Here is a 115,343-nt window from a genome sequence, read left to right as displayed (position 1 = left end):
AGCGAAATCACTGGCAGAATCAGGTGTTTGGCTTGAATCCAAAAACCACCACCTTCCGCTTCACCCGTACCACCAGCTGGTAACCAGCCCAATGTTACAGAGAACACCAGAATCAGCATCAGTGCCAACCAGAACGCTGGCGTAGAGAAACCGACGAAAGCACCAAAGCTAATCACATAGTCAGCCCAAGAACGGTGTTTCAGCGCGGCAATCACACCAACTGGAATTGCAATCAGCAATGACAGCAGAGTCGCGATACCTACCAGCTTAACAGTGTTCCAAACTGCCGGAATCAACACATCTTCCGCTGGTTTGTAGTAAAGGCGCGAGTAACCAAAGTCACCCTGTAACGCTGCAATCAACCAGTTTCCGTAACGCTCTAACAGCGGTTTATCCAAACCTTGTAGCGCTTTAAGGCGAGCCACGTCTTCTGCGGTCATGTTTGGATCGGATGTCGCCATCAAATCGATCGGGTCACCGGGCATCAGGCCAATCAAGGCATAAGAAACGAACGAAACGAGGAGCAGAACAAACAGACTCTGCAGCACCCGGCTTATCAAAAATTGCGTCATACCGTGGCCTCCTCAGATTCCATCTTTTTTACGTCGATCACTTCTCCCGGATAGTGACAGGCAACAATGTGTTTGCTGTCGTCTTCATAGACTGAAGCAACCGGAATTTCCGTCTTACACTTCTCTGTTGCTTTTGCGCAACGGGGATGGAAAGTACAACCACTTGGAGGATCGATAGGACTCGGCACGTCACCTTGAAGCGCCAGACCACGTTTACGTTTGCCCTTCCCTACCTCAGGAACTGCTGCAAGCAGAGCCTGGCTGTATGGATGAGCCGGTTTTGAGAAGAATGCTTCACGCGGCGCTTGTTCAACCACCTGACCGAGATACATCACCACGATGGTGTCGGCCAAATAATCAACCACCGCCATGTCATGGCTGATGAAGAAGAAAGAAAGGTTACGTTCGCGCTGAAGTTCGGCAAACAGGTTCAATACCTGGCTTTGTACCGATACATCAAGCGCAGACAGAGGTTCATCGGCAATGATCAGTTTTGGATCGAGCACCAAAGCACGAGCGATACAGATACGTTGACGCTGACCTCCTGAAAATTCATGAGGGTAACGGTCAAGCGCGTCTTCGCTCAGACCTACGGCTTTCAAAGCCTCAATCACTTTGGCTTTGCGCGACGCTTTGTCGCCCACGTTGTAGACTTCGAGTGGTTCGCCTACCAGCTCAGAGATAGGCAATCTTGGGTTAAGCGCGGAATACGGGTCCTGGAAAACCAGTCCCAGTTTTCTGCGAAGGTCTTTTAGCGCTTGCCCTTTTAATCCGGCTGTTTGGATGCCATCAATTTCAACGCCACCTTCAACCGGTGATTCCAGCAGAGCGACCATTCTGCCGAGTGTTGATTTGCCGCACCCTGATTCCCCTACAATGGCGAGCGTCTCCCCTTTATTCAGGGAAAGTGAAATTTTGTTTACCGCTCGCAATTCTTGCGCAGGTTTCCCAAGCCAGCCTTTCTTGCCAATGGGATAGCGCTGACAGACGTTGTCTAGTTTTAATAATGTCATAGGTCCGTCCTTAGATATGGTGGCAGGCCACAGTATGTACCGCGTTCAGCTCCACCTCTTCCGGCATGGTTGCTACACAGGTTGGCGTTGCTTTTCCGCAACGATCTGCGAAAGGACAACCCTGTCCACGTTGGTCAAGTGGTGGTACAGCACCTGGAATGGCAGGTAGAACGTCACGTGCGCCGCCGATTCTTGGAAGTGTCGCCAAAAGTCCTTGAGTGTACGGATGTTGAGGGTTGGCAAAGAGTTCTTCTGCTGTTGCCTGCTCTACAATACGACCGGCGTACATTACGATAACGCGTTCTGCCAGTTGCGAAACCACACCCAAGTTGTGGCTGATAAATTGAACCGCAGTCCCTGTGGTATCACGAAGTTCTTCCAGTAAATCAAGAACCTGAGCCTGAACCGTCACGTCGAGTGCGGTTGTTGGTTCATCGGCAATAATCAGTTCCGGCTCACATGCCAGTGCCATGGCAATCATTACGCGCTGTCGCATCCCACCGGAGAGTTCATGTGGGTAGGCTTTTGCACGTCGAACCGGATCAGGAATATGTACCTTTTCCAGCATTTCAATTGCGCGCTCTTGCGCTTCAACCTTGTTGCTACCACGGTGCAACTCGAACATTTCAGCGATCTGATCACCGACAGTCACAACCGGGTTCAATGCAGTCATTGGCTCCTGGAAAATCATGGCAATACCTTCGCCACGCACCTTCTGCCAATCTGCTTCTTTGTTTGCTAGTAAGTTTTCGCCGTTAAATACCACCTGACCACTGGCTTTCATCACCTTCGGTTGCAGGCCCATCAGGGTAAGGGCGGCAAGACTCTTGCCGCACCCTGATTCACCGACGACACCAAGTATCTCGCCTTTCTTAATGTGGAAGCTGATATCGTTCACCGCTGGGTAGCCTTTAAAGGCTACCCGCAGTTGACGAACATCCAGTATCGTCTGATCCATAAAAGCTCCTACTTCTTGGTGCTATACCACTCTTCAACCCAGTTACTGGAAGGGAACATGTGACCTGTTGGCGTCACGCCTTCCAGCCATTTTGGCTTAACAAAGCTGTCTGAACGGAAGTACAGCGGCAGAGCTGGGAGATCTTCTGCATAGATTTTCTGGATTTCATGGAAAATCTTATTACGTTTCTCGGTGTCGAGTTCTTTCTCTACTTTGTTCAGCAGTTCATCCATCGCTGGGTTTTTATAGCCGATGTAGTTTTGGCCAGACCAACCATTTTCTTCAGTAGGAATGTTGGTAGACAGCAGTGTGGTACGCGGTGGGCTCTCAGGTGATGAGTACCATGCAAACATCGCGAGGCCTTTGTGCTTACGCTGATTAAGTGTTTCACCGAAATAAACACGGGCAGGCTGGTTCACGATCGACACTTTTACGCCAATCTGTTTCCACTGAGACTGCAGCACTTGCTGAACCAGTTCACGGGTTTTGTTACCTGCGGTGGTCATCAGCTCCAGATGAAGCTCGTTGCCTTCGCCATCAACCATCACACCTTTTTTCAGCGTGTAACCAGCTTGCTTCAGCAGCTCTTTGGCTTTCTCTGGATTGTATTCGTAGCTCTTAACATCTGCGTAGTACGTTGTGTCTCTCGGGCTTACGTTGGTGTTTGCCACCGGTTGCTTACCACCGAACAACTTATCAACCAACTGTTGACGGTTCGCACCGTAAAGCAGCGCCTGACGGACTTCTTTCTTGGCAAGGTGCGGGTTATCCATCGTGGTATCCAAGTGCTCATACAGAAGACCTGGTTCGTAATGAACATTGAACTTCCCACTGTGGCGTTTTTCTAGCTGTTGTACTTGGTCAAGTGAAAGACCTAGCTCGCCTGGCAGATAATCGACAGAGCCAGACATCAGGTGCGCTTCCAGTGCCGCAGTATTCTCAACGGTTTTAAAAATCAGCTCGTCAAATGAAGGCGCTTTGCCTTTCCAATGCGGGTTCGGCGTTGCTGTGATAAAGCTACCTGCATTCACTTTGGTCAGAACATATGGGCCAAAGTAAAGACCTGGGTTAGTCGGGTCAGTCGCGTAACGAGTTGTTTTCGGGTAGCTGGCAGGGTCTTGCTCATACAAAGGACCATCAATATGCGCTGGCAATGCATCAGGCACGAAGGTGTTGTATTTGAAAGTCACTTTGTTCAAGTAAACTTCGAAATTTTTATCATCCAAAGCCACGACTTTCTCGACAGTCTTGGCTTCTTGCAGTCCAGGGTTACCTACCCTTTCATCGACAGAAATGTTGTAACCAAGGAGGATATCTTTGGTTGTCACAGGCGTACCATCGCCCCAGAACAGGTCATCTTTAATAGCGACAGTCATCTTGATGCCTTCACGGCCATCTTCCAATGTAATTCGCTCAGCAAGACCGTTTTCAAAAGTAGGGACTTCAACACAGGTATTACACTGCAGTAACCAGTCTTTTCCGTAGATAACGCTGTTTCGGTAAGACGTGCTCAGAATATAAGAAGCTGCAACATTGGACACCAAAGTTGGGTGTAAGCCTTCAGGGTACTGAGACATACCAATTTTCAGTGTTTCGGCGTTTGCTGATGCTGCAGAAAGTGCCAGTGGCGCTGCCATCGCCATGGCGAGGATTGTTTTTTTCATATTATCGGTTCCTTCATGAACAAGAGGGGCAAATCCGTTACCCAAAACCTATGCGCAAAACAGGCGGTCTTGTTAGGCCCCAAACCAGATGCAGAGAAAAGTTGCGCATATTCCCGCAATGTTAAACATATGTTTCACTACATGTCGACTCTATACTGCCTACAATTCATTCAAATGGAACTCGTTACTCACAGAAATATCTGCCTGCATCGCATTTCACTATTTTTAACATTTTAAAATTATTTAAATCAGACAGTTACTGGCTAGAAAATAATACCCAGAAAGCATTTTTACTCAGTAAAAATGCACATATATTCATTTTTATTTTTGAGACAGTAGTGTAAAGGTGACTAAGTGTGCTTATAAGCAATTAAACACACAGTTTTAAAGCGACGTTGCGCGGAATGAGTTAACTTTGGTGGGTTTTTGACCAACAGAATACTTAAGCCAAAACTCGGCATTTAAGTAAAAACCTTGATTTTTGATCAAGCTCTTCAAACTGCAGGGTTAGCAGAACTTATCACTGCCTAACCAGATATAAGCAGCTGCACATATTGAGCGATATGTTAATAGACTTCCAGATAGGAGAATTTTCGCGAGTTGTGTTTTAAACACCTACCGAGACGACTCGAAAGGCTCGGGTTGGGTTCCTTTCACCACTACCCTGTGTAACTTCCTTGGTTTGTCACCGTAGTCAGTCACTGCAAAATGCTGGGTACAGCGATTATCCCAAATAGCAACACTTCCTGTTTCCCATCGAAACCTTACCTGAAACGATGCATTGTGGGCGTAATCAAATAACCTATCTAGCGTTATCCCCTCTTTCTCCATAATGGGGTCATCGAGCCACCGGGTAAACTGTTCATTGATATAAAGGGTTGGATGACCAGTTTCCGGGTGTTTGGCAACAACAGGATGTTTCACCGCCACCATGCCTTTCGAAATGCCTTCGACACGGCTCTCCCCATCACCGTTCACGTCGTCAAAACGACTCCCTGCAAAACCGTGAACCGCATGAGTGGCTGTTTTACCTGCCAGCTTTTGCTTTAAAGTTTCAGGTAAGGACGCATAAACCGCTTCCATCGAGACCCAAATGGTGTCCCCGCCTTTGTCCGGTAAATGTTGAGCACAAAGCACCGAGCATTTGGGTGGTGCTGATTGCCAGGTCATATCTGTGTGCCAGTAACTTTTTCCTGGCGGATTGCCGGGCGTCGTCTCAATTTCACTGACTTGAGGGTGTGTTGATACATGAGGAAAGAAAGGATGTGGCTCTTCCAACTCACCAAATCTGGCAGCAAGCTTGAGTTGAGATTCAGGAGAAAGAAACTGGTCGCGGAAGAAAATGACTTTGTATGTTAAAAAAGCCTGATAAATCTCAGCAAATGTCTGCTCATCGCAATTCGCCAGATCTACACCAGAAATCTCGGCACCGATGTTTGGATTACAAAGTGTTACTTCCACGATTGATTGTCCCTTACTTTAGGTGAACGCTAATTTTTCCGACATTACACAGGTCTTAATTTATCTCTATATTGTTTGTTTATTCCAAACAACCTTATAAATGACCTTTACCGAACAATTTTGATTTCATTAGTTACATATAAACACCATCTCAACATACACAAGATCAACAATCGAATTTACTCATAATTCCAATAAAATTTCCTCGTTGATCAAACGGATAAAAAGTTTACACTCGCCGAAAAATCATACCCAGATCACATTTAAAAGCGATTTCACTCCCAATGACAACAAATGTAATGGCAAAGAAAATTCGCTGCTCGATGAAGCAGTTACATCTCATGCCATTCGTTAAATTGTGCTTACTGATGCTATTGGTACTTTCTACTGGCTATCAGCTTTACAACATGGCGCATTCTAAACAGCTGATTGAAAAGCTGGATGATGATTATCGCCGCCTGTTTACTACCATCCGTCGCTTTGGTTCTTTTTATAACAATTCACCGTCGCTCACCATGCACAACGGTGTGCACAAGTTTGGCGACATCAGTGTGGTCGTGCGCCAGGACAACACTCAGGTCAAGCACTTGTCTGATGGGCTAGACAAACTGAATAGCAGGTTAGATACCTGCGCGCCGGATTCCGTCTGGTCTATTGTCGTCTTAGATGTGCCCAGCCGTTATGGTGTGTTTTACCCATTGCGTCCAGGTTATCTTGCGTCGTTCGACACCTATGCGCCAAGTGACAGAGTTAATGCCATGGTTGAGCGCGAGCGCCTGAACAATACATATCGTGAGTTCTATGGCTGCATTACGCGAATGACGGAAGCGTATGTGGAGAGTGAAACCCATCAGCGTATTCGTACCATCTATTACCCAATCCACAATAATCAGGCTCTGGATGCGATTGTCGCCGTGGATATCAAGGAAAGCCGCACACAAGACATTGTTGATGCCTATAACGACGAGCACCACACAGTTCTGAACATAGATGGCCTAGACAACATCTATTCCGAGCGAGGAAAGCTCCCTTGTGCAAACGATGGACCTTACCAGGTTGGATTTCATTACCTTGATGTATTGAAAGCAAGCCTGGCGCCGTCCTTTCTGCTGGCGACTTTACTGCATCTTGCCTTTCACTCTTTTCGTCGTCGTGATCATTCCATCAAGCGCGATGAAATGACGGGATTGTTCAGGCGAGATTTTTATGAGCCAAGATTCAACCGCATGAACCGCTTTGCCATGCTGGTGATAGACATCGATCATTTTAAGCAGATTAATGATGAACACGGGCATCAAACTGGCGACGAAGTGATCAAAGCCTGTGCCAGCATACTCTCTTCACACATCCGCTCAGAAGACGTGGCTGTGCGCTGGGGTGGTGAAGAGTTTGTTGTCATGTTCAAAGGCATACAGCGCAACGCGTTGTTTGATAAGGCAGAACAAATCAGGCAGGCCATAGCAGGGAAAAAGATCATGGGGTTGCCCGTGACCGTCTCTATCGGTGGTCACGTCGCGACTAACACAACCTTTTCACAAGCATACAAAGCCGCAGATGCCGCTTTATATCATTCAAAACACCGCGGCCGTAATAGGGTAACTCTAGCGTGAAAGAAATTCTCACTCATCCTAACACCTCCCTGAGAAATGACATTTTTTTAGGGCTGTTTTCCTTCACACTGGTGCTTTTCAGTACCCAACTGGGTTGGTACCCGATGGGCGGCTGGGTTGGTGCACAGCTCTTCTCTGTCACATCCGGAGCCATGGTGGCCGTTTGCTACATGTATGGTAGAGCCGGAGTCGCAGGCCAGTTTTTCGCGTTGATGGCTTTCTATACCTTTTTAAACCCAATCCCTTCAGGGGTGGGATACATGTACACCCTTTTCATGACGGTTACCCTCTACCTTTCTGTCGTTGCTTTTGAGCGTCTGCGAGAGCACCCACATGCTGTGCGCGTCGCTTTCTGTTTCTACGTGTTTGTCGCGCCGAGTGTTGGCGCATTAACACTCGCTGTCTTAGCGCCTAACAAGTACGATCTTGATGCCGCATTAAACCTTTACCTGACGGATTCCATCGCGATACTGATCACTGCTCCAATCATTGCTTTGGCACTGTATGGCATTAAAAACCCAAGTAGCGTGAGAGACTACTTCACCTCTTTTTTGACATTGTCCAAAGTAGACTGGCTATACAAAGCCCTCTTGATCGCGGGTATCCTTCTGGTGCTCAATTACACAGACACCAATTCAAGTGCCCCTTACTTTACCTACTTGTTGTTAGCGCCGCTCGTAACGCTCGCAGTCTTCAATTTTTCGGAGCTGGCGCAGACGCTGATCATGATTATAGGCTTTGGCATGATTTTCCAAGCTGATGCTTATGACGATATTCATACGTTGAATACACGCCTTTCCTTGTTCTTTATGTTCTCGCTGATCATTTACATCATGCTTGAATACAAACGCTCACTGCGTCTCGAGATAGAAAGCAATCTCAAAAGCCTCTACTTCGATAAGCAAAGTCACTTTGGCTCTTACCAGCGTTTAGATGCAGATTCGGCAACAAAGGAAGACTTTGTCGTTGCAGCCCTCGACCTTCGCCCGGTATTCAAGTATCCGCTGGAAAAACGAGACAGGATCTTGCGCCAGATCTCCCGATTCTTTCAGCAACACACCACACTCTACGAACAAAGCTACATGCTCTATGACGTCTCAGCGCTCGTCATTCTGACCAATAGCTCAGAAAACGCGATGGCAGAGTTAAATACTATCCCAGCGAAGCTGGATGACTATCTGGACCAACGCCAGATCAGTTTTTACCCCGACAAGGTTTATTACTGCAGCTGCAGAAAAGGGATTCGCATCAAGCAAGCCGTCAACCGACTCAACGTCAACATGCGTCTTGGCGATAAAGGCACACCGGGATATGTGGTGAATTGCGATGACACCTCGCTTGATGATTACATCGCGATGTTGGAAGAGTTAGATCTCTGTGAAGTGCAGATCCTGCGTCAGAACTACCTCAACATCGCCACGCCAGATAAAGCGTGTTTCGAGCTGCTGAGTCGTTTCTCTTTCGATGGCAAAGTACTGAATACCGCCACCGTGTTCCACTGCGCGCAAAAATTGGGATACCTCGAGCAACTGGAGCACAAAATCGTGATGCGCCAGCTGGACTACCTCAGCAAACTGGCACCGGATAGCTTTGACTATGGCTCTGTTAATCTGACACCCGACTATCTAAGCGATGCTATTGCTGTGTCTGAGTTGATTGACTGGGTAACCTCAAACGGCATGCCTGCAGACAAAATAAACATCGAGATAGTGGAGTCTGGGTCGATCGATAACCCTGATTTGTTGCTGGAAAACCTGAAGTGGCTAAAGTCTCAGGGTTTCCGTCTGGCGTTAGATGATTTTGGTGCAGGTCACGCCACCTACAACCAGCTGTTAACCATGCCCGTGGACACCGTAAAGATTGATGGTTCTCTTGTGCGAAACTGCATAACAGACCCCATTAAACGCACCATCATTGAAGACCTGCGTTCAATTGCTGACACATTAAAAATGAGCATTGTGGCGGAGTGTGTAGAAACGGAAGAAGAAGCGGAATACCTCAAAACACTGGGTATTGATTACCTGCAGGGCTATCTCGTACACAAACCTATGCCAGTGTAATTTCTCAGTATCAGGCCCCTTTTAGGGCCTGATATTCGCTGGACAAACAAGATTTCTCGGATAATTTGCGGTAACATCCTCTGGTCTATCAAACCCTTGGATAACACCGTGACACAAGCCAACGAACCTACCTTTTTCTTCTTCGATTACGAAACCTTTGGAACCAGCCCTGCCCTTGATCGCCCGTGCCAGTTTGCCGGAGTCAGAACAGACAAAGACTTCAACATCATTGGAGAACCGTTGGTCATTTATTGTCAGCCACCCAATGATTATCTTCCACAGCCGGAAGCATGCCTGATCACAGGTATTACGCCGCAAACTGCTGTCACCCGCGGGCTGCCAGAGCCAGAGTTTATCACCAAGATCCACGAACAGTTGTCCGTACCCGGCACCTGCGCTGTGGGTTACAACAACATCCGGTTTGACGATGAAGTGACGCGCTACACGCTGTACCGCAACTTTTTCGACCCGTACGGCTGGAGTTGGCAGAACGGCAATTCAAGATGGGATCTTTTGGATGCCATGCGCGCCGCTTATGCGCTGCGTCCCGAGGGCATTGAGTGGCCAGTAAACAGTGAAGGGAATATCAGCTTCAAACTGGAACACCTATCAGTAGAAAATGGCATCGAACACAGCAATGCGCATGATGCGATGGCCGATGTTCATGCCACCATTGAAATGGCGAAAAAGCTGAAAACGTCGCAACCACGTCTGTTTGATTATCTCTATACATACCGAAATAAAAACAAGCTGACACCGCTGATTGATGTGGTTTCCATGAAACCATTGGTGCACGTTTCTGGCATGTTCGGCACGGAGCGGGGGAACACCAGCTGGGTAGTACCTGTTGCATGGCACCCTGAAAACAAAAACGCAGTCATTGCCGTCGATTTGGCGCGTGATCCTTCGCCATTATTTGATTTGGATACCGACGCCCTTCGTGAACGCCTTTACACTAAACATGCTGATCTGGCCCCGGACGAGTTACCTGCACCTATCAAACTCATTCACATCAACAAATGTCCTGTGCTTGCTGAAGCCAAAACCCTGCGCCCGGAAGATGCGGCCCGACTGGGTATTGATCGCCAACAGTGTCTGGATAATTTGAAAAAGCTCCAGGCTAATCCCTCTGTCCGTGAAAAGCTTGTCGCACTTTATGCCGAGAAGCCGGAATATCAATCGTCCGGCAATGTCGATGCAGCGCTTTATGACGGCTTCTTCTCGCCATCTGACCGCTCTACCATGGATATCATCCGCCAGACCAAACCGGAAAATCTGGCGGCTCTGGATATACAGGTTTCAGATCAGCGTATCAAGCCACTGCTTTTCCGCTATCGAGCACGAAACTATCCCGCTACATTAAGTGACAGCGAGCAGAAAAAATGGCACATGCATCGTCGCGACTATTTCGAGGCTGAGTTACCTGCTTATATGGCAAATTTGGAAGCACTGGCTGAAGCCAATCAAAGTGACGATAAAAAATTTAAGATTCTTAAATCCGTTTATCACTATGTCGAGTCACTGGTTTCTTAGGCTCTCGACCTAGATCAATTGTTTACCGTGTGATGTTCGCTTTACGCAACTGTATTTTCAGGTGCGTTTCATTTGAAATTCTGTGATTTGAGTCCACACTTTTCTTATAAGAGATTGCCGTGTGGGAAATGAGATGGTCACCAAGGTCAACAGTCGCTGCTACCGATTTTCAGATGTAGATTTCGAACCTGAGAGCCGCTCTCTGTACTGGCGTGACAGCACTGTCACTACCCTGACCTATGAAGAATGCAGACTGCTTGAAATGCTTTGCTATCATGCGGGCGAAGTACTTTCAGCGAGAGTCCTATATACGGCGACCTCATTGCCAGACTCTTCATTCTCCCAGCATCAAAACAGTATTTGTTCTCTGCTGGCGAAATCCTATCGTCAAGGAGAAAAAATACTGCCACTGGATGTGGTGGGAGATCATGGTTATCGCATCGCCTTGCCACAAAAAACATATCAGCGACAAGACGACTTACCGCCCGATCCTTCTCTGCCAGACGAACTCGACATCAACCTGGAAGAGGCCATCGCGGAACCAGAACCCCATCCAAAAACCGCCCATCTTTTCCTGGGTGCTGTCACTTTTTTAGTCGCTGCAGCCGCGGGGGCCGTCTACTTTTTCTAACGTGATGACATGAAAACTAACGGCAGCTTGGACTGCCGTTTTTTGTGTGATCTTCCTCGAATAGAACAAGGTCTCATATACGCTCTCGTAGTAGAATGTCTGTCATTCCTAACAAGCGAGACAAAAAAGTGAACTACCTGATCGGATTTGCGTTGATCGCGCTCTACTACGCGATCGGCAGTCTTATTACGACTTTCCTGCATCTACCTTTTCCAAGCAGCATCGTCAGTATGTTGTTACTTTTTGTCAGCCTGACCACAGGCGTGGTGCCAGGACGTTGGGTAAAAGATGCCTGCACGCTACTGATCATGGTGATGCCATTGTTTTTTATCCCCGCCAGTATGGGATTGATGGATCACTTCACTTTACTGGTTTCTGACTCCTTGCCTTTGCTAGGTGCCACAGTGTTGAGCTCGCTGATTGTATTAGTGGTGATGGCTAAACTGCTGAACAAAGATAAGGAAGAGAACTGAGCCATGTGGATTATCGCGACACTGATTGTCTATACCATTGCCCGACAGATTGCCCTCAAGCTTCGTCATCCTGTTTTCAATCCGTTGTTGATTAGCTTGATAGTGCTCATGCCCATGGTCATTTATAGCGGTGATACCTACCAGGTTTATTTTGAGCAGAACCAAATCATTAACTTCATGCTTGGCCCTGCGGTGATTGCATTGGCTTATCCGCTGTATGAACAAATGCATGTCATCCACCGACACTGGCGAACCATTCTTATTGCCTGCACCTTAGCGAGTTTCGCTTCGATGATCTTAGGTTCACTCATTGCCGTGTGGGTAGGTGGTGACTTACAAATCGCTGCGTCTGTTTTGCCTAAATCTGTGTCAACGCCCTTTGCTTTGAGCACCGCTGAGCACATTGGCGGAATACCTGCCGTCACAGCGGCGTTGGTAGTGGTCGCGGGGTTGTTTGGCGCTTTGGTTGGGTATCCAATGCTGAATGCGTTGAAGGTGAAATCTTCGCTGGCGAGAGGACTATCCATTGGTGCAGTTTCTCACGCCATTGGCACAGCAAAAGCGGCAGAGAGTAATTATCAGGAAGGTGCCATGAGTTCACTGGCCTTGGTGATTTGCGGCATCATCACCACCATTCTCGCACCCTTTGTATATCCGATTATTGTGTTTGTTGTTAATTACACCACAACATGACAGGCATCAAATGAAATCGAAATCATGTGAGATCACCCTAATTAATGCAATAGAAATTCATGTTACACATATAAAGTGATATAAATCACATTTATTTGGCTATAATTCGCTTTAGAATACTCTCCCATAACAAGAGCATTGGAGCGAACATGCGAGCTAGCGTTCAGGAAGCAATTACAGCTTTACCTACTCCGTTCAAAGAAGCAGTGAACAAGATCGTTTCTGCACCAGAATTTGATGCCACAATCAGCGCCCAAGACTTTGCCGCACTGCTTGATGAAACTGGACTTTCAGACGCCGAGGCACGCGTTGCCCTCTTGCCAGTTGCCGCTGCCTATTCGGTTGCCCCCATTTCAAAGTTCTATGTTGGTGCCATTGCACGTGGCGAATCAGGCCGCTTGTATCTGGGCGCAAACATGGAATATGAAGGTGTTCAATTGAACCAGTCTGTTCATGCTGAGCAATCTGCCATCAGCCACGCATGGCTGAAAGGTGAAACCCGCCTGACAGATATCACCATCAATTACAGCCCGTGTGGTCATTGCCGTCAGTTCATGAACGAATTGAGTGGTGCAGAATTGCTGCAAGTCCAATTGCCTGAGCGTGAAGCCAAGCTATTGCACAGCTATCTGCCAGAAGCATTTGGCCCGTCAGATCTCGGTGTCGACCAACCCTTGTTAGCGCCAGTTAATCACGGGTTAGCCGCAAAAGAAGACGATGAGCTGATTAAGGCTGCAGTTCAAGCCACTAACCGCAGTCATGCACCATACACCCGCAATCTGAGCGGTGTTGCGTTGCGTGATACCAAAGGTAATGTCTTCACTGGTATGTATGCTGAGAACGCTGCGTTTAACCCAAGCTTGCCTCCACTTCAGGTCGCCCTGAACATTATGAACCTGGCTAATGCGCCTCTGACTGACATTCAGGAAGTGGTCTTGGTTGAAACCGCCAATGCCAACAACAGTCACCTGCAAGATACCCAGGCGATGTTGGAAGCGCTAAACCCTGATATTCCTTTGGGTTATCTGGCGATTTAATACCTATTCGCGACACTTAAGTGACAAAACGCCGGATATTCCCGGCGTTTTTACGTTTTCCCCTTCCCATGTACAATTTTTTCGCTAGTATCGGAACACTTTTTCTCTTTCCAACACGCACATGAGCCAACAACACAACCCTATTCTAGGCGCCACATGGATGCTGACCGCCGGTGTCTGTTTCGCGATGGTGAACAGTCTCGCGCAGTATGTGAGCTTTAAAATGCAACTGCCTTCTACCACGGTTGCTTTCATTCAGTACTTCATTGCGTTGATTGCCATGCTCCCTTGGCTGAAAAGTATGGGGATCCGGCAGGCACTGAAAACCGAACATCTCGGCATGCACTGCCTGCGAGTCTTTTTCTCGGTGATTGGTATTCAACTTTGGCTGTGGGCGCTGGCCTATCCAGTACCAATCTGGCAAGGCATCGCACTTCTGATGACATCACCACTGTTTGCCACCATCGGATCTGGCCTTTTCCTTGGTGAAAGAGTCGGCCCTGCACGCTGGTTTGCAACGCTGAGCGGCTTTGTAGGCGCCATGATCATATTGGAACCTTGGTCAGATGATTTTAACTGGGCAACGCTTCTGCCGGTGGGTGCAGCTTTCTTCTGGGCAACCTACTCTCTGATGGTGAAAAAACTGTCGCACTACGATTCGCCAACCACCATGGTGGTTTATCTGCTGCTTCTGATCACGCCATTCAACATTTTGCTGGCAGCACCAGAATGGACAATGCCAAGCGGTCAAACTGTATGGTTGATGCTTCTGGGCGCAGGCCTTTTGACCGCATTAGCTCAATGGGCGATTGCCAAAGCTTACGCTGTGGCGGATGCTTCGTTCGTACAGCCTTTTGACCATGCAAAGCTGCCACTGAACGTCTTGTTTGGCTTCTTGGTATTTGGCTGGGTGCCACCAGGCCGACTCTGGCTTGGCGCTGCTATCATCATTGCTGCGGTATTCTTCATCACCCATTGGGAAACACGAAAACCGACAAACCGCTAACTGCTTTTGTAAGCCGCTCAAATTGAGCGGCTTTTTCTTATGAGGTCTTTCAACACGTCGCCCAGAACAAAAGGTTTTCAAGTGTCTCAGGATAAAAACAAACGTTTGCGCAAACGTTTGCTTGAGGTAGAATTGCGGCCAGACATTTGAATGATTGGAAGAATATCATGATTGGTACTGCTACCCGTCCTGGCGCAACCCGCGTCCTGCTTTTAGGCTCTGGTGAACTCGGCAAAGAAGTGGCGATCGAATGCCAACGACTCGGCCTCGAAGTCATTGCCTGTGACCGTTATGCTGATGCCCCTGCGATGCAAGTCGCCCATCGCAGCCATGTGATTGACATGCTGGATGGCGATGCTCTTGCAGCGGTGATTGCTCAGGAAAAGCCTGACTATGTTGTGCCAGAGATTGAAGCCATTGCCACTGACCGTCTGGTTGAGCTGGAAAAATTGGGGCTCAATGTGGTGCCTACCGCACGAGCAACACAGCTGACAATGAACCGTGAAGGCATCCGTCGTCTGGCTGCAGAAGAACTGCAGGTTCCTACTTCACCCTACGCCTTTGCAGACACGCAAGAAGCGTTTGAGCAAGCCATCGAGCAAGTTGGATTTCCGTGCGTTGTTAAGCCGGTGATGAGTTCATCGGGCAAAGGACAGAGCGTAGTAAAATCTGCCTCTGACATCCAATATGCATGGGATTACGCCCAAGAAGGCGGACGCGCAGGCCGTGGCAAAGTCATCGTTGAAGGATTCGTTGAGTTCGATTATGAAATCACTCTGCTGACTGTTAGTGCCATCGATGGCATTCATTTCTGTGCGCCCATCGGCCACCGTCAGGAAGACGGCGACTACCGTGAATCATGGCAGCCGCAGGCAATGAGCGAGAGAGCACTCAAAGCGGCAGAAGATGTTGCGCGCAAAGTGGTGACTGCGCTGGGTGGGTATGGTCTGTTTGGTGTGGAGCTTTTCATCAAAGGCGATGAAGTGATGTTCAGTGAAGTCTCCCCTCGTCCGCATGATACCGGTATGGTGACACTGATCTCTCAGGATCTTTCCGAGTTCGCCCTTCATGTCCGCGCATTCCTTGGCTTGCCCGTAAATGCAATTCGCCAGTTCGGCCCTTCTGCTTCTGCCGTGATTCTTGCGGAAGGTACGTCGGATAACTTGAGTTTTCAGGGACTCACCGAAGCACTACGTTACAGCGATACACAGGTTCGCTTGTTCGGTAAGCCTGACATTAACGGTCGCCGCCGTTTAGGCGTTGCACTGGCTACTGATACCAATACCGATTCTGCCGTGAGCAAAGCTGTAAGCGTCGCTTCATCTGTTCAGGTAGATTTCTAAACGACAACAGTCACGCTTAAAAACGCCACCTCGTCAGGTGGCGTTTTTGTTTCCAGAGCGTTTACTAGGACTCTATCAACCAGACTTCTTCTGCAAAGAAATCTGCGGTTCTACCTTTAGGGGGTCTATCTGCCTGCTCATCTCGATTTAGATGAGTGATCTTATAGCCATCAAACAACCGACGTACTTCGTCAGCATCCACGCTGAAAGGAGGACCGTCCATTTGCTCTTGTGGATAATGAAGCGTCACCAGCAAGATGCGGCCGCCCGGTTTAAGAAGCGACAACAACCTTTCCGCATACTGTTGACGCAGGGATTCAGGCATGGCGATCAGCGCGGCACGATCATAAACCAGCGGATAGGTTTCTAACGGCGCAGTGAAATAGTCACCGGCATAGATAGACAGCTCATCAAAATGATACAGCTTCATTGTTGGGCTCATCGACGTGACCGTCGGCGTATAAAGGTGCTCAGAAAAAAACGCACGCACCGCAATCTCACTCAATTCGACACCCACTACCTCATCGTGCTTGCTGGCCAGCCAGCTTAGGTCAATGGATTTGCCACACATAGGGACAAACACCGCCTCTTCACGTTGAGGGTGAAGCAAAGGCCAATACTTTACCAAAAGCGGATTGGTATCCGAGAGGTGAAAACCAATGCGGTTTTCTGCCCATCGGCTGTGCCAGAATTCCTGATCCATGTTGTTTTTCTCGTTGTTGCTTTCCACATAAGGGCGACATCTTAACAGTGTCACTCAGCCGGAAAAAACCATTTCTCCAAGGCGAAATGGATCATATTCGTGATCAACTTCGCGATGTTTCCCAGTTTTCTATTGTTTTTTGACCAAATTATTACTACTGTACACTCATACAGTATTGGATATTCGTACAGGAAAATATGATGAAACAGTCGTTTGCGATCAACCAATCCGTCCACCACACACACATGACCCGTTCTGCTGTTCGCGAGCATTACGTCCGTCTTGCTGCTGGTGCGCGCAGCTTTCACCAGGCACATCGTTATCAAAGCAATGACGCCTCGATTTCCTGTGATTCAATTTCCTGTCGCTTGGTCTCTGTGAATATCTACCAAAACAACATGAGCGAATTGGCTTACCTGCTGCGATTGGTTAAAAGCCTCGCAGAAAGTCATAAGTGGATTACCTTGATTGCGCCGCCGTCCAATTTCTCTCTTTCGCTTTTTACTCAGGCTGGCATTCAACAATCTCAAATCCGTATTGCTCGTCCAACAGCAACCCACGACGCTAAAGATCTTATGCGTAAAGCGCTGGCATCAGACACCTCTGCTGCTGTGATTGGTTTTGGTGAGCTCAGCCATTTTGCTCAATCTCTATCAGGGACCGAAACCCATACACCAGGATTCGTGATTTCAGGTGTCCCTGAACAACTTCACTAACCTGTACCTCAAAACAATATCGAACACTGCCTCGCGGCGCTTGGAGTCAACAGACCCTGAGTGCCGCGAAACCTTTTCAGAAGCTAGATAAATATCGCGGTTTCAACAGCATCACCAAGACGTAATTTCCCATTTCTGAACAGATTGTCACCTTACGCCGTTGCCTATACTCAGCTTTTCCGACGGTTCGAAGTAGGAATGCTAGGTTTTGAGCAATAAATTGGATTTAAAGGCACTCACTGCCCTTGTCATTGGCTCCATGATCGGTGCTGGCGTTTTCAGTCTTCCCCAAAATATGGCAGCCATTGCCAGCCCTGCTGCGGTTTCCCTTGGTTGGTTGATCACTGGCTTTGGCATGATTTGTCTGGCATTGACCTTCCAAGAACTCACATTAAGCAAACCCGATGTTCAGGGCGGCGTGTTCGGCTATGCACAGGCTGGCTTTGGGGATTTGTGCGGTTTTTTTTCTTCATGGGGATATTGGCTCAGTGCGGCCGTCGCCAACGTTTCTTATCTGGTGATTGTATTCAGCACTCTGGGGCTGTTCTTTGACACGCCGACGTTCAAACTGTTTGGTGATGGGAATACGTTAGTTTCCGTTGCTTTATCATCAATACTTATCTGGCTCGTACACACTTTGGTGTTACGTGGCGTTCAAACGGCTGCCATCGTTAATTATGTAACGACTATCGCCAAGCTGATCCCGATCCTTGTCTTTATCATTGCCACCTTTATCGCCTTCAAATGGGACACGTTCACGTTTGATTTTACCGGCCTTAACATCGCCAATCAGCCAAGCCTATTTGATCAAATCAAACAAACCATGCTGATCACGGTGTGGGTGTTTATTGGGGTGGAAGGTGCAGTCGTTGTCTCCAGCCGGGCCAAGAACAACAAAGACGTCGGTCGAGCGACAATCCTGGGCTTACTGATTTGTCTTTTCCTGTATGTGTCCGTCACATTACTTTCCATGGGTGTGATATCAACGCCAGAGTTGGCAAAGCTGCAGAATCCATCAGCCGCTAAAATCCTTGAAACACTGATTGGAGACATCGGCGCGGCGATCATTGGCATCGGGCTAATTATCTCTGTCTCTGGTGCATACCTAAGCTGGACATTGCTGGCGACAGAAACACCTTACACTGCGGCAAAACTCGGCATGTTTCCCAAAGTCTTTGCAGAAACAAATCAAAACGGTACACCGACTTATTCTCTCTGGCTAACAAGTTGTGCCGTTCAGTTATGCCTGATTCTGATGTTTGTCATTGGCGGCGGATATGATGATTTGCTGACCATCGCATCGGAAATGATTTTGGTGCCCTACCTACTCGTGGCAGCCTACTTAATGAAATTGTCTTTCAGTGAGCTTGATACGTTCAAAGTCAAGGCCATTGCATTTCTGGCAACGATTTACGGTATCTGGCTTCTTTACGCATCTGGTATTCACCATCTACTGCTTGCTACTCTGTTGTACCTGCCGGGTTTGGCCTTTTACGTTCATGCCATGCGTGAAACAGGTAAAGCCGGTTTTAACGGGAGGAATAAGATTCTTTTGGTTGCGATTGTTTTCGCCAGTGCTTATGGGGTTTATTTAGTGGCTGAGGGCGTCACGCTTTAGCAAGATTTGGTCGTACCCAACAAAAAGCGCCACCCAAATCGGTGGTGCTTCTTGTTAAAGCATGATCTGCAGAAAGTCTCTGTCGCCTTCATGTTGAGTAACGAGAGCACCCGTCTTCCGTCGGATTTTCTCCAACTCAGCAGTATCTAGTGCATAAGGTAGAAAGATGTTCAGCGTTTCAATGTGTTGGCGTTTCGCCTCTTCCACCAGTGTGACGAGGTTAGAAACGTCGCTGTAGAGCGATGATAAAGAGTGTGTCACCGATAAGGTGAACGCTTCGCTTGGAAAAAAACCTTCGTATGTTTCGATCTGCTTTCTCTTAAATCGGCCCAATTGTGCCGTCAGAGCTTCAAAAAACGTCCAATGTTGGCGGCTGGATTCACACAGAAACTGTGTATAATCAAAGCTCACGACATGCTGGTTTTGCTTATTTGTACTGTCTAAATATCCCGTCATAGCAAATCCCGTTGCTTTCATTATTCTTGAGATATTCCAAGCGACAAGTTCTCATTTCGCCCTATGCTTTAAACGCCAAACTGACGAGTAAAAAGCCGTTCTTTAACGCCTAAAACCGAGAGAAAAGTCGCTTGGTTAATGTTCAACTTATCACTCACTATATGTATTTTTCGAGATTAATCTCGCAAATAAATAAGAACTATGGGCTTGATCAGCGATAAATTTATGTTGTCCAGAAAAACCATCAATCTTATCTACAGCGCTTTAACACTGAGTTAATAACCACCGAAAAGAGGCTACAAAAAAACCAGCCCGGAGGCTGGTTCTTCAAACTTACGATCTGTGTGCGATTAAAGTGCTTTGTACAGTACTTTGTTACCAGATTGGATACGCTCTACAACACCTTCTTCAGCCAGTTTCTTCAGCGCACCTGTCGCCCAAGATGCCGCTTTAGAATCTTCCTGACCTGCTGCCAGACCGATACCTTTAGGGTTGATACCTTCTGCGTTCTGACGAACGATGTCCAACACTTGCTGTTGTTTTGGAGTCAGTGAAACGTCGGCTACCACTTTTGCTGGTGCTTCAGTTTTTTGCTCAACTGCTGGCTTTTCAGCTTTAACCGCTTTTGCTGGCGCTTCTTTCTTTGCAACAACTGTTGACGCAGATTTTGCTGCTTTGATGTGTTTCTGAAGCTTAAGTTGAACTTTACGTTTGTGAGAGATCTTCATTAAATCGTCCTACTCCGACGTACTGCATTGAAATTTACCGACAGTCTTCGAAAGCGAATACTCGTTCCAAAAGCCCGTTTGGGAAGGCAAAAGCCTTGTTTTACTTCCCTAAACCAGCCTTTTATCACCGCTTCGGTATCAAGCATAGTTAAAAACAAAGCGCGTTTTATATCAAAAATCCCCCGCGTTTTGTAGCACTAACGACGACTGAGAATGAAAGTTGAGCCAAGTGTCGGAAACTACACTTTATTTTGTTTGGAATTCGACCGATAGTATTCGGTGATCGAACTAAGCTTTAGAGAAGTAATACAAGGAAAGTACCAACCCAGTGAGTAAACGATTGCTGATTTATCCTCCCCACCAGCAGATAGGCAAATATTTCCGTGTCGCCGTGTTGATTTTGGCCATGGTGGTGGTGACATTTATTTTGCTCAACCCGCAGGTGAAACCTGTTCCCGCTCTGATTGGGCTCTGCCTTCTCGGATCACTGGGTGTATATATTGGCTATGTGATCGACCAGCAACGCCTCTCCTTTTCACTGTCTGACATGCACATTCAGCACCATACGCCTAAAGGAGGCTGGAGCCTTAAATGGCGCAATATCTACCAAATTGGCATTCCTTCCGTTTCCCATGAAGGCTGGCACCAGTCCTTGCCTTGGTTCGGTGTGAGGCTCAAAGACTATGAACCGTTCCTTGAAGGCATCAGTTACCGCCTTGCAGGCCAAATCATCATGGAACAGCGCGGACTCTTGCTCAGCGCCTACCGACGCGCCGAAGAGCCCATGAGCAGCAAACTCGAAGACATGATGTTCGACGACACGCCTTACACATCAGCCAGTGGTAAAGTTTACAAAGGTCTGGTGGCGATGTTGGCAAACAGAATGAAGTACACCCGCGAGTTACTGGGGTATGACGTGTTTGTCAGTGAAGATCTATTGGACAGGCCGCTAGAAGATTTTGTGGGGCTAACGAGACAGTATTTGGCTTCTGCGGGCAGAACACCCGCAGAAGAGTAGTTTCTTACCAGATCGGCATGTTATCCGCGACATACGGATTTTGCTGACGCTCAATGCCGAACGTTGATGTAGGACCATGACCCGGCACGAAAGTGATGTCGTTGCCCAGCGGGAACAGCTTGTCCTTGATTGAACTGATCAAGGTTGCATGGTCCCCTTTTGGGAAGTCAGTGCGGCCAATGCTGCCATTGAACAGAACATCACCGACCCACGCCATACGATCTTCTTCACTGAAAAGCACTACGTGACCAGGCGTATGGCCTGGCGTGTGAATCACTTTCAGTACGCTTTCACCCAGTGTTAATTCATCACCATCTTCCAACCATTGGTCTGGGTCAAACGCTTCAGTCCGCGCAAAACCAAACATTTCGCTTTGCGCTGGCAGCGCCTGCAGCCAGAACGCATCTTGCTTTTCTGGGCCAATCACAGGCACGTTGTAAGCCGCGCGGACTTCTTCAGTTCCACCAACATGATCCAAATGGCCATGAGTCAGAAGCACTTTAACCACGTTCACACCGAGCTCATTAACCTTTGCCACCAGTTTGGACACGTCACCGCCTGGGTCAACCAGCGCCGCTTCGTTGGTTTTGTCACACCAAATGATGGAACAGTTTTGCTGGAACCCTGTCACAGGAACGATTTCGTACTTCAAAGCCATAAGAAAATCCGTATAAATGCAAAAATCAGCGAAAGCATATCACGCCCGCGTTCTCATTTTAACGAGAACCGTTCCTTTAGAGATCCTTGTTCGCATGCGGCAACAGTAATTAAATGAAATTCAATATAATCAAAGAATTGGAAAGAATGCTGCTTACTCTGTCATCAGTTTGAAAACAGTCTGACACCAGTATGTCACCCATCTGACAACTCCCCTTCATCTAAGCGAATTAAATTTAACGTCGAAGGTTGATTTGTTTTGATCATCAGATGGATGCCTATGAACAAAATCTCAGTGCGTACCGTGTGGATTTCAGATCTGCATCTGGGAAACAAGGATTGTAAAGCGCAATACCTGCTCGATTTTTTAAACCGACACACCGCCGAAACTATCATTCTTGTTGGTGACATTGTCGATTTCTATTCAATGAAATCGAGTCACCATTGGCCTGAATCACACAGTCAGGTCTTATCACTTCTGCTCAAGCGTGCCCACGATGGTACCCGCCTTATATACATCCCCGGAAACCATGATGCTGCTGTACGTGATTACCTCAAGTTTGATTTTGGGCGCATCGAAGTACGCGCAAGATTCGAACATGAGACTATCACAGGAAAGCGCATTGTGGCTGTGCATGGAGATGAATTCGATAACGCAGTTTGCCACAGCAAACTGACGGAAATCGCGGGTTACATTGGTTATGACTTTCTGTTGTTCCTCAACAGATGGTGGGCAAGGCTTCGTCGCAAGGCCGGATTCCAGTACTGGTCCCTAGCCTCATACATCAAGTCAAAAGTGAGTTCCGCCAATGTCGCCATTCAGCGATTTGAAAATGCAGCTGTGCAATTCGCAAGACGCCGTGGCGCAGACGCCATTGTATGTGGACACATTCATCACCCAGACATCAAGCAGTTGGAAGGTACTTTTTATTTCAACGACGGAGACTGGATTGAAAACTGCACCGCTCTGCTCGAACAGCACGACGGAACAATCCAACTTATCCGTTGGACAGAAAAATCCACATTACTTGCAGAAACTGACGCCTTTGTCGACCCAGAAATGAATAGATTCCGTGAAGAGAAAGAAAGCATAGAAGCAGCCTGATAAGCGAAAAACGCTCAGGGGCAAAAGGAAAGATATGTTTAGCATTGATGATGTCATTACAAAGAACTACCCAAGTATCGCTGACAAGCGCTGGATTTCTCGCCCTGTCAGCTCAACACTTCGTCGCTTACTTCACGAGGAAGCGTTTCAGAGCTTTGCGGAAAAATACCCTTACCTGAAAGGTTTTGAGTTCGTTGAACAAGTGCTGGATTATTTTCATTTCAGCTATGCCACCAGCGACCGCGAACGAGAGCGTATTCCTTCTACTGGCCGCGTCGTGATTATCGCCAACCATCCCATCGGTTCGCTTGACGGCCTCGCATTACTAAAACTGGTTCGTGAAATCCGGCCAGATGTCAAAGCGGTCGCTAACAACTTATTGATGCAGATTGAGCCAATGCACAACTGTTTGCTGCCAGTGAATAACATGTCTGGCAAAACGCCAAAAGAGAATCTGCGTAAGATTGATGAATGGCTGCAAAATGACGGCGCGCTGATTATTTTTCCCGCGGGTGAGGTCTCTCGTTTCAGCCCGACCGGAGTGAAAGACAAAGCCTGGCATCATGGTTTTCTGAAAATGGCGACCAAAGCCAAAGCGCCGATATTACCTATTCATGTTGATGGTCGAAATTCAGCGATGTTTTATGGCGCTTCCATGGTCTACAAACCCTTGTCTACCCTGCTGTTGGTCAACGAAATGTTTGGGCAGGAAAACAACACCATCAATCTGACCATTGGCGAAGCCATACCGTTTTCCAGCTATCACGCCAGCGCCAATCTTCCCTCAAAAACGCGGGTGAAGTTGTTCCGAAAGCACCTCTACAGCATCGCCAAAGGCAAATCAGGTGAATTCCCCACCGAGTCTGCTATCGCTTCCCCCGAGCCAAGATTGAAACTGGCAAAAGAATTGGAACAGAGCGAGCGACTGGGCGAAACACCCGATGGAAAATCCATCTACCTCTATCGATACAAAGACGAATCCCATGTCATGCGTGAAATCGGCCGTTTGCGTGAAGTGGCGTTCCGTGCCGTGGGTGAAGGCACAGGGCAACGCCGCGATATCGACAAATACGACCAACATTATTTCCACCTGGTGCTTTGGGACCCCAAAGCCATGGACATTGTCGGCGCTTATCGCTTCTGTGATACCCAAGCCGTTATCGCGCAGCATGGGCTAAAGGCCGTGTATACCCATACCCTGTTCGACTACGGAGATGGCATGTCAGACGTGCTGAACAAAGGTTTGGAACTTGGTAGAAGCTTTGTTCAACCAAAGTATTGGGGCAAGCGCAGTTTAGAGTATTTGTGGTTAGGCATTGGCGCTTTCTTAGCCAATCACCCTCACTACCGATACCTCTTCGGCCCAGTCACCATCAGCAATGCCATGCCACAGGCCGCGAAGGAGTTACTGATTTTCTTCTACAGCACCTACTTTGGTGCACATGCGACCATCGCGCGTTCCAAGCGCCCTTTCAATATCGACAGCCAGAAAGAACATGAACTGCTTGTCCACTTTTGTGGCGATGACTATCAGAAAGATTTGAAGACACTCAAAATGCTGCTCGATAATCTGGGGACGGGCATTCCCACCCTCTACAAACAGTACAGTGAGCTGTGCGAACCGGGCGGCGTACAGTTTCTGGATTTCAGTATCGACCCGGACTTTGCCGACTGCATTGATGGCTTAGTGATGGTGGATATGACCAAACTGAAAGAGAAGAAACGTCAGAGGTACATCTCCCCGCACATGAAAGATATTGAACGGGTTTAAGAACTGAAAAAGGCGCCGAGGCGCCTTTTTAAATCTTCGATAGTTATGACCAGCTGCGAACCGGCCCAGTATCAATATGAATGAAGCCGCTACGCGGATAATAACCAACGCCACCGGCCTGAAGATCCAACGCGGCTTTGCGTAATTTAGACAAAGGTACATCTTCAATGAAGAAGTCGATAGCCTGTCCCGTGGTGTGGTAACTCTTCTTAGCCTGACCACCGCCATTTTTACGCAGCATTTCATTGGTCGCTGGGGAACGATAACCCGACACCATAGTGATTGGGTTTCTTGCATCTACCAAGTCATAGATAGTCGACAGAAGATCATAAAGTTTCGGATCCATCTCGGTAGAAACATTACGTCTGTGATCACGGCATAGCTGATTCAGCACTGCCAATTCTTTGTCTACATACTGCTTACCGTTGAAATAGCAAACATCAGCATGTTCACCGGTATTAATGCTTAACATGTCTATATTTCGTGGTTTACCGACTGCCAACGGCAGAGCGAGCGCCGTTTGAGGTAAGGCTGCCGCCACTAAACACGCCGCACCGCCCAGAATTAGGCGACGACGCTGGGTATCCAAACCGTCCATAACAACTAACAATTTCCCACAAAGTACTAAATACAACATCAGAGTTGCTAACTACGCTAAAAGCGGTGCTTTTCCCGTTACAACTCTTAAAACAAGAGGAATCTAGCGATAATGAAAATGTTTATCAAACCCCAAAATGTCTCGATAATGAGCGAACTGCTGTAAACAGCACCGTTTCCTGATGATTTTCAGCGGGTTTTAGACATTGTCAGGAGAGTGTAAAAATATGCAATTGTGGTAAGCATCACACTGACACTCACCACAATCTGGTTTGAAGCGGCTAAGACTGCTGGTTTTTAGCCGTTAATGAAAAGGCTGCATTGCGCTTAGGGCGCGCGTCGTAGTGGTAGACGTCTTCACGAAATTGTACTTCACCGTCATCATTAACCCACGCAGTCTGATAAATGGTATGAACTGGGATCTTCTTACGCAGCGATACCCACTTAGTCTCGGGAATACGCTGGTAATATTCGTAGTCGCCAAACTCCAATCCAGATCGGCTCAACAAAACCTGCGCCAATATCTCCGCTTTCTGCACCCTGATACAGCCTGAGCTGTATGCGCGGCGCGATTTGCTGAACAAACCTTTGGCTGGCGTGTCATGCAAATAGATAGCATTGCCATTGGGCGTATTGAACTTGTAGCGACCAAGTGCATTGAAGTTACCCGGTGACTGTTGAAGACGGTATGGGAAATTATTCGGGCTCACGCTCTCCCAATCAATCTCTTCAGAGGAAATCACGGATCCATTAACCCAGCTACTCAGGACGGTATAAGAGTGTTTATCCAAATATTCGTTGTCCTGTTGCACCTTGGGCAAAATGTCTTCACGCATGATCTTAACTGGCACATTCCAACTTGGATTAAAGACAACAGAATCTAGGCGCGATTCAAACAGTGGTGTCCTTCGGCTTGGTCGGCCCACAACCACTTTGCTGTCGAGCACAAGTTGACTGTCCATCCACAGTTCCATTTCGTAGTTTGGAATGTTTACCAGAATGATTTTTTCACGATCTGTAGGCCACAAACGCAGGCGTTCCATATTCAAGGCAAGAATTTGGATCCGGGAGTTCACCGACATATTCAACCAGCGGCGTGTCTTGTTGCCGATAACACCATCGCGCTTCAAGCCATGCCTTTCTTGAAAACGTTTGACTGCTTCAACCAAAACGGCATTGTAAAAACCCACTTGCTCAATCTTCAGGCGTTGCGCGTCATAGGTACTCAAAACGCCCTGGCGCTCAAGATTGGTGATGAGATTATCCGGATTTTCGAGCTTTGCGCCGTGCTTGATTAGCCCACCCTGCGCCACCTTCGGCCAGTACATGGATTCTTGATCCTGAAGGGCAACAATCGCTTTTGCCATTTCACGGTACTGAGGCGTATCCGGACGCAACTTAAACACAAAATCATAAAGTTCGTTTCTGCTGGCAGAAACGATCAGATTATTGGTTTGCGTAAGTGTTGGGCGCGGCAAAGCTTCACTGATATCCGTACCGAAATACCAACTCTTGCCAAATTCAGGAATCGATTCGATGTAACCAATCAGTGCAAGAAGGCTGTCAGTAGCGAACACGTCGTACGCGCGCCAGTCACCACTGGCTCTTAGCTGACGCAAGATAACCGCACGCCACTCAAAATCCTGACTGATCCCAGCCAGCGAGATAATATTTATCTGGGTTTCAAGCTCGTCTTTTGCACGGTAGTCATGCCAGATAGGAGCATAAGAGAAATATTCATAAATTTTAGCGACGTCATAAGTGAAATTGACGACACCTGGCTCCGGCTCGGCCTGTTTGACCCACAGCACGGCTTCTTTAGAGACACTATTAGGTGACTCCATAGTTTCCAATGCGTTAGCGGCCAATGGCATGGCAACATATACAAATAGTGCCTTGATAAGCGTACGAGCAGAAAACATGCGCTACCTCCGGTTAGAGATCATAGTATGGCAAATGGCGCAGTTTTCGCTGGCGGAATTTTTATGAATATTGGAAAACAAAGGGTTAGAAATGCATCATCCTAAAGCATGACCCAATGATTATCCCATACGATGTTAGAGCGCTGAAAAGTAATACTTTTTTGGTTATTTTGTATGACTAATCGCCCACTACCCGCACTGAGAGCAAAACGGTCCTTCTCCGCAGTCGCACCCGAGGCATCAATCAATGATCCCATCTCAGTCAGTGCGCCTGAGGCTAAGTCCCAAATTCCAAAACAATTTCCACGTGGAGAAGTCGCAACTATCTGCGAATCTGTACACGCAATACTGCCAATGTATTGCTGAAAACGCGTCCACTGTTCTCTACTGGCTTTGAGATCCGTAATGTCACGTCCTGGTCTTTTTATTGACAATAATGGAACGATGTTCTCAGCGTCTCCTTGATATTGCTGCGCAATCACCACGTCACCTTTTGGACTCAACGTCAGGTGGCGAATACTCAGTTTTGGATCGTCTAAGGTGTGTCTCTCTTTCACCTGTCCTGACGCGATATCCATCAGTACCAATGACGGTTGCATCGAATCCAGGTTCATTTTCTTTCTACCTTCAGTGCGTATCCCACCAACAGCGACCGCCAGTGTGGTGCCATTGAGAACCTTCATTTCATGAGGACCGATACCAAAGCCAGAAATTTCACGCACACGGGTCAGTGAGCCATCTCGATGGGTGTGATAAACACCAATACTGCCTTCACTGGTTGCGATATCTCCCTCTACGACAAAGAGTTGGTTTCCGAGCACGTCGCCGTGCCCGTAGAAGAACTTTCCAGCTGGCGGAGAAGTCGCGTTGCGAACAGCGCCTGATTCCAGATCGACGCTTTCAATGAATTGTCCTGGACGCCGCGCAAACACATACGCAAGCGACCTATTCTGGTTTATTGCTATGCCATGCCCACGCCCGGGTAATGAGGTTTGGAAGCAAACCTCCCCATTTGAATTGACTGCTGTTACCGCGAAACTCCCGTCTGATGTTTTGGCACAACCAAGAAACGCTGGCTTCGCTTTATCGGCTTCATTCTGATAAACACGCCAACCACCCGCTAAAGCCCCTGTGGTCAGCAGACCCAATGAAGACAGCAACAAGCGGCGGCGCTTTTGGCTCACACTCACCCTTTAGTCTCCATCTGTCGAATTAAACCCAACGACCAAACCCAACGCTGGCCCTACTTCGTCACTCAGTGCGGTTTGCAGGTAATCAATGTTGTTAGCAACGATCATCAACGACTGATAACCCGGCTTGTCTGCCAACAGTGGTGCCATTGATTTGCTTTCCGGCACACTTTTCACCGCCGACTTGAAATGTGATTCCAAACGGTTGGCAAGCTCGGTATGCCCTTTTTCAACCAACAGCGGTTGGAGTATGGATTCGTACCGTTGTTGTAAAGACACCAGTCCATCTCTCAAAAACGCATTCGATTGACCAGAGCGCCAAGCCTGTGACTGATAAGGTTTGGGAAAAGCCGGCTTGCCCATCGGTAAGGATAAGGTCTTTGAAATTGCATCGAGTTGGGAGGTCACGCTGCGAAGCGTCTCTGCTTCCAGTTGCTTCCCAGTCAGGTCATTCCAAGGGTTGACCTGCCACGCGCTATTCAGCTCCTCCGCTGATTTCACAGTACGACTGACTACCGACAGCGTAAGAGGACAGCGCATGTCCATGGATTCGACCTCTGCCCCATCAAACAGCAGCCATTCAATCGCACCAAGCCCTTGCACAGCAACACTTTGCTGAGCCAGTTCTTCAGCAGTTGGGACCGCATCTTTCTTCAAAAGCTGGGTCAACTGGCGACCCGTAGTGTTTTTCTTGTCAGGATAAAACTGGATGTTCCAACTGATCGACATCGCCACTTCGTTGCCAGAATTCCCTCCCACAAAAGGCTGCCAGGCTCTCATGGTTTCAATCCACTTGTTCTGCGCTTGGTTCAGTTTTTCTTCAGAAGGTGCTTCGCACAGCCCACTTACACTTTCTTCCAACGCTCGTGCAGCATCGAGAAATCGCTTAGTGGATTGCTTTTGCATCTCCCACATTACCAGCTCACTCTCTTTCACTGCGGCTTCACTGAAACAACCCGATAATAGTGACAGCGTCACGCAAAGCGTTAGTGTTTTCATTGGTGATTGAATAAACATGGCTTCCACTCCTACAACGAATTCAGGAAAGCAATCAGGGCTTCGCGCTGGGTTTTATCGAAGCCCAAAACGTGTTGTTTACTGTTCTCGGCTTCGCCGCCATGCCACAGAACTGCTTCCATTACGTTTCTTGCTCGCCCATCATGCAGATACTCGGTATGCCCATTCACTTCTTCGGTGTAGCCCAAGCCCCACAACGGCGCGGTTCGCCATTCCTGTCCGTTAGCAATGAATTCACCACGGTTGTCTGCCAATCCTTCGCCCATGTCGTGAAGCAGCAAATCCGTGTAGGGATGAATGGTTTGATTGCTCAGAGCTGGCCTATCAGTGCGCTCTCCGGTCTGAAGCGTTGATTGATGGCAACTTTCACAGCCTGCGTCGGTGAAGAGTTTCTCACCTAGTTGCACTTTGGGATCGTCGAGGTTTCGACGCATAGGCACAGCTAGATGCTGGGAATAGAACTCAACGAAATTAAGCACCTTTTCTGTGACTTCAGGGTTACCGCCATTTGGCAGCCGTTCACAGAGTGTTTGGGCTGACGTGCAGTTCTCCGCTGGGAATAAAGCACTGGTTAAGCCGAGATCGCCATTAAATGCCGCCGCGTTTTGTTGCATCAACGTGGGTTGCCCCGCTTTCCACCCAAAGCGGCCAACGACGGTTTTTTCCTGCAGAACATCCCACACTTCGTTTGGACGCCCTGATACGCCTTTGCCCTCTTTGAGTTGCGCTGCGGCAATATCTCTCATCGTTTGCTCAGTGACAGACTCAAGCAAACCAAGACCAATCATAGGTGGCGCGATACGGACAGACTTTTCTATCTGAGGGTGCATGTCTCCGTAATTCAGATCTTCGATAGTGATGACAGGTTTTCGAAGCTCTACCGAATAGCCGTCTTTGAACGTTTCATTGTGTTTCTCGAAGCGCAGGGCAATCCGACCTTCTGGCTTCTCCCCCGGAAGTGCGAAGTCCTGGAGTTGGCCGCCATAAACCGGGTCAGGAATGTTACCGGACATGATCAGCGCTTTTTTCTGCGCATCTGTGATTGCAGGGATACTAAGGCGGATCAGCATAGAAACGGCGTTGTCATCGCCCGGTTTGGGTAAATGACCACGCCCATCTTTGATATGGCAGTTCTGGCAACCATTAGTGTTGAACAGCGGGCCCAGTCCATCCCTTGCATCTGTCGAAGCAGGCGCACTCACCCAAGGGTTTCTGAAAAAGCTATTTCCGACACTGAAGTCGATGCGCTCAATCATAGGAAGATTGGTAGCAGGTTGTGAGAAGGCATTGACACCCTGCTTGTTAGTCGTGGTATCTCCACCGGATTTGATAGCAGAGGCGTTAGCAGAACAGGCAATAACAGCAAAAGCGAAAGGAATATATTTCATAACGACATTAAAACCAGCTAAACGACAGAAGCCTCCCTAAGGCTTAAAACCCAGGGAGGCTTGATAAAACATAAGAATCAAACTCAGAACTGATGATCAGCGCTGTCAGGGTTCAGGTTGGAAATTCCTAACTCCGCAGCGACCGTTTCAATGCTGCGGGTTTGTTGAACCAATGCCGAAATGGCGTTGTTCACCAGCTTGTTACCATCAGCGTTGTCGGACGCAATAAGCTGATCAAAATGCACATTGTCTTTCTCAGCAGATTCTACGAGTTGGTAAACGGCAGTGCGGGCTGAGTCGAAATCTGCTTTGATTTGTGCAGCCGCTTTATCGTTGTTGTTCTTCACCATATCCAGCAGCGATGGGCCCGTCAGTTCAGAACCATCAATACGCTGATAAGAGCCAGTCAGTACGTTGTAGATACCTTGCTCGTTGTAGTAGTGAGAGTTGTGCGTGTTGTCAGAAAAACAATCATGCTCGTCTTCCGTCGAATTCGCCTCTAGAGCGACTTTCATGCGCTCGCCTGCCAACTCACCGAGTGAAAGTGAGCCCATGCCAAACAGCATCTTACGCAGGCCGTTTGTGGTGTCTTCTTTCAGAAGGGTTTCGCGGTAGTTACCGGACTCGTTCGCGGACCATTGCTTTTCCATCCAAGTTAAATCTTCGATGAGCAAATCAGAAGCGGCTTTCAGGTACTCACGTCGACGGTCACAATTGTTGTTGGTACATGCTTCGCCGTAGGCAAAATCAGTGTAAGGACGCTCACCTGCGCCAGATTGAGTGCCATTCAGATCCTGCCCCCAAAGCAAGAATTCAATAGCGTGATAACCTGTCGCTACGTTCGCTTCGGACCCACCAATTTCATTCAAAGAAGCCAATAGCTCAGGCGTAATAGTGGTGACATCCAGCTTCTCGCTACCCACCTGAATGCTAGTGTTAGACACGATGTTCGCAACTGCACCACCATTACCAAGCTCGTATTGATAATCCGTTGCTACATAGTCGATCAGGCCTTCATCCAGTGGCCAAGCATTCAGCTGACCTTCCCAGTCGTCCACAATAGCGTTACCAAAACGGAATACTTCAGATTGTTGATAAGGTACGCGTGCGGCAACCCAAGCCGCTTTTGCAGCATCCAGGTTCGCTTGAGATGGAGATTCGATGAGGGCCTCAATCGCGGAATCCAATTTCACCGCAGATTGTTGCGCATCACTGTAAACAGCATGGGCCAGATTTGCATAGTGGTTAACGACTTCGTCCGGCGTTGCTGCCATTGCGGTGGTTGAAACAGAAGAAAGAACCCAAATAGAGCTGGCAATAGCCAAAGTGGAGCGCTTCATAATCATTCCTTGAATGCGTGTGGTTGTAACAAATTGTTGCGATCGGCAACAATTATTACATTCCCATTCGAGTAAATTCAAATGATATTGATAGTTTTTATCATTTAGATTAACCAGGAGTGATCATTCGTTGAAGTTTTGGGACTTTCATTTTATTTCAAGGATGAATGAGAGGTTCGAGAGAAAGTTCGTGTCACATCGCTTGAGACAGATTGAGCCTTAGGTGTAAGGTTGACCTAAAATATAAGTTAATATCCGATAATCGCTGGGATTTTTCCTTCAACAACGGCGCACATTCTGCTGTGAATCAGTGATGAAAGTATCCGTCTTTTACGCTTATTGCCCTATCAGCAATATTCCTGTGTAAAAGGTCTTTAAATCTTGATCTTTTATACCGATAATTCCCGCGATTTTTAACATCCTGCTGTCTAAAGGAGAGGCTTCTATGGAGAAGCACGAAGAGGTTCTGGTTGCACTACGACAAATCATCCGCGCTATCGATCTGCATTCTAGAAAACTGAATAAAGAAGCAGGTTTGACAGGACCCCAGTTGGTTCTGATGCGTGCAATCCAGGAACTGGGCGAAGTCACCATTCGTCAGCTTTCTAACCACACCAACATGAGTCAGGCAACAGCGACCACAATTCTTGATCGCTTGGCCAACCGTAACCTGATTGTGCGTGTGAGAAGTAATCTGGATAAGCGTAAAGTTCATGCCCATTTAACACCTGAAGGTGTGAAAGCATTAGAGCAAGCACCAAAGCCTTTGCAGGAAAGCTTTATTTCCCGCTTCCAGTCCCTCGAAGAGTGGGAACAGTCCCTGCTGATCTCTTCTGTTCAGCGCATCTCTTCAATGATGAACGCTGACAACATTGACGCGGCACCACTTTTGGAAGTGACACCTCTCACAACGGCAGAGCCTGTGCGTTCTGAGTGATGAAAAGCAGGATCAAAAAGAGCCCATTCGGGCTCTTTTTTTATGCGCGCTTTTCCCTTCGTCCGAAACTCACTATTCCCGTCGTCAGAGCAGTACCGGCAAAGATCGTTAATCCCCCCGCCAGCATTCTCGGCGTAATGACTTCCCCAAGGAAGGCAACACCCCAAACCGCAGCAAATAGCGGAATAAGGAAAGTGACTGCGATCGTATTGGTTGGCCCTACCCTGCTAATCAGTCTAAAAAACAGGATGTAAGCAAAGCCGGTAGACGCAATACCCAGGATGGCAGCAGCGATCCAGGCCGCAGAATCTGGCGCAGTTTCTGGCCAAAAAAGCAGTCCCAAAGGCAACAGAACAATTGTTGACCCAACCTGACTCCCTGTTGCAGTCACCAATGGTGGAGCTCCGGTCAGGAATCGCTTGGTATAACTCGCGGAAATGCCATACATCAAAGTAGCGCCCAGCACAGCAACGACCGGCCAACCCAGACCTTGATCGCCAAAATCCAGCTTGCCCCAAACCAGGATGATCACCCCTAGTACACCCAGTAACAAACCCAATATCCGAGCACGGTTCAGCGACTCGCCAAGCCAAAGATAGGCAATAATCGCCCCCCAGATAGGCGTGCCTGCATTCACAATAGATGCAAAACTCCCGGTCACACTGACCATGGCATAGGCAAAAAGAATAAATGGAATGGCCGAACTAAAAAGCCCGACGACACAAGCGTGAAACCAATTATCACGGAAAGCGGCGGTATACCCTTTGAGTTTTAATAGCGGAAGCAAAAACAGTGCGCCGAGGCCAACTCGCACCAGTATCAAAGCAAATGGGCCAAAGTCCGGCACTGCATAACGAATAAGGATGAATGAGCCTCCCCAAAGTGCAGCGAGTAGCATTAACTCCATCACATCCAGTTTTTTCATTTCCATATTTCTCTGCTTATATACCGTACGGTGAAGCGTATCCGAAGAATCACAAAGCCACCGGCCGGATACGGTACTCTCTGCTGCTCACAATAAAGACACTATTTTTTGTGGATTACATTGGTCTCCGACACACTAACCTTTTCAAACCATTAAAAATTTGCGTTGGAACCCACTAAAACATAGAAATTCCATCACTCAGACCTGATTGAAATCTGGCTTTAAGCATCTAGTTTTATATTTGATACACAAGCTTTGAGAGTAACCAGATGCACGAGAACAGAAGGATTCTTGCTGTCGACGATTCTGACGCCATCTTAATGATGGTGAAGTCTCTTTTGTCAGACATCGGTATTCATGAAGTCACCACCTTTAACGATCCCAAAGCGGCACTAGATGAAATCCACAAGTCGCCCACTAAATACGATATCGTTCTCACGGATCTCAACATGCCCGGGATCGACGGCATGGGGGTGATTCGCGAACTTGGTAATATGCGCTTCAACGGCGGTGTCTGCATCATATCTGACCTAGATGTCAGGATAATTGAACTTGCTGCTGAAGTTGCCCGCCAACAACAAGTGTGTTTACTCGGCAACATCTCAAAACCCATCAACAAAGACGCACTGCAACTCATTCTTGACCGAATGGACCAGTTCGAAGAGCGCAAATTCCTCAAGTTCAAGAAAATGACCAAAGAGGAACTGATCACCAGCATCGTTCATCATCAGGTTATCCCCTATTACCAGCCCAAGTTAAACCCAGACAACAATCGTGTCGAAAGTCTTGAAGTGCTAGCACGTATTCAAAAACCCGGTGAGGCTGATGCGATTCTTCCTGGTCGATTCATCCCTACCGCCATTCAATACGATTTGATGGACTTGCTGACTATGCAGTTGGCTGAAACAACCGCCGTCGACATGGAAGCACTTTCTGGGATCTTTGGTGACAAAGTTAAAATCAGTCTCAACCTCTCACCACAACAGTTGGCAGATTTGGAAATACCTAACCGGTTGGAAGCGCTCTTCAAAACCCGGAACATCGACAAATCCCGCGTAGTATTGGAAATAACCGAGGAATATGCACTGAAAACCGCTGAGCAGATGGAGTCTCTAAACAGGCTGAGAATTCGTGGGTATGGTCTGTCATTGGATGACTTTGGTACGGGCTTTACCAATCTGCAGCAGCTTCGGAGTCTGCCCTTCACTGAAGTAAAAATTGACCGCACCTTGATCAGTCAAATTCATCATGACCAGTTCAGTCAGGTGATTGTGCAGTCGCTCTCGGAGATCACCGATAAATTCAACGTTGATTTGGTGGCAGAAGGTATAGAGCACTTTGAAGAGTTGGAATACCTTTCTACACGCTATCCCGGTATCTTGTTGCAAGGATTTTTAATTTGCCGTCCAAGACCGATTGAATCGTTGCAAAGTTGGTATAGCAGCTGGCTGAAAGGTGTTGGCGCCAGCAACAGTTATGAAGGAACCGGTCGTTGACGCCCGAAATAATTGTGAGAAACGGCCTATGGCACACCATGACCTTTGCTCGCCACCCAAATGCGGTACCACTGTTCCCGAATCAGCTCAACTGACATAGCTTGTACTGCAGATTCTACACGTTCAAACTTGCCTGAGCCAACGATTGGCAGTGGCTTGCTTGGGTGACGGATAACAAAGCCATAAATCACCTGTTCCATTGTCACACCCAATTCTTCCGCAATTTCCGTCAACGTGGTTCTAAGGCGAACCGCTTGCTCAGAATCTGATGAGAAAATTGCACCTCCGCCCAGACATGACCAAGCCATAGGACGAATGCGAAGCTGCTGCATGAGATCCAAGGTGCCGTCATGCGCAACGTCGAAATTGATTGGATTTATCTCAACCTGGTTGGTGACAAGCGGTTTATCCAATCGGGATTGCAGTAGGTTGTATTGGGAAGGTGAGAAGTTAGACACACCAAAGTGCTTCACCTTACCGGCGGTATGAAGCTTCTCAAATGCGTCCGCCACTTCATCGGCGTCCATCAAACAATCAGGACGATGAATCAAAAGCACATCCAGACTATCCACGCCAAGACGGGAAAGACTGTTGTCTACTGACTGAAGAATATGCGCTTCTCCGGTGTCGTAGTGGTTAATTTTGCGTTCGGGTGCACTCTGACTCACCAGCTTGATGTCGCACTTGGAGACAATCTCCATGCTATCGCGTAGTGAGGGCTCCAGCTTCAGCGCTTCACCAAAAAGCGTTTCGCATTGATAGCCACCGTAGATGTCTGCGTGGTCGACCGTGGTGATGCCAAGTTCAAGGTGCTTTTTCATGAAAGTCAGGCGCTCTTGCGGAGACATCCCCCATTCGCCCAGCCGCCAATAACCTTGCACAAGTTCAGAAAGCTCTGGCCCTTGCGGTGCTATTTGTGCCCGTTTAATCGCAGTCACTCAACCTACTCCTGTTATTTGAGTATCTCCTTTGCAACGTCAGCAAAGGTGGAAAGCCAACAATGTAACATAGGCCGCAAATTGAAAGCACTTTGCCGTCCAATAAATGATTCAGCCCTTGCCCAAAAAGTGTTTTATTTCCTCAGCTTGTTCGATATATATTCGAGAAGACCTAATAGCGCGTAAGGGTACGAATATGAAAATCATTGGTTTAATTGGCGGAATGAGTTGGGAGTCAACAGCAATTTACTATCGGCTCCTCAATCAATACGTCCGGGAGGCGCTTGGTGGTCATCATTCAGCCAAAATCCTGATGAGCAGCGTCGATTTCGCCGACATTGAGGCTCAGCAACGCGCTGATGCTTGGGATAAATCTGCAAAACAATTAGCAGGAGAAGCAAGAAAGCTGGAAGCCGCTGGCGCTGACTTCATGCTGATTGGTACCAACACCATGCACAAAGTAGCAGCAGAAGTTCAAGACGCGATTTCCATTCCGCTACTCCACATCGCTGATGCAACCGCACAGAAGCTCAAAGAAGATGGCATCAAACATGTTGGTTTGCTGGGTACACGCTTCACCATGTCACAGCCATTCTACAAGGAGCGCCTGGCTTCCCATGGTATTCAAGTGAGTGTTCCGGAAGATTGGCATCAGGACATTGTTCACGAAATCATTTACCAAGAACTGGTTCAGGGCGAGGTAAACACGCATTCCCGCAAACAGTATCTTTCTGTTATCGACGCACTTAAAGCCCGTGGTGTTGAAGGCATTATTTTGGGATGCACTGAAATAGGGTTGTTGATCCAGCAGCAGCACACTCCTATTCCACTCTACGACACCACAGAATTACACGCTGAGGCAGCAGTTAAACTCGCACTCTCTGAGTTCAGCAAGGACGCAGTATGACAATTCGAGCAGTACAGGCCGGAGATCTTCCGGCCATCAACGACATATACAACCACTATGTGCGTGAAACCTCGATCACTTTCGATTACGAGCCATGGACAATCGAACAACGTGAAGCCTGGCTGGAAAAGCTGATAAACAGTGAAGGTTACTACCATGTGTTGGTCAAAGAGAACGAGCATGGCGAAGTGATTGGTTTTGCCTATAACGGCGAGTTCAGAGAAAAACAGGCCTATAAAGTCAGTTCTGAAATCACGATCTACCTCCGTCATGAGGTTCGTGCCAAGGGGTTAGGTTCAGCACTGATGGAGGCGCTTTTGAATAAGATGTTATCTTCGCCGGTATCCAGAGCTTATTCTGTGATTACTTTACCGAACCCTGCCTCTATAAAACTGCATGAAAAGTTTGGCTTTCAACAGGTTGGGCTATTGACTGATGTTGGCTACAAATTTGACCAGTATTACTCCGTTGCTATTTTGGAAAAGTCAATAAATAACAATTGAGTACTTATCTTTTTGCATTATCAATACATTTTAAATTGGGCAAAGCCTTATAAACTTTGCCCAACCTCCCTTACCTGCACTAAACCATTTATAAGACCATAAACCCATACAGCCCTACTAGCCAACCTCCAGATTTACCGTATTTCACTTCCTAAATGGATTTTCTATCCCCCTGTTTTTAATGATGAAAAATTAATTCTCTTCACTTTCATTACCTTAATGACCGCTCGCAAAGATTCCTGTGCGAAATAAGCAATTTATGCAAAAGCTTTCCTACACTTTTAAAAAGCCAATTTGGTTCGCATGTCTCTTCTATGGAGCAAGGTGACAATGAGAATTTCCACAAAAATTAAAACCGCATTTATCGCAATCAGCGCTATCGCTGTCATTGTGACAGCGAGTTTACTCACAGCAACGGCCATCAATACTTCTTCATTAGCAATTGAACATCAGTTGGAGAATCAACTGCTTTCAGTCAGAGAAGTCAAAAAAGCAGAAGTTCAAGATTACTTCGTCAATATCAGCAAACAATTGACGAATCTCGCCAACTCAACCATGACAGAGGATGCCATGGTTCAGTTTGCAAAAAGCTTTCAAAGTGTCACTACAGAGACGTTCCCAACCGCGGAACAGGGAGACATTTTAAAGAACTATTACCAGAATGAATTTGGGGCCACGTTCAGGGAAACCAATAATGCCAGTACAGATGCCCTCTCAAACCTCGACACTATTGGTCAAAACGGATTGCTTCTACAACAGGCATATATCGGTTTAAACGAAAACCCACTCGGTAATAAGCACCTGCTGGACAAGGCAAGCGATGGTACGACTTACAGTGAGGTGCACGAGGTTTTCCACAACAATTACCGCACCTTTTTGGAGTCATTTGGATACTACGACATCTTTCTGGTCGATAACTCTGGCAATATCGTGTACTCAGTTTTCAAAGAGCTCGACTTCGCGACCAACCTCCAAACAGGCCCTTACAAAGACAGCGGTCTCGCAGAAGCCTTTACTGGTGCGAAAAGTTTAGGCAAAGGCGAGTTTTCCTTTGTCGATTTCAAACCCTACTACCCTTCCTACGACAGCCCCGCTTCTTTCATTGGATCTCCTATCGTAAAAGATGGAAAAAACATCGGTGTACTCGTTTTCCAAATGCCCATTGATACGATTAACACCATTATGACTTACCACGGGAAGTGGCGAGAAGATGGGTTGGGCGAGTCCGGGGAGTCGTTCTTGGTTGGCCCAGACGGCCTGATGCGTTCTCAAGCTCGTATGTTGGTTGAAAATAAAGACGAATACCTAAAACTACTTGCCACATTTGGTGTAGCACAGAAACAGGTCGACCGCATTGCCACCACGGAGTCTTCTGCAGGGCAGCAGCCTATAAATTCAACATACGCGAGCCAGGCACTTGCAGGTAAAAAAGGCTTCGTTGCTACGGAAAATCATCTTGGTAGCACTGTGTTCGCCGCCTACACACCCATAGATATTCTTGGCACCCAATGGGCGCTGATTTCAGAGATAAACAAACAAGAAGCGTTGTTCGAGGTTCACGCTCTCGAGTCCACTTTGTATCAGGCGGCAGCTCTTACCGGTGTTGTGATTATTGCCATTGCAATCATTTGCGCTTGGGTGATTGCTTCAAGCATTAATAAGCCGATTGCCAATCTCACCCAACGTATCACCAGCATCGCCAAAAATCATGACCTCACGATGCGTTTGGATGCCAGCGGCAAGGATGAAATTGCACAGCTTTCGTCATCAATGAACACCATGCTTGATGACTTTATGACGGTTATCAAAGGCGCAGACGCCACCGTCAAAGCACTTGGCGACGCATCGGCAGATATACAACAGAATATTCATTCAATGCGTGGTGAGGTTGATCAACAGGCGTCTAATTCAAGCCAGGTGGCTACTGCTGCAACAGAGATGAACGCATCGATATCGGAAGTTGCCAACTTTGCTAATACCGCCTCTGAATCATCAGAAAACGTAGTGCAATCTGTGCGTCAAAGTGCGGATGTCGGTAAGCAACTGGTTAACGAAATTTCTTCTCTGTCCGACAAGATGAACGAAGCGACACAGTCGATGGAACAACTCTCAGCCGAGAGTAACTCCATTGGTTCTGTACTTGACGTGATTCAGGGCATTGCAGAGCAAACTAATCTCTTGGCTTTAAATGCCGCGATCGAAGCAGCGCGTGCAGGTGAACAAGGCCGTGGTTTTGCGGTAGTAGCCGATGAAGTGCGTTCGCTGGCAATTCGAACCCAAACATCAACAGAAGAAATCCGTGCCAAAGTGGAGTCGCTTCAAGCGGAGACCGACAAAGTGGTCAAGGGTATCAGCGGTGCTAACCAATTCGTGGCGAGTAGTGTAGAAAACTGCAATCGAAACAATGAAATGCTGGCACAAATTGAAGGCATGATGGTAGACATTAATGACATGAATACTCAAATTGCCACTGCAGCTACCGAGCAATCTTCAGTGACCGAAGAAATCTCGATGAATGTTAACAATATTGCCCGCTCTTCTGAGAATGTGTCTGAGAAAACCGTGAACACCGATGGCACAGCGATCAGCATCAATGAACAGGCCAAGAAACTGACAGAACAAATCGGTATCTTCAAAATCGCCTAACCGGCCACTAAAAAAGCAAAGGCCAGCAACTGCTGGCCTTTTTTGTTGAAGAATGGTCGCCTGTTTAGTCTGCGATTTCCAATGCTTCCTGAATAGGATTACTGGTTTTCGCCACATCACCAAAACCGCGCAAGCCCACAACGTGTACATGCTCTTTGTCGTTAAAGATCTTACGTACAAGTTTGTAGGTGGTGCCCTGCTCTGGGCTGATATTTTCCGGTGCAGCAATCAGAAGCTGCATATCCAGACGATGACATAGCTCGAACAGGGTCGAGATTGACTTCGCATCCAGACGCGCAGCCTCATCAAGGAATAGCAGACGGCATGGAATCACGTCTTTGCAACGCAGACGGCGAGATTCTTCTTCCCAGCTCTGCACGACCATCAACAGGATTGCCTGACCGGTACCAATGGCTTCACCCGTCGACAGTGCGCCGGATTCAGCCTGCAGCCAACCGTCAGTACCACGGTTAACTTCAATACCCAGTTCCAGATAGTTACGGTAATCCAGCAACTCTTCACCCAGAACCTGCGGTGAACGCTGACCCAAATCGATATGCGGGTTCAAACGCTGGAACAGTTTTGCCATCGCTTCAGAGAAGGTGAGGCGGTTGTTACCAAACAAGTCCTGGTGCTGCTCGGCGTTTTCAGCCAAACCAGCCAGCAGTTGTGCGTGGGTGTCACGAATCGAGACGTTAAGGCGCACACCTTTCACCTGACCAAAGGCGATGTTAGACAAGCCTTGGTTCAACAGACGAATGCGGTTTTGTTCGCGCTGGATGGTCTTGCGGATAATGTTCGCCACAGACTCTGAACTGATCGCCAGACGTTTCTCGCGCTGAGTCAGCTCTTCCGTCAAGCGTGCCAGTTCCACTTCCATTTCTTCAATGGCTTCGACCGGATCGTCGGTACGAATGATGTCATGACGGATACGCTCGCGCAGGTGCTGATAAACTGCTACGTAGAACAGAACTTTACGCTCAGGACGTGCCATGTCTTCAGACGCACGCAGCGCATCGCGCAGCGTTTCGTTATCAGCGACAGCCAGACGCAACGCACCCAGCGATTTATCCGACAGTGAACGCAGTTCGTCAGCAGACATGTACGCCATTTCACGGCGGTTCAGTTGTTTCTCTACATTGCTGCTGCGGGCAATCTTCAACACATCCATCCAACCCGCTTTCGCATTCACCACGAAAGTGCGCAGTTCGGTGTATTCTTTGCCGGCTTTCTTCAGTGTTTTCACCAGAGATTTCATCTCCAGTTCAATCGAAGTCAGGCCTTTTTCCAGCTCGCTCTTGCGACTGCGCGATTGTGATAGCTGTGCATTCAGCTCGTCACGACGAATACGTGCACGCTCTTCTGCTTCCACATCGGCGCGAACACCCAGCTCAACCAATTCACGTTTGAACTCAGCCACCGTTTCTTGTTTCGCTTGGTGCGAGCTCTTCAGAGACGCCAGAAGCTGGTTGTATTGGTTCACCTGATCGCGAACCTGCTTCACGTGTTCACGTGAACGGGTACGGGCGCGCTCAGCATCTACCAGCTTAGCTTTCAGCTGTTCATTCAGTTCGCTGCTCTTATCAAGAAGCTCAACCGCGTCGGCGTATCCAAAGTGGTGGCGACGCTCGACCAAATCAGACAGTGCGAAAAGCGTTTTCTTCAGCGATTGCAACGCTTCGTCCGCGTGCTGGTAAGCAGCGTTCAGTGCATCAAACTGTTCTGGGTCGGCATCCAGCGTTGAAACCAGATTCTCCAGTTCAGCCAGCGCTTTGCCATGCTCACGGGTGAAGTGGCGAGCTTCGTCTGCCTGAGACAAACGGCTTTCCACTTCTTCCAGACGACCTTCCAGCGTTTCATCTTCCAACGCGTTAACGACATGCTGAAGTTTGTTCAAAAGTGCAATCGCTTCTTTTGAACCGGTCAGTTGGCTGCGAACCTGCTGCTCGCTCTCGCGAAGTTGACCCAGTTGCCGCTGAACACTGCCACGTTTTTCACGCAGATCTTTCAGTGCCGCTTCTGGGTCTTCGTTAAACGCTACGTTCATGTGGTTCGACACGAACTGGTTGAAGCTTTGGGTCAGACGTTGAAGCTTCTGCGCATCAAACGAGGCTTTGGCGTAGTTTTCTACCAGCTCTTCACGCTTCTCACGCAAGATTTCTAAACGGTGCTCACGCGCCGCACGGCCAAACAGCGGAATTTTCGGGAAGCGAGAGTAACGTAGCTGACGATCGTTCAGGTGAACACAAACCGCGTCTTCCAACTCTTCAACATCAAATACGCTATCGTCAAAACCGTCTGCATCACCTTCGATGATGTAGAGGTCTTCCGGACAATCATCCAGATCCAGCAGCTTCTCTTTAATGCCTTTCAGATCAGGCACCACAATCGCGTGACGTGCTGGGCCATAGAGCGCCGAGAAATACGGAGCATCATCAATGGTGATGTCATCGTAAATTTCAGAAAGTAGCGTGCCGCCCAAGGTGTCAGCCAGAGATTGCAGACGTGCATCATCGCTGCCGCCCGGCTGCGCCAGACGTTCGATTTCTGCTTCCAGCGCTTGTTTCTCAGCTTGCAGCTTATCGCGAGTCGAGATAGTTTCACGCTCATCCGCCATCACGCGCTGCATGGTATCCAGCACCGCCTGATTGTCGTAAAGCTCAACCTCAGTCTGTTCTGCCAATTTCTCCAGCGCTTCTTGCGCGGCAATCCAGGCTGGCGCGACTTTTTCGAACTCAACCGCTTTAGCATTGATTTCGTTTTCGCTGCGTTGCAATTCGCGGACTTTCTCCGCTTGTTCGCCAACCGCTTCTTCTGCGGTTTCCAGACGTTCTTGTTGACGAGCCATTTCCAACTCAACCGCTTCTTCCGAAGCCACGGTTTCGTTGAACTGACGGTGATACTGCTCAGACAGAGTTTTCGCCTGCTGGAAACTGCGCATCTGACGTTCAAGGTCGCGATGCTGTGAAGCTAGCTGTTCAGCATTTGCCGCAAGATTCGCGAATTCACGGCCTTTTGCGATCACTTCGCGGGCTTTCGCGCCTGCGTCAGAACGTTCGACTTCGCCAGCGATGCTGCGCACTAATTCAAGGCCATGCTCGAACTGTTTAGCTGCGGCAGAAGACAGATCCAACTTGTGTTTCAGGCTTAAAAGCTCAGAGGTTTGTGCCTCTTCCTGCGCTTTCAGAGAACCCAAATATTCGGTTGCGTTTTCTTGTGAAAGCTCGTTATTACCGGTTAGTTCACGGGCTTTTTCCAGCGCTTTCACCGCTTGCTGATATTGCAGCGCGCGGGTTTGCTGCATATCCAGCGCTTGTTGGTAGTCAGCAAGCTGGGTTTTCAGGCTATCCACTTCTTCTTCAGAAAGGTGTGCCTGCTCTTCCGCCATCGCGAGTTGTTCTGTGGCTTCTTCCACCACCATCATCTGCTCTTCGAGACGGACTGCCAGCTCTTCCAAGTCTTCCTGATAGCGCTCAACTTTCTCTTGCTGACGTACTGCCGTCTGAACCAATTGGAGATGGTCAGACGCGGCTTGATAGTCCTGTTCTAAGTGAGTCTGGCTATCTGTCAGTGCATCCAATTCATCCGTCATGCGGCCAAATGTGGATTGGAAATCATCCAACTGGCGGCGAGAACCCAACAGTTCGCCGCGGCGCTGCAGTGCCAGCTCGAGCTTTTTGCGACGCTCGTTAGCATGGCGCATGTAGTCGGACGCCACATAGTTGGTCGATTCAGTGATCAGGTGCTTGAACAGGTCACGGTCACGCTGGGTCAGCTTGATCGCTTCCAGCGTCATACGGTTTTCACGAAGTGCCACTTCCATGTCCTGGAAGGCTTTCTTCACGCCGCCGTTTTGTGGCAACAGGTAGTCACGCAGGGATTTGGTAATTGCGCTCGAGATACCACCGTAAAGCGATGCTTCAATCAGGCGGTAGAACTTAGAACGATCGCTGCTGTTGCGCAGCTTCTTCGGCAAAGCTCCGAACTCGAACATCTGCGCGTGATAATCAGTCACGGAGTTGAACGCTTTGTAATGCGCCGTATCGTAGTCTGCCAGCGCGTCTTTCACCTCGTTCAATTGACGAACACGAACCTGATTCGCAGATACGTTTTCGATCAGGATGTCAGTTGGCTTCACACCAGATGGCAAGCCCTGAACGATGAAAGGCTTGATATCAACTTTCTTATCGCGGCCCGCCACTTGTTGCAGACGAACACCGAACAGAATACGTTGGTTACGCGAGTTCACCACATCCAGCGCGGCATAACAGGCGCCCGGCTTCAATTTACCGTGCAGGCCTTTATCGCGTGACGCGTTAGAACTGCCCGCTTCTGTTGTGTTACGGAAATGCAGCAGGCTTTGGTCAGGAATCATCGCAGTGATGAACGCAGCCATGGTGGTGGATTTACCCGCACCGTTACCGCCAGAAAGCGTCGTGACCAGATTGTCGATGTCAAAAGTACGGGCAAAGAAACCGTTCCAGTTGACCATAGTCAGCGATTGGAATTTACCGCGTTGGGTCATGCCTGAACCTCCTGATCATCATCTTCACGCTCTTCGTCGTGTTCTTCATCTTTCAGCAGGCTTGATTGAGCATGCTCTTGGGTGTGAATGACGGCTTCACCATCACGGATCAGACGCAGTTGTGCTTCACGGATATCGTCTCCCGCACGCACATCGGCACCGAAGCGGAATGTCGCTTCGCTTACACGGAATTTGCCATTCTCACCGATTGGCACAATCATGCCCAAGCGGCGAAGACGACGCAGCGAAGTCTTCACTTTGTCGAACAGTTTTTCACGGTCCAGATCAGAGCCAGATGCACGCAGTGTCACCAGCTTCATCAGTTTTTTCTCATCTGCCAGTGTCAGCAGTTCGTCAAACAGTTCCTGAGTGGTGAAAATACCTTCCTGCGCCAGACGTTCTGGGCTCAGATAAAGGAAACACAGAACCTTACCCACCAGCATGTCGAGTTCCGACAGCACTGCGCGTCCAATCAGGGACGTCGAGCGCGGACGCAGGTAAAAGAAGCCTTCCGGCGCACGCACCAACTCCGCGTTATAACGCTGGTAGAAGTGCTGCAACGGGTTTTCGAATTCAATCAGGTATGCATGATTGTCCAGATCTTCGCTGGCAATATGGCGGCCAGCACGCAGCGCACTATCCAAAGCCGGGAATAAAGGATTGGCAATCGCTTTGGCCAATTCTTCCGGCATAAATTCTTCAATATTTATCGATGACATTCGCTTGTACCTTGGCTCCATAATCGTTAATTGCCTGCCAGTCCGGCTGAATCGCACTCAAGTCAGATTGCGAGTAACCAAGACGAACCGCTTGGTTGATCACAATGCGTGCTAAGTCGAAGTGGCGTGCTTGTGGGTGTTGAGCCAGATAGTTTTTCAGTACCACGCCCAAATCTATGCCCTCGCCCGTCGTACGGTGACGAGACAACATGTCAGAGATTTGGTCGCTCAATTGGTCGTTAACCAGTGTCAGTTCCTCAAACTCGACTTCTGCCGGCATTTCGCCTGTCACTTCGTCATCACGAAGTACCAGTGCTTCGTCACGCATATCGCGTAGACGCTCTGCATCGGCAAAGGTCAGGAACCATGGGTTATCGAAGTATTCTGTCACCGACTGGCGAAGACGCTGGCTAAACGCACGGTTCTTGTCCATGTCGATGGCATTACGAATAAACTTGTGAACGTGGCGGTCGTAACCGATCCACAGATCAATCGCCTGCTGGCCCCAGTTCACAATGCGATCGAGCTTCATTTGCAGGTTGTAGATCATGGCATCAACGAAATCTAAGTCGTCGCGGCCTTGTACCTGCTCCTGAATATTCAAAAGCTGGGTTTGTAGCTGATCCCCGGCAGATTGCAGGGTGTCCTGAAGTTCACGCAGGGTACTGGAGGTTTCGTTCAGCAGTTGCTCACAGTTGGCAATCGCAGCCTGCCAGTCTTGGTTTAACAGTGCAGCAATGTCTTCTTTCACTTTCTGCTGCTGTTCATCCATGGTGCGCTGGTTCAGATCGATACGATCGAAAATTTCGGCCACTGAATACTTCAGTACGCCGTAAACATTCTTACGCCAGAAATCTGCATCGCCGTCTTCTTCTGCAGCTGTCAGGGCTTTTTCAATCTCATCTGCCACCATGGACAGTTGGATAGAAAGCTTGAGAGAGCTGTATTCGCGGTGACGCGCATAGTAATCGCTGATACCCAGTGCCAGCGGTGTGAGTCGGTAAATACTCGCACCGTCCGTCATTTCACTGGTGAAACGACTTAGCAGGCGGCTGCGTACCAAGTCGTTGATGGCATTGTTCGCACGAAACGCGATGGTTTCGCTAGCTTGATCGAATTGGTCACTGACGATACGGAATGCATCAATCAATTCCCCTTCCCCTAGCTCCTCCTCGTAACGCTCGCTGCTGAGTACAGCAACGGCAAGGAGAAATGCCAGCCGTTCCGGCGGCAGATTAAGGGAGAAGTCGTTCGTCTTCACCCAACCAACCAACTCAGGAACAGTCTGAGAGAATTCGCTCATCCGTTTTCCTTGTTGTATACGTGTAGTCTTGTAATCGTTATGGCTCGAGAGGCCTTTGTGCGTACACGTGAATGTAGCGACCTAACGAGATAAAAGGTTCTTGACGGCAGAGTTTTTGCTCCATCGCCACCACCTGTTCAAAGGTGAACTCGCCCGTTCTTGTGTCTTTCATATAGTCATGAAACGTGCGGACACCACTTTTCCCCAAAATAGTAAAACCAGCCTCTTCAATCCATGCGTAAACATCTTCTGGCTGAAGACCCTTTTGAGGCTGGAGTTTAAAACGTTTTCTGTGCGGCATGCCTTCTTCTACATGGGTCAAATTGCCGCAAATTAAATTCTTAAACAGCAATCCATTTTGGTTGTAGAACATGACCGAAGCAACACCGCCCGGCTTAACTTGTGACAGTACGACATCCAGTGCTTCACGTGGATCTGCCAGCCATTCCATCACCGCATGAAAAAGCATCAAATCGAATGATTTATCAACATGCTGTGCGATTTCCTGCGCAGGCGCGTGGACGAAGCGATATTGCGGCAGAAGGCCTGCTTCTTCGATATCTTTTTCCGCCAGTTCGAGCATCTGTGAAGAAAGATCACACAAGGTGACTTTGTGTCCACGATGTGCAATTTGTTGCGATAACTGCGCTAAACCGCCTCCAGCGTCCAAAATGTCTAATGGACTGGATTCACCCAAGCGGCTAAGTATTGATTCGAGATCTTGCCAAACAACGGCTTGGCGGATTTCTCCCTTGCCCGAGCCATAAATGTTTTTAACAAATTTGTGGGCAATGTCGTCGAAATTTCTATCCTCTGTCACAGTGCCTTCGTTATCATTGTCTGCTAAGGGGTTTATTTTCGCATAAGCCTGCCGTTAATAAAGGTCTGATGCACTTTCTGGCCCCTGTTTGACTATATTTCGGGCGACATTTCATGTTTGAACTAAAAAAACTTATATCAACTTTACTGATGCCCTTGCCTGCGCTACTGCTTCTTGGATTCTTCGGTCTCTTTTTGATCTGGTTTACCCAGCGCAAAGGCTTCGGTTCGTTCCTCGTTTTTGTTTCGCTGCTGTTCATCTTCTTGGCATCTTTTCAGCCTTTCACCTCTTCACTGCTTATCAAGCTGGAAAGGCAATATGAGCCATTCCTTCCACCGGAAGATCCCGTCGAGTACGTGATGGTGTTAGGTCACGGACATGTCGTTGATGATGAGATTCCGCCAACCTCAGAATTGTCACGTGTCGCGCTCATGCGTCTTGCTGAAGGTGTTCGCATTCACTTCATGTACCCAACCTCAAAATTGATCCTGTCTGGCTATGACGGTGGGTATGAAGTTAGCCATGCTCGCATGCTGGCAAGGGTTGCGATGGCGCTGGGCGTGAACAAGAACAATATCCTGTTACTCGAAACGGCAAAAGACACCTGGGAAGAGGCTTTCCAGGCAGCATCTGTTGTCGGTGACAGCAATCTGGTTCTGGTAACGTCGGCAAACCATATGCCACGTGCAATGTATGAGTTCGAGAATGCAGGTTTGAACCCAATTCCAGCACCAACCAACTTCATGGCGCAGAAAGAGATTCACCAACCATGGATCAAGTACGGCCCTCGTGCGCAGTACCTTGAGCAGTTCGAACGTTACTGGCATGAAAATCTGGGACAGCTTTGGCAACGCCTACGTGACAAAGTTGCTCAACAGGAAGCGGTCCTTCAAGGTGACCCTGTTACCTCTCCGGAGCAAAACAAAGATGCTGTGATGGAAGATATCGAAGAGCTGGATCATGCCATCAATCCCAATGCAGATAATCTGGCTCCAGCCAATTAGCACGCTTTTTGAATCAGAAATAAAAACGCCCTGACTGAGTCAGGGCGTTTTTTCTATCAATAATAAGATTATTGATAGGCAATCAGCTTGCGCACTACTTCCAGATCTTCAGGGGTATCAACACCCGCTGGCGGCGCTTCAATAGCGACATCCACATGGATTTTCTCGCCATACCAAAGCACACGAAGCTGTTCGAGACATTCAATATGCTCAATGGGGCTTGGTTCCCAGTTGATGTAGGTATTGATAAAGCCCGCACGGTAGCCGTAAATGCCAATATGACGTTTCAGGTTGTGATGAATTTCAGCTGGCGCTTTAGCAAAATTATCGCGATCCCAAGGAATCGTTGCACGACTGAAATACAATGCGTAACCGTCTTTGTCCGTCACCACTTTTACGGCATTAGGGTTGAACACTTCGTCTGCATGATCAATGTTGACGGCCAGTGTCGACATCGGCGCTTCACTGCGTGCTAGGTTTTCTGCCACCTGACGAATCACGCTAGGCGGGATCAGCGGCTCATCACCCTGCACATTCACAATGATTTCATCAGCAGCAAGGTTATATTTCTCAACCACTTCCGCCAAGCGCTCAGTGCCTGATTGGTGGTCTTCGCGTGTCATGCATACTTCACCACCAAAGGCATTTGCTGCATCAACAATGCGTTGATCGTCAGTCGCGATGATGACTTTGTCTGCGCCTGATTTCATTGCCTGCTCATAAACCCATTGGATCATCGGCTTGCCACCGATATCAACCAGTGGTTTTGCAGGTAGGCGGCTCGACGCGTAGCGCGCCGGGATCACCACGGTGAATTTCATTGTTTAACCTCGTCAGAAGACATTTCACGTGCTTCTGTCGCCAGCATGACAGGAATACCTTCTCGGATTGGATAAGCCAAGCGGTCGAATTTACATACCAACTCGTTATTTTCTTTGTTGTAGTTGAGCTTTCCTTTACAAGCAGGGCAAGCAACGATTTCAAGCAGTCGGTGATCCATATCCATCCTTCACTTTCATGATTTTGTTCAAAATGTTGGTCGTATCTGTGTCGCTAAATGCAGCGTCAACAGGCAGATACCACCAATTTTCAATGTCTGGGTACTGGTTGATAAAGGCGCGGCATTTCACTGCGTCTTTTTCCGTCATCAGCAAATTCTGACCTTTCTTCGCCAATGCGTCCAATTGGGTATATTCAAATGCTTTATGATCAGCAAAAGGCTCGCAGTGCACTGGCTTAACACCAAGTGACGCCAAAGTATTAAAAAAGCGCTGTGGGTTCCCGATTCCGGCCAAGGCAACAGGGGCGTCAAGAGAATCAGCAGAAGCACGTTTGCCTGTTTTCAAGTTAATGAACTCAGCAGGCTTCAACGACATTGCGATTTCATCCGTTTCTGCTTTACCACCGTTGCAGACAACGAAATCGACACTGTTCAAGCGTTCAGTTTGCTCGCGCAGTGGGCCAAACGGTATGTAGTGTTGATTGCCGAAACGGCGTTCACCATCAACGATAACGAATTCAATATCTCGCGCCAGTTTGTAATGCTGAAGGCCATCATCAGTGATGACGATATCTACACCCAATGGCAACAGGGCCTTTACGGCATCACTGCGAACAGGAGAAATAGCGACGGGTACCTCGGTTCGCTGGTAAATCAAAACAGGCTCGTCGCCCGCTTTGTCGGTGTTTGTGTTTTCATCAACGACAAACGGATAGCTTTCCGCCTTGCCGCCATAACCTCGAGAAACCACACCGGGGTTGAAGCCTTTGGCTTTCAATTGCTCCACCAGCCAAATGACAACCGGGGTTTTACCATTGCCACCCACCGTGATGTTACCCACCACTATCACAGGAACAGGCGCTCGATATACATCACTGGTGCCAGCTAAAAATGCAGCACGACGCTTTTTCGCAATTGCACCAAACAACTTGCTCAGCGGCCACAAAAGTGGCGCGCTGATCCAACCTAGCGGGTGGTTTTCAAACCAGATTTTTTCGACCAAGCCCGCCAAGTCTTACTCTCCGAACTGTATGCGGTGAAGCTGGGCGTAAGCACCATCTTTCGCCAGCAGTTCTTCATGGGTCCCACGTTCAACAATCTCGCCTTCATCGACGACCAGAATTTGATCAGCGTTTTCAATGGTCGACAGTCGGTGCGCAATCACCAGTACGGTTCGATCTTTTTGAAGCTCATCCAACGCTGCCTGGATAGCACGCTCTGACTCTGTATCCAACGCAGACGTTGCCTCATCGAGAATCAGCACTGGCGCATTACGCAGCAAAGCACGGGCAATAGCGATACGTTGGCGCTGACCACCAGACAGGCTCACACCGTTCTCACCGATGATTGTGTCAAAACCATTGTCCATATTACGGATAAAGTCTGACGCATAAGCCAAGTCTGCTGCACGCTCAATCTCTTCGCGGGTGTACTCGTTCTCAGCCGCATAAGCAATGTTGTTGGCGATGGTGTCGTTGAACAGGTGAACATTCTGGGAAACGATGGCAACGTGATCACGCAGGTTACTTAGGGTGTAATCTTCGATTTTTACGCCATCAATGGTGATATCACCGCTGTCGATGTCGTAGAAACGGGTCAACAGGTTAGCAATGGTGCTCTTACCGGAACCAGAGCGCCCCACCAGTGCCAACGTCTGCCCTGCAGCTAAATCGAAGGTAACATGATTAAGCGCTGGCGTATCTTTGGTTGGGTAAGTGAAGACAACGTCGTTGACTTTGATATCACCTTTCACACGTTCAGCAACGTGTTTACCGTTGTCTTTTTCCGTTTCCATTTCCATCAGTTCAAACAAGCTGGTACATGCCGCCATACCACGTTGGAACTGGGAGGTCACATTGGTCAGCGCTTTAAGGGGACGCATCAAACCAAACATGGCCGCAAATACCACAGCGAAAGTGCCTGCGGTAAGTTCATTTCGAATAGCATCGGTATTCGCCAACACCAAAACCGCTACCAACGCAAAAGACGCGATCAGCTGGATCACAGGGTTGGCAATCGCCTGCGCTGAAACCAACTTCATGGTTTGTTGGCGCATGCGGTTAGACACGTTCTCAAAGCGCTCTTTTTCCACTTCCTGACCGCCAAAGCTCAATACCACTTTGTGGCCTTTCAACATTTGTTCTGCTGATGAAGTGACAGACCCCATCGCTTCCTGCATGTTGGAAGAAATTTTACGGAAGCGCTTGGAGACAACACGGATTGCAACCGCAACGATAGGGGCGATAACCAGAAGAATCGCAGAAAGCTGCCAGCTGTTATAGAACATCAGGATCATCAAGCCGATAATCGACGCACCTTCGCGCACCAAGCTCACTAATGCCCCACTGGTGGCGTTAGCAACCTGTTCTGAGTCGTAGGTAATACGGGAAAGAAGCGCCCCAGAGGACTCTGTGTCAAAGAAGCTCACTGGCATCTTCATAAAGTGATTGAACACACGACGACGCATAGTCATCACAACATTCCCTGACACCCATGAAAGGCCATAGGCGGAAACGAAGCTGGAAAGCCCTCTCATTATGATCAGACCTACAAGATAGAGAGGCATCCACTTTAAGAAATCACTGTCAACACTGTCGTAAGTAAAGCCTTCATCAAGGAGCGGCTTAAGCATAGATACCATCAAGGTATCGGCTGCTGCATTAACAATCAGAGCGATAATCGCAACCACCAGGCCTATTTTATAGTTGGCAATGTATGGCCAAAGGTGCTTAAAGGTTTCCCAGGTGGTTTTGTCTTGGTAGTTTGATGACATGTTATTTGCTTATGTTCTTGCAAGTAGCGGGCATTCTACTCTTTTATTGAGGGTGGTCCAAACATCTTCCTGTACCAAAAAGGCTCGATATCAAGACGTTGGCTAGTAACCCGCCAACCCTTGTCTGAGAAATGTACACTCACTTGGCCGTGTTGTCCGGTTTCATACCAAGAAATGTTGCGGTCACGGTATCTATCGACAACATCTGGGTTCGGCAAGTTCCAAGGAGTATATCGACCTGTGGATGCGATCGCCGCATTAGGATTGACGGCATCGATAAATCCTGAAGATGAAGACGTTTTGCTGCCATGATGTGGAACCAGCAGCACATTCGCACTGACATCAGCGCCCCGTTCTACCAACCAGTTCTCCTGCTCTTTGGGTAAGTCTCCCGTCAGCAAAACCGAATAGTTTTCGTCTGAGATGCGTACAACGCAAGAGTCCTCGTTTTCTGCCTCTTCAGTCACTTCATTGGGATATAACACCTCGAAGTTCAGTGATTGCCATTGCCAGTCTGCGCCACGGACACAAGGAATAAAGCCACCACCAGCTTCAGGTACCCTTACCCAATCTGGCGATAGATTTTCGATAACCCAATCCGCACCACCAGAGTGATCATTGTCTCCATGACTGAGGATCAAACCGGTTAGTTTGCTGTCTCTTGCAGAAAGAATGGGTTCAATCACGGATTGCGCGATACTCCCAGATGACCATGCAGCACCTGTGTCATACAGGAGAGCCTCTCCATTCTTTTCGACCAACACGGCCAGTCCGTGTCCGACATCAAGAACATCAACATGCCATTCGTTTGATTTCTCTGCAGAGCCGCGCCAGCCCACTAAGCTAAGGATCATCACAACAGAAAGCACTTTGAACTTTCGAAATGCACCCAGAGATAGCAGATACAGCATCAGGACAAGAGTAAGGACAAAACCTAGGGAAGTACTTTGAATATCCAACCACCCTATATCGGCATGGTTTAACATATGACGAATGGGCCAAAGTGAATAGTCAGCGAGACGCCATAACCACGCGGCGCTAAATAATGAACTCGCAAGAAGCGAGAGTAATATGATTGGCACCGTCAACAGACTCACTATGGGCACGGCAATCAGATTGCTGAGTAAAGAAAGGAAACTGACTCCCCCGAACCAAGCCCAAGTCAGAGGTAACATGCCGACAATGAGATAACACTGCATGCGAAATAGCTGGATGACGTAATTCAGCGGACCTTTCGACTCCCCTCGTCCAGTCGTAAACGTCATGATGCAAAGCACCATCACAGCACCAAAGGAAAGCCAGAAACTGACGGAAAACACCGACAGCGGATCAATAAGTAATACAAACCCTAAGACTAACAAAAAGGTATTGAAAGGACTGACGCTAAAACCCGATTGTCGAATCGCCATGAAAACGACCAAAGCAATGAGCGCTCTTTGAGCCGTTAAAGAAAAGCCCGCCAACCAAGCATAGGTGATAGCACACCCCAAACCTGCCAGTACCGAAAGCCAGAGATATCTATCTGATCGATTGAATAGCGGCAGGCAAGCCTTAGTTACCCTGTAACCGAAGAAGAATGCTAAACCGATATGAAGCCCTGAAATCGCGAGAAGGTGTGCCAAGCCTGTATTCCTGAGCGTCATCCAATCTTGGCTAGTTAGAAAAGCCCTTTCACCAAACGCTAGTGCGACGAGGAATGCGCTGTTTTCGAAAGGTAGGATTTGGGGAAGTACCCGATCAAATAGCCACTGCCTGGCTGATATTCCTTCATCAATCAGGTTCGCAGAAAGCACGGTGCCTTTGGCATGAATATGTTTTGAAAGAAAATAGGTTTCTGCGTCAAATCCTGCTTCGTTTACCCTGCCATAAGGCTCACGAATTCGGACCTTCAGCTCCCAGTGTTGCCCTTGTTTTACGGGAAATTCACTGCGCCAATAAAAACGGGCACGGAATTTCTCAAAGGCGCTCAATTTCCGTCCATTCACTGTGTCGACATCAAAGATTACACTTGTTTGCTGATTTTCCCCTGTAAAAAGGCTGCCAACTTTGCCCGCTATGGTAGTATTCTGAACCACTGTCAAAGCGGTACTGGTTTTAAACAAATGCAGTGACGCTGCGCTGGACGCCACCAGACAGCCAATGGTGAGACCAATTACAAACAGGGGAACGCGTTTGCATTGGACAAGGATGACAGCGAGAAGCCCAAGCATCAGCGTGGGTTCCGGGAGCGCTGGCCACCATCTAAGCGAGACAATAGCCACCACGATGCCGAGCATGATTTTCATATCGGTAGCCGTTTCGTGTGAAATGAAAATCTATGCCAAGAAAAATAATTAAAAAGTTTCTCCCCAGACACGACGTCATTCGCAAACAAAAGGCGCTGGCGGTCTTTGGCAATTTGCTTTACGACCCTAACCTTTGGTGCCTGAATCGTCGCTCTGCGTCGGGTGCATTCGCCGTTGGCCTGTTTATGGCATTTGTTCCGCTGCCGAGCCAGATGATCATGGCTGCTGGCCTTGCGATTATGTTTGGCGTTAACCTGCCCCTTTCTGTTGCATTGGTTTGGATCACCAACCCCATTACCATGCCTTTGATATTCTGGGGCGCTTACAAAGTCGGAACATGGTTGATGGGCACGCCCGACTACCACTTCCATTTTGAGTTGACCTGGGACTTCCTGTTCAATCAAATGAGCCAGATTGGACCTCCTTTCCTGTTGGGTTCCTTTGTTTGTGGCGTGGTATTTGGTCTTATCGGGTATTTTGGTGTCAGGGGGATTTGGCGATATTCCGTGGTCAGAAGCTGGCAAAAACGCCGCTTACGTCTGCCCAAGATCAAAGCGCTAAAGAAGAAAAAAACCAAAACTGACAGCTAGACAACGAAAATAGACACATAAAAAAATACCCCGCATTAGCGGGGTATTTTTTATTCCGATTCAGGCTGCGAGCCGATATGCGACCTTTTCACCTTAAGATGTAATCGCGCAACTTATCACCGTTATCTTGCGCTCAATACAGCAGCGGGTTGCAACTTGCAGGCTCGCTGTGCGGGATACCATGTTGCCAGTAGACTCAACACAATCGCAGTGACGGATACCAGCAGGACATCCCCCAGTTGGAGTTGAGTTGGCAGGAAATCGACAAAGTAGATATCACCTGAGAGGAAGTCCTGACCTGTCAGTGTTTCAATCCCACCAACAATTGTTGTCAGGTTCAGTGCAATCAAACATCCCGCAGCCGAGCCCACCAGGCTTCCGATCAAACCGGAAAGAAAACCGTGCCAGATAAAGATGGATCGGATCAGGCCATCTTTTGCTCCCATAGTACGCAGCACAGCAACATCTGCAGCACGGTCTTTCACTGCCATCATCAAGGTAGACACAATGTTGAAGCAGGCAACGCCGATGACTAACACCATCACCAGATACATAATCGCGCGCACCATCTGGATATCGCGATAAAGGAAGCCATATTCCTGCGTCCAGTTTTTGAGGTACACATACTCTTTGAGTGTATATCCCACTTCACGAACGATCTTGCGCGCTTCAAGTGGGTCTTTGACTCTCAGTGCCACGCCGGAAACCGCATCACCCATATCAAGGTATTGCTGTGCATCCTGAATCGGCACAAGTGCCAAGCCATGATCGACCTGCCCCCCCAAACTCAGCACGCCAGACACCTGCATGCGGATACGTTGGGGAGCACGTAGCTTTAATTCTGGATCCGGCGAAGGCACCAATGCCGTCACCCAATCTCCGACTTCAACACCCAAACCATCTGCAATGCCTTTACCCAGCACCACGGCATGGTTTCCTGGAGTGAGTGTTGACCAGGCGTTATCAAGTACGTAATCACCGATATTGCTGACACGCACTTCCTGTTCGGGGTCGATACCGCGGATTTGCACCGGCTTTAAATTGGCTCCTTTTTCCAACAAGGCCGTGAACGTCACATAGGGGGCACCTGCAGAAACCCATGGGTTGGCCTCTGCGGTTTCTTTCATTTCCTTCCACGCTTTTACTGGCGCTTCTACACCTTCAAGTTGGGCATGAGGAATCACAGACAGCACACGGTTATTCAATTCGCGTTCAAAGCCGTTCATTGCAGACAGACCAACAATGATGACCATGACGCCAACAGAAATACCAATCATGGAAGAAACAGAAATAAACGACACCAGCTTGTTGCGTCGTTTGGCTTTGCTGAATCTGCGCCCGATAAACAGCGCTAAAGAATCCATCATGATGCCACTGCCTCAGCGTTCGACTCTACAAACTGACCATCCAGCATCGAAAGCTGACGATCCAGTTTCTGCGCAAGCTCTCGATCGTGAGTTACCACCAAAAAGGCGGTATTGAATTCCTTATTTAACTCTCGCATTAGATCGTAAATATCCAACGCAGTTTTGTGGTCGAGGTTACCGGTTGGTTCATCTGCCAATACCAGCGCGGGGCGATTCACTACAGCACGGGCAATCGCAACACGCTGGCGCTCACCACCGGAAAGCTCTGACGGACGATGCTCACCACGATGACCCATACCAACCGCTTCCAGCATTTCCATCGCGCGACGCTTTGCTTCAATAGGCTTCTCGCCGCCAATCATCAGCGGCATGGCCACGTTTTCGACAGCGGTAAAATCAGCGAGAAGGTGGTGGAACTGATAAATAAAACCAATGCTTTGATTTCGCAGTGTCGCCTGCTCTGAGGCTCGCATTTTCATCAGGTCTTTGTCTTCAAAAAACACATCACCTTCGGTCAGCGTATCCAGCGCACCGAGAATATGAAGTAACGTACTTTTACCCGACCCCGACGCACCAACAATGGCTACCAGTTCGCCTTTTTCAATCGAGAACGACACGCCTTTTAATACGTGAGTTTCCAACTCCCCTTCCTGATAAGTTTTGGTGACGTTGGAACAGGTTAACAATGCATTACTCATAGCGAAGCGCCTCGGCTGGACGAACAGAAGCCGCCTTTAACGACGGGAACAGGGTTGCAAGAAGACTTAGTGCGATAGCACCAATCACGACAGAAAGCACTTGCTCAGGTTTCAGAACCACTGGCAGCGACAACCCACCACCCAGCAAGCTCAGGTTGAATATCGCCATCACTTCATTGATGTTTAGCGCCAATACAGAGCCCGCTACGCCGCCCAACAGTGCACCAATTACACCGCTGCTGGCACCTTGGACAACGAATAACGCGACGATACCGTTATGGTTCATACCTTGTGTTTTGAGAATGGCGACTTCAGATTGCTTCTCCATCACCACCATGATCAGTGCGGAAATGATATTAAACGCCGCGACCAGGATGATCAGGCTCAGCATCAATCCCATCATGTTCTTTTCCATTTTTACGGCTTGGAAAAGCTCACCACGCAATGCTCGCCAATCTGACCATTCATAGCCCATACTCTCTGCCACTTTTTCCAGAGTTGGTACATTGAAAGGCTCTTCAACGAAAAGCCTTAGATCCGCTGGCTGGGAACGGGGAAGACGCATGAGACGAGCGACATCATTGAGATTACCGAACATCAGTTGATTATCGACATCAGTCGCCGTGTCGTAGATCCCTGTTACGGTGAAATTACGTTGGGAAGGGATACGTCCTACAGGGGTAAACTGGCTGGCACTGGTGATCATCACACGGACTTTATCCCCCACGGAAACATCCAAATCGCGCGCCGTTTTGCGCCCCAAAACCAGATTGTAGCTACCTGGCGTCAGTGAATCGAAGTCACCACGAACCATAAATTCACGAATTGGCTCACGCGCGCCGACATCCACGCCAAGTAACTTACCAGCCGAAATGGACTTAGGGCTCTGAACCACGGAGTCAGTGCTGACAATCGGCGCTGTTCCCGTCACGCCATCAAGCTTAGCCAAGGTGTTAACGTCCGGCGCGTGTTGGGCATCGCCCGCCACAATGGCTTGTGGAATCACACCAAGAATCCGGTGTTTTAATTGGCCTTCAAAGCCGTTCATCACAGAAAGCACGGTCACTAGCGCCATCACACCAATGGTGATACCCGCAGTTGACATATAAGAGACAAAGCGGCCGAATTTATCGCCGGATCGCCCCCTCAGATAGCGCAGCCCTATAAACACCGGTAAAGGGTGAAACATAAAATGAGATCTCAAAACGTTGTTTCGCAGTACCAGAGAGAACTACAAAAACAAATAACAATCTTTGGCAAGAAGAATACCTTTTAGGTCAGCTAATTGCCACGAAACCACGTGTGGAACACGGTAATCAGATGCTTTTTCAAGCTAAACGTTCAGTAATTTAAACTACCTAGCGTTTCAGTCTTGTCTAAGTGCTGTGAAAATAAACACTTCTACAGCAGGCCGATTGGGTAAATTCAGCCACTGCGGGTATAATCAATAGCACTACAGGGTTTTAGGATTACAGATGAGCCAGGACGAATACTTTTCCGTACATGCGCACCTCAAGATCAATGTTGAGGTTCTTGGGGACGACGAGCATGTGCCTTCTGAAGCAGAGTTTGGCCGAGAAATCCCTGTCGCTTTTCGCATTGCTAGCGAATGTGGAGACCTCGACAGTGGCGTAGAGAAAGAAATCCAGGCCCTACACCACGATGACAGCCAAGCGCTGACTAAATTTCTGCTTGCGCAGAATCAAAAAATCAACCTGCTGCTCGGCTTCATGCTATCGCAACAGGACAACCCTAAACTCCGTTATCAAACCGAAACCTTCGGTGCGAGCAGCCTTACTTTCATTGCACGAAAAGCTTTCGAGAAAGGTCAGCATGTGCGATTGAAGCTCTTTCTTGAGAACCCACCTTCTGCTATTTACTGCTACGGTAGCGTCTACGGCTGCAAAGAAAAAAACGGTAAGTTTGCTGTTGGCGTGAAATATATTCGCCTTCAAGAAGAAGACAAAGACGTGTTAATACGCGCCGCACTTCATCAACAGCAGAAACTGCTCCGTCAACGCGCATTGGAAAGAAACAGCTAAGCCCCAGAATTCATGACTAACAACGCATTATTTGATTTGCCTGCTCCTGAAAAAGCAGGAGACACCCGCGTCATCGCTAATCTGATCGGCGCCTCTCTTCCCTTGACGGTTGCGACCCTTGCCGAACAGCAGAATCGCTTCATTTTGATGGTGGTGCCGGATAACCAAACCGCGCTCAAGCTGCAACCTGAGATCAAACAGTTTACTGGCCGCGAGTGTCACGTTTTTCCTGATTGGGAAACCTTGCCCTACGACAACTTCTCGCCGCATCAGGACATTATTTCTGACCGCATCGCGCGCCTGTATCAATTACCGCAGCAAACCAATGGTATCTTGCTGATCCCTGTCAGCACATTAATGCAGCGCGTCATGCCGCATTCGTTCTTGGTTCAGCATGCGCTAATGGTGAAAAAAGGCGATTTGCTGTCACTGGAAAAACTGCGTTACCAGTTGGAACTTTCAGGCTATCGTCACGTTGATCAGGTGATTGAACACGGTGAGTACGCCAGCCGTGGTTCGATTCTCGACTTGTTCCCGATGGGGTCAAACCAGCCTTACCGTATTGACTTCTTTGATGATGAAGTAGATACCATCCGCGAATTCGACCCAGAGAACCAGCGTTCGACACAAGAGTTGGACAGCATCAATCTACTGCCTGCCCATGAATTTCCAACGAATGATGAAGCAGTTGAGCAATTTCGCGGGCGCTGGCGCGAACGTTTTGAAGCTCGCCGTGAGCCAGAATCTATCTACCAACAGGTCAGCAAGAAAACCTGGCCTGCGGGTATAGAATACTGGCAGCCACTGTTCTTTGATGAAACAGAAACCCTGTTTGATTATCTGCCAAAGAATACCTTGGTACTCACTAAAGGTGATGTGGAATCAGCTGCCAAACAATTTTTGAGCGATGCGGATTACCGCTATGACCAGCGACGTGTTGATCCTCTTCGCCCTTTATTGCCACCAAACGACATCTGGCAAAACGTTGATGAACTGTTTGGCGCGTTTAAGAACTACCCACGCATCAAGGTTCAAATCGATTCCACGGAAGACAAAGCAGGCAGAACCAACGCCCCTATTACCCCTCTTCCAGAACTGACCGTTAATCAACAGCTCAAAGAACCACTGGGCGCGCTAAGACAATTCACTGAAGAGTTTTCCGGCAAAATCATTTTCTCGGTGGAGACAGAAGGCCGCCGAGAAGCCATGCTGGACCTGCTGGCACGCATCAAAATTCGCCCGATGGTTTGTGGGTCACTCAATGAAGCATTCGATACTCCCACCAATTTCGCTATGGTTGTCGGCCCAGCTGAAATTGGCTTCCAAAGCGAAAGCCCTTCATTTGCGCTAATTTGTGAAAGCAATCTGCTCGGCGAGCGTGTTGTTCAGCAGCGTCGCCGTGACAATAAAAAAGCCACGACTAATTCCGACACCATTATCCGTAACCTGGCGGAACTTCAGATAGGGCAACCCGTTGTTCACCTTGAGCATGGTGTTGGTCGCTATCTTGGCCTACAAACTTTGGAAGCCGGTGGCATCACTACCGAATACGTCACCCTTGAATATCAACAAGGCTCCAAGCTTTATGTACCCGTCGCTTCTCTGCACTTGATTAGTCGCTACAGTGGTGGTGCAGAAGAAACAGCGCCGCTGCATAAGCTTGGTGGTGAAGCATGGGAGAAAGCCCGTAAGCGCGCGGCAGAAAAAGTCCGCGACGTGGCAGCGGAACTACTTGATGTATACGCCAAGCGCGCCACTAAACCGGGCTTTGCGTTCAAACATGACAGAGAGGCTTACCTCGACTTCTGCGCAGGCTTCCCGTTTGAAGAAACCGCCGATCAGAAAAACGCCATTAATGCAGTGCTATCTGACATGTGTCAGCCAATTGCAATGGACCGTCTTGTTTGTGGTGACGTGGGCTTTGGTAAAACCGAAGTGGCGATGCGTGCCACTTTCCTTGCGGTGAATAACAGCAAGCAGGTGGCAGTGTTGGTGCCGACTACCCTGCTCGCCCAACAGCATTTTGAAAACTTCCGCGACCGTTTTGCTAACCTGCCAGTGCGCGTTGAAGTGCTTTCCCGCTTTAAGTCCGCGAAAGAACAAAAACAAATACTGGCAGATAGCGCCGAAGGTAAAGTCGATATTCTTATCGGTACCCACAAGCTTCTTCAAAACGATGTAAAATTCCACGATCTGGGTTTGTTGATTGTCGATGAAGAACACCGATTCGGCGTGCGCCAGAAAGAGAAAGTGAAAGCAATGCGTGCGGATGTCGACATCCTAACGCTCACCGCAACGCCAATTCCGCGAACCCTGAATATGGCCATGAGCGGCATGCGCGACCTTTCAATTATCGCCACACCGCCTTCTCGCCGACTGGCGATAAAAACATTCGTCCGTGAGCGCGAAAAGTCACTGATCCGAGAAGCACTGCTGCGTGAGATCATGCGTGGTGGTCAGGTTTACTTCCTGCATAACGACATTGATTCGATTGAGAAAACTGCTGATGAATTGGCAGAGCTGGTGCCAGAAGCACGTATTACCGTGGCACACGGCCAGATGCGTGAGCGCGAGCTGGAACGCATCATGTCTGATTTCTATCATCAGCGTTTTAACGTCTTGGTGTGTACCACCATCATTGAAACCGGCATCGATGTTCCGACGGCTAACACCATCATCATGGATCGCGCTGATCACCTTGGCCTTGCGCAGCTTCATCAGCTTCGTGGCCGTGTTGGTCGTTCACATCATCAGGCCTACGCCTACTTGCTGACCCCTCATCCAAAACGCATGACCAAAGATGCAGTCAAACGTCTGGAAGCCATTGCTTCACTCGAAGATTTGGGCGCAGGCTTTACGTTGGCAACCCATGATTTGGAAATACGTGGTGCAGGTGAACTGCTGGGTGATGAGCAAAGTGGTCAGATTCAGTCGATTGGTTTCACCTTATATATGGAAATGCTGGAGCAAGCCGTTGAAGCCTTAAAAGAAGGCAAAGAGCCATCACTTGACGATCTTCTTAATCAACAGACAGATGTTGAGCTTCGACTTCCGGCATTATTACCCGACAGCTACATCCCGGATGTCAATACGCGCCTGTCACTGTACAAACGTATTGCGGGAACCAAATCTTCCGATGATATCGAAGAGTTGCGCGTTGAGTTGATTGATCGCTTTGGCTTACTGCCTGATGCAGCGAACAATTTGCTCAAAGTACAGCAGCTCAAACTGGATGCAGCGAAACTGGGTGTACGTAAGATCGACGCACACGACAGAGGCGGTGTGATCGAGTTTACTCAAAACGCCCAAATTGATCCCGGCTTCCTGGTGGGTCTGTTACAATCCCACCCAAGCCGTTATCGTTTCGAAGGACCAACCAAACTCAAAATCGTCGAATCGCTCACTGATCGCCGTGAGCGGGTTGAGTTCATCGAAACACTATTAAACCAATTTGCCGAGAATTTATTGGTTGCCTAGAACGAGGCAACTGGCTTTAAATACGGAGTAATGCCTTGAAAAAGCTGATTATCCTGCTGCTGTGTGTCATTAGCTGGCCTTCCTTCGCTGAACGTTGGTTCGACGTTGAAGTGATTGTATTCAAGCGTAACCAGAACCCTGACGCTGTTCAGGAAAACTGGCCAGATGCGCAGCCGGACATCAACCTGAGTGGTGCTGTTTCTGTCTTCGACAAACAAACACTGGCGGCGCGTGGCCTGCAAGTGCTTCCTAAAAGCCAATGGCAGTTGAATGCGGAATACAATCGCTTGGCTAACCATGCGGGCTTCAAACCACTAGCGCATGTAGCATGGCGTCAAAACGATGGTGGCCGCGGTGCTATGCCTAAACTGCGCTTTACTGCAGGACGTAACTTCGGTGATAACTTCTACACCGATGGCACTTCAAAAGATGCGCCTCTGGTGACGAGTGAGTCTGCTCCTGATGGATATCAGCCAACAGACAAAGTCAGCGGCCCAATGTATGAGCTGGATGGCTTTATTCGTGTATACGTTCAGCACTACCTGTTCATTGAAACCGACCTCGCGCTGCGTGAACCTGGTGAACGTAAAGTTCTGAAGGAAGTTCAGGCTGTTCCGGTTCCTCTTGATAACCAAGTGGCTACCGAAGTGGAAGGCATCACTGCTGAAGGCTCAGATATTGCTGCGGTGACGGAAGGTAGTGCACTGACTGGGCTTCAAAAGCTGGAGCGTACTTATTCAGTGGAAAAATACCTGAACTCTTATGCTTTCGAGCAAAAACGCCGCATGAGAAGCGGTGAAATCCATTATCTGGATCACCCACTGATGGGTCTGATTATTCAAGTCACCCGCGTCGAATAAGCGCTTTTGTGAAACAGAATTTTTCTACAACGCCCTCATTTGAGGGCGTTGTTTTTTAGGTATTTTTAACCAAAACTATAATGATACGAACTAACCGAGTACAACATGCAAGCCAACCTTGAATTTCAAACTGACCGACTCATCCTGCGTGCACTCAAACAAGCGGATGTCGCACCGCTTAAAAAGGCCATCTCCGAGTCAGCAGACACCATCAGCCCTTGGCTGGATTGGTGCCATGAAGGATTCGATGATATGGACGCCGAAGCCTGGGTTAATCGTAGCCGCCAGGGCTGGTTAACAGGGGCAAGTTTTGAATTGGCTGCATTTGAAATCGAAACCGGTGAACTCGTCGGTTGTGTCTACGTTTCCAGTATCGACAGCGTCGCCAATATGGCAAACCTCGGATACTGGATTGCGACTAAATTCCAGGGCAGAGGATACGCTTTGGAAGCCACAGAAGTAGCAGCTACCCTCGCCTTCGGACATCTGTTGTTGACCCGGTTGGAATTGGTGATGGATCCTGCCAACGAAGCCAGCATCCGAATTGCAGAAAAGCTCAGAGCAACCTTTGAATGCCGTGCACGTAATCGTTATATGTATGATGGTGAAGCTCGCGAAGGCCTGGTGTACAGCCTAATCCCGGACGATATTCTTTAAAGTTGATGAAGACATAATCTTGTTTCATTCAAAATGATGCGTCATCTCGAAATTAAGACCCCGTCATCGAACTGTCACTAAACCTAAAAATCACCGTAACAGATGTTCCTATAATCGGGCTTATTAACAATTAACTGACTAGAAATAATGTTTTCCAGAAATCTACACTGGATCGTGTTCGTTGTTGGTACAGTTGCGGCTTCATGCAGCGGTTTCGCTGTTTTTCACATTGACGAAAAGCGTCAACAGAGTGCCTTCAACACACTGATTGAACAACGTTTAAAGGGCTTGGAGAAAGCCCTTTATTCATTCCATGAGTTGCAGCTTTCCGCTCAGCTCTACTTCCAGACCGACAAAAACCTGAGTAAGAAGAAATTCCAGCAATTTCTGGCAAGCCGCACGCGAGAAAATTCGGGCATTCACTCCGTATTTTGGCTGCCAAAAGTATTCAGGGATTACATTGATGACTTCGAGAATAGAGTCGCCGGTAGTGAGGATGACTCTTATAACAACTATCAAACCTATCCTCAGCCTGACTATAGATGTGCATGGGCGCTAAGTGATTATGCCTTTCCTGTCCTTTATGTCTCTCCAGAGAATCAGGTAGAGAACTATATTGGTTGGCGTGCAGAGTCCCAGTGCCAGTTTGCACATGCCATGGAGCGAGCATTTTTCCAACGCAGTCCGGAAGCGAGCTTTTTCGAAAAAGACGATCAGCATGGCGTGCGCTTGTTCTCAGCAGTCATCCTCGAAGAGGAGCTCAAAGGTTACTTGGTCACGTCTATTTATTTCGATAGCTTTTTTTCTGCAATCTGGCCAGATTACAGCACACTGGATAACCTTCAGATCTCCGTCAGGCCTCAGTTCAGCAACAAGAATGATGATAGCGCCTTCCTATTTCAGACCCTGCCACAAAACAACAATGACACTGCAAGGATATTCACAGCGGAACATTTGGTGAAAATACCAGGTAGTGAAGAAGGCGTTTGGTTCACATTTACTTCAGGAGAGGATCATCTAGCCAGCTATCGCTACAGTTTGGTCATGACAGTGCTCGGCTTTCTGCTTACCATCGCTACGAGCTTTTGTATTTGGTCCTATTCCAGTCGACTCGCACTCGCTAATCAGTTGGTTTCACAACAGACAAAGAAGCTCCGGTTTCAAGCCTACCATGACAGCCTGACGTCATTGAATAATCGGCTAGCGTTGGAAAAACGGTTGGAGAAAGAACAATCTAAATTACAGAACGCTGAAAGCTTCGGTTTCTCCATCCTGTTTATTGATTTGGATCGCTTTAAAAACGTCAATGACTCCCTCGGCCACTTAATTGGAGACAAACTTCTTCAAGCTGTGGCTGATCGTCTTTTTATGGCCACCCAAACTCCAAATAAAGCGTTTCGTTTTGGAGGTGATGAGTTTGTTGTTTGTCTCCCAGATGTGATCACACAAGATGGCGCTTATCGAAGCGCTAGCGTTTACCTTGATGCCATCAACCAACCATACCTCATTGAAGGCCACGATATTCAGATTGGCGCTAGTATCGGTATTTCAACCATCAGAGATCACGGCTTTACGCTTTTGGATATTATCCAACAAGCAGATATCGCTATGTATCATGCAAAAGAAAGCGGTGCTTCGATTACCTTTTTCACAGCGATATGCTGGAAAAGGCCCAACAGCGTTTTAATATAGAGCAAGACCTAGGTTATGCGCTTGAATTAAACCAACTGTCACTTGTGTTCCAACCTATCTGTAAGGGGGACAGAGTCCACCATTTCGAGGCCCTACTGCGTTGGCATCACCCTGAACTGGGTTCTATCTCTCCGATGACTTTCATTCCCATTGCAGAAGACACTAATCAGATCCATGCAATCGGCCGTTGGGTTCTGGCCCGTGTCTGTCAGCTACTCGGGTATTGGCAAAGAGAATCCGGTGGCTTTAACTACCCGGGGATCACCGTCAATGTCTCAGCTAAACAACTGGTCTCCCCGGCTTTCATCAGTTTTGTGGAATCACTTATCGAGCAAAACAAAATTGCCTCCTATAAGTTGGGACTAGAAATCACTGAATCAACCTTGATGGAAGATGAACAAGCCAGCGCTCAGGCACTTCAGGCATTGAGAAAGGCTGGAGTGAGACTTTATCTGGACGACTTTGGTACGGGGTATTCATCTCTTTCACTATTAGGAGAATACGTTTTTGACGTCATGAAAATAGACCGCCATTTCATCACCAATGTGATCGACTCAGACAAAAGCTCTACCAAGCTTTGCGCAGCAATGATCCAATTAGCGAAAACCCTGGAAATGGATGTGGTGGCAGAAGGTGTGGAAACGGAAGAGCAGCTAACGTGGTTACTAGAACAAGGAGACGTTTCTATACAAGGATACCTGATCTCACGCCCATTACCTGTTGAGGAGTTGGTCAACTGGCACCCAGCCTGCGCTGTACCAAATCGCATTGAGGCTCTTAACTCGACGCCAAAAATCTTTGCACCGTTCTTGTTAAAACCCCATTTAGGCCAGGCATAAAAAAAGCTGCCACTTGGCAGCTTTTCTTTTTCCAAAACCTGCAGTTAGTGCAGTTTCAGAGACGGGCGAAGTACACGGTTGATGCGGCTAACCACCATCATCAAGCCGGTTTTAATCACACCGTGCAGCGCGATCTGGTGCATTCGGTACAAAGAGATGTAAACCACACGCGCCAGTCGGCCTTCTACCATCATCGAACCACGGGTCAAGTTACCCATCAGGCTACCTACGGTAGAGAAGCGGCTCAGAGAAACCAGCGAACCGTGGTCTTTGTAGATGTAAGGCTTTAGTTCGCGGTCAGTCACTTTTGCCACAATGTTCGAGAAACAGCGGCTTGCCATCTGGTGTGCTGATTGAGCACGAGGTGGAACCATAGTACCGTCCGGTTGCTCACACGCTGCGCAATCGCCGATAACAAAGATGTCTTCGTCACGTGTAGTTTGCAGCGTTGATTTCACCACCAATTGGTTGATGCGGTTAGTTTCAAGACCTGCGATGTCTTTAAGGAAATCTGGCGCTTTGATACCAGCTGCCCACACCATGATTTGGGCTGGGATCTTGTCGCCGTCTTTGGTGACCAGTCCATCTTCGTCCGCTTTGACAACCATGGTCGCAGTCCGAACGTTCACACCCAGCTTAATCAGTTCTTGCTGTGCAGCACCAGAAATGCGTGGCGGCAATGCAGGAAGAATACGCTCACCAGCCTCAACCAGAGTAACGTTCAGCTTAGAACTATCCAGATCCTGGAAACCGTAGTTGTGCAGTTCTTTGATGGCATTGTGCAGCTCAGCAGAAAGCTCAACACCTGTTGCTCCGCCACCAACAATCGCAATGTCAACGGTACCGTTACCGGATTTCGCATGCAGCTTCAGGAACTCATTGTTCATTTCGTTGCGGAAACGGCGTGCCTGTTCAGGGCTATCCAGGAAGATACAGTTGTCACGAACACCGGCAGTGTTGAAGTCGTTTGACGTTGAACCGATAGCCATCACCAGAATGTCGTAGCTCAGTTCACGTTCAGGCATCAGCAGCTCACCGTCTTCTTCGTCGTGCAACGCCGCCAGTTTGATGGTTTTGTTATCACGATCGATGCCGGACAGACTACCGAGTTGGAAATCGAAATAGTGGTTTTTTGCGTGGGCGCGGTAGCTGATTGCATCCACACCTTCGTCGAGGGAACCGGTCGCAACTTCATGCAGAAGCGGCTTCCAGAGATGACTTGCTTTACGATCAACAAGAGTGACCTTGGCGCGTCCTTTACGTCCAAGTGTGCGTCCTAGTTTGGTTGCCAATTCGAGGCCACCAGCACCGCCACCGACTACAATAATTTTGGTCACGATTACTTCCTCACCATGATTTAAATACGAAAAAATTGGGCTACATCCCGCGATGACAGAATCGCGTGATGAAAGAAAATGTGTTTAAACAACCTTCGTATTCGGTCGATTATAAATATCGCTTGGAGAGGTAAAGAGCTTTTGTTTTCAACGTTATAAACGCGCATTGTTGTTTATTTTATGTTGCACGCCGACACCCGCATTTTTATGACATGGTGCTCATTTTTTGTTGAAACCATTATACAGGTCACTTGATCTCAATCAATTTTTAAATCCCTAAATCCACACTAAATGCAGCGAAAATAGGCGAGACTGATGAGTTTTACGCCAATTGATAACATAGCTCATACAAAAAGAGCACCAGCCTTCGCAGCTGATGCTCTTTAAGCCATGTATACCCAAATAACCTGAAGATGCCGGATTCAGCGAGTTTGGGTATAAGCGAAATGTTACGCGTCTTTAAACGCTTTCATGGCCTGCAGGTGATGGGAGATGCTTTTAAACTTATGCGTCTGCGTTTCATCCCAAACAATGTCGTAGTAAGGGCTCAATGCTTCTTCTGAACGCGAGTTATCCAAAATCTCATCTTCTTTTGATAACACCACCATACAACGACCGGCATTCTTAGTGCGGAAATTCTCAACACACTTAGTTGCAATGTCGGCATACTCTTCAGGTCGGTCGATACGCCCTTCCATGTTTTCCTGCGGGAAGAGGTTCGGATTGAAGATCACCTGCTTGATGCCACTGAGAAAGCCAATGCGCTCAGACCAGAAGCCGCCAAGTCCGACACCACAAATCAAAGGCGATTTGTCGTCTGACATTTCCATCTGCTTGCTCACTTCTTTGAGAAGGTGCTGCATGTCGTGCTTAGGGTGAAGTGTGCTGTAATTGATGAAGCGAACGTCTGGGTCAATAAACTGCAGTTGCATGACCTTTTCGTGGTTTCCGGGGCTGTTTGAATCAAAGCCGTGAAGATAAATAATCACTAAAAGTCCCTCTCACTCGTCGCTGGTTCACCCAGCTTTTAATCTTTTCTCAAGTTAACCGCTTTAAATGGCATTGAACCGAAACCAGCGGGTTCAAAAAGCTTGGTTCAGAAATTCTACCACTCAATCACGTACATTATTAAGGGTTAAGACAGAAACACGGGTACGGCTCAAGGTTTTGAGACGAATTGGCGATTACCGGGCCACACTAGTTCAAAACAGCAGTAATGTCTTCGCTGTAAGAGGCAAGCTTGTTGCGCATTGCGGTTCGTTGCTTCTCTGACAGATGGCGATCTAGACGCTGCAAAAGCTCATAGCGTCGGGCTAAATACAACGCCATGTCGTTTTTATGCTGCTCACTTTGGAAAGCAATCAGACGGGAGAAATAGGCATTGATTCGCTCGCCAAGATTAGGGTCTTGCCGGTTCATCAATATCCCTTCGAGTTCTGTCATCAATTCATCACGAATCGAATAAAACACAGGGCGCATTTCGATTTGGTAGCCTGCCATTTCCAGAAACTGTTTCTTCTGTTTGGCATTGACCGAATCTACCCAAAACTCTGCCCGTTCGACTAACCGTTCCTGACGGCGCACCTGCTGCTCGTCTGCGCTACCTTCGTTGGCCTTCTCGACCGCTTCTTCGATGTTTTTGTTAACTGTGTCGAGCCAATTCTGGGCCTGCTCGTCACTCATCGATGAAATCAAATTCACAAGAGTCGGGGTCAGCCCTTCCAGTGAGGTCTTGATGCGGGTATTTACAAGGTGGTGATAGTCACCAATGCGCGTGTAAGAAAGTGGCTTCGCCATATCTGCTTCAAGTTGGTCAAGCAAAACCTGAATTTTTGGCAGTTCGTTCTTGCGATGCCATTCATGGAATGCTTCAAGATCGTTATCCAGCTGCTTTTGCTGAGCAGATGTTGTATCAACATAGTCAGAGAGGTAGTAGTCAATCCAGAAAGGTAGCGTGTTGTAAGCAAACTGGTTGGTGCAGGCAGAAAGCAGAAATACAGCGGCCAGCGACAAAAAGAAATGCCTAACTGAAGATTTGCTGAATGTCATTTCCGTGATTCCCCCGTGGCTTGTTTAAACTGCCATATGCCCTTCCGCTTTCTCTAAAAAGAAGACGCTTCTCTCGCGATAAATCTCGTCACCGTAAAGTTCAAAGCCGAGCGCATACCAAAGGCCACCCAAATAATTCGCAACAGGCAGCCATTGTCTGCAGGCGTTCTGCCAGTCAGCAACAGAATCTATACGTCTGATTTGACAGTATCGATTGACCAAGGTTTCAAGATCTAGTCCATTTGCGAGAGAAGTCATCACTAAATCCATGGCTGGGTCGCCAAACGCGGCATACTCCCAATCTATGACTTTGATTTCACCATTTGTCTGGCGGATAAAGTTGTAGTAACCCAAGTCGTAGTGGCAAGTAGCAAGCGGCAAGCCTGAGGTAAATCGATGCTTCTGAAGGTGCTCATGAACTGCTTTCAATGAATCATTCAACGAGCTTGCGGAAAGATTGCTGAAATACACCAATCCTTTATCAAAAGGATCAAACGTATTCGAAAGAGCGGGCATTTCGTGGATCTTAGCTTGAAGCGTCGCTGCGATGTCCAGCGAAGCCTCCGCCATCGTCTCACCTTCAATCCAGGGATTCAGTAACCCCTCCGGATAACGTTTTACCGGCTGGACGGTCAAACCAGCTTTTGACGCTACGGTTAGAGCTTCAAATTCATTATCACGGCTTAAGCCAAATGCCTTTGCGGATGCTGCTTCCGGTCGCCAAACAAATTGGCGGCCATCTTCCGCAGTGAGTTTCATACAGCGATTACTTAATCCGCCTTCAAGAAATTCTGCCTGCTTAATAATAAAATCAGGCCGCAGTCTTTCAATGACTGCGGCCTTTTCTTTTTCGTCAGCTGAAAGCAATGACTACCATCCAATCAGAGACTTAGACTGCTTCTTGCGGATTTCAGTTTCGTCTGCCCATTCAATCAGGCCCGTTTCCAAATCCATCAGGCGCATAGTCATTTTGTAGTAAACGTCTTTATCGCTACCATCTTGCTTGTTGATGCTCGACAGGTTGCCATACAGCATGTATTGCGCACCAACCATCTTACCGAACTGGATAGCAGTACCTGGGTTCACCAGTGCATCGTTGTTTTGGAAATCCAACTGTTCACGCACAGCTTCAACGCGGGTCATGTCAACAAAACGGAATTTACCAGAGTTGATCAAACGAGTGCTGATGGTGTCAGTGATAGATTCAGTATCAATATGCTCTGCAGTTTTGTTTTTGATTGACTCAACAAACACGATTGGACGTTCGTTGCGGGTGATAAAAGATACAGAGCCAGAGGACAACATGCTGTCTGTCATCTCAACCGCGATCTTTTGCAGATCAGTCGAGCCGAAGTCAATCGTTGTGGTTTCTACTTCCTGAGCATCGCCATAGCTCACCTGCTTAGCACATCCTCCCAAGATAAGTGCAGCTGCACCCATTAGCACAATTAGGCTTTTCTTCATTGCTTTACCCATTTCGTTATAGTCACTGAATATTTCTGAGCGAGACTCGGAAGTTCTTCGCATCCGGGTTTAACGCCACACCCTGAAGTGTCACTGAATCGCCACCGTAAACAATAAACTGGCGCCACGGCGACTTGCCGCTGTCCACTTCCAAGCCCTGAGCGTCATACCAGTTAAAACGGTATTGCAGGTTCTGGGACTCATCACTCTTATTGGTCACCATCACCTGTGCCAGCAGTCGCTCGTTCACGATACTGGTTTTCGCATTGCCAAATTCGAGGTTCTTCGACAACACCGAATTTCCCAACACCACATTTTGGTTACTGCTATCAATGCTGATCCCAGCGGTGTTGTTCGCACAACCTGCCAGCAACATGCTTGCTGATAACAGAACTGCTGCATATTTCATCATATGCCTCCTAATATCCCCTGCCAATGAACCACGTGACCGCCCTGTCTGGATAGCCAAACTAACGTGGTTTTTCCTGATTCTATGGTTACGTTAATAGATTGTCCGTCAGCATTCACTGTGTGCTGACCTGAAGAATAAAACCCGCTGTAAACGCCCGTACTTTCAGGTAGCGTCTGCCAGCTTCTGGTATCCGGTTGCTCACTCAACACATTAAAGATGTTGACGACGAGATTGCCAATGCCGCTGTCATCTTTTTCAGTCAGAGACTTACGCATCTCGTTTTTTGCCACAACACGCAAAATCTGACGCACCGCCATCGCCGGCATGGCTTCACTTAACGCATTCTGTGCCATGCCATTCACATTCGCCAATTGTACTGGTTTGACTGTTTGGCCATCCACACTGAATGACTTCTGGGGAGCTGCAGTATAGGAACGGTAATAGGGCAAACTCACCGTATGGGCTTCAAGATAGCCCCGGCTATCAGACAACCACAACGGCAAACGCCAGAAATCACGGGCATTCACCACACCTTGTTCATTTAATACGACCAACTGCCCTTTCGATCTGTCCGGACGTTGATACTGGCCATATTTTTTCTCAAGCAATCTCAATTCATCGCGACGTCCCTGACGAAAAGCGACGCGCATCGCGGCATCCGCGATATAGGCGTTGTCAGGTTCCACCGCTAAAGCACGATTGTAATCAATGAATGCACCATTCAGGTTACCTTCCGCTTCATAGAGCAACGCGGAGAGGTAAAACAGGTAACCATTTTGTACCGAGCCTAACAGCTTGCCTGCAGGAGGATATTTCGCCAACACTGCACCGACATTGTCGTCGATGCCATTCTGTGTCGCCGTGTTTGATGCGTTTTGAAGCTCGCTGTCTCGCAGTCTTTTCGCTCGCTCCTGAACCTGATTGGCGCGACGTGCCTCAACCAATGCACCTTGAAGATTGTTTTCTTTCAGGTAGTTCAGCATCAAATACAGATGAAGAAAGCCAAGCTCATAATCCGGCGGCATGTAGGTGAGCATGTTGTCGTTGGTCACCAATGCGCCTATCTGATCGACGCCTTTAGAAAGCCGGATAATCGCTTTGTCTTGTTCTGCCTTTGCAGCTAGTTCTGCTTGTTCAAGTGCGGCTTTACTCTGTTCGAGGTCGCCAGCAAGCAGTGCCAAGCGTCCTTTTTCCATGCCATCCAGAATCTCACCGTCGGGTGAATCGGGCAGTTGCTCCAGCGCCTGCTGATACTCACCCCTAGCCACCAGCGCATGCGGCTGTTGCAACGCAGCGGAGTAGTGACTGAATAACGCCTGTGCTGAAAGATTGGCGCACCCGACCAGACTGAGTCCCAGACAGAATGCCACCAATTTCTTAGAAAATGACGAATTGGCTCTGCGCTTACCAGCGAGAGCCAAGAAAGGCTTTTTAATCATTAACCGATCAGCATTGGTCCTAGAGGACGGCCACCAACCAGGTGCATGTGGATGTGGTAAACCTCTTGGCCACCGTGATTATTGCAGTTCATGATCAGACGGTAACCGTCTTCTGCGATGCCTTCATCAGCCGCCAATTTTCGCGCCACAGTAAACATGCGACCAAGTGCCAGTTCATCTTCCGTTTCAACGTCGTTCACGGTTGGGATCAACTTGTTTGGAATGATCAGGATATGACTTGGAGCACGAGGATTGATGTCTCGGAAGGCAGTAACAAGGTCGTCTTGGTAAACCACGTCAGCCGGGATTTCCTTACGAATGATTTTACTGAATATGGTTTCTTCAGCCACGGGCAACTCCAAATGAATCGGTTACAGAGCTGTAAGTATGCTAGAGACAAAGAGTTTGGGCAATAATGAACAGTGTTTTTTATCGTAGATAGTTGCCTCTACCTCAATTCTTCACTTTCCGTAACAATTTCATACCAACTGAGAAACAGCTTTCAGCTTCAGTTATCAACCCCTAGCTGTTTATTAACCACTCTCTCAACAAATTTGCGTCTCACTTCAAAGGTTAGAAAGTATTGACCTTTTTAAGTTTAAAGTTTTTGAAATACTGGCGGATGACAAGAAAAGCGATGTGTTAGAACAGGGCTGACCTTCCCGTTACGAAGCAGGAAGCTCGGCATATAACTACAAGCAATAATACTAAGCGTGTTCCTTTTCTTTTTGCTAGAACGCGCGTTTCGGGAGGCATCGGTTAATCGCCGGTGGGAGGAATATAAATGGCTAAAAAACGACAAAGCTCTGTGATTCGTCGGATGTATGCCGGCTTTGCGGTACTCGCAGTGAGTCTGGTGGCAACCAACACCCTTAACCTTAGAAGTTCTCAAGACATCCACGACCAGCTAGAAGTCGTCACCTCAGAAGCACTTCCCCTCGTCTCCTTATCTAACGAAGCCAGTGTTAGCCTTCTTGCCGCAGACAAAATATTCAAAGACTACCTGACCAGTACTAACGGCTCTCAAAGCGAACAAGTATTGGAAAACTTTGAAGCAGCAAGACAGAAGTTCGATACGGCACTGAACAACCTCTATCAGGCCTCTTCCGGTCAGGCGGAGTTGGCTTCGCAATTGGAATCTCTGCGTGAGATCGAAAAACGTTACTTCTCTGAAGCATCAGTGGCAATTGGTAACTTCCAACGCCAGCAAACTGCAAAAGAAGAGGGTGTAACCGCCGCTCGTCAATTCCAGCGCATGAATACGTCACTGGCTCTGGGTATGCAGGACTTCGTGGCGAATAATGGCTCCACGACGCTGAAAATTATTTCAAAAACCTACTTCAAAAAGCTTCAGGAAACGGAAACCCACACTTCCGACGCATTAGCCAGCAACAAACTGGCTGATGTAGAAAAAGCCATGAACGGCAACCGCCGTAGCGTGAAGCAACTGAACTACTCTTTCCGTTCACTGACTTCACAGCTTCCAGAATTGAAAGAGAAATTCCAGAAAGACATCGATGCCTTTACCCGCGACGTGAGCCGCGAAGGTGGTGTCCTTGATCAGCACTATGCATACCTGGTTGCGACTAACGAGCTCTACACCAACATCGGCAACCTTGCGTCAGAAGTTGACAGTGCGATGGACATTCTCGACCAGTTCCGCGGTCAAGCGGAAAGCGTGATGTCTGCATCTATCGCACAAGCTAACGACACCTTCAAAAATGGTGTTCGCCAGACGATTTTCATTGGTGCGCTGATTCTGGCAATCACCGTCTTCATTGGCTGGCACATTGCGCGAAGCGTTCGTAAGCCACTGAGCAGCACCCTGAACGTTCTGGAAGCCATCACTGAAGGCGACATGACCCAGCGCATCGAAGTGAAAGAACACAATGAATTTGGCCAGCTGGCAGACCACATCAACACCCTGGCTTCAAATCTTCAAGGCATTCTTCGACAGCTTCGCGATGCTGCAGAAGAGCAAGCTGAGGTTGCAGCTGCGAACCAGTCCACCACGCAAACCGCAAAAGCTCAGCTTAATGAGCAGCGTCAGCAAACCACCGCAGTCGCCGCGGCCATGACGCAAATGGAGCACTCGGTGCAAGACGTTGCAAACAGTGCGCGCCACACCATGGATAAAGTGATGGAAGTGAGCGATGCTGCGACGAAGGGCCGCGAAATCATGACCCGTAACATCAGCACGACTCACCAGCTTTCAAGCCGTCTGGATGATTCTGTTGCCGTGGTTTCCTCACTCCAAGAGATGACTGCGAATATCGAAACCATTCTGGACGTGATCAGCAACATCGCCGATCAAACCAACCTGCTGGCACTTAACGCGGCGATTGAAGCAGCCCGTGCCGGTGAACAAGGCAGAGGCTTTGCGGTTGTTGCAGACGAAGTTCGCGTTCTGGCAAAGCGTACCTCTGACTCAACCTCTGAGATTGAAGAGATGATTAGCAAGTTGCAGACCCAGTCGAGCCAAGCGGTGCTGGTGATGCAAGAATGCGTGGAAGAAATGAGTAACAGTGTTGCGCAGGCGTCTGACGCCAATTCTGCCATGGAAGAAATTGAAGCTATCATCATGATGATCAGTGACATGAGCAGCCAGATTGCGCAAGCCGCTTCTGAGCAAAGCACCACCTCCGCAGATATCGCTCGCAACGTTGAGCACATCAGCTTTATCGCCGACAGCAGCTATACCGCTATGCAGGACGTGGCTGGCGCGAGTGAGCGACTGGACCAACAAGCCGTTAACCAGAACGAACTGGTTCATCGCTTCACAGTGTAATCAAAATCACCCAACAAGAAAGCGGGCTCATTGCCCGCTTTTTTATTAGTCTCTACTTGCAGATACCCATCAACTTTCGAGTGATCGCTGCCGCGCTGACCGCTTCACAATGGCTGTTATTCACTCCTGACCATAACGGTGTGAAATCATCCCTGCCCTCTTTTTCTGCTGCTGCACGCAGTGGTCCCATTTCAATAGAAGCAAAAGGAAACACCGGTGCTTTTTCATTGATACAATCCAATGCAGCCATGGCACCATTAATAATTCCCCGCGCCGGGCGGCCAGAAAACACATTGGTCAGCGCCGTATTTTTTGCTGCTTCCGACGTCAAAGCGCGACGGTGTAACGCCGAAGTGCTGGCTTCATCACTCAGCAAGTATGCCGTACCAATCTGAACCGCATCTGCGCCGAAAGCCTGCGCCTGCACCACATCATCGCGGGTTGCGAGACCGCCGGCCGCTATCACGGGTAAATTGATCGCATCAGCCACCTTAGGCAATAACTCCATGGTCGGCCGCTGAGAATCCAATGACTCTGTCAAAAACATTCCGCGATGCCCGCCCGCTTCAATACCCTGAACGATGACAGCATCCGCGCCGTTGTCTTCCAACCATTGTGCTTCTTCCAACGTTGTCGCCGAGGAAAGGACTTTCGCCCCCCACCCTTTTACACGCGCCAGTAATGAAGGCTCTGGTAAACCAAAATGGAAACTAACAATAGGTGGCGCAAAGTCCTCAATGGCGTCAGCAATCTCGTGACTGAATGGAAGACGACTGGCTTTGTTTCCCAGCGCAGACTCATCAATCCCATATCGCTGAAAGAAAGGTTTAAGTTGAATGCGCCAGGCTTGGTGGCGCTCTGCATCAAAGGGATAAGAGGCATGGCAGAAAAAGTTGAGGTTGTAAGGCTTATTGGTTCCCTTTTTCATGCGCTTGATTTCCTCAACGACAGCGCCGGCATCCAGCATGCCACAAGGCACTGAACCTAGCCCGCCAGCTTTGCAAATCGCAAGCGCCAACTTGCTGTTTTGTACACCAGCCATGGGGGCCTGAACCAAGGGGAAATCCACACCAACCCATTTGGCAAAGTCAAACTTTTCCATATTCAACACCCCAATTTTCTGTACATTTTAACCTATGCACCATCAAGGCTATACCTTACGCCAAAATCCGAGTTTAACCAGTGAGCAACTCCTTAATTTCCAGAATCTTATCCTTGCCTAAATGAATCATTATGCATATTAAAATACTTTTGACCCACATCTATTCAAATGTGATCCATGTACATGTTCGCAACATTACGGGTTGTCATATTTCTTTCGTATGGCTTAATTCAAAAAGAAAGCGCTTTCTTTTCGTTTTTCGGTGCTGTTACCCAAGGCGATTTGAAGAGCCAATCTAACAAAAAATAGAAAACAGACAGTGAATAACCGCACTCAAAGAAAGTGCGACTATCCGAAAGGGAGTTTGGAGAGTGTCAAGCAGAATCAACCGAGCTGCGCCTCAAGGTGAGGAGTGGCTGAGCTACCTCAAGCAAAAAACACGTGATTTGGTGGATGCAAAAATCCATGGGATTTCTTTCAGCCCCTATGTTGATGGACAGGGACCTGGTTCCATCATCACTGAAGCTCAAATCCACGAAAGGCTTCAGATCATTGCCCCACACGTTAACTGGGTTCGTACTTTCTCTTGTACCGACGGTAATGAGCTCATTCCAAAAATCGCCAAAGAGTATGGGCTCAAAACCATGGTTGGCGTTTGGATTGACGGAAACCACGAAAAGAACGAGGAAGAGCTGCAAAACGCTATCGCCGTCGCGCACGAAGGGCATGTAGACATTCTTGGTGTGGGTAACGAAGTGCTTCTTCGTGAAGACCTGCATGAAGACGAACTCATCAGCTACATCGAACGCGCCAAGGCAGAACTGCCTGACGTTCAGGTGGGCTACGTTGATGCTTACTATTTATTTGAAAATCACCCTCGCGTCGCCGACGCCTGTGAGGTGATACTGACAAACTGCTACCCCTTCTGGGAAGGCTGTCCGGCAGACTTTGCCGTGCCTTACATGAAGGAAATGTATCGCCGTGCAGTGAATGCCGGTAAAGGCAAACCAGTGATTGTTTCAGAAACTGGCTGGCCAAACGAAGGTGTTCCCGAGCGCGGCTCGATACCTTCAGAAGAAAACGCCCTGAAGTACTTCATTGATACTTATGCATGGGCAGAAGAAGAGAACATTGATGTGTTCTATTTCTCGTCTTTCGATGAAGCCTGGAAGGTGGAAAAGGAAGGCGCGGTAGGTGCGTACTGGGGTCTTTGGGACAAAGACGGCAACTTCAAGTACTCAACCTAACAGAACACATTACAAAGCGCCTGCGGACTATCTGCAGGCATAAGAAAACTAAGGTAAAAAGCGCTATGGAATACAGAAACGCCATTTGTTACTCAGGCTATCGTGAAGGTCAAAACCCTCGTGAGGGAATTTACCCAACGTACCAAGAGATCAAAGAAGACCTTCTTATCCTATCCCACAACTGGTCTGCACTGCGTCTATACGACTGTGGCACTCACGCAAGACTGGTGTTGGATGTTATTCGCGACGAAGGACTTGATTTCAAAGTAATGCTAGGCGCCGATGTTGCGGCTGAAATGAATAACCCAAATTGTCCTTGGGGAGCAGAGTTCAGCGAAGAAACGCTGGAGAAAAATCGCCAGCACAACAAGGAAGAAATCGATCGCCTCATCGAGCTCGCAAACGCATACCCAGAAATCGTGGGTTACGTTTCAGTCGGTAATGAGGCCAGTGTTGAATGGACCGATCACTTGATCTCTGTTGAGAAGCTGGTCGAGCACGTTCAGAAAGTAAAAGACAGCATCAGCCAACCTGTCACTTTCTGTGAAAACTACGTGCCTTGGACTTACAAACTGGACGCACTGGTTGAAGTGATTGACTTCATTTCCCTGCACACTTACCCGGTTTGGGAATACAAAACTATCGACGACGCGCTGGAATACACCAAGCAAAACTACCGCGATGTCGCCGATCGTCACCCAGGTAAGCCTGTTGTTATTACCGAAGCTGGCTGGGCAACAGCCTCTAACGGCCGTGGCATTGAAGCATGGAACGCGTCTGAAGAACTTCAGGCAGCTTACTATGACCAACTGCTGCAGTGGACGCGTGATGAAAAGATTCTGACTTTTGTCTTCGAAGCGTTTGACGAGCCATGGAAAGGTGACAACCACCCTGAAGAGCCAGAGAAACACTGGGGTCTGTTCAAGGTGGACCGCACACCAAAACTGGTCATGCAGTCTCTGTACGGTTGACTACAACGAAGGGCGGACTAACCGCCCTTTTCTTTTCCTGCCTATATATGGTTTTCTTACAAAGAAGCAAACATCATCGGGATAACCTCATAGGCACAAAACGAATACCATTGAAATCTGATTCTTCACCTGTTGCCTCAAAACCTTGTGATGCATAAAAAGCCAAAGCATTGACCGATGAGCGAAGCGATATTTCTTTCGAGCTAGTTGTTGTTAATACATGCTCTAGCAGGCGTTTCCCGAGCCCTGTGCCTTGTGTAGATTTGGCTACAAAAAGATGGGTCAGATAATTCCCTTCGCGCAACGCTGCAAACCCAATAACTTTCTCATTTTTAAACGCAATGACGGTGTAGAAACGGGAATCATCAAAAGTGGTAGCGAGGTCTGGCAGGATCCGGGATTTGAACTCAGCCTGTCCTTGTTCATTAAACAAAGGCATAACGTCTGCCTCTGACACCGAATTCACCAATTCCTGAGCCGCTTCCAAATCCCTTAACACCACTTTGCGGATTTCCATCTTCTCTCCCTACTGTTGACCTTAAAACTTCGCATTGATCTTCTGGACAAATTTATCGACCTGCTCCCTACCCGCCTTTTCGGCGTTATAAAGAGAAAGGAAAGTCACCTTACACTCTTTCGCGCACGCACCTAAAATGGCCGTTTTCAATACGCGCTTCACCGGCTTGTGCATCACCAGATTATCCACCCACCATGGGGAACCAAGCGTGGTCACCACTTTCACTTCTTTGAGGTTGCCCAATTTCGGCTTAATGGCCCCTAGTTCCGCGTCATGATCGTAGGCATAGCCAGGCGCCCATACACGGTCAATCCAGCCTTTCAGCATGGCGGGAAAGCTGAACCACCAGGTAGGAAAGACAAGCACTAACGATTCCGCCTCCACCAGCTGCTCTAGCTCTTTGCTGAGTCGGCTTCGGTCAAAATCTTCGGCATAGTAGCTTTGCCTCTCTTCAGCACTTAACACTGGGTCGAAGTTTGCACCATATAGATCTAACAAGGTGATGTCGTAGCCTTTTGACTCAAGGTGTTTAATCGTTTCCTGACAGAGGTAACTGCACAAGCTTTCCTTAAGAGGGTGCGAAAGTACCACCAAACACTTCATGAAATTCTCCCTTGTTTCATTGCCACTCGTTCTATCAAGACTTGGCGAAAAGAAACGCGCCACACGACGCCATAAAGCCGCCGGACACCTTGTTCAGAATTTGCTTTTCACGCTTACTTTTTAGCATCTTGCCTGCTTTAGCCGCGGAATAGGCATACGTCCCCAACACACCGCCCACGCCAACGGTAGAAATCAAAAGAATGACACCCACTTGGAGCCCGGTGATTTGAGTCACATCCACAAACGCGGGAAAGAACCCCATGTAAAACAAAATTGCTTTCGGGTTAGAAAGGCCGACCACAACGCCCGTCAGCAAGCTTGAAAACCTCGATGATTGCGAAGGGATAGACTCTCCTTCCTCAGGGACTTCTGCCGTCCAACTGACGTAGGCGAGCCAAAACAAATAAGCAATGCCGACATATTTGATGACGAAAGACACTTCACCCAGCACTTTCGATAGTGCGGAAAGTCCTGAAAGCGCAAGGAAGATGAAAATGTAATCCGCAATCAGGATCCCTAACGCGAGCAGCATACCCTGCTTCATTCCACTCCCCATCGAACGTGAAATCGTCGCAAACACGCTCGGGCCAGGAACAAGCGCGGAAAGTGCCATAGCGAAAAACAGTGCGAGACCAGAAGCAATGGTCATGATGATTGACCCTCCCTGTGTCGTATTTCCTCACATTGATGAACGAATTCACTCAATTCCTTTACCGAGCGGATGACATACACGTTTTTGTTCTCGGACATGGCTTCAAGCCTTTTCAGGAACTTGTCATTCCAGAACTTCGGTGACAGTTTGAGAAACTTGTAACTTTGCAAACTGCCTTTGAGAACCGAGCTTCCTTCAGGCCATCCTTCCGGTTTGATGAACAAACCTTTCAGCAGTCGTTTGGTGACCAGCCAATAGCTTGTCAGGTAAGGCAGTTCAACATAAACCAGCGTATCTGCCGCTTCCAAACGTTTGTTAAACGAACCGAGCAATCCCATACCATCCAGTATCCAGCTCTCCGAGGCCAGTATCTCATCATGCCGCGCTTCAAAACCTTCGTGGCTCACCTGCTCTCCATTTTTCTGGTAAAGCATGGAATCCAACTGATAGAGAGCAATCCCGGTCTCTGACGCCAGTTTTTTGCTGAGGGTGGATTTACCGCTTCCCGGTTTTCCAAATACCGCTATTTTCTTCATGTCGCCTCCAAGATAAAAACCAAGAAGCAGAAAAAAGAAAACCCACCTCTTGGGTGGGTTCTGCAAATATAACGCGCGACAGCATCCCCACCATTCCTATGGAATGATGATAATTCGGATGAGTTTGAGCATTGAATTCGTTTTCATACACCTATAGTTGTCAATGCCAATAAGGAAGTCAACCATTCCTCCTTTAAATACAGAAGATTACAACAATATTCTGTATTAATAGCTAACACTCGGTTAGCAGCAGTGAACATCCCTATTTGTCAGTTTATCTGGCTTTTCCGACTCTCATAAAAACACATGGAAACAGTAAAATTCGAGAAAGAAGATGAAATAAAAGCCCTTTTCCACTATCATCCTGCCGCCTGAGCGCAAGCGTTTGCTTTTTATTTCACATTCCTTGCCGACAGGCGCCAATCCGATATTTTAGCTATGGAGGGACGCCTTAATGACCACACTTACAATTACTCGCCCTGACGACTGGCATGTTCACCTTCGCGATGGCGAAGTGCTGACAGATACCGTCCGCGACATCAGCCGTTACAACGGTCGCGCGCTCATCATGCCAAACACCGTTCCTCCTGTGACCAACACTGAAATGGCGCTTGCTTACCGCGAACGCATCATGGCGCAAAAGCCTTCTGAGCAATTCGAGCCACTGATGGCGCTCTACCTAACCGACAACACCACACCAGACGAAATCCGCAAAGCGAGAGCCTCTGGCGCTGTTGTTGCTGCGAAGCTTTACCCTGCCGGTGCAACCACCAACTCGGATTCAGGCGTGACCAATGCAAAGAACATCTACCACGTTCTTGAAGCCATGCAGGAAGTGGGCATGCTGCTGTTGGTTCATGGTGAAGTGACCCACCACGAGGTGGACATCTTCGATCGCGAGAAAGAGTTTCTTGATACCGTTCTGGCACCCATCGTTAACGATTTCCCTAACCTGAAAATCGTCCTTGAGCACATCACCACTGCGGATGCGGCAAACTTCGTGAAAAACGCGAACGAGAACGTTGCAGCAACCATTACCGCTCATCACCTAATGTATAACCGTAACCACATGCTGGTTGGCGGCATCAAACCTCACTTCTACTGCCTGCCAATTCTGAAGCGCAACACGCACCAGAAAGCGCTTGTTGAAGCAGCGACCAGCGGCAGCAAGAAATTTTTCCTGGGTACAGATTCAGCGCCACACGCGAAAGGCGCGAAAGAATCAGCATGTGGATGTGCGGGTTCTTACACCGCACACGCAGCACTGGAGCTCTACGCAGAAGTGTTCGAACAAGAAGGTAAACTGGAGAATCTGGAAGCTTTCGCAAGTCAAAACGGCCCAGACTTCTATGGTGTGCCACGTAACACCGACACTGTAACGCTGACCAAAGAAGAGTGGCCAGTGCCAGATACCATGCCATTTGGTTCGGACATTGTTGTGCCAATCCGTGCTGGCGAAACGGTTAGCTGGAAAGTAAAGTAATTCGAAACAGCTAAGAACATATCAGCGAACAAAAGAAGCCTGGCGACTTGCCGGGCTTTTTATTGCCTTTTGATAAAGCCCCACTACCCTTTGATGAAGCCCGCTTCGCCGCTAAACCAACCCGTCTGCTCCAAACCCGAAAAGCTTAACCGCCAATGATTATTAAGAAAATATTGAAACTGTCTTTTCATTTGGCTCATTTATCAACAATAAAGCGTGTAATAACGTTATCCCATCGCCACTACTCAGGCAAAACGAACAATAAGATTGGGAGAATGAAAGATGAGTCATGCAGCCATCATCAATGAACAAGCAACCTTCAACGCTTTGGATCAGGCACGTAATCTCACGCTGCCTTCAAGACAAGAAATGTTAATGCGAGCACCTGCTGTTCAACAGTTTTGGGATAACAACCGAGAGTTACTCAGCAGTGCGTGGACAGAATGGGAGCGCACTGAGCAGGGCAATGCGTTCAATTTGGATGAGTCTTTACTGAGTGCAAAACTACGAGACGCGGTGAACAAAGCATGGGAAGACCCAACAACAGAGTTGGATGTGAAAGAGCTGTGGGAAGAAGTAGCTCCGGGTGTTTTCCAATGCCAATTTTTCGACCCTGAACGTTTGGCAGAACTGCGTGGTTATTTGGAAAACGTCGCCAACGCGGAGATTCCTTTGCGTCCTCCTTATGGCATCGCGCTAAACCGACACGGCGCAATGCTCGACAAGCGCTCTGAAGGCTATCTGGCCGCACCGGAGTTTCAGGCGTTCTATCAAACCGTGATGGATAAATACATGCGCCCTGTCGCACGACTGCTGTTTCCAGAAGTCATGGGCTATGATTCGCAAACTTTCGGATTTTCGATTCAGTATCAACCCGGTGTTGATACGTCACTGCGCCTGCACACTGATGCTTCTGCGGCGACAATGAATATCAACCTCAACCTGCCAGGTGAAGCGTTTACTGGCTCAGAGATTGATTACTACGACCCAACCACAGGTGTGGTGCGTCGACTCAGCTTTGAAGCGGGTATCGCGATGATTCACCGTGGCAGTGTGCCGCATGCTGCACAGCCTATCACCAGCGGCTCACGCACCAACATCGTGTTGTGGCTATATGGCGACCGCAGGCAAATCCCTGTTCGAGGTTTGACCCAAGAAATTGATGCGAAAGCACGCTGGACAGTGCCGGAGTCAATCCCGGATAGTTACGCACCGTTTTAATGGAAATGTTGGATACAGAAAGCCCAGCATAAAGCTGGGCTTTTTATTTTTCAGTACTTTACAGTGCTACTTCTTAGGCATTGGCAAGATTTCAAACATGCCGTCGAAGCTATCCAGCGTACCAGCCAGTTTCGCAAGCAACTCTGCATCACCTTTCACGCCTGCCTGACCAGACTTAATCAGATCTTCCAAGCTGGTTTCACCCAATACCACTTTGGTGAAGTCGGTTTTATGAATGATGAGTTCGAAGTCTACTTTTGGCAGCTCATCAACTTGGATGTTCGCCATGTTCGCGTTAGACACTTCACCATAGTAACGCTCGCCCAAGTCTGGGTGGTACACACCGAAGTTAAAGTCTAAGCCTGCTGCTTCTGCTTTCGGAGCATTCAAACTTACCGCGATGAAGTCGAGGAACATGCCCGTTGGCGTATTCGCAATCACATCTGGTGATGCCAGTTTAATTGAAGGCTGAATGTCACCGGTACGCAGCTCAACGGCACCTTGCAGATAACTGTTACGCCATGCCATGGTTTCAGATTGATAACCTTGCTGCTCAAAGCTGTCTGCTAATGCAAAACGGTATTTGATGTTGCTAGGCTCACACTGAACCAGGTCATTGAACAGCTGAGACGCTTCCTGATATTCACCCGCATTAAAGTGCTTCATACCCGCCTTATAGAAGGCATCCGCACCTGCAGCTTCAACGTATACGCACGACTTCTCTGTGGTCTGCAGTGGGTTGGTGTTAACTGGGTTCATGTCATGATATCCAAGATAGAGATTCACAACCGCTCGAGCGTTATGGCTGTATGAACCGTGATAGCCATTCGTGTGCCAGGTATCAATCTGAGATTGAGGAACAATCTTCTCGATTTCACGGCCTACGTCATGAATGGTCACACCATGGTTTGCCAGTCGCATTGCTTGGTTATGGATAAAGCCATAGTTGTCGCGCTGAAGCGTCATGTAGTCTGAGATTTCATTCGCTTCAGTGTTAGCATCATTCCACACTGGCGCTGAGTGAGCCGCATGAATATTGTCGACCAAGCCACTGTCGACAAAACGCATCTTCAGCTCAGTGAGGTACTTAGTCCAAACCAGCGAGTCACGAACTTTTGCACCACGGAAAGTGTAGATGTTGTGCATACCGTCATACGTCAGCTCTGCGGTATTCAGCGAGCGGTACTCAGGTACATACAGAACAATCTCTGCGGGGGCTTCTGCACCAGGCATATTGATTGCGAGGAAGTCCAAACCATCAATGGTGATCAGTTTCTCGCGCTCTTCAATCTCTTCTGTTGGTGCCACCAGCGTTACTTCGCCACGGGAGGTACCCAAGCCAAGCGCGTTATCGACGATGCCTTTGGTGTTGGTGTCCAAGGTGGTGCCGTATTGGTAGTTCGCGCGGCGTCCCATCGCGGTACCGGCAATCACGTTTTCGTCTGCCAGCTCTTTAATGAAGTCATTCGGCGCGTAAATTTCAGCATCTGCTGCGAAGTCGCCAGATTCAAAGACACCACGAGAGCCGCCAAAGTGGTCAGCATGCATGTGTGAATAGATCATGCCGGTGATTTTGTGCTCACCGTTAATAGCAGGCAGATGCTGTTTCGCAAACTCCCAAGAAGCCGCTGCTGCTTCGCGTGAAAGCAGAGGATCGTGAATGACATAGCCGTTCTCAGAGCGGTAGATTGTCATATTTGACAGGTCAGCACCGCGAATTTGGTAAACGCCGTCAGTGACTTCATACAAGCCGCCTGCCGCATAGTTCAGCATGCCCTGACGCCAAATAGATGGATTAACTGTTGGCGGCAGATCATCAACAGACATGTCAGTCATGTATTCGAAACGGTTTTTCAACTCGCCCGCTTCATGCGTGCCGAATTCAGCAATCAAACCACGTGTTGTGCGCTCGAACGCCGTAGTGTCTTCCCAGGGTAATGTTTTCGCTACAGCGGCATTTGCGTTAATGGTGTGTTCTGAGGCTGGCTTGCCTTCATAGGTATCGATAGATGCATAGTCATTGGCAAAAGCGCCGAAAGACGCAACGATAGCGAGAGACAGAACTGAAGGAGCGAATCGGGTTTTCATAGTGAACCTCTTGGGGTTTCGTATTGGGTATGGGTGTAATCTACCCTCCCAAAACATAACCATAAATAAACTAAAATTTATTCAATTCATCTCCATGAGTTATATATAAAGCAAGGCTGACCGATTAACGCTTGTTCGTTTTGAAAGCTTGTTCGTTTGAAAGAAGGAGAACGGAAGTGGTTAAGTAGGAGTCAAAGACGGTGCAGAGTGGTCGCCTTTCCAAGAGGCTTTGGTAAGAGTTACTTTGGCGCAAGCCCCATGTCATCCAACACCATCAGGATTTCTTCTTTGCGGGTATTTTTTATTTCAATCCGGGAGATATTTTCCCGTGCGCCAATAATGGAATAGATGGCGTTCAGACCCATTCCTTTGATCGGTTTAATCTTGGCGTACAGCGCGTAAGGGTCGATCGCCATAAAGTCTTGAACAGAATGAATGCCAACTTCCGCCAATATTTCTTCGCTACGTGGCCCAAAGCCATTCAGATCTCTCAGTCTTTTCGGCGGCTTATCATAAGCATCCAGCAAGGCTATTTCTCCTTTTCCATTCGACACACAAACAGACTATACAGAAAAAGCCTTTAGTTAATCACGAAGCCCACTTCTTTGATTTCTTTATCAATTTCCGTGATGAAATAACGCGCAAGATACTCGCCTTCCACCTTGGTGCTTGTTTGCTTCCAAACAATCTGTGCAATATCCTCGTTACGGAGGACACCGAGAATTTGACGCTCCAGCGTTAAGGAAGAGAATAAGTCAAATTCCTCCCATGCCTTGATAACACCTGCTTTGTTTTCCGGATCTTCGGCTTCTTCTTTCGTTTGATAAACACAAAAAGCATCCCAATCCTTACCGTTGGATGCCTTCACAACCGCATCAATCATTGGTATGGCTATGGCCAAAATCTCATCGTCTGTTAACAAGGTTATCGACATATTCGTCGTCTCTTTTTGAGTGATGAACAATCATACTAGGTGATTAAAATGTTTTTTGTAGCCATACATCAAGCGACTTTGGACAAAAAGACATTATTGTAATGGGCTGAAATGACTCCTACCAAAGTCATGTGCAAGACTCATTCACTGGCCAATGGCTTTCCCATACAGATCGATCTCTCTAAACCCACATATTTGCCGTAAGCCTCGATTTCTTTGAAGCCATTTCGCTGATAAAACTTTACTGCCCTTTCGTTCACTCTCCGGGTGGAAAGCACAGCACCAACGTAACCTTTACTCGCGGCGAGGTCTTCAAGCTCATTCAGTAGAAAACCACCGGCACCCGGAACTTTCGAATACATGCGTTTTAGCTCGCAGGTTTGATCTGAATGAAACCGAAACACACCGCAGGCGACAGCCTCGTTACCGAAGTAAACCAAGATACAACCATCACGGCTCAAATCGAAGTCACCGGCAACAAACGAGCTTTCGCCGGAATCACCCGTGATATTGCCCAGCGAAACATTGAGTTCCTCGATAAGCGAAATGAAATCTTTATGGGCAGGTGTCAGAGATTGGCTTTTGAATGTCATAGGATGAGCGTTTCATAGTTCTGAGCGTCTTGATATCGACGATGTGCAACGGTCGGTCAAAGGTTTAACCCATAAAGTAAAGGGACGCGATGTCCCTTGCTCTATCTGTTTTTGTTTTTTAAGACCGACTTAATCATTTTTCCGAAGTTCTTGTCTTTCGTTCTCTTTTCAGAGTAAGACATTTGATTAAATTCGGATTCTCTTTTCATCTTGAGGTAGTTCTTATAACGCTGTTCAGATAACTCACCCGTTTCGATGGCTTTCAAAATGGCACAGCCTTTTTCATTCGTATGCGAGCAGTTTTTGAATTTGCAGTTAAGCGATAGCGCTAATATCTCTGAAAAGGTTTCATCTAGCCCCTCATCCACCGACATGCTGCCGAGCTCGCGCATCCCAGGAGTGTCAATAATCAACGCACCGCTCTCTAACTGGACTAACTGACGGCTGGTAGATGCGACAAACGCCCTGTACCAACTGCCCGTCACCACAAATTTAGGAAAGGTATAAAGTTGCTCAAGCAGAATTCTCGACATCGCATTTTTAAAGCTTGTAAATGGCTCTGCCGGGTTTGCCTCTTTGCTGTGTCCTAACCCCTGCAAACCGAACGAGACTGCCATCAAGAACACTGACATCAGCGCAGCTATCAAATCAAGACTAAGTAGTGAAAACACAAAAGATGCAAAGCCTAAGATAAAGCAGGGAACAAAGATGATGTGGATGAGAAGATTTTTCTTCGACTGATGAAATCTTGAATAGCCTTTCCATTGCCATTCAATGAGTTCGTTAAGGGGCATGTGTCCTCCGTGGCTGGTGTGTTTGCCTATCTAAAGGTGAAACTATAAACACGCAAATTTAATTGATGACGGTGATTCCTACCTGACAGATATTGCGCCCTTATCAAGTTTTAAATGCTATGGCCCCGCAGAAGACACGCGAGACACTTCATAACGCTTTATTGTGCTCGGATTTGAAAGACGTGTTGAGCTTTACTGCAACGAAACCCAATCGCTTCATAGAACTTATGGGACTCCACTCTTTGCGCATTGCAGCGGACACGGATTTCACCGTCATTGTTATCCAAAGCATATTCGACAAGCGCACGACCTATACCCTGCCCGCGATACTTTGGCGATACCACCAAACCACCGATTTCATGGAAGCCCTCCGATGCCAATCTTTTGGCATAGAAAAGGTGCAGCCACCCAATAATAGAGCCATTGCGTTCGGTAACATAAATATGGTCATTAGGCGAAGAGAGAATTGCCACAAGGTTCAGGAAGGATTGTTCGGGAGAAAGCTCAGCGTAGCCTAAGTGTTTTGATACCTCGCGAATGCCATCAGCATCCGATTCCGAAGCAGCTCGAATCATGGTTTCAACCTCACAAAAAACCCGCTGATTTCGGCAGCGGGTTATTGGAATTACTTGAAGCTTTTTATCAGGTCGAGATACCGCACTTCATCATCAGCGATTTCGCCATCGGCATCAGAAATTTCTTTGGCCAACGTTTTCGCTTTTTCTGCAGCGCCCAGCTCAGAGAGCTCTTGCATCAGTTGCGACAGGTAGGCTGAAGCTTCCTCATCTGAACCGTCGAGCACGCTGTTAATCTTACCAATGCAGTTACGTTGGAATGATTCCACACTGACAGTCGATTTCCACTCAATGGTTTGCAGAAGCTCGTCCACGTACTTTTGCTCAGCCAATGCCACGCGGTTATCAATCTTGTAGAAAAACGTCGCGAGCTCAATGAGTTTCTCACTTGCACTTTGTTCACTCTCAGCCAGTAATGAAGCCGCTTTACCCTGAAAAACAGCGATAATGTTCATCCTAGTTCTCCTTAACTCATTCTCAGAATCCGATGCGCAGTGGTAATTAAATTAAGTGTCGTTCTGGTTCTATTTCCACCCGCTAACTGGCGTTTACGATAACAAATCTAGCCAACGTGCGGATAGGGAAAGATGCGTGTTCTCCGACACATTATTGAGCAATAGATTTCATTGGGTTAGGTGCTGGGTGTATCGATTTGGCATTCAACAGGGACAGCCGTTACAAGGCCACACCAACAATCATCTGTACCGCCAGCAGCGACAGTAGAACCTTAATCACTTTTACCACAAGCTCGTTTTTTGCCTTGAGGCGGAGCTTTGTACCCAAATAAGAACCAATCACCGCACCCGCCACCATAAAACCAATCACAGAAAGTTCAGAAAGTAGTGATGTGGTGATAACAAGATACACGGGTATCTTTGCAAAGTGGCTGATGGTCATAAACAGCGAGCTTGTCGCAATGATTTCATCTTTGCTGGCTAATATTTTGGTTAGGACACTGAGTCCAAGCGGCCCCGTAGCACCAACGACAAGCCCTAAACCGGTTTGGAGAAACCCGATAAGATAAAAACTCTCATATTTACTAATTGCAGATGAAAAGTGCTTACTCCAAAGGTTAAGCAAGATATAAAGCCCAATTGCCAAAGGCACATATTCCATGGAGATATGCGACAAGCCATAACCAATCACGACCGCACCAAGAACAGAACCGACGAGGAAGCCCGGTAGCAGTTCCCACCTAACCTTGTTCAGTGAAAACAGCATTCTGGAAGAATTGCTCGCCAACTGCACGAGCCCATGGATGGGGATAACAAGACTGGGCGCCAAGAATGAGGGGAGAAAGGAAATCAACAGCATACCACCGCCGAAACCCACTACCGCTGCAACCATTGAAGTCGCTAAAGCGAGTATTCCTAATAGGATTTCGATACTTGAGCCTCCTGCGCAATGACATCATCATAGGTGAAGAGTTTATAGGCGATAGCGCTGCGCCCGCCAGAAAACGGGGAACGCAGCAAGGCATTCACTGAAGCACAGCACTTTGTTAAAGCTAATTTCGTGTTTGTTCTAATAGCTAAATTTCGACTTTATCAAAATACTTAATGGTTGGTGGCGCACGGAGAAAAGAGCCTAACTCTTCTAATATTCCATTCTGTTCAATGAAGTTCAAATACGCCTGATGGCTTTCCACCGTCAACCACTCTTCATCCAAGAACATTTCGCTATTCTTTTCGTCAAATAGTACTTTAACCTGCATATTTCCTTTAAACCCCCTGACATTGGGTAAGTTGTCTTCCAGAAATGGCAGTAAGGTTTGAAACTGATCTGGTTTTACTTGGCAGTTTAGCGTGACTCTAACACTCATTTTTCGCTCCTTTGGGATGAAATCTAAGTGCAGACTAACCAGGCACTCAAAGGCAAACTACCTGCAAACTGCCAAAAATAACGATTTTCAATCTTTCTTATGGCTTTATTTGTTTTGGCGTTACACCATACTTGTGTTTGAACGCCTTAATAAAAGCCGACACGTTTTCATAACCCATCGTCATAGCGACTTCTGTAACGGACAGCTCTTTACCTACCAGAAGCTCTTTAGCCTTAGATAATCTTTTCTCTTGAAGCCATTTTTTGGGTGTTACTTTGTAGTTTTCTTTAAAATCACGATTGAAGCTTGAAAGGCTTCTTCCGGAAAGATGCGCCAAGTCACCAACAGTCAAATGAAGTACATCAAGCGTTTCTAACATGCGCGTGAGGTTTCGTTTAGGAGGGACTCTTTTCTTTGTGGCCAGCAATGAGTTAAAAATGTGCTGACTACCTCTCCATGCAATAAGGTGGAGCAGCTCCTGGAGTTTAACGTTCAAATAGGAAGGAGTGTTTATATCAGATTGAATTGATTGGAAAAAGCTTGAAAAGTCGTGGTTACCTTCCAATAGATAAAAGGTTTCCTTACGCTCATGGCCAGCTAAAGGGCTTTTAATTTTGCGTAAGTAGTCATTGATAACATCATCATCAAAAAACACAAGATACGCTTTAAGTGCTTCTGTTTCTTTAACAAAGTCAGATTGAAGATTTACCCCTTGAGGGAGAAATATAGCAGATCCCGCACTCAACTCGACCATATCGTTGTTGTAGTTTGTGATGACCTCACGACCGCTTTCAACAAATATGAAGCAAGGTGTATTGGTGTAGAATTCAATGTCTACCAAGTCGCGATCAAGGCTCTTATAAAAAATGACTGAGTTTCGATGATGACAAATCACCGTTACATCTTTCATGGCATAAAGAGCTTGTGGTATCACCAGCACGTTTGATTGCGTATGCTCAAAAATTGTTTTCATTTTCGTTTTTCAGGTTTATCGGGGTAATAAGTAACATCTGGTCTTTCTAGAAATGCTTTTGACCCCTTTGAATGGCTTGTTAACTTTCTTACCCGTTTAATCATTCAACGATTCTTTTTCATTGCAGATTTCGTCACAGAACTGCTTAACGACTAACTCCGAACCAACACCACCGATAACTATGCTATGCGATAAGTTGGTAGCGAATGGCCCTTCCCATAACTCATCCAAGGGCCTCGACTGTAAGCTCGTAAGCAGTGTTTTAATCAATGCCGCGTGTGACACGACCAATACCCTTTTACCTACATATTCCTGAGAAATTCTCTTAATACAGGCGGTAGACCGAACTTTTAAGTCGTGAAATGACTCTGCACCGTTCATCCGATAGCAACCAGGTCGATTCCAAAAATCATAATAGTCCGTTGCAAATTGTTCTTTAGCATCACTATGCTTCATGCCTTCCCAAGAGCCCATATTGATCTCTCTTAGCTCATCGGTCTCATATATTGGGATATCTACGTCATTGACTAAGATCTTTGCTGTATCAGAAGCCCTCGAACTTGTTGAGCAAAAGACAGCATCAAAGTTTACGTGCTCTATCTTTTTACGGGCAGCTACAGCTTGAGCCTTTCCAAGTTCCGTAAGCGGCGAATCTTTGAAGCCCTGCATACGGCCTTCAATGTTCCATTCGGTTTCACCATGTCTAAAAATATGAATCTCTGTCACGTAAATTATTCCTGACTTACAACGCCGGATAACTAGAAGCGAACAACCGATCAAGTGGCGAGTGACACCTCACCGAACCAACATTGATCATCGTAAAACGTAATCCCAATTTCACGCTAAAAGTGCCGAGCGCTGCGAATTCAACAGAAGCGCTTGTTACTCATTGAGCCTATGCCAAAGATGAAGTCCGTAGCCGCTTTAATGAATCTGCGATTAATCGTAACCTCTATATCGATTTGAACGTCAAGATAACGGGAAAACAATTGATTAACCCTCTTTTTGAATAGCGCCAGCTTAGGCTAGCCGAATAGTGTCTAATGGCCCTGTCACACGACTGGCAGGCAGCGGTGAGACCGCAGTGAGAGATCTTCTATATGTTTTTGCCGTAAGTAACGACTTAATGGCAGAAGTGACAAAACGAAGTAGACGACTTTGTTATTCGCGAGCATTGGCTGCTAGCGCAGCCAAAAAATGCTATTGCCTATTGACCGGCGAGGGGCTCATATGTGTTAGTTGCCCGTCTCAAAGCCTAGTGCTAACATTTGTACACACCCATATAGGAATAAATCATGGACACTAGGATTCAATTTCGTGTTGATGAAGAAACAAAACGCCTAGCTCAACAAATGGCTGAGAGCCAAGGTCGCACTCTGAGTGACGCATGCCGTGAACTTACTGAGCAACTCGCTGATCAACAGAGAAAAACATTATCTCACGATGCATGGCTAACTGAACAAGTAAACCTAGCATTTGAGAAGCTTGACTCAGGAGAATCCGTTTTCGTTGAGCACCAAACTGCTAAATCTCGAATGGAAGAACGCAAAGCCAGAATCCGTAATCGAGGTAAGCAATGATTTTATGGGAAGAAGAGTCACTTAATGATCGCGAAAAGATCTTCGAGTTTCTCTATGACTTCAACCCTGATGCGGCAGAAAAAACTGACAACCTCATTGAAGCAAAAGTAGAAAACTTGCTTGAACAACCTTTAATGGGTGTACAACGCAACGGCATCCGCGGACGATTACTCATTATTCCTGAGACTTCGATGATTGTCTCTTACTGGGTCGAGGGCGATACCATCCGAGTTATGCGTGTACTCCATCAAAAACAAAAATTCCCTATGGATTGATTGCTTCGTCTGGGGAACTAACGCCCAATTCTAGCGAACCCCCTCAAAATTCCTTTTCTAAACAATAAGAAGGACGCGCGCCGTACCCTTTGATCTAATGAATTTAGCCAAAAACATATTCCAATAAAAAGGATTTACCGATGCGCGATATTCAAATCCTACAAGAGACTCTTACCAAACTTGGCCGCTCTCTTAACACCACGACTACGCCTAAACACGCTATAAAACGGGTCGATAGGCTTCTCGGCAATGTACAGCTACACCGTGAAAAAGATGACATCTATAAATGGAATGTCCGACTTATTACTGGCGCTAACCCTTGTCCTGTCGTTCTTATTGATTGATCTGGCGCGAAGTAAGAAAGCGGCAAACGTACACCATCAGTGAACAGCAATATCGATGGGCTATGCTCGAGTATCAACAACTGACTCATTATTCTGGACTCGGGAAATTATGAGGGGATCCTTCAGCGCCCAGTCAAGGTGTGAAGCACGCGACCGCGACACCTAATTTGACCACCGTAAACACTAAACTTAACTGAAACCAAAAATGCCAAGCGTGCTGAATCACTCTTAAATTGTTTGTTAGCTTGCGTGCCAAAGTGACACATAGATTGCTTATTGCACACTTTAAGACCATAATACCCATGTGACACTTTGACACAACAGGAGATATAATTATGGCTACTACTTTGCCTCGCATCACCGCGAGAGTTGATGTCGATACACAAGACTTACTGACTAACGCTGCCGCGATCGCCGGCATGTCTAGCATCAACTCGTTTGTTCTAAGCGCTGCAATCGAAAAAGCCAAACAAGTCATCGAACGTGAACAGGCTTTAAACCTGAGCCAAGCTGATGCTATGTTGCTGATGGAAGCTTTAGACCGCCCTGCTACACAGAACTCAAAACTTAAAGCTGCTGCTGATCGATACGAGAGCAAAGCTCAATGATGAATACGGTACTTCTAGATAAAGCTAAACACGATAGAAACCGATTCAACTGTGGTATCCAAGCTCTCAATAATTACTTAAAAGTAATGGCGAGTCAGCAAGCAAAAAAAGACAACACGAGAACATTTGTTTTAGAAGATGATAACGACAACTCACATGTCATCGGCTTTTACACGCTAACAATGACACAAATAGACTTAAAGGCATTACCCGATAAGTTACAAAAAAAATACCAATCATCCACCTCTGGTGGTCTGATTGCCCGCCTTGCTGTCGATGACCGATACAAAGGGAAAGGCTTTGGTGAGTGGCTGCTTATTGACGCACTCAGAAAGCTATTAGCTGCAAGTGATAGCGTTGCATTTCCAGTTGTTATCGTTGATGCCAAAGACGGTGCGAAAAACTTCTATAAACGCTATGGTTTTCAAGCATTTGAAGACGCTGAAAATAAACTCTTCATCACCATTGCTGATGTTAGAGCAAGCTTAGGCTAGTTGATCGCTAGTCTTCAGCAAGCTAACGTTGCAATAACGGGCGCTTATCAAACCACCCAAAACTGCTTTAATCTTTTGTATTCAGGCCACTTTGAAAAGCTGCCGCATTGACAAAGCGTCCCGTTCATAACCTTGTTATACAAATGGTTAATTGGATTCTACCTTCTCTTTAAAAACCAGATTTAGCGGCTTGGCTAGAGAGTACATCCACAAACCAAAAGCAACGATGCACCAAATAAATAATGCTAGGGAAAAACTAAACACTGGCCACATTGCCAAGGCTGTTAGCAGACCTGATATGCCCGTCACTGGTGTTTCTTCCCACTTTACAGTCTCCGCGCCAAAAAAAGATGCGATGCCACACATGAAAAAGAACACAAACAGGCTCAGGCTAAAACCGATAAAGAGAATTTTGAAAAGAGACCTTTTCGAGATTTTCTTAACTGTAATTTCCATTTTCATCCCTGTGTTTGGCCAACGAGTTAAAATTTAAACAGCTTCAATAACCAGCTCTGCGTTAGTTTTGCTTGAAGGAGAGGATATGATCACTTTAGTGTTGGGGCTCGGAACTTCAATTGTAAACTCCGCACCAGCAGCAACATTGAATCCAACTTTAACACCATCAATATCTAAGATGATGTCACCTGCATGTTCACTTTTGTTTCTGAAGGTTTTCATAAAATCTCCACTGTGTGGCTGATGTTGTATAACGCCGCCAACATGGGTAGTGCTAGCTGGCGGAAAATTTGTTCCAAATTTTATGACAGCTAGCGCTATCCCCTATGCTTGGCCTTGTTAAATTGATTATTCGCCAACACACAAGTTACTCAAAAATTCATTTAGTGACTTGGCTAGTAGGGTCATGTTGTATTCCCAAGGCTCCCCGTCATAGTTCGCCTCTTCATGATCCCAATAATAGATGTATCCATATTCATGTTCTTTCAATGAAATACAGAATGCATCTCCGCCAGGGCTAGCAGCGAAAGGCAAGTACTCTTGTGGAATCATCCCTACATGCTCTGTAACTTGTCTCACTAAGTCATCATGCTTCGATTCATCTAAAACAGCATAGAAGTAACCAACAAAGTCAAAGTGCTCATCATTATGGCGTACTCCATCTAGGATTGGGCGACCACCATTATTCACTAACAAAAATGACTTATATTCGGTCGGTAATTCAAAGCCAATTTTCCTCTCAACGATTTTAAGGTCGTCAGAAGTTATTGGATCGTGGCTATTCTGAATGATCACGATGCTTCCATATCAATTTAACGCTTGCCGTAAACGGCACAAAATAGCAGGCTAAAATTGGCGACGAAGGAGCACAAGCCTACAGTTTTGTGTCCACGGTTTAACGGCCTTGTTAGCTGCCGTTATTTGATTTCGCTACATAAAACTTATTAAACAATGTAGTACCAGCAAAGAATAGAATACCAAACACACCGATATCAATTAGCAATTTAACTACGTCAAATGGTTCACTAAAAATTGCATATTTAAAGTCAAAAAAGCCAAATACCAATTTAGAGCCTAAATAGGCGAATAAGAATGGAACAAAAACTTCATATTATTTCAATTATCCTTAAAAGTTAATTGTGTGAGGCTAGCAATTTTCACCTCGAGGCTGCTAACGCCCTGTTAAGGTGTGAGCAACGCAATACCGAAGCTCCCGCATACCGTCTTAAACACTAAACCCAACGCATAGTAAAAATGCCATGCGTTGCGAATCACTCTTGAACAGTTTGTTATAACCGTCTACAACAGTGCCTGTAACTTAGTCAAAATAACCTCGGAATATAAACCCGACAAAACACCAATGATTAGCCCACCGACAAAATCCTCAACCGTAATTGCTTTTGTTGTTTCAGGCTTTCTTGATACAAGCAAGCTAACGACTAACCCCAAAGCTATACTACCTAAAAGTACTTCCCAATTGATGGTAGGTAGATCTGTACCAGAAACTAGCGTACTTTTAATAACATACCCAACTAAAGCTCCAATCATTCCCCCAGTTGGAACAGCAAAGGCAGACGGAAGTATTAGAATCCTTGAAGTACTGGAGCGAGTATGCACTACATCATCAGCCATCTTATAAGAAGCCTTAAATGATACATCCATTCTCTTTTGCTTTAACAAATGCGGAGCTCTGAAAGAAAAGGGGAAAGAAATTGTACTCCCCACTGGGAGTGAAACACCTTTCGAAAAGGTTCCATTTTGTGCTTTTTCAAGACGCTCAATAACCCTTTGCAATTTATCTTTATTTATTGCATAGGCTTTAGGTAAAAACGAATCTGTTGATTCAAAGCTTATAACCTCTTTCTCTAGCCGTTCAACGTCCTCCCATTCATCAATTCTTAATGCTTCTTCCGCCCAATAAGGTGTTGTAGGTTGCGATTTTCTTTTTGAAAAAATCGATGCATAAATATCTACGCTCTCAACGAAAAACACTGCCATAGACTCGACGAAAGACATTTTTTACGGCGTTTTCTAGCGTAAGCACTTTCAACCGCTTTTTCCAATTCTCTAATCAGTCGTCTTTTCTTATCTTCCAATTCAGTCAAATTAGTTGCGTCTAAATCATCACCAACTGACAATACTCGACCTGCAGACAACATATTAAAAACTTGCAAATCCAAGATCGGCTGTCCAGAAATGTTAGTAATGTCCAAAGTCATCGAATATTCTTGGCTACCCGCAATATATTCCTGTGACCTTATGTTAATTGCTATGTGTTCCAATTCTTTCATTTTATACTCATAAGGTTATAACGCCGCAAATAACCGGAGCAATGCGAGCGCCAGCGAGTATTGCGTCCGCGTTGATTTGCCTTGTTAGCCTTTTAGCAGCTCAATAGCCTTCACTACATTTGCTGCAATTGGTTTTGCGCTTTCTATTAACGATACCAACTTATTTGAAAAGCTGAGTATTTTTTCTGCATTTGGTGATTCTTCTGAAAACTGCTGCTCAATGTCCTCGACAATAAATTTCGCTACAGATTCATCTTCTGTATTTAGTTCTCCACTTTTAACGAACGTAATCAGTTCTTGTATTGCGGCCAATTTATCATTACTTAATCCATCAATGCTGCCATTAATATTTAAATTGGTACTGTTATCGATAGTGGCGTTTCCGGTTGCCACATTAGCGGAGTGAGTTGCTACGATTGAATTATCGCCTGCATTAATATTTGTCTCATGGTGTTCAACTTGCTTGCTCATCATTTTTTATAGCCAGTAATAATGATGGCAATAATTGCAATTATTAAAAATATATTACCCAATCCTTGAAGTGATGCGGCAGTGCTAACTTTTTCTTTGAAGTCTGGATCACCAAGACCGGTTGGAGCAGAACCTGAGGCTATTATATTTAATAGAAACCAAGCTATTGCTGAGCCTATGGAAACTTTTGTAGAAGTCATCATTACTTATTCTCCTTAAGTGTTAATTGCTAAACTTTAATTGTGGCTAACGTTCGAATAACGGGCGTTTACTAGCACAAACTGTTTGAAACGCCTAAATCATAGTATTTCTTTGAAAAAATGCGCAACGAGTAAACGTCCACGTTTATTTGCTTGTTAGGTGCGGTGCTAAATTCGACCGTACTTGCGGTCTTGGAATTCTCTTCTCTGCTTTGTAATTTCATAAAGCACAATGCCGCTAGAAGTTCCAAGGTTAAGGCTTTCAATGATGCCAAACATTGGGATGCTAACGCAGAGACTGCTTGACTCGATGACCTGCTCACTTAGCCCTTTTGACTCATTACCAAACCATACAGCCAGCCGCTTTTGGGTATAGTCACCCTTACTGAGTTCGACGTTTACTTTTCCTTTCACGTGGGGCGAAGTAGCGATTGATTCAAATTTGTTGCTTTCTAGGTGCTCAATACAGGATTGGGTTGAGATAAACCTTTTAACGAAACTCCATTTAACTGCAGAGGCAGATGGCTTAACAAGCGGATTCCAGTGACGCATATATTGCCAATCATCGGGTAAAGCCCCGCTTTCGTCTACGATGTAAACTTTTTCTGCACCTAAGGCATTTACATTTCTGACAACAGAACCGATGTTTTTAAGTGTTTTAGGGTTTTCCAGAACGACAATAAGGTTCTTGCAGGTAAAATCCTTAATCTCATTCGCTCGCTTACGAAGAGCGCTCTTATCGCTGGAATTGTCCTTCATCATTCGATCTCTCTAGTTTCATAAAGCACATAACGTCCGAATAACGGGCGTTTACTAAACTAAACTGATTGAAACGCCTTAATCACAACGTTTCCATGAAAAAATGCGCCACGAGTAAACGTCCCTCGTTCATTCGCTTGTTATGTTTTTGGCTATATTGAGCTTGTCTTTGCTATCTAATTGATGCTGGCCAGGAAATATCGCAATTATAGAAAAAGCAAACACACAGCCTGCTAAAAATAGTGCTAAGGATGCATGTACAAATGCACCCAGCAATTGCATTCCAATGATTGCTAAAAAAACAGTCAAACCAGTTACAAGCTTACGCCTCCCTGTAAACTCATGCAGCACCCCACAATCCACACATCTGTTCTTTGTCCAATTAAATGAACAAAGAAACCAGCTCAATGATAATCTACTTGAGCAGTTCACACACTTTGGTAGCATAATTACGACTCCTTTCGTAAAACATAACGTTAGCATAACGGGCGCTTACTCACCCAAATTGATTGAAACGGATAAATCACCGCTTTTGATAAAATGCGCCACGAGTAAACGTCCCGTTAATGCTCTTGTTATGGCGAAATTATCTTTTTGCCACAATGCGCATTTCTACCAAGGCATTTTCTGGAATGAATTCAGATACTCCTATAGCAGACCACGCTGGATAAGGAGCTTTCACATACTCATCTTTAACTTTTGAAAACACCTCAATATGCGCCTTTAAGTCAATGTGGAATGTGGTCATTTCAAGAATGTCATCGTAAGTTAGCCCTGCGGCATTGAGGTATACACCTAGTTTATAAAACGCATCGTGGAACTGCTCTTGGGGATCAATGCTGATTGGTTTATCTTTTCTAGCAGCAGTAACGCCGGATAGATAAACCGTTCCATCTGCTTCAATTACAGGTGAAAAGTGCCAATCGTCGAAGTAGTGTTTGAATTGTTCAGGGACAATGGACTTCTTCATATTACCTCTTAGCTATAACGTCGCAATAACGGGCGCTTACCAAACCACCCAGAACTGCTTAATCCCTTGTATTCACAACACTTTGAAAAGCTGCCGCATTGACAAAGCGTCCCGCGTTGATTGCCTTGTTATAGGCCGCAATTCACCAAGCCCCTTTTTATATCAGTTCAAAAGCTGGACACGGTGTTCCTTGATGATACTTCAACTGCCAGCAAGTACCCGTAAAAGCCCAAATTGAACAACGCTTAGCGTAGTCGCGGATTTCACCTGTCGGAGCGACTGAAGCAGACTCATATTTAAGAAGCTGAACCGAAGGTGCTAGTTGAACACATACATAATTCTGCGAATGAACTCTGCAGCCTGTAGGCTCCTCTGAGCTCATCATTTTAACGATTGAAGCGAAGTCAAAACTGACTCCTGACTTACCGACTTCAGAAAAACTAGGATGGATCAATCGCTCAACATCAGCTCGACTTTGACGAACTTCATACCGATGAAGCTCGGTTTCTTGTTCAACTAAAATATCCACTTGCTCTCCTGAACTGACAAGGCATATAACGTCGCAATAACGGGCGCTTACCAAACCGCCCAAAACTGCTTAATCCCTTGTATTCACGACACTTTGAAAAGCTGCCGCATTGACAAAGCGTCCCGTTTATAGCCTTGTTATGTTGACCAACTTACCGGTGCAATTTAAAGACACTACGACATGATAGCTTTGCTTTTGAATAGAGTCTTTTTGCAGGATAAACAAATGTGTTTGTAACGAGGGTCTTCATGAGTGGTCAAAGGCTGAAAGATAACCTTATCAGAACCACAACTGGAACATTTTGCATTCTCAGGATCATCTGTTCTGCACTCAGGGTGAGTTGACAAGTATTCAGAAAGTGTTGGCAATTTTTGCCAATCACCGTCCTGTGGCTTCGAGTACAAGACGAAGTAGTAAAATGCTGCTGCGGCTATGAGAGTTAGAGCTGCGATACCAAAATCCATTTATTACTCCTAATCAAAGAAAACATAACCCCAGCCATAAACGGCGAGTGTGTTTTTCGAGTCCAGCCTCCGGAGGGCGCGATGTTTGATGGCTTTGTTATACAATAGCTTCCATCGCAGCAGACAGTTTCTTGATGTGATTTTTAGCTAATTCTGTGTCGTTTCGACTAAGCCACTTAATGCAATCAAACAATTCCCAGATCAGACCAGCGTCTCCTCGATAATAAGCTGGGAAATCCTCATGTCTAGGTGGTGGTTCGTCAGTAAGCCTCCCCGCCACAATGCCAGATTTATCGAACAATATTTTAAATGGGCGGGAAATGCCAAAATCCTCTGAGACATCTAAGCAGTGTATTTCTGCACTAGACATATCGTTAAATATGTACTTCTTGAAATACCCATTTTCATTGGTGTCATGAAAATCACCGAAGCTGAAAAAAATATCCTTACCCGATTCAAAACGAGAAAAGATGAGAGAAGCAGACTTGTGCAATTCATTTTTCGTGAAAATAAGGATATCAGCATCAGAAACCCGATCCCCAGCACCCGAAGCCAAAGAGCCTAGTAGGACAGCTGCGACCACATCTCGCTCCGGAAAAAATGCAGAGTACACTGATTCAACAAGTTTCTTTTGAATAGGCAAATGGTCAAGATTCAAATCACCCAAACTCAATACAATCTCCTTTTGTATAACAGCTTATTAGCGGGCAACTTGCCCGTTTAGTACAAACCCGGGACGCCCGATTAGTCCGCGTACACTTGTGCCAGTTTACCATATAGTCACTTAAAATCAGTGAGTTAAGTTTTATTGTTGCAACTTGAATGGGATAAAACGGGCGTCCCGTACTAAAAACCAGCTCATTTTTACTATAGACATTGCACTGTTTATTTATACAGATTAAATGTATGAGAAAAATTTAGACTATGTGGGATGATTCGAGCACTCGGATGGTCGAAGCGCTAACTCATTTTGGGCCCATCCTAACCTCCCCTTAGAAAGGGGAAGGAACTAGAGCCTAGCCAAACTCCCCCAACACCCAAGCGCAAACATCATTCGCGGTTAGTCTTTCCAGTTTAACCACTGACAGATGGTGCTTTCTAGCATGAGTCAGCAGTGCAGGCAGGTCAGAAACAATGGTTTCATTGCTTGACATATAAAGGCGTTTTTTGGTTTCTACCGAGACTTCAATCAACTTGAGCAGGTCTGGCATTTTAAGTAGGTGGGCGTCATCAACGGTGATAAATGGATAATCACGCTCAATGATTTGCTGCCATTCTTCATCAGTGATGGTGGTATCTCCACCGCAGTAAGCGAGCTTGGCTTTGGAAACATCAATGGTGAATGGTGTATCGCCATATTGTTCTACCAGAAACTTGGTTTTTTCTGATCGGTTGGGACCAACGACGAGGCTGATATCATGGAGTTTGAGCTGGTTTTGAACCTTGTGCCAGAGCATGTTTTCCCTATATGCAACTGAATTAACTTAAAGAAAATTTATCCTAGTTGCGCTTGCCTAAGAAGTCTAATGATATGAATCTTTTATGTATGTAAAACGGGACATCAACAAGCTTGTTGTGGAATTGTGTCTGTTCTTAGCTGGCGTCTCATTCCTACCCCACCTCGATCTTCTCACCTGTTCTATTCTCACTGGGATTTCTCACTTCTACCAACAGGAAGATCTATGAACGAGCTCGTGTCTCTGGCGCAGCCAGGTGTATTATCTAATCCTACTACCCATGCTGAATTTCTGACTTTCACACTGAAAGATCAGTGGCTCAATATTGACCAGATCAACGAGGCGCTTTCCCAGCTACCGGGCATTGAAAAATCCATCCGACAGAAAGATACCTCTGCCGGCTTGTCTGTCACTATAGGGTTTTCAGCCAACAGCTGGCCGATTCTGTTCCCTGATGTCCCAACACCTTCTGAACTCCATGACTTCCCTGCCTTAGCTGATGGCCCCCGCCTTTTCCCTTCCACGTCGGGCGATATCTTTTTGATGGTGAAATCAGAACGTAAAGACCTCAATTTTCAGGTCGCCAAATACGCAGCGCGTGCGCTGGCAGATGTGGCGGATCTCATTGAAGATATCCAGGGTTTTAAGCATCTGGATAACCGAGACATGATTGATTTTGTTGATGGCACAGAAAACCCTCTAGATGAAGAACGCGCGGAAGCGGTTTTGGTACAGGAAGGCAGTGATAACGAGGTGGGCGGCAGTTATCTCACGGTTCAGCGTTATGTCGACCGTCATCAGGACTGGGATGCTCTACCAACTGAACAGCAAGAAAAAGTCGTTGGCCGCACTAAGATGGATGACATTGAACTGAGTGATGAAGAAAAGCCCGCATGGGCGCACAATGAGAAAAGTAAGGTGGAAGTGGACGGCGAGGAAATCAAAATGTATCGCCAGAACCGTCCTTACGGCAATGCCATTGAGCACGGCACCATGTTTGTCGGATTTGCGGCTTCGGCGTCTGTTGTGGAAACATCATTGAAGCAGATGATCACCGCAGACGAAAACGGAGATTACGACAAGCTGTTGGATTTTGTTGAAGCGAAAACGGGCACTAACTACTTTGTGCCTTCTCAGCGTTTTCTCGACGCGCGATTTGATGATTAGTCACTTTCCACTGTGATATTGGTGGTCACTGAATTGGCAATAAAACAGTGCTTGTGTGCGAGTTGGTGCATTTTGGCGAGCAGTTCAGGGGATGGCTGGTTATCACCGCTGAAGGTTATCGTGGGTTTCAGCACCACGTCAGTGACTGCCGTTCTTCCGTTTTCCAGCTTTCCTAGCGTGCCGATGGCCTCATCGGCATAGCTTTCAACGCTAAAACGCTGCTTCTCTGCCACTGTCAGAAAGGTCATCATATGGCAACTGGCAATGGCAGCGATAAACGCTTCTTCCGGATCGATGGCTTCTTCTTTCGACCGTTCAGACATAACAAAGGGAGAAGGTGAAGCATCAACAGTGATTCCACCATCAAACGTCCATTGGTGAACAAAGCTCGGCTTGCCATCATGGGTTGATGCTTCGCGGTTTTGCCAGTGAATAGCGACTTTATGTTCTGACATTTGTGGTCTGTCCTTGAGCGTTAATCCTTGCTGATAGAAACAAAAACGCCCTGCTATTTAGCAGGGCGTTTTCCGTTGACGCTTACTGGAACTCTTCGCCAGCCGCGGCAACAAAAGCCATCTCAACCAGATAATCTGGGTCTGCCAACTCTGCTTTCACACATGCGCGGCTTGGTGCAGTGCCTTCTTCAAACCAGTTATCCCACACTTCATTCAGGGCTTCCAGGTTGGCGAAATCAGTGATGTAGATGGTAACAGACAGGATGCGGGTTTTGTCTGCGCCGACGGTTGCCAGCATTTCTTCTGCCTGTGCGAAGATTTGTTGTGTCTGGCCTTTGATGTCTGCACTCAGGTCGCTTTCCGGCACTTCTACAAAGTTTGCAATGCCATTGAATACGGTCACATCTGACCAACGTTTTGTAGGGTTAATTCGATGAATTTTCATTGGGTTACTACCAGATTAAGTTTGACGACACATACTAACATTTGATGACTTAGCACGTCATCTAGGTTAGGTTGAATTATCAGCAATCAAAAATTGTTTGGGTATAAATAATTTAATCACACCTTGTTTTAATTATGCATCACTTGAAACAGATAAGGCTCAATCGGAAATTCAGAAAGTTCGCATCGAAATAAAGCGATGTACAAAGTGTCTACAGTCGATAAGGATATCAACACACAATCAATAAGAAGGAAATAAACAATGAAATGTATTTCGTCGGCAACGCTGTTGGCTTTAACCTTGTCTTCTTCTCTCGCCTTTGCTTCTGATAATTACTCTGTTGATAGTGAAGCCTCTTCCATTAGTTTTGCCACCATCAAGAAATCCTACATCGTTGAACCAGCCACTATCAGCGGCATTGAAGGTAGTGTCGACGCCTCGGGTAAGTTCACTGTTGCCGCTCCGCTCTCATCAATATCCACCGGTATTCCTATTCGTAATCAGCGTCTTAACGATCTTTTCTTTGATTCTAAGAAGTTTCCGATGCTGAAGGTAGAGGGACAGGTTTCTATGCAGGATCTAGACAAGTCAGGCGCGCTACTTCAGCAATCAATTCCCGCGACAGTGACTTTATTTGGTAATACCAAAGAGGTAACGTTGGATATGAATATGATTAAAGATGATGACAATATATTCGCTTTCACTTATAAACCTGTCGTTATTAGCGCTACGACTTTTGGTATTCCAGAAGCCAATTTAAAAGCGGTTTCTGAAACAGTTGGGAACATTGATATTTCCAGCACAGTGCCAGTCAATGTTAGTTTGGTGTTTAAAGAAAAATAAAAACTTTCTGTTTATTGAACGCATAAAATTAAAGCCAGCAGATGCTGGCTTTATTATTTAGTCCGACCGAGTTATTTCGCGACAGCGACAAGTGCGTCAGCCAGATAGTCAATGCGTGACTCCGTCAAACCTGCCACGTTGATGCGGCTGTCACCGACAGCGTAGATACCGAAGTCTGAACGCAGTTGTGCAACTTGGTCTTGGCTCAAGCCCAACATGGAAAACATGCCTTTGTGCTGTTTGATGAAATCAAAACGGTCATCACCTGTGCGCTTCGCCAACGCAGCACTCAAACCTTCACGCAGTGTAATGATTCGTCCGCGCATCGCATCCAGCTCGTCTTTCCATTGCTTGGTCAGTTCATCGCTGGTCAGAATGGTTTCTACAATCGCAGCACCGTGATCAGGCGGCATGGTGTACGTTGCGCGCGCCAGTTGGAGAATGCGCCCTTTTGCATTACCCGCTTCTTGTGCGTTTTTGCCAATAACAATCGCGGCACCTGTGCGTTCACGGTACAAACCAAAGTTTTTCGAGCAAGACGTCGCGATCAGCATTTCTTCTACTGAATCCGCGAGCAGGCGCAGGCCGTTTGCGTCTTCTTCTAAACCATCACCAAAACCTTGGTAAGCAATATCAACAAACGGCGTAAAGCCATTCTTCTGTGCCAGATCATTAATCGCCTGCCAGTGCTCAGGGCGAATGTCTGCCCCTGTCGGGTTATGACAACAGCCGTGCAGAAGCACCACATCATCAGGACCCGCTTTTGACAGTGCATCAATCATGGCATCGGCATCAACCTGCTTGGTCTCGGCGTTGAAGTAAGGATAAAACTTCACGGTCAGGCCAGCCGCTTCCATCACGGGTTTGTGGTTCACGTAGCTTGGGTTGCTGATCCATACCGTGGTGATAGGTTTTGCCAGATACATTAAATCTGCCAGCATACGCAGCGCACCGCTTGCACCCGGAGTTTGCACTGCTGCACTGCGTGAATAGCCGTCTGTACCTTTAAGAAGAAGATCTGTCATCGCCTGGTTGTAGGCTTCACTGCCCGCCAGACCGACATAGCTTTTGGTGGTTTGAGATTCGGCCAGTTGTTGCTGTGCTGCTTTCACCGCCTTCATGATAGGGGTGTTGCCCTGGCTGTCTTTGTAAACGCCAATACCAAGGTCCATTTTTTCGGCGCGGTTGTCTTCGCGGAACGCGACGGAGAGAGACAAAATTGGGTCTTGTAGCGCCGGAGATAGCAGATCTAACATTCGATAACTTCCTTATTTAACGGCCGTGCTGTTTGCTAATAAAGCTACATTACTAAAAGCTCAGCGCCGCGCAACTAAAAAAGCGCAACCCAATATCAATGGATTGCGCTTTTGACTGTAAATTCGTCAAGTGTGATTTACTACTCGAGAATTTCCGGCTTCGGCTGCACATATTTTCGACTGACATCAACGACCGCGACATCTTTTAAATATGTCCTTCCCAACAGCACAGGGAAATTCAGGTGGTGTCTGTCACGCAGCGTAAATTCTGTGGTTTCAGTGACATCCCCAATGGTGATTGGCATTTCGACCACGTAACGACGATCATACCCTTCGGCGCTCGACTGGATAATGCGTACGGTTCTGATGACAGGCAATTCCATCAAGTCGGTTTGCTTGTCGTCATGCGCCAACCGGAAACGTACCCACTCTTCTCCATCTCGCTCAAATTCTTCGATATCAATAGCACTGATAGAGGAAGTTGTTGCCCCTGTATCCACACGGGCTTTAGCGACAACGTTGATCTTGTCAACTCTGACCCACTCTTTCTCACCCATCACCAGTTTTCCGTCTGGCAGGTGTTCATAGCTGTCTGGTGAGTTGTCTGGTGAACTGGCCGCAAAAGCGACTGAGATAGAACCCATAACGAGGAAGATTAAGAAGGCAGCAATACGATGTTTCATTGCGATGTCCTTGTAGTTAAAGCAAATTCATAGAGATGGACAGTGCGGATTGTTGAAAGTTTCTTTGTTGATGGTGACGAAGCCAGAATACATGATGTTTCTGAACTTTGCCTGACCAAACTAGATGTTGAGTATAACAACGCCGCATTGAAGCGGCGTTGGAAATGAGACTAGCAGTTTGCAACCGTACCTTTGTTAACGTGGTGTCAAACGGTGCACAACCTGATTCGAACTGCCTCGCCAAGGTAGCGAAGGATCGGCTAATGCTTTCTCGAATTTACCGTCCACCAGCACATCCACATAGTTCACCACTTCACGCTGTTCGTCGGAGAGGTTTGCTAATGTATATCCCGTCCACATCCAAATGTCTTTGCCTTCGCATTCGTTTCTCACGCGTTGAACCAGCCTAAGAACGCTCTGTAGATTGGCAGGAAGCAGCGGGTCACCACCGCTGATCGACAATCCACGACGCTTGATGCGAGTGTCATTCAAATCCGCAATGATGCGATCTTCCATCGCCTGATCGAAAAGCTCGCCAGACGATGGTGACCAGGTGCTTTGGTTATAGCAGCCTCGGCATTGGTGCTCGCACCCTGACACAAACAAGGTGCAACGTGTGCCTTCGCCGTTAACCACATCAACCGGATAATACTGGTGGAAGTTCATTCTCGCTCGCTTACATGTGCTTAACGCGACGTTTAACTTCTTCCTGCTTGCCGTCGTTGAATGGGCGCGCATCCGGGCTGCCCAGGTAGCCACAAACGCGGCGGGTCACTGACACTTTCGTTGAGTCATGATTGCCACAGCTTGGGCAAACAAAGCCTTTGCTTGAACAATCAAACTCACCCGTGAAGCCACATTCGTAACACTCATCAATTGGCGTGTTCGTGCCGTAGTACGGGACACGCTCGTAACTGTAGTCCCACACGTTTTCTAGCGCTTCGACATTATGCTGAATGTTTGGATATTCGCCGTAGCAAATGAAACCGCCGTTCGCGATAGCTGGGTAGGCCATCTCGAAATCAATCTTGTCGTATGGGTTCACTTTCTTTTCAACATCCAAGTGGAAGCTGTTGGTGTAATAACCTTTGTCGGTAACGCCGTTCACCAACCCAAACTCTTTGGTGTCGATCTTACAGAAACGGCTACACAGGTTTTCACTTGGTGTGCTGTACAGGCTAAAGCCATAACCGGTTTCTTCCTTCCAGCTGTCTGTTGCCGCTTTCAGGTATTTCACAATGTTCAGTGCTTTTTCACGCAGTGCTTCTGAATCGTAAACGTGTTCTTCCACGCCATACAGTGCATTCATGGTTTCGTGAATGCCGATGTAACCAAGGGAAATCGAGGCACGGCCATTCTTGAAGATTTCGCTAACGTCGTCATCAGGGTTCAAGCGAACACCACACGCGCCTTCCATGTATAGGATTGGAGCAACGCGGGCTTTCACGCCTTGAAGACGGGCAATACGGGTGTCCAGACCTTCACGGGCAACGGCTAAGACTTCATCCAACAGTTTGTAGAAGGTTTCTTCACAACCATTGGCACGAATCGCAATACGCGGCAGATTGATAGAAACCACACCGATGTTGTTTCGGCCTTCGTGAATCAGTTCGCCATTTTCTTCATATGCAGACAGGAAGCTTCGGCAACCCATTGGGGTTTTGAACGAGCCTGTCACTTCTACCACTTTGTCGAAGTTCAGGATGTCTGGATACATACGTTTTGACGCACATTCCAATGCCAGTTTTTTAATGTCGTAGTTTGGTTCGCCGTCATTCAGGTTCAAGCCAGATTTCAGGCTAAACACCAGTTTCGGGAAAACAGCGGTTTTACGGTTCTTGCCCAAACCGGCAATACGGTTACGCAAAATAGATTGCTGAATAAGACGCGCTGCCCAGGATTCACCCAAACCAAAACCGAAGGTAACAAACGGCGTTTGACCATTCGCGGTATGCAGGGTGTTCACTTCGTATTCCAGCGATTGGAAAGCGTCGTAACACTCTTTTTCGGTGCGCGCGCGGGCATAACTTTCTGGGTCTGGAATATCCCACTCGCGCGCCACCATCAGATGTTTTTCGTAGCTGATTTCAACGTACGGTGCCAAGGTTTCATCAATACGGTTAATTGTGGTGCCGCCATAAATGTGGCTGGCTACCTGCGCGATGATTTGTGCCGTCACTGCTGTTGCAGTCTGGATGGATTTCGGCGTGTCGATTTCCGCATTACCCATCTTGAAGCCGTGCGTCAGCATGTTCTCAAGGTCAACGAGCATACAGTTGAACATCGGGAAGAATGGTGCGTAATCCAGATCGTGGTAATGAATGTCGCCTTGCTCGTGCGCGCGAACCACCGCTTTCGGCAGCATGTACTGCTTTGCGTAGTGTTTCGCCACAATGCCCGCCAACAAGTCGCGTTGGGTTGGGATCACCTTGCTGTCTTTGTTGGCGTTCTCGTTTAGGATATCGGAGTTGGTTTGCTCAACCAGACCACGAATTTCGTGGTTCAGGCGGCTTTTCTTCTCACGAATACTGTCACGATCATGTCGGTACTCAATGTATGCACGGGCAACCGCCTTGAATGGCCCAGCCATCAGGTGGTTTTCTACCGCATCCTGAATTTGATTGATATCCACTTCATCGCTGCGCATAAACTGCGCGAGCACGCCATCTGCTACTGCTGCCGCATAGGCTTGATCCATGTCTTCTACTGCAAACGCCGCGCTCAGTACCGCATCCTGAATACGTTGGCGCTCGAAAGGTACGCGGCCTCCATCGCGTTTGATGACAACAGGTTTCACAAATAGCTCCTCAACAAATCGGCCCTCTTTTACTGCAAGGGAAAGAAAATCAGGTTGACCACTTTGGCTAGTAAGTAGTCGTCACGTCTGGGAAAGTAGTCAGCCATATCCATGAAAAAGCGCGCCATTTCGCGTTACTTGACCGATATCGAACAAGGATCCGGCAAGATCCAATCGGCCTACACGCAAATGTGAATGGCGTCAAGAAATACCAAATATGGGTGAATTCATAGCTAGAACTACAATATGTGGTGTATTAGACCGTCGAGGCGAACGGGATACTTTGATTTAGATCATGGCCTAGGGGGATGCGATTTCTATCTAGTCGATTAGTGTGGACAAACTTCAAGAAATGAAAAAAGCCTGTCAAATTTTGCTACAGACTCCCCAAATTCTTTATGTTGTAAAAACTGTGCGATACCGTATGCACTACTATGAGCTTGAAAGCCTTGTATTTTCTGACTCTCAGCTCACCTATTTTAAGAACAAATACTTAGTAACCACTTAGCAAGCATTTAATGAATTCAGCGAGCCCATCAAGACAGCGTATTTTATTCAGGCGGACCATTGGTTCTTGGCTTGCTGTTGTCATGCCAGTGGTAATGCTGTTGCAGATCTCCAGCGCGTATGCGTCCTTGTCTATCGCTACCTGGAACATGGAGTGGCTGAGTGATAAAGATGACATCATTCAAAGCAAACGAACGCCTGAAGATTACTTGATGATGCAAACTGTCTCTTCGGTGATTGATGCCGATTTGATTGCTTTTCAGGAAGTGGACAGTGAAACCTCTCTGGCAAAGGTGCTCAACCCTGACGAGTATGATTACTACTTTTCCGATCGCTCTAATTACTTCAAGAAAAGTCGCCGCAGCCAACAGTTCACTGGCTGGGCAGTCAAAAAAGGCATCAAGGTCATCGACCATCAGGATTATCAGCCACTCGGTTTACCCACTTTCCTCTCAAGGGGGGATTTACGTTATGGTGCGTATATCGAAGTGGTACGCGAAAACCAACCTTCCCTGCATCTTCTTTCCATTCATTTAAAATCTGGCTGTTTCGAAACGCCTGTCCGCCGCAACAACAGTTGTAAGAAACTGGATAAGCAAATCGAAGCCCTTGGGATCTGGATCAACGCCCGCATAGAGCTCGGGCAGGAATTTGTGATTGCCGGAGATTTTAACCACTACATGAATGAAAAAAACGAGTGGGTCTGGAAGCAGCTTATTGAGGAAGTGGGCGAAGAGAACCTGGTGAAACTGACTCACGATACGGATGCGAAATGCAAAGCGAGAAAATACAACTATCGTACCAAGCGTTGGGAGCATGTTGTTTACCGCAAACTCATCGATCACATCGTCGCTAGTCCTGGCGCACTGCCACTGTCGGATATGCCAGAGCCGCGTCAATATCAATACTCTTACCACGCTGTTGCGACTTATCGTCTTTCCGATCACTGTCCTGTGATTGTCGACTTGTAGTTTTCTGATAAAAACCCCAAATGCCCCCGTTTTGCGGCGCTTTAAAGCCGCTCTGACATCTCACTGACAATACAAGCAATACCCGCATTTACAATGCGCTAAAACGAGAACAACGGAACACCGAAATGACTTTTTCCAAAGCACCTTTGCTTGCTGCTGCCCTGCTGATTTCTTCTCCCTCTTTTGCTGCACCAGAACTGGTTCCTGCCACCATGCTCGATTACGGACACTACGAAAAAGTAGAAGAAGTGACCATTCATGGTGACATCAACCAGAACATCGTTAATCTGGCCGAAACCAACCTAACTGACAAAGACGCTGATCTGTTTGTGATTGACGAAATCAGTGAAGACATCGACCGCAATATGTTGGTATTGTACGTGTCTTTGTATAACGACCTGAACGACGGTTTGGTTAAGGCCAAATAAGCATCAAAGCGTTTTCAACGCGGTTTTAGTGGTTGTCCTTTCGTTGTAGAATCTCTGCACGTGAAGGACAACAATAAAATACAATGATTACTGGCACTCTGAGCAAAATGAAAAGCACGCTGGATAACGGCGTGAATTACTCCCTTCCTGTTGGTGACACCGACATCTCCCTGAACTCCCTGATTGGTAAATCTCTTACACTGACGTACACCGGCAACATCTATTGCGATGCTTGTGGTAACAAAACCAACAAGAGCTTCAGCCAGGGTCACTGTTTCCCCTGCACTAAGCGACTGGCACGTTGTGATATGTGCATCCTGAAACCGGAAACCTGTCACTTTGCTGAAGGTACTTGTCGTGAGCCGGAGTGGGCAGAACAGTTCTGCATGACCGACCATGTGGTTTATCTTTCGAATACTTCGGGTTTGAAGGTCGGCATTACCCGTGCGAATCAGATCCCGACCCGCTGGGTTGATCAAGGCGCGACACAAGCACTGCCAATTCTGAAGGTAAAAAGCCGTCATCTGTCTGGTTTGGTGGAAATTGCGATTGCAGAATTTCTGGCGGACAAAACCAATTGGCGGGCGATGCTTAAAGGTGACAATGTCGAGTTAGATTTGCATGAAGAAGCGCGCCGACTGCTGCCGCAAATTGATGCCAAGATTTACAGTCTGCGCCTGCAATATGGTTTCGACGCCGTTGAACCGATTCAAAACGACATCATCGACATCAGCTTTCCAGTGACGGAATACCCAACCAAAATTACGTCACTGAACTTCGATAAAGATCCTGTGGTTTCCGGCGTACTGAAAGGCATTAAAGGCCAGTATCTGATCTTCGATACCGGTGTGATTAATATTCGCAAGTTCACCAGTTACGAAGTGACGGCAGAATATTAAACCGATAATCCCTCTCCATTTGGGAGAGGGAATCTTTCCAAACTAGTCCAGCGTCACCTTGAACTGCTTTCCACCCCAACCATGCACGCTGTCATGCGCTTCAACGTACACTTCCGCAATATCATCCGAAATCATTACACCTGAAAGGCTGCGGGTGAAGGGCTGTTCGTTGACATGGGGATGGTGTAGCACCCGCGTTCCCAGCACTTCGCCCTCTGCGGTGACAACTCGCCAGGCATCGGCATAGTGATCCCAGCCTTCGTCTGCATGTTCGACGGTGGCAGAAAAACGGTAAGACTCACCACTTTTAGTCGCTGTTGCATTCACCACATCGGCCTTTCCAGCCCAAACGGTTCCCGCCAAGAACATTAAACTTGCAGCGATCAGTCTTTTCATTTTTCCGTCCTTCTCTAGGGGCTGTTGACCTTTGGTGATGATTTTTGCAGCAGTTTGCGGGGATTTTATGCAAGGCAGAGGCTTCGATGTGTAGCTGGCCTACATGAGAAGCCGATAACGTAGCAGAAATTCCCCACAAACGCTGCCCGAAGGGTTCTGCCCTAAGTGTTTTATGCTTTGTTGAGGTGTATTTGCTTAGAATGACTAGGCGGCACACACCTCGCCGCGCCCAAAACGCTTATGGCTAGAACAAAATTTAACCACCAAAGGTCAACAGCCCCTAGCGTTTAATGGCGATCCCTGTCGCTTCTGACACAGCATTCAGGTTTTCTTCTGAACCTAATGACAAGCTCCAATTCACTGTGCCGCCATTGGCAATCAGCATACAGGGAGCGCCCAGCAAACTGATGTCGTCGGTCTGAGCCTGAAGTGTCATCTGATTTTCCTGAAACTTCACCATTACTTCATGCATGGTCGCAATAACGCGGCCACCGGGAATCGTAATCACCATGACTATTTCCCTTTGTGCTGCAGCACCGCCATGGTCAGGCGACTGGTACACACTAAACGGCCGCGCTCATCAGTGATTTCAATCTGCCAAACCTGTGTCGTTGCGCCCATGTGAATCGCTTTGGCTGTACCTGTAACCTGCCCAGAACGCATTGCGCGAATATGGTTAGCGTTAATATCCAGACCGACACAGTACTTGTTTTCT

Annotated in this window: 117 protein-coding genes and 1 pseudogene (2 of these 118 running past the window's edge); 42 read left to right on the top strand and 76 right to left on the bottom strand. The window is 47.4% G+C overall.

Annotated elements, in window-relative coordinates:
- From G5S52_RS06755 to G5S52_RS06735, 5 genes are all read right to left on the bottom strand, one after another.
- Positions 1-572, bottom strand: partial view of an ABC transporter permease gene (locus tag G5S52_RS06755; protein WP_002540561.1) — the 5' portion only. Its footprint begins 391 nt before the window's first position; only the first 572 of its 963 coding nucleotides appear in the window; it begins with the start codon at positions 570-572; the stop codon falls past the left edge of the window.
- On the bottom strand, positions 569-1,585 hold the full coding sequence (locus tag G5S52_RS06750) for an ABC transporter ATP-binding protein (RefSeq protein ID WP_165012356.1): 1,017 nt from the start codon (positions 1,583-1,585) through the stop codon (positions 569-571). The genes G5S52_RS06755 and G5S52_RS06750 overlap by 4 nt, the downstream gene beginning before the upstream one ends.
- Positions 1,586-1,595: 10 nt before the next feature.
- Positions 1,596-2,543, bottom strand: a complete 948-nt coding sequence (locus G5S52_RS06745) for an ABC transporter ATP-binding protein (protein WP_165012355.1) — start codon at positions 2,541-2,543, stop codon at positions 1,596-1,598.
- A gap of 8 nt (positions 2,544-2,551) precedes the next feature.
- Positions 2,552-4,207: a peptide ABC transporter substrate-binding protein gene (locus G5S52_RS06740; RefSeq protein ID WP_165012354.1), complete on the bottom strand. Its 1,656-nt coding sequence runs from the start codon at positions 4,205-4,207 to the stop codon at positions 2,552-2,554.
- Between the two features lie 615 nt (positions 4,208-4,822).
- Positions 4,823-5,671: a TauD/TfdA dioxygenase family protein gene (locus tag G5S52_RS06735; protein WP_368737457.1), complete on the bottom strand. Its 849-nt coding sequence runs from the start codon at positions 5,669-5,671 to the stop codon at positions 4,823-4,825.
- 338 nt (positions 5,672-6,009) lie between these two features.
- Here G5S52_RS06735 and G5S52_RS06730 point away from each other — a divergent pair, with 338 nt between their 5' ends.
- The 9 genes from G5S52_RS06730 (at position 6,010) to purT (ending at position 16,054) form a co-directional block, all read left to right on the top strand.
- Positions 6,010-7,278 (top strand): GGDEF domain-containing protein, encoded by a 1,269-nt coding sequence (locus G5S52_RS06730; RefSeq protein WP_235956121.1) that lies wholly within the window; start codon positions 6,010-6,012, stop codon positions 7,276-7,278.
- On the top strand, positions 7,275-9,338 hold the full coding sequence (locus tag G5S52_RS24305; protein ID WP_165012352.1) for an EAL domain-containing protein: 2,064 nt from the start codon (positions 7,275-7,277) through the stop codon (positions 9,336-9,338). The genes G5S52_RS06730 and G5S52_RS24305 overlap by 4 nt, the downstream gene beginning before the upstream one ends.
- A gap of 108 nt (positions 9,339-9,446) precedes the next feature.
- The gene (sbcB, locus tag G5S52_RS06720) at positions 9,447-10,871 is read left to right on the top strand and encodes an exodeoxyribonuclease I (RefSeq protein WP_165012351.1); all 1,425 of its coding nucleotides are present in this window, start codon (positions 9,447-9,449) and stop codon (positions 10,869-10,871) included.
- Between the two features lie 121 nt (positions 10,872-10,992).
- Positions 10,993-11,502 carry a winged helix-turn-helix domain-containing protein gene (locus G5S52_RS06715; protein ID WP_165012350.1) on the top strand — a complete coding sequence of 170 codons (510 nt, stop codon included), beginning with the start codon at positions 10,993-10,995 and terminating at the stop codon, positions 11,500-11,502.
- Positions 11,503-11,597: 95 nt separating this feature from the next.
- Complete coding sequence (locus G5S52_RS06710) at positions 11,598-11,975, top strand: CidA/LrgA family protein (RefSeq protein WP_205743795.1); 378 nt, start codon at positions 11,598-11,600, stop codon at positions 11,973-11,975.
- A 3-nt stretch (positions 11,976-11,978) separates the two neighbouring features.
- On the top strand, positions 11,979-12,668 hold the full coding sequence (locus G5S52_RS06705; RefSeq protein ID WP_165012349.1) for an LrgB family protein: 690 nt from the start codon (positions 11,979-11,981) through the stop codon (positions 12,666-12,668).
- 149 nt (positions 12,669-12,817) lie between these two features.
- Positions 12,818-13,705 carry a cytidine deaminase gene (gene cdd / locus G5S52_RS06700; protein ID WP_165012348.1) on the top strand — a complete coding sequence of 296 codons (888 nt, stop codon included), beginning with the start codon at positions 12,818-12,820 and terminating at the stop codon, positions 13,703-13,705.
- A 121-nt stretch (positions 13,706-13,826) separates the two neighbouring features.
- Positions 13,827-14,711, top strand: a complete 885-nt coding sequence (locus G5S52_RS06695; RefSeq protein WP_083939927.1) for a DMT family transporter — start codon at positions 13,827-13,829, stop codon at positions 14,709-14,711.
- A gap of 167 nt (positions 14,712-14,878) precedes the next feature.
- Positions 14,879-16,054 (top strand): formate-dependent phosphoribosylglycinamide formyltransferase, encoded by a 1,176-nt coding sequence (purT, locus tag G5S52_RS06690; protein ID WP_165012347.1) that lies wholly within the window; start codon positions 14,879-14,881, stop codon positions 16,052-16,054.
- 64 nt (positions 16,055-16,118) lie between these two features.
- Here purT and G5S52_RS06685 read toward each other — a convergent pair whose 3' ends face one another.
- Positions 16,119-16,757, bottom strand: a complete 639-nt coding sequence (locus G5S52_RS06685; RefSeq protein ID WP_165012423.1) for a thiopurine S-methyltransferase — start codon at positions 16,755-16,757, stop codon at positions 16,119-16,121.
- 200 nt (positions 16,758-16,957) lie between these two features.
- On the opposite strand from G5S52_RS06685, the gene G5S52_RS06680 reads away from it, so the two are divergent.
- Both G5S52_RS06680 and G5S52_RS06675 read left to right on the top strand, forming a co-directional pair.
- Positions 16,958-17,473 carry a hypothetical protein gene (locus tag G5S52_RS06680; RefSeq protein WP_165012422.1) on the top strand — a complete coding sequence of 172 codons (516 nt, stop codon included), beginning with the start codon at positions 16,958-16,960 and terminating at the stop codon, positions 17,471-17,473.
- A gap of 208 nt (positions 17,474-17,681) precedes the next feature.
- Positions 17,682-19,091, top strand: a complete 1,410-nt coding sequence (locus G5S52_RS06675; RefSeq protein WP_165012346.1) for a basic amino acid/polyamine antiporter — start codon at positions 17,682-17,684, stop codon at positions 19,089-19,091.
- Between the two features lie 54 nt (positions 19,092-19,145).
- On the opposite strand, the gene G5S52_RS06670 is transcribed toward G5S52_RS06675, so the two are convergent.
- Together G5S52_RS06670 and G5S52_RS06665 are read right to left on the bottom strand one after the other, a co-directional pair.
- Positions 19,146-19,568, bottom strand: a complete 423-nt coding sequence (locus G5S52_RS06670; RefSeq protein WP_235956120.1) for a hypothetical protein — start codon at positions 19,566-19,568, stop codon at positions 19,146-19,148.
- 329 nt (positions 19,569-19,897) lie between these two features.
- Positions 19,898-20,275: a MarR family transcriptional regulator gene (locus tag G5S52_RS06665; protein WP_165012345.1), complete on the bottom strand. Its 378-nt coding sequence runs from the start codon at positions 20,273-20,275 to the stop codon at positions 19,898-19,900.
- Positions 20,276-20,603: 328 nt separating this feature from the next.
- Here G5S52_RS06665 and G5S52_RS06660 point away from each other — a divergent pair, with 328 nt between their 5' ends.
- A complete protein-coding gene (locus G5S52_RS06660; protein WP_165012344.1) occupies positions 20,604-21,293 on the top strand; it encodes a DUF2982 domain-containing protein in 690 nt (229 codons plus the stop codon).
- Between the two features lie 4 nt (positions 21,294-21,297).
- On the opposite strand, the gene G5S52_RS06655 is transcribed toward G5S52_RS06660, so the two are convergent.
- The gene (locus G5S52_RS06655; protein ID WP_165012343.1) at positions 21,298-21,951 is read right to left on the bottom strand and encodes an MBL fold metallo-hydrolase; all 654 of its coding nucleotides are present in this window, start codon (positions 21,949-21,951) and stop codon (positions 21,298-21,300) included.
- A gap of 279 nt (positions 21,952-22,230) precedes the next feature.
- On the opposite strand from G5S52_RS06655, the gene G5S52_RS06650 reads away from it, so the two are divergent.
- A complete protein-coding gene (locus G5S52_RS06650) occupies positions 22,231-23,055 on the top strand; it encodes a UDP-2,3-diacylglucosamine diphosphatase (protein WP_165012342.1) in 825 nt (274 codons plus the stop codon).
- A gap of 34 nt (positions 23,056-23,089) precedes the next feature.
- On the top strand, positions 23,090-24,826 hold the full coding sequence (gene olsF / locus G5S52_RS06645; protein ID WP_165012341.1) for a bifunctional ornithine lipid synthase OlsF: 1,737 nt from the start codon (positions 23,090-23,092) through the stop codon (positions 24,824-24,826).
- A gap of 43 nt (positions 24,827-24,869) precedes the next feature.
- On the opposite strand, the gene mepK is transcribed toward olsF, so the two are convergent.
- The 6 genes from mepK to G5S52_RS06615 all read right to left on the bottom strand — a co-directional run bounded on the left by mepK (position 24,870) and on the right by G5S52_RS06615 (position 32,280).
- A complete protein-coding gene (mepK, locus tag G5S52_RS06640; protein WP_165012420.1) occupies positions 24,870-25,424 on the bottom strand; it encodes a peptidoglycan L,D-endopeptidase MepK in 555 nt (184 codons plus the stop codon).
- Positions 25,425-25,704: 280 nt separating this feature from the next.
- Positions 25,705-27,345, bottom strand: a complete 1,641-nt coding sequence (locus G5S52_RS06635; RefSeq protein ID WP_165012340.1) for a L,D-transpeptidase family protein — start codon at positions 27,343-27,345, stop codon at positions 25,705-25,707.
- A gap of 101 nt (positions 27,346-27,446) precedes the next feature.
- Complete coding sequence (locus G5S52_RS06630) at positions 27,447-28,535, bottom strand: DUF1513 domain-containing protein (protein WP_165012339.1); 1,089 nt, start codon at positions 28,533-28,535, stop codon at positions 27,447-27,449.
- Positions 28,536-28,538: 3 nt separating this feature from the next.
- Positions 28,539-29,552 carry an imelysin family protein gene (locus G5S52_RS06625; RefSeq protein WP_165012338.1) on the bottom strand — a complete coding sequence of 338 codons (1,014 nt, stop codon included), beginning with the start codon at positions 29,550-29,552 and terminating at the stop codon, positions 28,539-28,541.
- Positions 29,553-29,563: 11 nt separating this feature from the next.
- A complete protein-coding gene (locus tag G5S52_RS06620) occupies positions 29,564-30,940 on the bottom strand; it encodes a di-heme oxidoreductase family protein (protein ID WP_165012337.1) in 1,377 nt (458 codons plus the stop codon).
- Between the two features lie 83 nt (positions 30,941-31,023).
- Positions 31,024-32,280, bottom strand: coding sequence for an imelysin family protein (locus G5S52_RS06615; RefSeq protein ID WP_165012336.1), 1,257 nt, complete (start codon positions 32,278-32,280; stop codon positions 31,024-31,026).
- 445 nt (positions 32,281-32,725) lie between these two features.
- Between G5S52_RS06615 and G5S52_RS06610 the strand changes: the two genes are divergently transcribed.
- Positions 32,726-33,217, top strand: coding sequence for a MarR family winged helix-turn-helix transcriptional regulator (locus tag G5S52_RS06610; protein WP_165012335.1), 492 nt, complete (start codon positions 32,726-32,728; stop codon positions 33,215-33,217).
- 40 nt (positions 33,218-33,257) lie between these two features.
- On the opposite strand, the gene G5S52_RS06605 is transcribed toward G5S52_RS06610, so the two are convergent.
- Positions 33,258-34,148: a DMT family transporter gene (locus G5S52_RS06605; protein ID WP_165012334.1), complete on the bottom strand. Its 891-nt coding sequence runs from the start codon at positions 34,146-34,148 to the stop codon at positions 33,258-33,260.
- A gap of 263 nt (positions 34,149-34,411) precedes the next feature.
- Here G5S52_RS06605 and G5S52_RS06600 point away from each other — a divergent pair, with 263 nt between their 5' ends.
- Entirely contained in the window at positions 34,412-35,638 is a 1,227-nt protein-coding gene (locus G5S52_RS06600) for an EAL domain-containing response regulator (RefSeq protein WP_165012333.1), read from the top strand.
- A gap of 26 nt (positions 35,639-35,664) precedes the next feature.
- Here G5S52_RS06600 and G5S52_RS06595 read toward each other — a convergent pair whose 3' ends face one another.
- The gene (locus tag G5S52_RS06595; protein WP_165012332.1) at positions 35,665-36,576 is read right to left on the bottom strand and encodes an aldo/keto reductase; all 912 of its coding nucleotides are present in this window, start codon (positions 36,574-36,576) and stop codon (positions 35,665-35,667) included.
- Between the two features lie 196 nt (positions 36,577-36,772).
- On the opposite strand from G5S52_RS06595, the gene G5S52_RS06590 reads away from it, so the two are divergent.
- From G5S52_RS06590 to G5S52_RS06580, 3 genes are all read left to right on the top strand, one after another.
- The gene (locus tag G5S52_RS06590) at positions 36,773-37,483 is read left to right on the top strand and encodes an aspartate/glutamate racemase family protein (protein ID WP_165012331.1); all 711 of its coding nucleotides are present in this window, start codon (positions 36,773-36,775) and stop codon (positions 37,481-37,483) included.
- Positions 37,480-37,986 (top strand): GNAT family N-acetyltransferase, encoded by a 507-nt coding sequence (locus G5S52_RS06585; protein WP_165012330.1) that lies wholly within the window; start codon positions 37,480-37,482, stop codon positions 37,984-37,986. Before G5S52_RS06590 ends, G5S52_RS06585 begins: the two co-directional genes overlap by 4 nt.
- 330 nt (positions 37,987-38,316) lie before the next feature.
- Positions 38,317-40,632: a methyl-accepting chemotaxis protein gene (locus G5S52_RS06580; protein WP_165012329.1), complete on the top strand. Its 2,316-nt coding sequence runs from the start codon at positions 38,317-38,319 to the stop codon at positions 40,630-40,632.
- Positions 40,633-40,696: 64 nt separating this feature from the next.
- On the opposite strand, the gene mukB is transcribed toward G5S52_RS06580, so the two are convergent.
- The 4 genes from mukB to cmoM are packed head-to-tail and all read right to left on the bottom strand — an operon-like array spanning position 40,697 to position 47,999.
- The gene (gene mukB, locus G5S52_RS06575; protein WP_165012328.1) at positions 40,697-45,157 is read right to left on the bottom strand and encodes a chromosome partition protein MukB; all 4,461 of its coding nucleotides are present in this window, start codon (positions 45,155-45,157) and stop codon (positions 40,697-40,699) included.
- On the bottom strand, positions 45,154-45,876 hold the full coding sequence (gene mukE / locus G5S52_RS06570; RefSeq protein ID WP_046305878.1) for a chromosome partition protein MukE: 723 nt from the start codon (positions 45,874-45,876) through the stop codon (positions 45,154-45,156). Before mukE ends, mukB begins: the two co-directional genes overlap by 4 nt.
- Complete coding sequence (mukF, locus tag G5S52_RS06565; RefSeq protein ID WP_165012327.1) at positions 45,857-47,179, bottom strand: chromosome partition protein MukF; 1,323 nt, start codon at positions 47,177-47,179, stop codon at positions 45,857-45,859. The genes mukE and mukF overlap by 20 nt, the downstream gene beginning before the upstream one ends.
- A 37-nt stretch (positions 47,180-47,216) precedes the next feature.
- Positions 47,217-47,999, bottom strand: coding sequence for a tRNA uridine 5-oxyacetic acid(34) methyltransferase CmoM (cmoM, locus tag G5S52_RS06560; RefSeq protein ID WP_165012326.1), 783 nt, complete (start codon positions 47,997-47,999; stop codon positions 47,217-47,219).
- Positions 48,000-48,112: 113 nt separating this feature from the next.
- On the opposite strand from cmoM, the gene elyC reads away from it, so the two are divergent.
- The gene (gene elyC, locus G5S52_RS06555; RefSeq protein ID WP_165012325.1) at positions 48,113-49,003 is read left to right on the top strand and encodes an envelope biogenesis factor ElyC; all 891 of its coding nucleotides are present in this window, start codon (positions 48,113-48,115) and stop codon (positions 49,001-49,003) included.
- A 68-nt stretch (positions 49,004-49,071) separates the two neighbouring features.
- Here the strand turns inward: elyC and kdsB are convergent, their stop codons facing one another.
- Genes kdsB through G5S52_RS06530 form a run of 5 tightly spaced genes read right to left on the bottom strand, consistent with a single transcriptional unit; the run spans position 49,072 to position 55,061 of the window.
- A complete protein-coding gene (kdsB, locus tag G5S52_RS06550; RefSeq protein WP_165012324.1) occupies positions 49,072-49,824 on the bottom strand; it encodes a 3-deoxy-manno-octulosonate cytidylyltransferase in 753 nt (250 codons plus the stop codon).
- Positions 49,821-50,003, bottom strand: a complete 183-nt coding sequence (locus G5S52_RS06545; RefSeq protein WP_165012323.1) for a Trm112 family protein — start codon at positions 50,001-50,003, stop codon at positions 49,821-49,823. Before G5S52_RS06545 ends, kdsB begins: the two co-directional genes overlap by 4 nt.
- Positions 49,984-51,015, bottom strand: coding sequence for a tetraacyldisaccharide 4'-kinase (gene lpxK / locus G5S52_RS06540; protein ID WP_165012322.1), 1,032 nt, complete (start codon positions 51,013-51,015; stop codon positions 49,984-49,986). Before lpxK ends, G5S52_RS06545 begins: the two co-directional genes overlap by 20 nt.
- Before the next feature lie 3 nt (positions 51,016-51,018).
- On the bottom strand, positions 51,019-52,776 hold the full coding sequence (gene msbA / locus G5S52_RS06535) for a lipid A ABC transporter ATP-binding protein/permease MsbA (protein ID WP_165012321.1): 1,758 nt from the start codon (positions 52,774-52,776) through the stop codon (positions 51,019-51,021).
- 35 nt (positions 52,777-52,811) lie between these two features.
- Positions 52,812-55,061, bottom strand: coding sequence for a DNA internalization-related competence protein ComEC/Rec2 (locus G5S52_RS06530; protein WP_165012320.1), 2,250 nt, complete (start codon positions 55,059-55,061; stop codon positions 52,812-52,814).
- A gap of 32 nt (positions 55,062-55,093) precedes the next feature.
- Here G5S52_RS06530 and G5S52_RS06525 point away from each other — a divergent pair, with 32 nt between their 5' ends.
- Positions 55,094-55,651 (top strand): DUF2062 domain-containing protein, encoded by a 558-nt coding sequence (locus tag G5S52_RS06525; protein ID WP_046305865.1) that lies wholly within the window; start codon positions 55,094-55,096, stop codon positions 55,649-55,651.
- Positions 55,652-55,773: 122 nt separating this feature from the next.
- Here G5S52_RS06525 and lolE read toward each other — a convergent pair whose 3' ends face one another.
- Genes lolE through lolC form a run of 3 tightly spaced genes read right to left on the bottom strand, consistent with a single transcriptional unit; the run spans position 55,774 to position 58,905 of the window.
- On the bottom strand, positions 55,774-57,018 hold the full coding sequence (gene lolE, locus G5S52_RS06520; RefSeq protein WP_165012319.1) for a lipoprotein-releasing ABC transporter permease subunit LolE: 1,245 nt from the start codon (positions 57,016-57,018) through the stop codon (positions 55,774-55,776).
- Positions 57,015-57,716, bottom strand: a complete 702-nt coding sequence (lolD, locus tag G5S52_RS06515) for a lipoprotein-releasing ABC transporter ATP-binding protein LolD (protein ID WP_165012318.1) — start codon at positions 57,714-57,716, stop codon at positions 57,015-57,017. The genes lolE and lolD overlap by 4 nt, the downstream gene beginning before the upstream one ends.
- Positions 57,709-58,905, bottom strand: coding sequence for a lipoprotein-releasing ABC transporter permease subunit LolC (gene lolC / locus G5S52_RS06510; protein ID WP_165012317.1), 1,197 nt, complete (start codon positions 58,903-58,905; stop codon positions 57,709-57,711). The genes lolD and lolC overlap by 8 nt, the downstream gene beginning before the upstream one ends.
- A gap of 286 nt (positions 58,906-59,191) precedes the next feature.
- On the opposite strand from lolC, the gene G5S52_RS06505 reads away from it, so the two are divergent.
- From G5S52_RS06505 to G5S52_RS23855, 6 genes are all read left to right on the top strand, one after another.
- Positions 59,192-59,758 (top strand): PilZ domain-containing protein, encoded by a 567-nt coding sequence (locus G5S52_RS06505; protein WP_165012316.1) that lies wholly within the window; start codon positions 59,192-59,194, stop codon positions 59,756-59,758.
- Between the two features lie 12 nt (positions 59,759-59,770).
- Positions 59,771-63,235 (top strand): transcription-repair coupling factor, encoded by a 3,465-nt coding sequence (gene mfd / locus G5S52_RS06500; RefSeq protein ID WP_165012315.1) that lies wholly within the window; start codon positions 59,771-59,773, stop codon positions 63,233-63,235.
- A gap of 35 nt (positions 63,236-63,270) precedes the next feature.
- On the top strand, positions 63,271-64,095 hold the full coding sequence (locus G5S52_RS06495; protein ID WP_165012314.1) for a peptidoglycan binding protein CsiV: 825 nt from the start codon (positions 63,271-63,273) through the stop codon (positions 64,093-64,095).
- Between the two features lie 105 nt (positions 64,096-64,200).
- Positions 64,201-64,752 (top strand): GNAT family N-acetyltransferase, encoded by a 552-nt coding sequence (locus tag G5S52_RS06490; protein WP_165012313.1) that lies wholly within the window; start codon positions 64,201-64,203, stop codon positions 64,750-64,752.
- 147 nt (positions 64,753-64,899) lie between these two features.
- On the top strand, positions 64,900-66,444 hold the full coding sequence (locus tag G5S52_RS23860) for a sensor domain-containing diguanylate cyclase (RefSeq protein ID WP_235956119.1): 1,545 nt from the start codon (positions 64,900-64,902) through the stop codon (positions 66,442-66,444).
- Positions 66,411-67,283, top strand: coding sequence for a putative bifunctional diguanylate cyclase/phosphodiesterase (locus G5S52_RS23855; protein ID WP_235956118.1), 873 nt, complete (start codon positions 66,411-66,413; stop codon positions 67,281-67,283). Before G5S52_RS23860 ends, G5S52_RS23855 begins: the two co-directional genes overlap by 34 nt.
- Before the next feature lie 44 nt (positions 67,284-67,327).
- Here G5S52_RS23855 and G5S52_RS06480 read toward each other — a convergent pair whose 3' ends face one another.
- From G5S52_RS06480 to hinT, 8 genes are all read right to left on the bottom strand, one after another.
- Positions 67,328-68,620, bottom strand: coding sequence for an NAD(P)/FAD-dependent oxidoreductase (locus G5S52_RS06480; protein ID WP_046307840.1), 1,293 nt, complete (start codon positions 68,618-68,620; stop codon positions 67,328-67,330).
- 449 nt (positions 68,621-69,069) lie between these two features.
- Positions 69,070-69,609 (bottom strand): alpha/beta hydrolase YcfP, encoded by a 540-nt coding sequence (gene ycfP / locus G5S52_RS06475; protein WP_165012312.1) that lies wholly within the window; start codon positions 69,607-69,609, stop codon positions 69,070-69,072.
- Between the two features lie 208 nt (positions 69,610-69,817).
- Positions 69,818-70,669: a DUF6279 family lipoprotein gene (locus G5S52_RS06470; RefSeq protein WP_165012311.1), complete on the bottom strand. Its 852-nt coding sequence runs from the start codon at positions 70,667-70,669 to the stop codon at positions 69,818-69,820.
- A gap of 24 nt (positions 70,670-70,693) precedes the next feature.
- On the bottom strand, positions 70,694-71,536 hold the full coding sequence (locus G5S52_RS06465) for a phosphotransferase (protein WP_165012310.1): 843 nt from the start codon (positions 71,534-71,536) through the stop codon (positions 70,694-70,696).
- Positions 71,537-71,539: 3 nt separating this feature from the next.
- Positions 71,540-72,133, bottom strand: coding sequence for a penicillin-binding protein activator LpoB (gene lpoB, locus G5S52_RS06460; RefSeq protein ID WP_039850289.1), 594 nt, complete (start codon positions 72,131-72,133; stop codon positions 71,540-71,542).
- A 22-nt stretch (positions 72,134-72,155) separates the two neighbouring features.
- Positions 72,156-72,542, bottom strand: coding sequence for a YcfL family putative periplasmic lipoprotein (locus G5S52_RS06455; RefSeq protein ID WP_165012419.1), 387 nt, complete (start codon positions 72,540-72,542; stop codon positions 72,156-72,158).
- Positions 72,542-73,984, bottom strand: coding sequence for a COG3014 family protein (locus tag G5S52_RS06450; RefSeq protein WP_165012309.1), 1,443 nt, complete (start codon positions 73,982-73,984; stop codon positions 72,542-72,544). The genes G5S52_RS06455 and G5S52_RS06450 overlap by 1 nt, the downstream gene beginning before the upstream one ends.
- Positions 73,984-74,334, bottom strand: coding sequence for a purine nucleoside phosphoramidase (gene hinT, locus G5S52_RS06445; RefSeq protein WP_002540486.1), 351 nt, complete (start codon positions 74,332-74,334; stop codon positions 73,984-73,986). Before hinT ends, G5S52_RS06450 begins: the two co-directional genes overlap by 1 nt.
- Positions 74,335-74,768: 434 nt before the next feature.
- Here hinT and G5S52_RS06440 point away from each other — a divergent pair, with 434 nt between their 5' ends.
- Positions 74,769-76,772, top strand: coding sequence for a methyl-accepting chemotaxis protein (locus G5S52_RS06440; RefSeq protein WP_165012308.1), 2,004 nt, complete (start codon positions 74,769-74,771; stop codon positions 76,770-76,772).
- A gap of 52 nt (positions 76,773-76,824) precedes the next feature.
- On the opposite strand, the gene G5S52_RS06435 is transcribed toward G5S52_RS06440, so the two are convergent.
- Positions 76,825-77,874 carry an NAD(P)H-dependent flavin oxidoreductase gene (locus G5S52_RS06435; protein ID WP_165012307.1) on the bottom strand — a complete coding sequence of 350 codons (1,050 nt, stop codon included), beginning with the start codon at positions 77,872-77,874 and terminating at the stop codon, positions 76,825-76,827.
- Positions 77,875-78,245: 371 nt separating this feature from the next.
- On the opposite strand from G5S52_RS06435, the gene G5S52_RS06430 reads away from it, so the two are divergent.
- Positions 78,246-79,121: a glycoside hydrolase family 17 protein gene (locus G5S52_RS06430; protein WP_165012306.1), complete on the top strand. Its 876-nt coding sequence runs from the start codon at positions 78,246-78,248 to the stop codon at positions 79,119-79,121.
- Between the two features lie 65 nt (positions 79,122-79,186).
- Positions 79,187-80,092, top strand: coding sequence for a glycoside hydrolase family 17 protein (locus G5S52_RS06425; RefSeq protein WP_165012305.1), 906 nt, complete (start codon positions 79,187-79,189; stop codon positions 80,090-80,092).
- Between the two features lie 73 nt (positions 80,093-80,165).
- Here the strand turns inward: G5S52_RS06425 and G5S52_RS06420 are convergent, their stop codons facing one another.
- From G5S52_RS06420 to G5S52_RS06405, 4 genes are read right to left on the bottom strand one after another with little or no spacing between them, the layout of a single operon-like run.
- Positions 80,166-80,609, bottom strand: a complete 444-nt coding sequence (locus G5S52_RS06420; RefSeq protein WP_165012304.1) for a GNAT family N-acetyltransferase — start codon at positions 80,607-80,609, stop codon at positions 80,166-80,168.
- A gap of 21 nt (positions 80,610-80,630) precedes the next feature.
- On the bottom strand, positions 80,631-81,212 hold the full coding sequence (locus G5S52_RS06415) for an NAD(P)H-dependent oxidoreductase (RefSeq protein ID WP_165012303.1): 582 nt from the start codon (positions 81,210-81,212) through the stop codon (positions 80,631-80,633).
- Between the two features lie 34 nt (positions 81,213-81,246).
- Positions 81,247-81,861, bottom strand: coding sequence for a LysE family translocator (locus tag G5S52_RS06410; RefSeq protein ID WP_165012302.1), 615 nt, complete (start codon positions 81,859-81,861; stop codon positions 81,247-81,249).
- Positions 81,858-82,400 carry a P-loop NTPase family protein gene (locus G5S52_RS06405; RefSeq protein ID WP_165012301.1) on the bottom strand — a complete coding sequence of 181 codons (543 nt, stop codon included), beginning with the start codon at positions 82,398-82,400 and terminating at the stop codon, positions 81,858-81,860. The genes G5S52_RS06410 and G5S52_RS06405 overlap by 4 nt, the downstream gene beginning before the upstream one ends.
- Positions 82,401-82,854: 454 nt before the next feature.
- Here G5S52_RS06405 and pyrC point away from each other — a divergent pair, with 454 nt between their 5' ends.
- Both pyrC and G5S52_RS06395 read left to right on the top strand, forming a co-directional pair.
- On the top strand, positions 82,855-83,883 hold the full coding sequence (gene pyrC / locus G5S52_RS06400) for a dihydroorotase (RefSeq protein WP_165012300.1): 1,029 nt from the start codon (positions 82,855-82,857) through the stop codon (positions 83,881-83,883).
- 282 nt (positions 83,884-84,165) lie between these two features.
- Entirely contained in the window at positions 84,166-85,104 is a 939-nt protein-coding gene (locus G5S52_RS06395) for a 2OG-Fe(II) oxygenase family protein (RefSeq protein ID WP_165012299.1), read from the top strand.
- A 66-nt stretch (positions 85,105-85,170) separates the two neighbouring features.
- Here the strand turns inward: G5S52_RS06395 and G5S52_RS06390 are convergent, their stop codons facing one another.
- The 11 genes from G5S52_RS06390 to G5S52_RS06340 all read right to left on the bottom strand — a co-directional run bounded on the left by G5S52_RS06390 (position 85,171) and on the right by G5S52_RS06340 (position 93,609).
- The gene (locus G5S52_RS06390) at positions 85,171-87,192 is read right to left on the bottom strand and encodes an alkyl/aryl-sulfatase (RefSeq protein WP_165012298.1); all 2,022 of its coding nucleotides are present in this window, start codon (positions 87,190-87,192) and stop codon (positions 85,171-85,173) included.
- 239 nt (positions 87,193-87,431) lie between these two features.
- Positions 87,432-87,719 (bottom strand): TfoX/Sxy family DNA transformation protein, encoded by a 288-nt coding sequence (locus tag G5S52_RS06385; RefSeq protein ID WP_235956116.1) that lies wholly within the window; start codon positions 87,717-87,719, stop codon positions 87,432-87,434.
- A 53-nt stretch (positions 87,720-87,772) separates the two neighbouring features.
- Positions 87,773-88,126, bottom strand: a complete 354-nt coding sequence (locus tag G5S52_RS06380; RefSeq protein WP_165012297.1) for a hypothetical protein — start codon at positions 88,124-88,126, stop codon at positions 87,773-87,775.
- Positions 88,127-88,266: 140 nt separating this feature from the next.
- Positions 88,267-88,719, bottom strand: a complete 453-nt coding sequence (locus G5S52_RS06375) for a GNAT family N-acetyltransferase (protein WP_165012296.1) — start codon at positions 88,717-88,719, stop codon at positions 88,267-88,269.
- Between the two features lie 101 nt (positions 88,720-88,820).
- The gene (locus tag G5S52_RS23850; RefSeq protein WP_165012295.1) at positions 88,821-89,513 is read right to left on the bottom strand and encodes a ribosome small subunit-dependent GTPase A; all 693 of its coding nucleotides are present in this window, start codon (positions 89,511-89,513) and stop codon (positions 88,821-88,823) included.
- 158 nt (positions 89,514-89,671) lie between these two features.
- Positions 89,672-90,088, bottom strand: a complete 417-nt coding sequence (locus G5S52_RS06365; RefSeq protein WP_165012294.1) for a GNAT family N-acetyltransferase — start codon at positions 90,086-90,088, stop codon at positions 89,672-89,674.
- Between the two features lie 50 nt (positions 90,089-90,138).
- Complete coding sequence (locus G5S52_RS06360; protein ID WP_165012293.1) at positions 90,139-90,543, bottom strand: hypothetical protein; 405 nt, start codon at positions 90,541-90,543, stop codon at positions 90,139-90,141.
- 220 nt (positions 90,544-90,763) lie between these two features.
- A complete protein-coding gene (locus G5S52_RS06355; protein ID WP_368737456.1) occupies positions 90,764-91,456 on the bottom strand; it encodes a TSUP family transporter in 693 nt (230 codons plus the stop codon).
- A gap of 163 nt (positions 91,457-91,619) precedes the next feature.
- Positions 91,620-91,910: a putative quinol monooxygenase gene (locus G5S52_RS06350; protein ID WP_165012291.1), complete on the bottom strand. Its 291-nt coding sequence runs from the start codon at positions 91,908-91,910 to the stop codon at positions 91,620-91,622.
- 97 nt (positions 91,911-92,007) lie between these two features.
- Positions 92,008-92,883, bottom strand: coding sequence for a helix-turn-helix domain-containing protein (locus G5S52_RS06345; RefSeq protein ID WP_165012290.1), 876 nt, complete (start codon positions 92,881-92,883; stop codon positions 92,008-92,010).
- Between the two features lie 96 nt (positions 92,884-92,979).
- Complete coding sequence (locus G5S52_RS06340) at positions 92,980-93,609, bottom strand: histidine phosphatase family protein (RefSeq protein ID WP_165012289.1); 630 nt, start codon at positions 93,607-93,609, stop codon at positions 92,980-92,982.
- Positions 93,610-94,178: 569 nt separating this feature from the next.
- Between G5S52_RS06340 and G5S52_RS06335 the strand changes: the two genes are divergently transcribed.
- The 5 genes and pseudogenes from G5S52_RS06335 to G5S52_RS06315 all read left to right on the top strand — a co-directional run bounded on the left by G5S52_RS06335 (position 94,179) and on the right by G5S52_RS06315 (position 96,184).
- Positions 94,179-94,463, top strand: a complete 285-nt coding sequence (locus G5S52_RS06335; RefSeq protein ID WP_165012288.1) for a type II toxin-antitoxin system RelB/DinJ family antitoxin — start codon at positions 94,179-94,181, stop codon at positions 94,461-94,463.
- Entirely contained in the window at positions 94,460-94,738 is a 279-nt protein-coding gene (locus tag G5S52_RS06330) for a type II toxin-antitoxin system RelE/ParE family toxin (RefSeq protein ID WP_165012287.1), read from the top strand. The genes G5S52_RS06335 and G5S52_RS06330 overlap by 4 nt, the downstream gene beginning before the upstream one ends.
- Before the next feature lie 167 nt (positions 94,739-94,905).
- A pseudogene (locus tag G5S52_RS24300) lies at positions 94,906-95,079 on the top strand (IS4 family transposase); the annotation flags it as partial.
- A gap of 338 nt (positions 95,080-95,417) precedes the next feature.
- Positions 95,418-95,690 carry a type II toxin-antitoxin system TacA family antitoxin gene (locus G5S52_RS06320; protein WP_165012286.1) on the top strand — a complete coding sequence of 91 codons (273 nt, stop codon included), beginning with the start codon at positions 95,418-95,420 and terminating at the stop codon, positions 95,688-95,690.
- Positions 95,687-96,184 (top strand): GNAT family N-acetyltransferase, encoded by a 498-nt coding sequence (locus G5S52_RS06315; RefSeq protein ID WP_165012285.1) that lies wholly within the window; start codon positions 95,687-95,689, stop codon positions 96,182-96,184. The genes G5S52_RS06320 and G5S52_RS06315 overlap by 4 nt, the downstream gene beginning before the upstream one ends.
- 147 nt (positions 96,185-96,331) lie before the next feature.
- Here the strand turns inward: G5S52_RS06315 and G5S52_RS06310 are convergent, their stop codons facing one another.
- From G5S52_RS06310 to G5S52_RS06240, 14 genes are all read right to left on the bottom strand, one after another.
- Positions 96,332-96,646 (bottom strand): hypothetical protein, encoded by a 315-nt coding sequence (locus G5S52_RS06310; RefSeq protein ID WP_205743793.1) that lies wholly within the window; start codon positions 96,644-96,646, stop codon positions 96,332-96,334.
- A gap of 27 nt (positions 96,647-96,673) precedes the next feature.
- Positions 96,674-96,862 carry a hypothetical protein gene (locus tag G5S52_RS06305; RefSeq protein WP_165012283.1) on the bottom strand — a complete coding sequence of 63 codons (189 nt, stop codon included), beginning with the start codon at positions 96,860-96,862 and terminating at the stop codon, positions 96,674-96,676.
- A 126-nt stretch (positions 96,863-96,988) separates the two neighbouring features.
- Positions 96,989-97,435, bottom strand: coding sequence for an SMI1/KNR4 family protein (locus G5S52_RS06300; protein WP_165012282.1), 447 nt, complete (start codon positions 97,433-97,435; stop codon positions 96,989-96,991).
- A 504-nt stretch (positions 97,436-97,939) separates the two neighbouring features.
- Positions 97,940-98,638, bottom strand: coding sequence for a hypothetical protein (locus G5S52_RS23840; RefSeq protein ID WP_038193009.1), 699 nt, complete (start codon positions 98,636-98,638; stop codon positions 97,940-97,942).
- Positions 98,611-98,931 carry a hypothetical protein gene (locus G5S52_RS06285; protein ID WP_165012281.1) on the bottom strand — a complete coding sequence of 107 codons (321 nt, stop codon included), beginning with the start codon at positions 98,929-98,931 and terminating at the stop codon, positions 98,611-98,613. Before G5S52_RS06285 ends, G5S52_RS23840 begins: the two co-directional genes overlap by 28 nt.
- Before the next feature lie 84 nt (positions 98,932-99,015).
- Positions 99,016-99,405, bottom strand: coding sequence for a hypothetical protein (locus G5S52_RS06280; protein ID WP_165012280.1), 390 nt, complete (start codon positions 99,403-99,405; stop codon positions 99,016-99,018).
- Positions 99,402-99,605, bottom strand: coding sequence for a hypothetical protein (locus tag G5S52_RS06275; protein ID WP_165012279.1), 204 nt, complete (start codon positions 99,603-99,605; stop codon positions 99,402-99,404). The genes G5S52_RS06280 and G5S52_RS06275 overlap by 4 nt, the downstream gene beginning before the upstream one ends.
- 165 nt (positions 99,606-99,770) lie before the next feature.
- Positions 99,771-100,364: a TrmH family RNA methyltransferase gene (locus tag G5S52_RS06270; RefSeq protein ID WP_235956115.1), complete on the bottom strand. Its 594-nt coding sequence runs from the start codon at positions 100,362-100,364 to the stop codon at positions 99,771-99,773.
- A gap of 126 nt (positions 100,365-100,490) precedes the next feature.
- Positions 100,491-100,769: a hypothetical protein gene (locus G5S52_RS06265; protein WP_165012278.1), complete on the bottom strand. Its 279-nt coding sequence runs from the start codon at positions 100,767-100,769 to the stop codon at positions 100,491-100,493.
- A gap of 178 nt (positions 100,770-100,947) precedes the next feature.
- The gene (locus G5S52_RS06260) at positions 100,948-101,331 is read right to left on the bottom strand and encodes a RidA family protein (protein WP_165012277.1); all 384 of its coding nucleotides are present in this window, start codon (positions 101,329-101,331) and stop codon (positions 100,948-100,950) included.
- 157 nt (positions 101,332-101,488) lie between these two features.
- Positions 101,489-101,860, bottom strand: a complete 372-nt coding sequence (locus tag G5S52_RS06255) for a nuclear transport factor 2 family protein (protein WP_165012276.1) — start codon at positions 101,858-101,860, stop codon at positions 101,489-101,491.
- A gap of 173 nt (positions 101,861-102,033) precedes the next feature.
- Positions 102,034-102,324: a hypothetical protein gene (locus G5S52_RS06250; protein WP_165012275.1), complete on the bottom strand. Its 291-nt coding sequence runs from the start codon at positions 102,322-102,324 to the stop codon at positions 102,034-102,036.
- A 97-nt stretch (positions 102,325-102,421) separates the two neighbouring features.
- Entirely contained in the window at positions 102,422-102,997 is a 576-nt protein-coding gene (locus G5S52_RS06245) for a nucleotidyltransferase domain-containing protein (RefSeq protein ID WP_165012274.1), read from the bottom strand.
- 343 nt (positions 102,998-103,340) lie between these two features.
- Complete coding sequence (locus G5S52_RS06240) at positions 103,341-103,781, bottom strand: hypothetical protein (RefSeq protein ID WP_165012273.1); 441 nt, start codon at positions 103,779-103,781, stop codon at positions 103,341-103,343.
- A gap of 225 nt (positions 103,782-104,006) precedes the next feature.
- On the opposite strand from G5S52_RS06240, the gene G5S52_RS06235 reads away from it, so the two are divergent.
- Entirely contained in the window at positions 104,007-104,948 is a 942-nt protein-coding gene (locus G5S52_RS06235) for a Dyp-type peroxidase (protein ID WP_165012272.1), read from the top strand.
- On the opposite strand, the gene G5S52_RS06230 is transcribed toward G5S52_RS06235, so the two are convergent.
- Together G5S52_RS06230 and G5S52_RS06225 are read right to left on the bottom strand one after the other, a co-directional pair.
- On the bottom strand, positions 104,945-105,403 hold the full coding sequence (locus G5S52_RS06230) for an OsmC family protein (RefSeq protein ID WP_165012271.1): 459 nt from the start codon (positions 105,401-105,403) through the stop codon (positions 104,945-104,947). The genes G5S52_RS06235 and G5S52_RS06230 overlap by 4 nt on opposite strands.
- An 82-nt stretch (positions 105,404-105,485) precedes the next feature.
- Entirely contained in the window at positions 105,486-105,848 is a 363-nt protein-coding gene (locus G5S52_RS06225; protein ID WP_002536081.1) for a RidA family protein, read from the bottom strand.
- 261 nt (positions 105,849-106,109) lie between these two features.
- On the opposite strand from G5S52_RS06225, the gene G5S52_RS06220 reads away from it, so the two are divergent.
- Positions 106,110-106,691 (top strand): YceI family protein, encoded by a 582-nt coding sequence (locus G5S52_RS06220; RefSeq protein WP_165012270.1) that lies wholly within the window; start codon positions 106,110-106,112, stop codon positions 106,689-106,691.
- Between the two features lie 71 nt (positions 106,692-106,762).
- Here G5S52_RS06220 and G5S52_RS06215 read toward each other — a convergent pair whose 3' ends face one another.
- The 4 genes from G5S52_RS06215 to nrdD all read right to left on the bottom strand — a co-directional run bounded on the left by G5S52_RS06215 (position 106,763) and on the right by nrdD (position 111,427).
- A complete protein-coding gene (locus G5S52_RS06215) occupies positions 106,763-107,947 on the bottom strand; it encodes an amino acid aminotransferase (protein WP_165012269.1) in 1,185 nt (394 codons plus the stop codon).
- 140 nt (positions 107,948-108,087) lie between these two features.
- Positions 108,088-108,630: an ATP-dependent zinc protease family protein gene (locus G5S52_RS06210; protein ID WP_165012268.1), complete on the bottom strand. Its 543-nt coding sequence runs from the start codon at positions 108,628-108,630 to the stop codon at positions 108,088-108,090.
- Between the two features lie 195 nt (positions 108,631-108,825).
- Positions 108,826-109,296, bottom strand: a complete 471-nt coding sequence (nrdG, locus tag G5S52_RS06205) for an anaerobic ribonucleoside-triphosphate reductase-activating protein (protein WP_165012267.1) — start codon at positions 109,294-109,296, stop codon at positions 108,826-108,828.
- A gap of 10 nt (positions 109,297-109,306) precedes the next feature.
- Entirely contained in the window at positions 109,307-111,427 is a 2,121-nt protein-coding gene (gene nrdD / locus G5S52_RS06200) for an anaerobic ribonucleoside-triphosphate reductase (protein ID WP_165012266.1), read from the bottom strand.
- Between the two features lie 518 nt (positions 111,428-111,945).
- Between nrdD and G5S52_RS06195 the strand changes: the two genes are divergently transcribed.
- The 3 genes from G5S52_RS06195 to G5S52_RS06185 all read left to right on the top strand — a co-directional run bounded on the left by G5S52_RS06195 (position 111,946) and on the right by G5S52_RS06185 (position 114,232).
- Complete coding sequence (locus tag G5S52_RS06195; RefSeq protein ID WP_235956114.1) at positions 111,946-112,905, top strand: endonuclease/exonuclease/phosphatase family protein; 960 nt, start codon at positions 111,946-111,948, stop codon at positions 112,903-112,905.
- 125 nt (positions 112,906-113,030) lie between these two features.
- On the top strand, positions 113,031-113,333 hold the full coding sequence (locus tag G5S52_RS06190; protein ID WP_165012265.1) for a hypothetical protein: 303 nt from the start codon (positions 113,031-113,033) through the stop codon (positions 113,331-113,333).
- Between the two features lie 83 nt (positions 113,334-113,416).
- Positions 113,417-114,232, top strand: a complete 816-nt coding sequence (locus tag G5S52_RS06185; RefSeq protein WP_062713028.1) for a DUF2797 domain-containing protein — start codon at positions 113,417-113,419, stop codon at positions 114,230-114,232.
- Between the two features lie 42 nt (positions 114,233-114,274).
- Here G5S52_RS06185 and G5S52_RS06180 read toward each other — a convergent pair whose 3' ends face one another.
- From G5S52_RS06180 to G5S52_RS06170, 3 genes are all read right to left on the bottom strand, one after another.
- Entirely contained in the window at positions 114,275-114,628 is a 354-nt protein-coding gene (locus tag G5S52_RS06180; protein WP_165012264.1) for a hypothetical protein, read from the bottom strand.
- 280 nt (positions 114,629-114,908) lie between these two features.
- Positions 114,909-115,139 carry a DUF3389 family protein gene (locus G5S52_RS06175; protein ID WP_046305287.1) on the bottom strand — a complete coding sequence of 77 codons (231 nt, stop codon included), beginning with the start codon at positions 115,137-115,139 and terminating at the stop codon, positions 114,909-114,911.
- A gap of 2 nt (positions 115,140-115,141) precedes the next feature.
- Positions 115,142-115,343, bottom strand: partial view of a hotdog fold thioesterase gene (locus G5S52_RS06170; protein ID WP_165012263.1) — the end only. 227 nt of this gene lie beyond the right edge of the window; only the last 202 of its 429 coding nucleotides appear in the window; its start codon lies off the right edge, out of view — the gene reads right to left on this strand; the stop codon is at positions 115,142-115,144.

Source organism: Grimontia sedimenti, from assembly GCF_011045095.1.
GTDB lineage: Bacteria > Pseudomonadota > Gammaproteobacteria > Enterobacterales > Vibrionaceae > Enterovibrio > Enterovibrio sedimenti.
This window is presented reverse-complemented; position numbering and strand designations above follow the sequence as displayed.

Coding starts and splice junctions, on each gene's coding strand:
- G5S52_RS06585 (WP_165012330.1), top strand. CDS start 37,480: ATGACAATTCGAGCAGTACAGGCCGGAGATCTTCCGGCCATCAACGAC.
- G5S52_RS06305 (WP_165012283.1), bottom strand. CDS start 96,862: ATGAAAACCTTCAGAAACAAAAGTGAACATGCAGGTGACATCATCTTA.
- G5S52_RS06710 (WP_205743795.1), top strand. CDS start 11,598: ATGTCTGTCATTCCTAACAAGCGAGACAAAAAAGTGAACTACCTGATC.
- lpoB (WP_039850289.1), bottom strand. CDS start 72,133: ATGAAGAAAAGCCTAATTGTGCTAATGGGTGCAGCTGCACTTATCTTG.
- lolE (WP_165012319.1), bottom strand. CDS start 57,018: ATGATGGATTCTTTAGCGCTGTTTATCGGGCGCAGATTCAGCAAAGCC.
- G5S52_RS06330 (WP_165012287.1), top strand. CDS start 94,460: ATGATTTTATGGGAAGAAGAGTCACTTAATGATCGCGAAAAGATCTTC.
- G5S52_RS06750 (WP_165012356.1), bottom strand. CDS start 1,585: ATGACATTATTAAAACTAGACAACGTCTGTCAGCGCTATCCCATTGGC.
- mepK (WP_165012420.1), bottom strand. CDS start 25,424: ATGGACGGTTTGGATACCCAGCGTCGTCGCCTAATTCTGGGCGGTGCG.
- G5S52_RS06425 (WP_165012305.1), top strand. CDS start 79,187: ATGGAATACAGAAACGCCATTTGTTACTCAGGCTATCGTGAAGGTCAA.
- G5S52_RS06240 (WP_165012273.1), bottom strand. CDS start 103,781: ATGCTCTGGCACAAGGTTCAAAACCAGCTCAAACTCCATGATATCAGC.
- G5S52_RS06450 (WP_165012309.1), bottom strand. CDS start 73,984: ATGATTAAAAAGCCTTTCTTGGCTCTCGCTGGTAAGCGCAGAGCCAAT.
- lolC (WP_165012317.1), bottom strand. CDS start 58,905: ATGTTTCACCCTTTACCGGTGTTTATAGGGCTGCGCTATCTGAGGGGG.
- G5S52_RS06680 (WP_165012422.1), top strand. CDS start 16,958: ATGAAACAGTCGTTTGCGATCAACCAATCCGTCCACCACACACACATG.
- G5S52_RS06225 (WP_002536081.1), bottom strand. CDS start 105,848: ATGAAAATTCATCGAATTAACCCTACAAAACGTTGGTCAGATGTGACC.
- G5S52_RS23850 (WP_165012295.1), bottom strand. CDS start 89,513: ATGCCCCTTAACGAACTCATTGAATGGCAATGGAAAGGCTATTCAAGA.
- G5S52_RS06310 (WP_205743793.1), bottom strand. CDS start 96,646: ATGAAAATGGAAATTACAGTTAAGAAAATCTCGAAAAGGTCTCTTTTC.
- G5S52_RS06350 (WP_165012291.1), bottom strand. CDS start 91,910: ATGAGTGTTAGAGTCACGCTAAACTGCCAAGTAAAACCAGATCAGTTT.
- lolD (WP_165012318.1), bottom strand. CDS start 57,716: ATGAGTAATGCATTGTTAACCTGTTCCAACGTCACCAAAACTTATCAG.
- G5S52_RS06695 (WP_083939927.1), top strand. CDS start 13,827: ATGAGCCAACAACACAACCCTATTCTAGGCGCCACATGGATGCTGACC.
- G5S52_RS06380 (WP_165012297.1), bottom strand. CDS start 88,126: ATGTCGATAACCTTGTTAACAGACGATGAGATTTTGGCCATAGCCATA.
- G5S52_RS06285 (WP_165012281.1), bottom strand. CDS start 98,931: ATGAAAGAATTGGAACACATAGCAATTAACATAAGGTCACAGGAATAT.
- G5S52_RS06745 (WP_165012355.1), bottom strand. CDS start 2,543: ATGGATCAGACGATACTGGATGTTCGTCAACTGCGGGTAGCCTTTAAA.
- msbA (WP_165012321.1), bottom strand. CDS start 52,776: ATGTCATCAAACTACCAAGACAAAACCACCTGGGAAACCTTTAAGCAC.
- G5S52_RS06620 (WP_165012337.1), bottom strand. CDS start 30,940: ATGAAATATATTCCTTTCGCTTTTGCTGTTATTGCCTGTTCTGCTAAC.
- G5S52_RS23855 (WP_235956118.1), top strand. CDS start 66,411: ATGCTGGAAAAGGCCCAACAGCGTTTTAATATAGAGCAAGACCTAGGT.
- G5S52_RS06275 (WP_165012279.1), bottom strand. CDS start 99,605: ATGATGACTTCTACAAAAGTTTCCATAGGCTCAGCAATAGCTTGGTTT.
- G5S52_RS06655 (WP_165012343.1), bottom strand. CDS start 21,951: ATGGCTTTGAAGTACGAAATCGTTCCTGTGACAGGGTTCCAGCAAAAC.
- G5S52_RS06180 (WP_165012264.1), bottom strand. CDS start 114,628: ATGAAAAGACTGATCGCTGCAAGTTTAATGTTCTTGGCGGGAACCGTT.
- G5S52_RS06455 (WP_165012419.1), bottom strand. CDS start 72,542: ATGAAATATGCAGCAGTTCTGTTATCAGCAAGCATGTTGCTGGCAGGT.
- G5S52_RS06235 (WP_165012272.1), top strand. CDS start 104,007: ATGAACGAGCTCGTGTCTCTGGCGCAGCCAGGTGTATTATCTAATCCT.
- G5S52_RS06190 (WP_165012265.1), top strand. CDS start 113,031: ATGACTTTTTCCAAAGCACCTTTGCTTGCTGCTGCCCTGCTGATTTCT.
- G5S52_RS06490 (WP_165012313.1), top strand. CDS start 64,201: ATGCAAGCCAACCTTGAATTTCAAACTGACCGACTCATCCTGCGTGCA.
- nrdG (WP_165012267.1), bottom strand. CDS start 109,296: ATGAACTTCCACCAGTATTATCCGGTTGATGTGGTTAACGGCGAAGGC.
- G5S52_RS06590 (WP_165012331.1), top strand. CDS start 36,773: ATGAAAATCATTGGTTTAATTGGCGGAATGAGTTGGGAGTCAACAGCA.
- G5S52_RS06375 (WP_165012296.1), bottom strand. CDS start 88,719: ATGACATTCAAAAGCCAATCTCTGACACCTGCCCATAAAGATTTCATT.
- G5S52_RS06650 (WP_165012342.1), top strand. CDS start 22,231: ATGAACAAAATCTCAGTGCGTACCGTGTGGATTTCAGATCTGCATCTG.
- G5S52_RS23860 (WP_235956119.1), top strand. CDS start 64,900: ATGTTTTCCAGAAATCTACACTGGATCGTGTTCGTTGTTGGTACAGTT.
- olsF (WP_165012341.1), top strand. CDS start 23,090: ATGTTTAGCATTGATGATGTCATTACAAAGAACTACCCAAGTATCGCT.
- G5S52_RS06435 (WP_165012307.1), bottom strand. CDS start 77,874: ATGGAAAAGTTTGACTTTGCCAAATGGGTTGGTGTGGATTTCCCCTTG.
- G5S52_RS06365 (WP_165012294.1), bottom strand. CDS start 90,088: ATGATTCGAGCTGCTTCGGAATCGGATGCTGATGGCATTCGCGAGGTA.
- G5S52_RS06250 (WP_165012275.1), bottom strand. CDS start 102,324: ATGGATTTTGGTATCGCAGCTCTAACTCTCATAGCCGCAGCAGCATTT.
- G5S52_RS06210 (WP_165012268.1), bottom strand. CDS start 108,630: ATGAAACATCGTATTGCTGCCTTCTTAATCTTCCTCGTTATGGGTTCT.
- G5S52_RS06270 (WP_235956115.1), bottom strand. CDS start 100,364: ATGATGAAGGACAATTCCAGCGATAAGAGCGCTCTTCGTAAGCGAGCG.
- G5S52_RS06615 (WP_165012336.1), bottom strand. CDS start 32,280: ATGAAGCGCTCCACTTTGGCTATTGCCAGCTCTATTTGGGTTCTTTCT.
- G5S52_RS06175 (WP_046305287.1), bottom strand. CDS start 115,139: ATGGTGATTACGATTCCCGGTGGCCGCGTTATTGCGACCATGCATGAA.
- G5S52_RS06335 (WP_165012288.1), top strand. CDS start 94,179: ATGGACACTAGGATTCAATTTCGTGTTGATGAAGAAACAAAACGCCTA.
- G5S52_RS06345 (WP_165012290.1), bottom strand. CDS start 92,883: ATGAAAACAATTTTTGAGCATACGCAATCAAACGTGCTGGTGATACCA.
- G5S52_RS06685 (WP_165012423.1), bottom strand. CDS start 16,757: ATGGATCAGGAATTCTGGCACAGCCGATGGGCAGAAAACCGCATTGGT.
- mfd (WP_165012315.1), top strand. CDS start 59,771: ATGACTAACAACGCATTATTTGATTTGCCTGCTCCTGAAAAAGCAGGA.
- G5S52_RS06390 (WP_165012298.1), bottom strand. CDS start 87,192: ATGAAAACCCGATTCGCTCCTTCAGTTCTGTCTCTCGCTATCGTTGCG.
- G5S52_RS06185 (WP_062713028.1), top strand. CDS start 113,417: ATGATTACTGGCACTCTGAGCAAAATGAAAAGCACGCTGGATAACGGC.
- G5S52_RS06600 (WP_165012333.1), top strand. CDS start 34,412: ATGCACGAGAACAGAAGGATTCTTGCTGTCGACGATTCTGACGCCATC.
- G5S52_RS06410 (WP_165012302.1), bottom strand. CDS start 81,861: ATGACCATTGCTTCTGGTCTCGCACTGTTTTTCGCTATGGCACTTTCC.
- G5S52_RS06730 (WP_235956121.1), top strand. CDS start 6,010: ATGCCATTCGTTAAATTGTGCTTACTGATGCTATTGGTACTTTCTACT.
- G5S52_RS06525 (WP_046305865.1), top strand. CDS start 55,094: ATGCCAAGAAAAATAATTAAAAAGTTTCTCCCCAGACACGACGTCATT.
- G5S52_RS06610 (WP_165012335.1), top strand. CDS start 32,726: ATGGAGAAGCACGAAGAGGTTCTGGTTGCACTACGACAAATCATCCGC.
- G5S52_RS06470 (WP_165012311.1), bottom strand. CDS start 70,669: ATGACATTCAGCAAATCTTCAGTTAGGCATTTCTTTTTGTCGCTGGCC.
- G5S52_RS06635 (WP_165012340.1), bottom strand. CDS start 27,345: ATGTTTTCTGCTCGTACGCTTATCAAGGCACTATTTGTATATGTTGCC.
- mukF (WP_165012327.1), bottom strand. CDS start 47,179: ATGAGCGAATTCTCTCAGACTGTTCCTGAGTTGGTTGGTTGGGTGAAG.
- cdd (WP_165012348.1), top strand. CDS start 12,818: ATGCGAGCTAGCGTTCAGGAAGCAATTACAGCTTTACCTACTCCGTTC.
- G5S52_RS06580 (WP_165012329.1), top strand. CDS start 38,317: ATGAGAATTTCCACAAAAATTAAAACCGCATTTATCGCAATCAGCGCT.
- G5S52_RS06415 (WP_165012303.1), bottom strand. CDS start 81,212: ATGAAGTGTTTGGTGGTACTTTCGCACCCTCTTAAGGAAAGCTTGTGC.
- G5S52_RS06280 (WP_165012280.1), bottom strand. CDS start 99,405: ATGATGAGCAAGCAAGTTGAACACCATGAGACAAATATTAATGCAGGC.
- G5S52_RS06740 (WP_165012354.1), bottom strand. CDS start 4,207: ATGAAAAAAACAATCCTCGCCATGGCGATGGCAGCGCCACTGGCACTT.
- G5S52_RS06605 (WP_165012334.1), bottom strand. CDS start 34,148: ATGGAAATGAAAAAACTGGATGTGATGGAGTTAATGCTACTCGCTGCA.
- pyrC (WP_165012300.1), top strand. CDS start 82,855: ATGACCACACTTACAATTACTCGCCCTGACGACTGGCATGTTCACCTT.
- G5S52_RS06320 (WP_165012286.1), top strand. CDS start 95,418: ATGGCTACTACTTTGCCTCGCATCACCGCGAGAGTTGATGTCGATACA.
- G5S52_RS23840 (WP_038193009.1), bottom strand. CDS start 98,638: ATGGCAGTGTTTTTCGTTGAGAGCGTAGATATTTATGCATCGATTTTT.
- G5S52_RS06625 (WP_165012338.1), bottom strand. CDS start 29,552: ATGTTTATTCAATCACCAATGAAAACACTAACGCTTTGCGTGACGCTG.
- G5S52_RS06505 (WP_165012316.1), top strand. CDS start 59,192: ATGAGCCAGGACGAATACTTTTCCGTACATGCGCACCTCAAGATCAAT.
- G5S52_RS06530 (WP_165012320.1), bottom strand. CDS start 55,061: ATGAAAATCATGCTCGGCATCGTGGTGGCTATTGTCTCGCTTAGATGG.
- G5S52_RS06665 (WP_165012345.1), bottom strand. CDS start 20,275: ATGAAGATCTCTCACAAACGTAAAGTTCAACTTAAGCTTCAGAAACAC.
- G5S52_RS06360 (WP_165012293.1), bottom strand. CDS start 90,543: ATGAACATTATCGCTGTTTTTCAGGGTAAAGCGGCTTCATTACTGGCT.
- G5S52_RS06705 (WP_165012349.1), top strand. CDS start 11,979: ATGTGGATTATCGCGACACTGATTGTCTATACCATTGCCCGACAGATT.
- purT (WP_165012347.1), top strand. CDS start 14,879: ATGATTGGTACTGCTACCCGTCCTGGCGCAACCCGCGTCCTGCTTTTA.
- G5S52_RS06395 (WP_165012299.1), top strand. CDS start 84,166: ATGAGTCATGCAGCCATCATCAATGAACAAGCAACCTTCAACGCTTTG.
- G5S52_RS06215 (WP_165012269.1), bottom strand. CDS start 107,947: ATGTTAGATCTGCTATCTCCGGCGCTACAAGACCCAATTTTGTCTCTC.
- G5S52_RS06230 (WP_165012271.1), bottom strand. CDS start 105,403: ATGTCAGAACATAAAGTCGCTATTCACTGGCAAAACCGCGAAGCATCA.
- mukB (WP_165012328.1), bottom strand. CDS start 45,157: ATGACCCAACGCGGTAAATTCCAATCGCTGACTATGGTCAACTGGAAC.
- G5S52_RS06220 (WP_165012270.1), top strand. CDS start 106,110: ATGAAATGTATTTCGTCGGCAACGCTGTTGGCTTTAACCTTGTCTTCT.
- kdsB (WP_165012324.1), bottom strand. CDS start 49,824: ATGAAATTCACCGTGGTGATCCCGGCGCGCTACGCGTCGAGCCGCCTA.
- G5S52_RS06195 (WP_235956114.1), top strand. CDS start 111,946: ATGAATTCAGCGAGCCCATCAAGACAGCGTATTTTATTCAGGCGGACC.
- G5S52_RS06420 (WP_165012304.1), bottom strand. CDS start 80,609: ATGGAAATCCGCAAAGTGGTGTTAAGGGATTTGGAAGCGGCTCAGGAA.
- G5S52_RS06440 (WP_165012308.1), top strand. CDS start 74,769: ATGGCTAAAAAACGACAAAGCTCTGTGATTCGTCGGATGTATGCCGGC.
- mukE (WP_046305878.1), bottom strand. CDS start 45,876: ATGTCATCGATAAATATTGAAGAATTTATGCCGGAAGAATTGGCCAAA.
- G5S52_RS06315 (WP_165012285.1), top strand. CDS start 95,687: ATGATGAATACGGTACTTCTAGATAAAGCTAAACACGATAGAAACCGA.
- G5S52_RS06670 (WP_235956120.1), bottom strand. CDS start 19,568: ATGAAAGCAACGGGATTTGCTATGACGGGATATTTAGACAGTACAAAT.
- G5S52_RS06545 (WP_165012323.1), bottom strand. CDS start 50,003: ATGGATCACCGACTGCTTGAAATCGTTGCTTGCCCTGCTTGTAAAGGA.
- G5S52_RS06405 (WP_165012301.1), bottom strand. CDS start 82,400: ATGAAGAAAATAGCGGTATTTGGAAAACCGGGAAGCGGTAAATCCACC.
- elyC (WP_165012325.1), top strand. CDS start 48,113: ATGTTTGAACTAAAAAAACTTATATCAACTTTACTGATGCCCTTGCCT.
- G5S52_RS06260 (WP_165012277.1), bottom strand. CDS start 101,331: ATGAAGAAGTCCATTGTCCCTGAACAATTCAAACACTACTTCGACGAT.